This is a genomic window from Serratia sp. B501, from assembly GCF_051172315.1.
GTDB classification, from domain to species: Bacteria; Pseudomonadota; Gammaproteobacteria; order Enterobacterales; family Enterobacteriaceae; genus Serratia; species Serratia ureilytica.
In genome coordinates this window covers 1-112,292 of the sequence record NZ_JBPIZB010000010.1, presented here as the reverse complement: position 1 = coordinate 112,292, position 112,292 = coordinate 1, and the positions used below count along the sequence as shown (strand labels likewise).

At 59.8% G+C, this 112,292-nt stretch carries 107 protein-coding genes (1 of these 107 running past the window's edge); 61 read left to right on the top strand and 46 right to left on the bottom strand.

Going from position 1 to position 112,292, the window contains the following annotated elements:
* On the bottom strand, positions 1 to 334 hold the start of the coding sequence (gene oxyR / locus ACSBQV_RS22885) for a DNA-binding transcriptional regulator OxyR (RefSeq protein WP_033652202.1). The gene continues 584 nt to the left of window position 1, outside the view; 334 of the gene's 918 nt are visible here — the first part of the coding sequence; it begins with the start codon at positions 332 to 334; its stop codon lies off the left edge, out of view.
* Between the two features lie 151 nt (positions 335 to 485).
* On the opposite strand from oxyR, the gene ACSBQV_RS22880 reads away from it, so the two are divergent.
* The 3 genes from ACSBQV_RS22880 to ACSBQV_RS22870 all read left to right on the top strand — a co-directional run bounded on the left by ACSBQV_RS22880 (position 486) and on the right by ACSBQV_RS22870 (position 3,247).
* Positions 486 to 1,217, top strand: coding sequence for a glutathione peroxidase (locus tag ACSBQV_RS22880; RefSeq protein WP_015379403.1), 732 nt, complete (start codon positions 486 to 488; stop codon positions 1,215 to 1,217).
* 72 nt (positions 1,218 to 1,289) lie between these two features.
* Positions 1,290 to 2,738: a dihydrolipoyl dehydrogenase gene (locus tag ACSBQV_RS22875; RefSeq protein WP_099784690.1), complete on the top strand. Its 1,449-nt coding sequence runs from the start codon at positions 1,290 to 1,292 to the stop codon at positions 2,736 to 2,738.
* A gap of 182 nt (positions 2,739 to 2,920) precedes the next feature.
* Positions 2,921 to 3,247 (top strand): type II toxin-antitoxin system HicB family antitoxin, encoded by a 327-nt coding sequence (locus ACSBQV_RS22870; protein ID WP_099784692.1) that lies wholly within the window; start codon positions 2,921 to 2,923, stop codon positions 3,245 to 3,247.
* 33 nt (positions 3,248 to 3,280) lie between these two features.
* Here the strand turns inward: ACSBQV_RS22870 and argH are convergent, their stop codons facing one another.
* The 4 genes from argH to argC form a co-directional block, all read right to left on the bottom strand.
* Complete coding sequence (argH, locus tag ACSBQV_RS22865; protein ID WP_004931059.1) at positions 3,281 to 4,654, bottom strand: argininosuccinate lyase; 1,374 nt, start codon at positions 4,652 to 4,654, stop codon at positions 3,281 to 3,283.
* Between the two features lie 69 nt (positions 4,655 to 4,723).
* Entirely contained in the window at positions 4,724 to 5,944 is a 1,221-nt protein-coding gene (locus tag ACSBQV_RS22860; RefSeq protein ID WP_004931061.1) for an argininosuccinate synthase, read from the bottom strand.
* 25 nt (positions 5,945 to 5,969) lie between these two features.
* Positions 5,970 to 6,743 (bottom strand): acetylglutamate kinase, encoded by a 774-nt coding sequence (gene argB / locus ACSBQV_RS22855; RefSeq protein ID WP_033645219.1) that lies wholly within the window; start codon positions 6,741 to 6,743, stop codon positions 5,970 to 5,972.
* A 20-nt stretch (positions 6,744 to 6,763) separates the two neighbouring features.
* Complete coding sequence (argC, locus tag ACSBQV_RS22850) at positions 6,764 to 7,768, bottom strand: N-acetyl-gamma-glutamyl-phosphate reductase (protein ID WP_099784696.1); 1,005 nt, start codon at positions 7,766 to 7,768, stop codon at positions 6,764 to 6,766.
* A gap of 216 nt (positions 7,769 to 7,984) precedes the next feature.
* On the opposite strand from argC, the gene argE reads away from it, so the two are divergent.
* Complete coding sequence (argE, locus tag ACSBQV_RS22845; RefSeq protein ID WP_033631320.1) at positions 7,985 to 9,130, top strand: acetylornithine deacetylase; 1,146 nt, start codon at positions 7,985 to 7,987, stop codon at positions 9,128 to 9,130.
* Between the two features lie 261 nt (positions 9,131 to 9,391).
* Positions 9,392 to 12,028 carry a phosphoenolpyruvate carboxylase gene (ppc, locus tag ACSBQV_RS22840; RefSeq protein ID WP_004931070.1) on the top strand — a complete coding sequence of 879 codons (2,637 nt, stop codon included), beginning with the start codon at positions 9,392 to 9,394 and terminating at the stop codon, positions 12,026 to 12,028.
* 103 nt (positions 12,029 to 12,131) lie between these two features.
* Here ppc and metF read toward each other — a convergent pair whose 3' ends face one another.
* The 3 genes from metF to metB all read right to left on the bottom strand — a co-directional run bounded on the left by metF (position 12,132) and on the right by metB (position 16,855).
* Complete coding sequence (metF, locus tag ACSBQV_RS22835) at positions 12,132 to 13,028, bottom strand: methylenetetrahydrofolate reductase (protein WP_033645217.1); 897 nt, start codon at positions 13,026 to 13,028, stop codon at positions 12,132 to 12,134.
* 228 nt (positions 13,029 to 13,256) lie between these two features.
* Entirely contained in the window at positions 13,257 to 15,692 is a 2,436-nt protein-coding gene (locus ACSBQV_RS22830) for a bifunctional aspartate kinase/homoserine dehydrogenase II (RefSeq protein WP_099784698.1), read from the bottom strand.
* A 2-nt stretch (positions 15,693 to 15,694) separates the two neighbouring features.
* Entirely contained in the window at positions 15,695 to 16,855 is a 1,161-nt protein-coding gene (gene metB, locus ACSBQV_RS22825) for a cystathionine gamma-synthase (protein WP_099784700.1), read from the bottom strand.
* A gap of 304 nt (positions 16,856 to 17,159) precedes the next feature.
* Here metB and metJ point away from each other — a divergent pair, with 304 nt between their 5' ends.
* Positions 17,160 to 17,477: a met regulon transcriptional regulator MetJ gene (gene metJ, locus ACSBQV_RS22820; protein WP_004931076.1), complete on the top strand. Its 318-nt coding sequence runs from the start codon at positions 17,160 to 17,162 to the stop codon at positions 17,475 to 17,477.
* Between the two features lie 77 nt (positions 17,478 to 17,554).
* On the opposite strand, the gene rpmE is transcribed toward metJ, so the two are convergent.
* On the bottom strand, positions 17,555 to 17,770 hold the full coding sequence (gene rpmE / locus ACSBQV_RS22815; protein ID WP_004931078.1) for a 50S ribosomal protein L31: 216 nt from the start codon (positions 17,768 to 17,770) through the stop codon (positions 17,555 to 17,557).
* Positions 17,771 to 17,969: 199 nt separating this feature from the next.
* Here rpmE and priA point away from each other — a divergent pair, with 199 nt between their 5' ends.
* The 7 genes from priA (at position 17,970) to rraA (ending at position 26,038) form a co-directional block, all read left to right on the top strand.
* A complete protein-coding gene (gene priA, locus ACSBQV_RS22810; RefSeq protein ID WP_099784812.1) occupies positions 17,970 to 20,165 on the top strand; it encodes a primosomal protein N' in 2,196 nt (731 codons plus the stop codon).
* A 291-nt stretch (positions 20,166 to 20,456) separates the two neighbouring features.
* The gene (cytR, locus tag ACSBQV_RS22805; RefSeq protein WP_025304661.1) at positions 20,457 to 21,485 is read left to right on the top strand and encodes a DNA-binding transcriptional regulator CytR; all 1,029 of its coding nucleotides are present in this window, start codon (positions 20,457 to 20,459) and stop codon (positions 21,483 to 21,485) included.
* Positions 21,486 to 21,550: 65 nt separating this feature from the next.
* On the top strand, positions 21,551 to 22,483 hold the full coding sequence (gene ftsN / locus ACSBQV_RS22800) for a cell division protein FtsN (protein ID WP_099784702.1): 933 nt from the start codon (positions 21,551 to 21,553) through the stop codon (positions 22,481 to 22,483).
* Positions 22,484 to 22,585: 102 nt separating this feature from the next.
* Complete coding sequence (hslV, locus tag ACSBQV_RS22795; RefSeq protein ID WP_004931085.1) at positions 22,586 to 23,116, top strand: ATP-dependent protease subunit HslV; 531 nt, start codon at positions 22,586 to 22,588, stop codon at positions 23,114 to 23,116.
* Between the two features lie 12 nt (positions 23,117 to 23,128).
* The gene (gene hslU / locus ACSBQV_RS22790; protein WP_033645212.1) at positions 23,129 to 24,463 is read left to right on the top strand and encodes an HslU--HslV peptidase ATPase subunit; all 1,335 of its coding nucleotides are present in this window, start codon (positions 23,129 to 23,131) and stop codon (positions 24,461 to 24,463) included.
* A gap of 96 nt (positions 24,464 to 24,559) precedes the next feature.
* A complete protein-coding gene (locus tag ACSBQV_RS22785) occupies positions 24,560 to 25,477 on the top strand; it encodes a 1,4-dihydroxy-2-naphthoate polyprenyltransferase (RefSeq protein ID WP_069099991.1) in 918 nt (305 codons plus the stop codon).
* A 75-nt stretch (positions 25,478 to 25,552) separates the two neighbouring features.
* Entirely contained in the window at positions 25,553 to 26,038 is a 486-nt protein-coding gene (gene rraA / locus ACSBQV_RS22780) for a ribonuclease E activity regulator RraA (protein ID WP_004931090.1), read from the top strand.
* A 60-nt stretch (positions 26,039 to 26,098) separates the two neighbouring features.
* Here rraA and zapB read toward each other — a convergent pair whose 3' ends face one another.
* Positions 26,099 to 26,338 carry a septal ring assembly protein ZapB gene (gene zapB, locus ACSBQV_RS22775; protein WP_004931092.1) on the bottom strand — a complete coding sequence of 80 codons (240 nt, stop codon included), beginning with the start codon at positions 26,336 to 26,338 and terminating at the stop codon, positions 26,099 to 26,101.
* 524 nt (positions 26,339 to 26,862) lie between these two features.
* On the opposite strand from zapB, the gene ACSBQV_RS22770 reads away from it, so the two are divergent.
* The 3 genes from ACSBQV_RS22770 (at position 26,863) to glpX (ending at position 30,399) form a co-directional block, all read left to right on the top strand.
* Positions 26,863 to 27,708: an MIP/aquaporin family protein gene (locus ACSBQV_RS22770; RefSeq protein WP_004931095.1), complete on the top strand. Its 846-nt coding sequence runs from the start codon at positions 26,863 to 26,865 to the stop codon at positions 27,706 to 27,708.
* A gap of 42 nt (positions 27,709 to 27,750) precedes the next feature.
* Positions 27,751 to 29,259, top strand: a complete 1,509-nt coding sequence (gene glpK / locus ACSBQV_RS22765; RefSeq protein WP_025304664.1) for a glycerol kinase GlpK — start codon at positions 27,751 to 27,753, stop codon at positions 29,257 to 29,259.
* A 129-nt stretch (positions 29,260 to 29,388) separates the two neighbouring features.
* Positions 29,389 to 30,399: a class II fructose-bisphosphatase gene (glpX, locus tag ACSBQV_RS22760; protein WP_099784704.1), complete on the top strand. Its 1,011-nt coding sequence runs from the start codon at positions 29,389 to 29,391 to the stop codon at positions 30,397 to 30,399.
* A gap of 194 nt (positions 30,400 to 30,593) precedes the next feature.
* Here glpX and emrD read toward each other — a convergent pair whose 3' ends face one another.
* A complete protein-coding gene (emrD, locus tag ACSBQV_RS22755; protein WP_033645209.1) occupies positions 30,594 to 31,778 on the bottom strand; it encodes a multidrug efflux MFS transporter EmrD in 1,185 nt (394 codons plus the stop codon).
* A gap of 298 nt (positions 31,779 to 32,076) precedes the next feature.
* On the opposite strand from emrD, the gene ACSBQV_RS22750 reads away from it, so the two are divergent.
* The gene (locus ACSBQV_RS22750) at positions 32,077 to 32,688 is read left to right on the top strand and encodes a helix-turn-helix transcriptional regulator (RefSeq protein WP_434991539.1); all 612 of its coding nucleotides are present in this window, start codon (positions 32,077 to 32,079) and stop codon (positions 32,686 to 32,688) included.
* Positions 32,689 to 32,691: 3 nt separating this feature from the next.
* Positions 32,692 to 33,438 carry a ferredoxin--NADP(+) reductase gene (gene fpr, locus ACSBQV_RS22745; RefSeq protein ID WP_089192410.1) on the top strand — a complete coding sequence of 249 codons (747 nt, stop codon included), beginning with the start codon at positions 32,692 to 32,694 and terminating at the stop codon, positions 33,436 to 33,438.
* 11 nt (positions 33,439 to 33,449) lie between these two features.
* Here the strand turns inward: fpr and ACSBQV_RS22740 are convergent, their stop codons facing one another.
* Entirely contained in the window at positions 33,450 to 33,869 is a 420-nt protein-coding gene (locus ACSBQV_RS22740; RefSeq protein WP_016929710.1) for a DUF805 domain-containing protein, read from the bottom strand.
* 199 nt (positions 33,870 to 34,068) lie between these two features.
* Here ACSBQV_RS22740 and ACSBQV_RS22735 point away from each other — a divergent pair, with 199 nt between their 5' ends.
* Together ACSBQV_RS22735 and tpiA are read left to right on the top strand one after the other, a co-directional pair.
* A complete protein-coding gene (locus ACSBQV_RS22735) occupies positions 34,069 to 34,653 on the top strand; it encodes a DUF1454 family protein (RefSeq protein WP_099784706.1) in 585 nt (194 codons plus the stop codon).
* Positions 34,654 to 34,780: 127 nt separating this feature from the next.
* A complete protein-coding gene (gene tpiA, locus ACSBQV_RS22730; protein ID WP_033652212.1) occupies positions 34,781 to 35,548 on the top strand; it encodes a triose-phosphate isomerase in 768 nt (255 codons plus the stop codon).
* Between the two features lie 65 nt (positions 35,549 to 35,613).
* Here tpiA and ACSBQV_RS22725 read toward each other — a convergent pair whose 3' ends face one another.
* The 4 genes from ACSBQV_RS22725 to cpxP all read right to left on the bottom strand — a co-directional run bounded on the left by ACSBQV_RS22725 (position 35,614) and on the right by cpxP (position 39,494).
* Positions 35,614 to 36,603: a sulfate ABC transporter substrate-binding protein gene (locus tag ACSBQV_RS22725; protein ID WP_033645235.1), complete on the bottom strand. Its 990-nt coding sequence runs from the start codon at positions 36,601 to 36,603 to the stop codon at positions 35,614 to 35,616.
* Positions 36,604 to 36,786: 183 nt separating this feature from the next.
* Positions 36,787 to 37,749 (bottom strand): 6-phosphofructokinase, encoded by a 963-nt coding sequence (gene pfkA / locus ACSBQV_RS22720; RefSeq protein ID WP_004931116.1) that lies wholly within the window; start codon positions 37,747 to 37,749, stop codon positions 36,787 to 36,789.
* Positions 37,750 to 37,980: 231 nt separating this feature from the next.
* Positions 37,981 to 38,883 carry a CDF family cation-efflux transporter FieF gene (gene fieF / locus ACSBQV_RS22715; RefSeq protein ID WP_033631333.1) on the bottom strand — a complete coding sequence of 301 codons (903 nt, stop codon included), beginning with the start codon at positions 38,881 to 38,883 and terminating at the stop codon, positions 37,981 to 37,983.
* Between the two features lie 131 nt (positions 38,884 to 39,014).
* Complete coding sequence (cpxP, locus tag ACSBQV_RS22710) at positions 39,015 to 39,494, bottom strand: cell-envelope stress modulator CpxP (protein ID WP_004931122.1); 480 nt, start codon at positions 39,492 to 39,494, stop codon at positions 39,015 to 39,017.
* 148 nt (positions 39,495 to 39,642) lie between these two features.
* Here cpxP and cpxR point away from each other — a divergent pair, with 148 nt between their 5' ends.
* The 5 genes from cpxR (at position 39,643) to ACSBQV_RS22685 (ending at position 43,860) form a co-directional block, all read left to right on the top strand.
* The gene (cpxR, locus tag ACSBQV_RS22705) at positions 39,643 to 40,341 is read left to right on the top strand and encodes an envelope stress response regulator transcription factor CpxR (protein ID WP_004931124.1); all 699 of its coding nucleotides are present in this window, start codon (positions 39,643 to 39,645) and stop codon (positions 40,339 to 40,341) included.
* Positions 40,338 to 41,732 carry an envelope stress sensor histidine kinase CpxA gene (gene cpxA / locus ACSBQV_RS22700; RefSeq protein ID WP_015379421.1) on the top strand — a complete coding sequence of 465 codons (1,395 nt, stop codon included), beginning with the start codon at positions 40,338 to 40,340 and terminating at the stop codon, positions 41,730 to 41,732. Before cpxR ends, cpxA begins: the two co-directional genes overlap by 4 nt.
* A 43-nt stretch (positions 41,733 to 41,775) precedes the next feature.
* Positions 41,776 to 42,249 (top strand): tRNA (uridine(34)/cytosine(34)/5-carboxymethylaminomethyluridine(34)-2'-O)-methyltransferase TrmL, encoded by a 474-nt coding sequence (gene trmL, locus ACSBQV_RS22695; protein WP_042785574.1) that lies wholly within the window; start codon positions 41,776 to 41,778, stop codon positions 42,247 to 42,249.
* Between the two features lie 61 nt (positions 42,250 to 42,310).
* Positions 42,311 to 43,084, top strand: a complete 774-nt coding sequence (locus tag ACSBQV_RS22690; RefSeq protein ID WP_099784773.1) for a CHAD domain-containing protein — start codon at positions 42,311 to 42,313, stop codon at positions 43,082 to 43,084.
* A 104-nt stretch (positions 43,085 to 43,188) separates the two neighbouring features.
* Complete coding sequence (locus tag ACSBQV_RS22685; protein WP_033645203.1) at positions 43,189 to 43,860, top strand: DUF3313 domain-containing protein; 672 nt, start codon at positions 43,189 to 43,191, stop codon at positions 43,858 to 43,860.
* A gap of 61 nt (positions 43,861 to 43,921) precedes the next feature.
* On the opposite strand, the gene cysE is transcribed toward ACSBQV_RS22685, so the two are convergent.
* The 5 genes from cysE to ACSBQV_RS22660 all read right to left on the bottom strand — a co-directional run bounded on the left by cysE (position 43,922) and on the right by ACSBQV_RS22660 (position 47,108).
* Positions 43,922 to 44,743, bottom strand: a complete 822-nt coding sequence (cysE, locus tag ACSBQV_RS22680; protein WP_025304676.1) for a serine O-acetyltransferase — start codon at positions 44,741 to 44,743, stop codon at positions 43,922 to 43,924.
* Between the two features lie 106 nt (positions 44,744 to 44,849).
* The gene (gpsA, locus tag ACSBQV_RS22675; protein WP_434991537.1) at positions 44,850 to 45,869 is read right to left on the bottom strand and encodes an NAD(P)H-dependent glycerol-3-phosphate dehydrogenase; all 1,020 of its coding nucleotides are present in this window, start codon (positions 45,867 to 45,869) and stop codon (positions 44,850 to 44,852) included.
* Positions 45,869 to 46,339 (bottom strand): protein-export chaperone SecB, encoded by a 471-nt coding sequence (gene secB, locus ACSBQV_RS22670; RefSeq protein ID WP_004931139.1) that lies wholly within the window; start codon positions 46,337 to 46,339, stop codon positions 45,869 to 45,871. The genes gpsA and secB overlap by 1 nt, the downstream gene beginning before the upstream one ends.
* Before the next feature lie 57 nt (positions 46,340 to 46,396).
* On the bottom strand, positions 46,397 to 46,645 hold the full coding sequence (gene grxC / locus ACSBQV_RS22665) for a glutaredoxin 3 (protein ID WP_004931142.1): 249 nt from the start codon (positions 46,643 to 46,645) through the stop codon (positions 46,397 to 46,399).
* Positions 46,646 to 46,673: 28 nt separating this feature from the next.
* Complete coding sequence (locus ACSBQV_RS22660; protein WP_033645201.1) at positions 46,674 to 47,108, bottom strand: rhodanese-like domain-containing protein; 435 nt, start codon at positions 47,106 to 47,108, stop codon at positions 46,674 to 46,676.
* A gap of 297 nt (positions 47,109 to 47,405) precedes the next feature.
* On the opposite strand from ACSBQV_RS22660, the gene gpmM reads away from it, so the two are divergent.
* Genes gpmM through ACSBQV_RS22645 form a run of 3 tightly spaced genes read left to right on the top strand, consistent with a single transcriptional unit; the run spans position 47,406 to position 51,250 of the window.
* On the top strand, positions 47,406 to 48,950 hold the full coding sequence (gene gpmM, locus ACSBQV_RS22655; protein ID WP_033645200.1) for a 2,3-bisphosphoglycerate-independent phosphoglycerate mutase: 1,545 nt from the start codon (positions 47,406 to 47,408) through the stop codon (positions 48,948 to 48,950).
* Between the two features lie 9 nt (positions 48,951 to 48,959).
* On the top strand, positions 48,960 to 50,294 hold the full coding sequence (gene envC, locus ACSBQV_RS22650; RefSeq protein ID WP_028128084.1) for a murein hydrolase activator EnvC: 1,335 nt from the start codon (positions 48,960 to 48,962) through the stop codon (positions 50,292 to 50,294).
* A 2-nt stretch (positions 50,295 to 50,296) separates the two neighbouring features.
* Entirely contained in the window at positions 50,297 to 51,250 is a 954-nt protein-coding gene (locus ACSBQV_RS22645; protein ID WP_047025852.1) for a divergent polysaccharide deacetylase family protein, read from the top strand.
* A 41-nt stretch (positions 51,251 to 51,291) separates the two neighbouring features.
* Here ACSBQV_RS22645 and tdh read toward each other — a convergent pair whose 3' ends face one another.
* Positions 51,292 to 52,317, bottom strand: coding sequence for an L-threonine 3-dehydrogenase (gene tdh / locus ACSBQV_RS22640; protein WP_033645198.1), 1,026 nt, complete (start codon positions 52,315 to 52,317; stop codon positions 51,292 to 51,294).
* A 9-nt stretch (positions 52,318 to 52,326) separates the two neighbouring features.
* Positions 52,327 to 53,523 (bottom strand): glycine C-acetyltransferase, encoded by a 1,197-nt coding sequence (kbl, locus tag ACSBQV_RS22635; protein WP_033645197.1) that lies wholly within the window; start codon positions 53,521 to 53,523, stop codon positions 52,327 to 52,329.
* Positions 53,524 to 53,763: 240 nt separating this feature from the next.
* On the opposite strand from kbl, the gene rfaD reads away from it, so the two are divergent.
* The 6 genes from rfaD to ACSBQV_RS22605 are packed head-to-tail and all read left to right on the top strand — an operon-like array spanning position 53,764 to position 60,140.
* On the top strand, positions 53,764 to 54,693 hold the full coding sequence (gene rfaD / locus ACSBQV_RS22630) for an ADP-glyceromanno-heptose 6-epimerase (RefSeq protein WP_033645196.1): 930 nt from the start codon (positions 53,764 to 53,766) through the stop codon (positions 54,691 to 54,693).
* Between the two features lie 22 nt (positions 54,694 to 54,715).
* Positions 54,716 to 55,762, top strand: a complete 1,047-nt coding sequence (rfaF, locus tag ACSBQV_RS22625) for an ADP-heptose--LPS heptosyltransferase RfaF (protein ID WP_099784775.1) — start codon at positions 54,716 to 54,718, stop codon at positions 55,760 to 55,762.
* 2 nt (positions 55,763 to 55,764) lie between these two features.
* Positions 55,765 to 56,730 (top strand): lipopolysaccharide heptosyltransferase RfaC, encoded by a 966-nt coding sequence (gene rfaC / locus ACSBQV_RS22620; protein ID WP_033652247.1) that lies wholly within the window; start codon positions 55,765 to 55,767, stop codon positions 56,728 to 56,730.
* A complete protein-coding gene (locus ACSBQV_RS22615; protein WP_099784777.1) occupies positions 56,727 to 57,893 on the top strand; it encodes a glycosyltransferase in 1,167 nt (388 codons plus the stop codon). Before rfaC ends, ACSBQV_RS22615 begins: the two co-directional genes overlap by 4 nt.
* A gap of 28 nt (positions 57,894 to 57,921) precedes the next feature.
* The gene (locus ACSBQV_RS22610; protein WP_099784779.1) at positions 57,922 to 59,163 is read left to right on the top strand and encodes an O-antigen ligase family protein; all 1,242 of its coding nucleotides are present in this window, start codon (positions 57,922 to 57,924) and stop codon (positions 59,161 to 59,163) included.
* Entirely contained in the window at positions 59,160 to 60,140 is a 981-nt protein-coding gene (locus tag ACSBQV_RS22605) for a glycosyltransferase (RefSeq protein ID WP_099784781.1), read from the top strand. The genes ACSBQV_RS22610 and ACSBQV_RS22605 overlap by 4 nt, the downstream gene beginning before the upstream one ends.
* 36 nt (positions 60,141 to 60,176) lie before the next feature.
* Here ACSBQV_RS22605 and ACSBQV_RS22600 read toward each other — a convergent pair whose 3' ends face one another.
* Both ACSBQV_RS22600 and ACSBQV_RS22595 read right to left on the bottom strand, forming a co-directional pair.
* Entirely contained in the window at positions 60,177 to 61,271 is a 1,095-nt protein-coding gene (locus ACSBQV_RS22600) for a glycosyltransferase family 9 protein (RefSeq protein WP_099784783.1), read from the bottom strand.
* Between the two features lie 8 nt (positions 61,272 to 61,279).
* Positions 61,280 to 62,236 carry a polysaccharide deacetylase family protein gene (locus ACSBQV_RS22595; RefSeq protein ID WP_033645189.1) on the bottom strand — a complete coding sequence of 319 codons (957 nt, stop codon included), beginning with the start codon at positions 62,234 to 62,236 and terminating at the stop codon, positions 61,280 to 61,282.
* Between the two features lie 210 nt (positions 62,237 to 62,446).
* On the opposite strand from ACSBQV_RS22595, the gene rfaQ reads away from it, so the two are divergent.
* From rfaQ to ACSBQV_RS22580, 3 genes are read left to right on the top strand one after another with little or no spacing between them, the layout of a single operon-like run.
* Complete coding sequence (gene rfaQ, locus ACSBQV_RS22590; protein ID WP_099784785.1) at positions 62,447 to 63,529, top strand: putative lipopolysaccharide heptosyltransferase III; 1,083 nt, start codon at positions 62,447 to 62,449, stop codon at positions 63,527 to 63,529.
* The gene (locus ACSBQV_RS22585; RefSeq protein ID WP_047025860.1) at positions 63,526 to 64,653 is read left to right on the top strand and encodes a glycosyltransferase family 4 protein; all 1,128 of its coding nucleotides are present in this window, start codon (positions 63,526 to 63,528) and stop codon (positions 64,651 to 64,653) included. The genes rfaQ and ACSBQV_RS22585 overlap by 4 nt, the downstream gene beginning before the upstream one ends.
* 2 nt (positions 64,654 to 64,655) lie before the next feature.
* Complete coding sequence (locus ACSBQV_RS22580) at positions 64,656 to 65,756, top strand: glycosyltransferase (protein WP_033645186.1); 1,101 nt, start codon at positions 64,656 to 64,658, stop codon at positions 65,754 to 65,756.
* 44 nt (positions 65,757 to 65,800) lie between these two features.
* On the opposite strand, the gene ACSBQV_RS22575 is transcribed toward ACSBQV_RS22580, so the two are convergent.
* The gene (locus ACSBQV_RS22575) at positions 65,801 to 66,814 is read right to left on the bottom strand and encodes a glycosyltransferase family 9 protein (RefSeq protein WP_099784787.1); all 1,014 of its coding nucleotides are present in this window, start codon (positions 66,812 to 66,814) and stop codon (positions 65,801 to 65,803) included.
* 125 nt (positions 66,815 to 66,939) lie between these two features.
* Here ACSBQV_RS22575 and waaA point away from each other — a divergent pair, with 125 nt between their 5' ends.
* From waaA to coaD, 3 genes are read left to right on the top strand one after another with little or no spacing between them, the layout of a single operon-like run.
* Positions 66,940 to 68,217 (top strand): lipid IV(A) 3-deoxy-D-manno-octulosonic acid transferase, encoded by a 1,278-nt coding sequence (gene waaA, locus ACSBQV_RS22570; RefSeq protein WP_099784789.1) that lies wholly within the window; start codon positions 66,940 to 66,942, stop codon positions 68,215 to 68,217.
* On the top strand, positions 68,218 to 68,991 hold the full coding sequence (locus ACSBQV_RS22565; RefSeq protein ID WP_033645184.1) for a glycosyltransferase family 2 protein: 774 nt from the start codon (positions 68,218 to 68,220) through the stop codon (positions 68,989 to 68,991).
* Positions 68,992 to 68,994: 3 nt separating this feature from the next.
* A complete protein-coding gene (gene coaD / locus ACSBQV_RS22560) occupies positions 68,995 to 69,480 on the top strand; it encodes a pantetheine-phosphate adenylyltransferase (protein WP_033645183.1) in 486 nt (161 codons plus the stop codon).
* Positions 69,481 to 69,483: 3 nt separating this feature from the next.
* Here the strand turns inward: coaD and mutM are convergent, their stop codons facing one another.
* From mutM to radC, 4 genes are all read right to left on the bottom strand, one after another.
* Positions 69,484 to 70,299, bottom strand: coding sequence for a bifunctional DNA-formamidopyrimidine glycosylase/DNA-(apurinic or apyrimidinic site) lyase (gene mutM / locus ACSBQV_RS22555; protein ID WP_047025862.1), 816 nt, complete (start codon positions 70,297 to 70,299; stop codon positions 69,484 to 69,486).
* 81 nt (positions 70,300 to 70,380) lie between these two features.
* Positions 70,381 to 70,548, bottom strand: coding sequence for a 50S ribosomal protein L33 (gene rpmG, locus ACSBQV_RS22550; RefSeq protein WP_002442576.1), 168 nt, complete (start codon positions 70,546 to 70,548; stop codon positions 70,381 to 70,383).
* Positions 70,549 to 70,559: 11 nt separating this feature from the next.
* Positions 70,560 to 70,796, bottom strand: coding sequence for a 50S ribosomal protein L28 (gene rpmB / locus ACSBQV_RS22545; RefSeq protein WP_004931195.1), 237 nt, complete (start codon positions 70,794 to 70,796; stop codon positions 70,560 to 70,562).
* 262 nt (positions 70,797 to 71,058) lie between these two features.
* Positions 71,059 to 71,742, bottom strand: coding sequence for a RadC family protein (radC, locus tag ACSBQV_RS22540; RefSeq protein ID WP_016929682.1), 684 nt, complete (start codon positions 71,740 to 71,742; stop codon positions 71,059 to 71,061).
* Positions 71,743 to 71,925: 183 nt separating this feature from the next.
* On the opposite strand from radC, the gene coaBC reads away from it, so the two are divergent.
* The 3 genes from coaBC to slmA all read left to right on the top strand — a co-directional run bounded on the left by coaBC (position 71,926) and on the right by slmA (position 74,427).
* Positions 71,926 to 73,143 (top strand): bifunctional phosphopantothenoylcysteine decarboxylase/phosphopantothenate--cysteine ligase CoaBC, encoded by a 1,218-nt coding sequence (coaBC, locus tag ACSBQV_RS22535; RefSeq protein WP_168177212.1) that lies wholly within the window; start codon positions 71,926 to 71,928, stop codon positions 73,141 to 73,143.
* Positions 73,121 to 73,579 (top strand): dUTP diphosphatase, encoded by a 459-nt coding sequence (gene dut / locus ACSBQV_RS22530; RefSeq protein WP_033652257.1) that lies wholly within the window; start codon positions 73,121 to 73,123, stop codon positions 73,577 to 73,579. Before coaBC ends, dut begins: the two co-directional genes overlap by 23 nt.
* 251 nt (positions 73,580 to 73,830) lie before the next feature.
* Positions 73,831 to 74,427 (top strand): nucleoid occlusion factor SlmA, encoded by a 597-nt coding sequence (slmA, locus tag ACSBQV_RS22525; protein ID WP_033652258.1) that lies wholly within the window; start codon positions 73,831 to 73,833, stop codon positions 74,425 to 74,427.
* 31 nt (positions 74,428 to 74,458) lie between these two features.
* On the opposite strand, the gene pyrE is transcribed toward slmA, so the two are convergent.
* Positions 74,459 to 75,100, bottom strand: a complete 642-nt coding sequence (gene pyrE / locus ACSBQV_RS22520; protein ID WP_042785593.1) for an orotate phosphoribosyltransferase — start codon at positions 75,098 to 75,100, stop codon at positions 74,459 to 74,461.
* Between the two features lie 96 nt (positions 75,101 to 75,196).
* Entirely contained in the window at positions 75,197 to 75,913 is a 717-nt protein-coding gene (gene rph / locus ACSBQV_RS22515; protein ID WP_025160305.1) for a ribonuclease PH, read from the bottom strand.
* 126 nt (positions 75,914 to 76,039) lie between these two features.
* Here rph and ACSBQV_RS22510 point away from each other — a divergent pair, with 126 nt between their 5' ends.
* Positions 76,040 to 76,903 (top strand): YicC/YloC family endoribonuclease, encoded by an 864-nt coding sequence (locus ACSBQV_RS22510; protein ID WP_015379441.1) that lies wholly within the window; start codon positions 76,040 to 76,042, stop codon positions 76,901 to 76,903.
* Between the two features lie 54 nt (positions 76,904 to 76,957).
* Here ACSBQV_RS22510 and ACSBQV_RS22505 read toward each other — a convergent pair whose 3' ends face one another.
* Positions 76,958 to 77,347 (bottom strand): hypothetical protein, encoded by a 390-nt coding sequence (locus tag ACSBQV_RS22505; protein ID WP_099784791.1) that lies wholly within the window; start codon positions 77,345 to 77,347, stop codon positions 76,958 to 76,960.
* A gap of 371 nt (positions 77,348 to 77,718) precedes the next feature.
* Between ACSBQV_RS22505 and ACSBQV_RS22500 the strand changes: the two genes are divergently transcribed.
* Positions 77,719 to 78,903, top strand: a complete 1,185-nt coding sequence (locus ACSBQV_RS22500; RefSeq protein WP_004931212.1) for a NupC/NupG family nucleoside CNT transporter — start codon at positions 77,719 to 77,721, stop codon at positions 78,901 to 78,903.
* A 34-nt stretch (positions 78,904 to 78,937) separates the two neighbouring features.
* On the opposite strand, the gene ACSBQV_RS22495 is transcribed toward ACSBQV_RS22500, so the two are convergent.
* Positions 78,938 to 79,372 (bottom strand): DUF3574 domain-containing protein, encoded by a 435-nt coding sequence (locus ACSBQV_RS22495; protein ID WP_099784820.1) that lies wholly within the window; start codon positions 79,370 to 79,372, stop codon positions 78,938 to 78,940.
* Positions 79,373 to 79,625: 253 nt separating this feature from the next.
* Between ACSBQV_RS22495 and ACSBQV_RS22490 the strand changes: the two genes are divergently transcribed.
* The 6 genes from ACSBQV_RS22490 to recG all read left to right on the top strand — a co-directional run bounded on the left by ACSBQV_RS22490 (position 79,626) and on the right by recG (position 86,317).
* Positions 79,626 to 80,243 carry a trimeric intracellular cation channel family protein gene (locus ACSBQV_RS22490; RefSeq protein ID WP_025304704.1) on the top strand — a complete coding sequence of 206 codons (618 nt, stop codon included), beginning with the start codon at positions 79,626 to 79,628 and terminating at the stop codon, positions 80,241 to 80,243.
* Positions 80,244 to 80,454: 211 nt separating this feature from the next.
* Complete coding sequence (gene gmk, locus ACSBQV_RS22485) at positions 80,455 to 81,078, top strand: guanylate kinase (protein WP_033636481.1); 624 nt, start codon at positions 80,455 to 80,457, stop codon at positions 81,076 to 81,078.
* Positions 81,079 to 81,132: 54 nt separating this feature from the next.
* A complete protein-coding gene (gene rpoZ / locus ACSBQV_RS22480; protein ID WP_004931221.1) occupies positions 81,133 to 81,408 on the top strand; it encodes a DNA-directed RNA polymerase subunit omega in 276 nt (91 codons plus the stop codon).
* Positions 81,409 to 81,426: 18 nt separating this feature from the next.
* Entirely contained in the window at positions 81,427 to 83,538 is a 2,112-nt protein-coding gene (gene spoT, locus ACSBQV_RS22475; protein WP_015379445.1) for a bifunctional GTP diphosphokinase/guanosine-3',5'-bis pyrophosphate 3'-pyrophosphohydrolase, read from the top strand.
* A gap of 5 nt (positions 83,539 to 83,543) precedes the next feature.
* Entirely contained in the window at positions 83,544 to 84,239 is a 696-nt protein-coding gene (gene trmH, locus ACSBQV_RS22470) for a tRNA (guanosine(18)-2'-O)-methyltransferase TrmH (protein ID WP_041037384.1), read from the top strand.
* Complete coding sequence (gene recG / locus ACSBQV_RS22465; RefSeq protein ID WP_042785598.1) at positions 84,236 to 86,317, top strand: ATP-dependent DNA helicase RecG; 2,082 nt, start codon at positions 84,236 to 84,238, stop codon at positions 86,315 to 86,317. The genes trmH and recG overlap by 4 nt, the downstream gene beginning before the upstream one ends.
* Positions 86,318 to 86,359: 42 nt before the next feature.
* On the opposite strand, the gene gltS is transcribed toward recG, so the two are convergent.
* Positions 86,360 to 87,571, bottom strand: coding sequence for a sodium/glutamate symporter (gene gltS, locus ACSBQV_RS22460; protein WP_033645177.1), 1,212 nt, complete (start codon positions 87,569 to 87,571; stop codon positions 86,360 to 86,362).
* A gap of 240 nt (positions 87,572 to 87,811) precedes the next feature.
* On the opposite strand from gltS, the gene ACSBQV_RS22455 reads away from it, so the two are divergent.
* A complete protein-coding gene (locus ACSBQV_RS22455; protein ID WP_099784793.1) occupies positions 87,812 to 89,212 on the top strand; it encodes a nucleobase:cation symporter-2 family protein in 1,401 nt (466 codons plus the stop codon).
* Positions 89,213 to 89,340: 128 nt separating this feature from the next.
* Complete coding sequence (locus ACSBQV_RS22450) at positions 89,341 to 91,002, top strand: AsmA family protein (protein WP_089197557.1); 1,662 nt, start codon at positions 89,341 to 89,343, stop codon at positions 91,000 to 91,002.
* A 38-nt stretch (positions 91,003 to 91,040) separates the two neighbouring features.
* Here ACSBQV_RS22450 and fabY read toward each other — a convergent pair whose 3' ends face one another.
* The 5 genes from fabY to typA all read right to left on the bottom strand — a co-directional run bounded on the left by fabY (position 91,041) and on the right by typA (position 95,969).
* The gene (fabY, locus tag ACSBQV_RS22445; RefSeq protein WP_004931235.1) at positions 91,041 to 91,988 is read right to left on the bottom strand and encodes a fatty acid biosynthesis protein FabY; all 948 of its coding nucleotides are present in this window, start codon (positions 91,986 to 91,988) and stop codon (positions 91,041 to 91,043) included.
* Positions 91,989 to 92,009: 21 nt separating this feature from the next.
* Positions 92,010 to 92,447, bottom strand: coding sequence for a D-aminoacyl-tRNA deacylase (gene dtd / locus ACSBQV_RS22440; RefSeq protein WP_016929644.1), 438 nt, complete (start codon positions 92,445 to 92,447; stop codon positions 92,010 to 92,012).
* Complete coding sequence (locus ACSBQV_RS22435) at positions 92,444 to 93,337, bottom strand: virulence factor BrkB family protein (RefSeq protein ID WP_099784795.1); 894 nt, start codon at positions 93,335 to 93,337, stop codon at positions 92,444 to 92,446. The genes dtd and ACSBQV_RS22435 overlap by 4 nt, the downstream gene beginning before the upstream one ends.
* 51 nt (positions 93,338 to 93,388) lie before the next feature.
* A complete protein-coding gene (yihX, locus tag ACSBQV_RS22430; RefSeq protein ID WP_033645174.1) occupies positions 93,389 to 93,979 on the bottom strand; it encodes a glucose-1-phosphatase in 591 nt (196 codons plus the stop codon).
* Positions 93,980 to 94,145: 166 nt separating this feature from the next.
* The gene (typA, locus tag ACSBQV_RS22425; RefSeq protein ID WP_004931243.1) at positions 94,146 to 95,969 is read right to left on the bottom strand and encodes a ribosome-dependent GTPase TypA; all 1,824 of its coding nucleotides are present in this window, start codon (positions 95,967 to 95,969) and stop codon (positions 94,146 to 94,148) included.
* A gap of 370 nt (positions 95,970 to 96,339) precedes the next feature.
* On the opposite strand from typA, the gene glnA reads away from it, so the two are divergent.
* From glnA to ACSBQV_RS22405, 4 genes are all read left to right on the top strand, one after another.
* Positions 96,340 to 97,749 (top strand): glutamate--ammonia ligase, encoded by a 1,410-nt coding sequence (glnA, locus tag ACSBQV_RS22420; RefSeq protein ID WP_033645173.1) that lies wholly within the window; start codon positions 96,340 to 96,342, stop codon positions 97,747 to 97,749.
* Between the two features lie 194 nt (positions 97,750 to 97,943).
* On the top strand, positions 97,944 to 98,993 hold the full coding sequence (gene glnL, locus ACSBQV_RS22415) for a nitrogen regulation protein NR(II) (RefSeq protein ID WP_004931246.1): 1,050 nt from the start codon (positions 97,944 to 97,946) through the stop codon (positions 98,991 to 98,993).
* A gap of 8 nt (positions 98,994 to 99,001) precedes the next feature.
* Complete coding sequence (gene glnG, locus ACSBQV_RS22410; protein WP_033652266.1) at positions 99,002 to 100,414, top strand: nitrogen regulation protein NR(I); 1,413 nt, start codon at positions 99,002 to 99,004, stop codon at positions 100,412 to 100,414.
* Positions 100,415 to 100,527: 113 nt separating this feature from the next.
* Positions 100,528 to 100,650: a YshB family small membrane protein gene (locus ACSBQV_RS22405; protein ID WP_015379453.1), complete on the top strand. Its 123-nt coding sequence runs from the start codon at positions 100,528 to 100,530 to the stop codon at positions 100,648 to 100,650.
* Between the two features lie 34 nt (positions 100,651 to 100,684).
* Here the strand turns inward: ACSBQV_RS22405 and hemN are convergent, their stop codons facing one another.
* Positions 100,685 to 102,058 (bottom strand): oxygen-independent coproporphyrinogen III oxidase, encoded by a 1,374-nt coding sequence (gene hemN / locus ACSBQV_RS22400; protein ID WP_042785602.1) that lies wholly within the window; start codon positions 102,056 to 102,058, stop codon positions 100,685 to 100,687.
* A gap of 182 nt (positions 102,059 to 102,240) precedes the next feature.
* On the bottom strand, positions 102,241 to 102,783 hold the full coding sequence (yihI, locus tag ACSBQV_RS22395; RefSeq protein ID WP_015379455.1) for a Der GTPase-activating protein YihI: 543 nt from the start codon (positions 102,781 to 102,783) through the stop codon (positions 102,241 to 102,243).
* Between the two features lie 734 nt (positions 102,784 to 103,517).
* Here yihI and yihA point away from each other — a divergent pair.
* A complete protein-coding gene (gene yihA / locus ACSBQV_RS22390) occupies positions 103,518 to 104,162 on the top strand; it encodes a ribosome biogenesis GTP-binding protein YihA/YsxC (protein WP_099784802.1) in 645 nt (214 codons plus the stop codon).
* A 517-nt stretch (positions 104,163 to 104,679) separates the two neighbouring features.
* On the opposite strand, the gene polA is transcribed toward yihA, so the two are convergent.
* Complete coding sequence (polA, locus tag ACSBQV_RS22385; RefSeq protein ID WP_099784804.1) at positions 104,680 to 107,478, bottom strand: DNA polymerase I; 2,799 nt, start codon at positions 107,476 to 107,478, stop codon at positions 104,680 to 104,682.
* 497 nt (positions 107,479 to 107,975) lie between these two features.
* Here polA and ACSBQV_RS22380 point away from each other — a divergent pair, with 497 nt between their 5' ends.
* On the top strand, positions 107,976 to 108,872 hold the full coding sequence (locus ACSBQV_RS22380) for an acyltransferase (RefSeq protein WP_033645170.1): 897 nt from the start codon (positions 107,976 to 107,978) through the stop codon (positions 108,870 to 108,872).
* 42 nt (positions 108,873 to 108,914) lie between these two features.
* On the opposite strand, the gene dsbA is transcribed toward ACSBQV_RS22380, so the two are convergent.
* The 3 genes from dsbA to ACSBQV_RS22365 form a co-directional block, all read right to left on the bottom strand.
* Positions 108,915 to 109,538 (bottom strand): thiol:disulfide interchange protein DsbA, encoded by a 624-nt coding sequence (gene dsbA, locus ACSBQV_RS22375; RefSeq protein WP_025304721.1) that lies wholly within the window; start codon positions 109,536 to 109,538, stop codon positions 108,915 to 108,917.
* Positions 109,539 to 109,567: 29 nt separating this feature from the next.
* A complete protein-coding gene (locus ACSBQV_RS22370; protein WP_099784806.1) occupies positions 109,568 to 110,554 on the bottom strand; it encodes a serine/threonine protein kinase in 987 nt (328 codons plus the stop codon).
* Positions 110,555 to 110,652: 98 nt separating this feature from the next.
* Positions 110,653 to 110,922, bottom strand: coding sequence for a YihD family protein (locus ACSBQV_RS22365; RefSeq protein ID WP_004931268.1), 270 nt, complete (start codon positions 110,920 to 110,922; stop codon positions 110,653 to 110,655).
* Between the two features lie 148 nt (positions 110,923 to 111,070).
* Here ACSBQV_RS22365 and mobA point away from each other — a divergent pair, with 148 nt between their 5' ends.
* Entirely contained in the window at positions 111,071 to 111,661 is a 591-nt protein-coding gene (mobA, locus tag ACSBQV_RS22360) for a molybdenum cofactor guanylyltransferase MobA (protein ID WP_033645168.1), read from the top strand.
* The gene (gene mobB, locus ACSBQV_RS22355) at positions 111,658 to 112,176 is read left to right on the top strand and encodes a molybdopterin-guanine dinucleotide biosynthesis protein MobB (protein ID WP_099784808.1); all 519 of its coding nucleotides are present in this window, start codon (positions 111,658 to 111,660) and stop codon (positions 112,174 to 112,176) included. Before mobA ends, mobB begins: the two co-directional genes overlap by 4 nt.
* The last annotated feature ends 116 nt before the right edge of the window (positions 112,177 to 112,292 follow it).

Genomic DNA, 112,292 nt, shown 5'->3' with positions numbered 1-112,292 from the left:
TCGGGATGATCTGCGGCAGCAGATAAGGCCCCACGGTCGGGATCAGGCCGATGTGCAACGGTCCGGACATGGCTTCGCCCTGCTGGCTGGCCATCTCCTTCAATACTTTCACTTCTCGCAGCACGGTACGCGCCTGCTCCACCAGCAACAGACCCGCCTGAGTGAACAGCACCTTGCGGCTGGTGCGTTCGAGCAGCATGACGCCCAACTCGTCTTCCAGCTTGCGGATCTGCCCGCTCAGCGTGGGTTGGCTTACATGGCATGAATCGGCCGCGCGGCGGAAGTGCCGGTGCTCGGCCAAGGCGACCAGATACTCTAAATCACGAATATTCATTGTTTCCCTCCATTCCATGATAGCTCATGGCGATAGATAAGATAGCAATGAGCGATTAGATCTATCAAGCCCCAGCGACAATAATGTGTCCCAACGAAGCGATATCGCGCTAAATGCTAAAAATTACTTTTCCTAATTAAGGGGTTAATCAATGTTTACCAGTCAAGAAGGCAAGAAAGTTCCTCAGGTTACTTTCCACACCCGTCAGGGCGACCAATGGATTGATGTGACCACTGATGACCTGTTCAAAAACAAAACCGTCATTGTTTTCTCGCTGCCGGGCGCGTTCACGCCGACCTGTTCTTCGAGCCACCTGCCGCGCTACAACGAACTGTCCAGCGTATTCAAGCAGCACGGCGTCGACAGCATTCTTTGCGTCTCCGTGAACGACACCTTCGTCATGAACGCCTGGAAAGCCGACCAACATGCGGAAAACATCACCTTCGTGCCGGACGGCAACGGTGAATTCACCAAAGGCATGAACATGCTGGTCGAGAAAGCGGATCTGGGCTTTGGCCCTCGCTCATGGCGCTACTCGATGCTGGTACGCAACGGCGTGGTCGAGAAAATGTTTGTCGAGCCGAACAAGCCGGGCGACCCGTTTGAAGTGTCCGACGCCGACACCATGCTGAAATACCTGGCGCCGGAATTCAAAGTGCAGGAATCGGTCTCCCTGTTCACCAAACCGGGCTGCCCATTCTGCGCCAAAGCCAAGCAGATGCTGCAAGAGCGCGGCATTCAGTATGAAGAGATCGTGCTGGGCAAAGACGCCACCACCGTCAGCCTGCGCGCCGTCAGCGGCCGCGCCACGGTGCCGCAGGTCTTCATCGGCGGCCGTCACATCGGCGGCAGCGACGATCTGGAAACATTCCTGTCAGCTTAATAAGTAATAACAAAGCCAACGTGAACTTTGGCGGGCTACGGCCCGCCCTTTTTTTACCTTTCAGGAGCGGATATGAAACTGTTGAACGTTGATGTCGCGGTCATCGGCGGCGGCACCGCAGGGCTCGGCGCCTATCGCGCGGCCAAACTGTCTACCCCCAGCGTGGTGATGATTGAAGGCGGGCCTTACGGCACCACCTGTGCGCGCGTTGGCTGCATGCCATCCAAATTACTGATCGCCGCCGCCGAAGCGGTGCATCAAATCGAACGTGCGCCGGGCTTTGGCGTGCACCCAACCGGCAAAACGCGTATCGACGGACGCGAGGTGATGGCGCGCGTCAAACGCGAACGCGATCGTTTCGTCGGCTTCGTGCTGGAAGGCGTGGACGAGATCCCGGCCGCCGACAAAATTCAGGGCTATGCCCGCTTTATCGACGACAACACGCTGCAGGTCGATGACCATACGCGCATCGTGGCGCAGCGCATCGTGATCGCCACCGGCTCTCGCCCCAGCTGGCCGGCGCCGTGGAATGAACTGGGCGATCGCCTGATCGTCAATGACGATCTGTTCAACTGGGATGACTTGCCGCAGTCCGTGGCGGTATTCGGCCCCGGCGTGATCGGGCTGGAGCTGGGGCAAGCGCTGCACCGCCTCGGCGTCGACACCAAGGTCTTCGGCATCGGCGGCGCCGTCGGGCCGCTGACCGACAGCGCCGTGCGCGATTACGCTGCGAAGACGCTGGGGGAAGAATTCTACCTCGACGCCGACGTGAAAGTGGAGATGATGCAGCGCGAAGGCGACCGCGTATTTATCCGCTATCAGGATCTGCAGGGCCAGTCGCAGGAGATCCTGGTGGACTACGTGCTGGCCGCCACCGGCCGCCGCCCCAACGTCGATCGGCTGGGTCTCGAAAACACCGGCCTGCAGCTCGACGCTCGAGGCGTGCCGCTGGCCGACCGCCTGACGATGCAAACCAGCGTGCCGCATATCTTTATCGCCGGCGACGCCAGCAACCAGCTGCCGCTGCTGCACGAGGCCAGCGATCAGGCGCGCATCGCCGGCGCCAATGCCGGCAGCTTCCCGGAGATCAATCCGGGTCTGCGCCGCAGCGCGATTTCGGTGGTGTTCTCCGATCCGCAGATCGCCATGGTCGGCTCGACCTTCCGCGAGCTGAGCGAGAAGTTCAGCGCCTGCGGCTGTTTTGAAGTGGGCAAGGTCTCGTTTGAGAATCAGGGCCGCTCGCGGGTGATGCTGCGCAACAGGGGCGTTCTGCACGTTTACGGCGAGCAAGGCACCGGCCGTTTCCTCGGCGCGGAAATGATCGGCCCGGACGCCGAACACATTGCGCACCTGTTAGCCTGGGCGCACCAACAGCAGATGACCGTCGATCAAATGCTGGACATGCCGTTCTATCATCCGGTGATCGAAGAAGGCTTGCGCACTGCGCTGCGCGACCTGCAGGCGAAGCTCAAACTCGGCACGGCCGAAATCGAGCGCTGTCAGCGCTGTCCGGGCGAATAACGCCTCCTTCTCCGTTCACACCTACCGGGCCTTCAGGCCCGGTTTTTTTGCGCAGCGCTTTCCAGATTTTCCTCCCTCCTCTTGCCTCACGGCCCTCCTGCGCTCATTTTTTATGCTTCGATATTGAAGTGATATCAATAATAATACTAAAATGGAGGGCGAAGCCAGAATGGAGGAAGAACATGGAAAAGCATGAACACTATACCTATCGCATCACCTGGTCAGCGGAAGATCGTGAATATGTCGGGCTGTGCGCCGAACTCCCCTCGTTGTCCTGGCTGGCCGCCACGCGTACCGGCGCATTGGAGGGGATCGAGAAAGTGGTGAGTGAAACGATCGCCGACATGCTGGCACAAGGCGAAACGCCGCCGCAGGCGTTGGCGGAGAAAAATTTCAGCGGCAAACTGGTGCTGCGCATGACGCCGGAACAGCATCGCCGGCTGGCGATCGGCGCGATGGAAGAAGGCGTGAGCCTAAACCGTTATCTCTGCGCACGCCTGGCGGGGTAAAGGTTCAAGGGCGGCACCAGGCCGCCCTCGTCGTCAAGCCAAACGCTGTTTCGCTGCGGCGATTGCCGCGGCCACCTGCTGCGGCGCGACGCCGCCTTTGGCCGCACGTTTGTCCAGGCAGGATTGCAACGCCAGGATCGGATAGACGTCGTCGCCGATCGTCGCGCTGAACTGCTGCAAATCCGCCAGCGGCAGCGCTTCCAGCGGTTTTCCCTGGCGAATGGCTTCTACCACCGCCTCACCGACGATATGGTGCGCTTCGCGGAACGGCACGCCTTTGGCGACCAGATAGTCCGCCAGCTCAGTAGCATTCGCATAACCCTGCTCCGCCGCTTCCCGGCAGCGCGGGCGCTTCACCTGAATGCCGTCCAGCACCAGCGCCGCCATCTGCAGGCAGTCCATCCAGGTGTCGAGCGCGTCGAACAGCCCTTCTTTGTCTTCCTGCATGTCTTTGTTGTACGCCAGCGGCAGGCCTTTCAGCGTCATCATCATGCCGGTCAGCGCGCCCTGTACGCGGCCGCACTTGCCGCGGATCAGCTCCAGCGCGTCCGGGTTTTTCTTCTGCGGCATCAGCGAAGAGCCGGAGGTCACGCGGTCAGACAGCTCGACAAACGCCGCCTCGCCGCTGTTGAAGAAGATCAGATCTTCGGCGAAGCGCGACAGGTGCACCATGCTGATGGCGGCGTTGGACAGCAGCTCCAGCACGTGATCGCGATCGGATACGCTGTCCAGGCTGTTGCGGGTCGCCGAGGCAAAGCCCAGCCAGCCGGCCAGTTGCTCGCGATCGATAGGATACGCAGTGCCGGCCAGCGCACCGCTGCCCAGCGGGCTGACGTCCAGCCGTTTCAGGGTATCCTGCAGTCGGCTCTCATCGCGCGCCAGCATCTCGACATAGGCCAGGCACCAGTGCGCGAAAGTCACCGGCTGCGCGCGTTGCAGGTGGGTATACCCCGGCATCACCGCATCCTGATTGGCTTCGGCGGTCTCCACCAGCGCCTGCTGCAGCTGGACGATCGCCTGATGCAGATCGCCGATCTGCTGTTTGCACCACAGCTTCAGATCGGTCGCGACCTGATCGTTGCGGCTGCGGCCGGTGTGCAGCTTCTTGCCCAAATCGCCGACCTTCTCGATCAGCTTCTGCTCCACCCAGCTGTGGATGTCTTCGGCATCGCTTTGGACTATCGCCAAAGGATCGGCCTGGACTTCCGTCAGTAGTGCATTCAGCGCCTGCTCCAGCTGCTGTTGCTCCGTTGCCGTCAACACGTTAACGGTCACCAGCGCCTTCGACCAGGCCACCGAGCCCACGATATCTTGCTCCGCCAGGCGATAATCGAACCGCAGCGAATCGTTGAGTTGCTTGAACCGCTGATCCGCCGCCTGAGTGAACCGTCCGCCCCAAAGTGCCATACCTTTACTCCTGAATTTTTATGCGAAAGGGCGCAGCATGCTGCGCCCTTGCAGAGTCACGCCAATCGGTTATTTATTCTTTTTCTCGTTCAACGCGCGGATGCGTGAAGACAGAGAGAACAGGCGGATAAAGCCGCCCGCGTGGCTGTGATCGTAAACTTCGTCTTCGCCGAAGGTGGCGAACTCTTCGGAGTACAGGCTGTTGGCGGATTTTTTCTGGGTCGCCGTCACCTGGCCTTTGTACAGCTGCAGCACCACTTCACCGTTCACCTCTTCAGCCAATGCTTCGGCAGAGGCCTGCAGCGAGCGGCGCAGCGGCGCGAACCAGCGGCCGTCGTACACCACATAGGACATCTCCAGGCCCAGCTGCTCGCGCCATTTGAAGCTGTCGCGATCCAGCACCAGCTGCTCGATGGCGCGCAGCGCCGCCACCATGATGGTGCCCCCTGGGGTCTCATAGCAGCCGCGGGATTTGATGCCCACCAGACGGTTTTCCACGATGTCGATACGGCCGACGCCGTGCTTGGCGCCCAGCGCGTTCAGGGTTTCCAGGCACTGGTACGGCGACAGCGCTTTACCGTTAACCGCCACGACGCGGCCTTTCTCGACGGTAACGGTCACCTGCTCAGGCTGGTCCGGCGCTTCCTGCGGATCGACGGTCCATACCCAGCAATCCTTGTTTGGCGCGTTCCACGGGCTTTCCAGCACGCCGCCTTCGGTGGAGATGTGCCAGGCGTTCTCATCGCGGCTGTAGATTTTCTCCAGCGATGCGGTGGTCGGGATATTGCGCTCTTTCAGGTAATCCAGCAGCGCTTCACGGGAACGCAGGTTCCACTCGCGCCACGGCGCTACCACTTTCAGCTGCGGCGCCAGCGCGGTGTAGGTGGTTTCGAAACGCACCTGATCGTTGCCTTTGCCGGTCGCGCCGTGGCACAGCGCGTCTGCGCCCACTTTCAACGCCAGCTCGACCTGCGCCTTGGCGATGATCGGCCGCGCCATCGAGGTGCCCAGCAGGTAGCTGCCCTCGTACAGGGCGCCGGTCTGCAGCACCGGATAAACGTAATCACGGATAAATTCTTCACGCAGATCGACCACGTGACATTCAGAGGCACCGGACTGCAGGGCTTTTTGCTCCACGCCTTCCAGATCGCTGCGCTCCTGGCCGATGTCTGCCACGAACGCCACCACTTCACAGCCGCCGTAGTTCTCTTTCAGCCATGGAATGATGGCCGAGGTATCCAGGCCGCCGGAGTACGCCAGAACGATTTTTTTGATGCCTTGGTTTTGCATGATCTATTCCTTTCTAATTCTAAAATTAAGCGAGGATCCGGGTGCCAATCGACACGCCGTTAAACAAAGCAGGAAGCTGATCGGCATGGCGCCAGCTGGCGATATCCACCGGGCGGCCGAGGGTGCGGGCAGCGTCGAGCGCCGCATTCACCTTCACCACCATACCATCGGTGATGATGCCTTGCGCGATCAGTTGTTCCGCTTTTTGCGCCGTCATTTCCGCAATGCGTTGGCCCTTGCCGTCGAGGATGCCGCTGACGTCCGACAGCAGGATCAGGTCCGCCCCCAGCGTCGCCGCCAGCGCCGTCGCCGCCTGATCGGCGTTCACATTCATTAACTGCCCTTCGGCGGTGATGCCGATGGAGCTGACAACCGGCAGGTAGCCGGCGCCCAGCAGGGTATTGAGCAGCGCGGGCGAACCGGGCTGCGCGTTGCCGACGTGGCCCAATGCCGGATCGAGCGGGGTCACGACCGCGCTGCCGCCGTCCGCCAGGCTCAGGCCGACGGCGTTGATTTGGTGTTTAATCGCCCACGCCAGCAGCGTTTTGTTGGCGGTGCCGGCCAGCGCCCCGGTGATGATGTCGATCTGATCGGCCGGCGTGACCCGCAGGCCGTTCTTTTTCACCACCGGCAAAGCGAGCTGCTTCATCAGCTCGTCCACCACGCAGCCGCCGCCGTGCACGATCACCAGCGGGCGCTGGTGCTGCTGCCGATAGCTGTCCAACGCGGTAAACAGACGCTCCAGCGCTTCTTCACTGTCTAATAACACGCCACCTAACTTGATAATTAACGGGTTCATTGCTGTTTACTCACGCTGGTTTAAAGGAGTGATTGGGTTTCCGGGAAGCCGAAACGGATATTCAGGCATTGCACCGCCTGCGCCGCCGCGCCTTTCAGCAGATTGTCTTCCACCGCCACGGCGATCAGATGCTCGCCCTGCACCGCAAAACCGATGTCGCAGAACGGCAGCCCCACCACCGCTTTCAGCGCCGGCACGCCCTGGTCGTACAGCCGCACCAGAGGCTTGTCGTCATAGGCGGCATGATAGGCGGTCGCGACGTCCTGCGCGGTCACCCCGGCTTTCAGACGGCAGGTGATGGTTTCAAGGATGCCGCGCGGGAAATTGCCCAGGTGCGGCGTAAAGATGACCGGCACGCCCAGGTGTGCGGCGATCTCCGGCTGGTGCCGGTGAGTGAAAATACCGTACGGCTGCAGGCTCACTTCGCAGAAGCTGGTGGTCATGCTGGCCTTGCGCCCGGCGCCGCTAACGCCGCTGGTGGCGTTGATCACCGGCCACTGATCCAGATTCAGCAGCTGTTTTTCGATCAACGGTTTCAGCGCCAGCTGCGCCGCCGTCGGGTAACAGCCCGGCACCGCGATCAGCTGCGCCTGTTTAATCTTGTCGCTCTGCCACTCCGCCAGGCCGTACACCGCCTGCTCCAGCAGGGCGCCATGCTGATGCTCGAAACCGTAGTACTGGGTATAGAAACCGGCGTCCTGCACGCGGAAGGCGCCGGACAGATCGAACACCACGCAGCCCGCCGCCAGGAAAGCCGGTGCGATATCGTGGCTGACTTCATGGGCGGTGGCGAGGAACACTACATCGATGCCCTGCGCCGCCTTGGCGACGTCGGTCAACGGCTGCAGCGGCAGATCGACGATGCCTTTCAACTGGGGATGGAGATCGGAAAGCAACTTTCCTGCATCTGCACTTTGCGCTGAAACCGCTAAAGCGGTTATGTTCATGTGTGGGTGGCGATTCAGGTAAGCCGTGAGCTCCGCTCCGGCGTAACCGCTGGCACCAACGATCAGCGTATTCAACATGTGGCCTTTCACCTTCTAAACTGACGTGCGGTCGCTTGCGACCCAGGTAACAGGGCTAGCCAGCGTTGTTGCGCCGTTCACCCATGGAGCCAGGCGTTGATGCTTTTATAAACATCCGGGCATCGGGTTCCCTTACGCTTCGGCTTACTGTATTTTTATTCAAAATAAATGCATGAATATTGATACTATCCTAACCTAAGGCTGTCAACAGTGAAGATGAAATTACCTCCATTTATTGAGCTGTACCGGGCGTTGATCGCCACTCCGTCAATCAGCGCCACCGATGCCGGCCTCGATCAGAGCAATGAGGCGTTAATCAACTTGTTGGCCGGATGGTTTGCCGACCTGGGCTTTCGCGTCGACGTACAGCCGGTGCCGGAGTCGCGCCACAAATTCAACCTGCTGGCCAGCATCGGCGAAGGCAGCGGCGGCCTGCTGCTGGCCGGGCACACCGATACGGTGCCTTACGACGAAGGCCGCTGGACGCGCGATCCCTTCACCCTGACCGAGCACGACAACAAGCTCTACGGGCTGGGCACCGCCGACATGAAAGGCTTCTTCGCCTTTATTCTGGATGCGGTGCGCGATATCGACGCGAGCAAGCTGACCAAGCCGTTGTACATTTTAGCCACCGCAGATGAAGAAACGACGATGGCCGGCGCACGTTACTTCGCCGCCTCTACCGCCATTCGTCCGGATTTCGCCATCATCGGCGAGCCGACCTCGCTGCAGCCGGTGCGCGCGCACAAGGGCCACATGGCCAACGCCATTCGCATCGTCGGCCAGTCCGGCCACTCCAGCGATCCGGCGCGCGGCGTCAACGCCATCGATCTGATGCACGAGTCCATTGGCCGCCTGATGGAGCTGCGCAAAACCCTGCAGGAGCGCTACAACAATCCGGCGTTCGCCGTGCCTTATCCCACCATGAACTTCGGCCATATCAGCGGCGGCGACGCGGCCAACCGCATCTGCGCCTGTTGCGAACTGCACCTGGATATCCGCCCGCTGCCCGGCATGACGCTCGACAACATCAACGAACTGATGCATCAGGCGCTGGAGCCAGTGAGCCAACGCTGGCCGGGCCGCCTGACCATCGAAGAGTTGCACGCGTCGGTGCCGGGCTACGAGTGCCCGACCGACCACCGCATGGTGGCGGTGATCGAGGAGCTGCTGGGCACCCGCACGCAGGTGGTCAACTACTGCACCGAAGCGCCGTTCGTGCAACAGGTATGCCCGACCCTGGTGCTCGGCCCCGGTTCCATCGATCAGGCCCACCAGCCGGACGAATACATCGACACCGCGTTTATCGAACCGACGCGCAAACTGCTGGGCCAGCTGGTCAGTCACTTTTGCCGGCAATAAACCCGACATTTAACAGGGGAAATGCTTTATGCTTCCCCTAACTCAAAATAAGTAGAAGGCAGCGAAATAAGCCACGCTGATAACCCACGCGGCGTAATTAAATTTCAGAAAATGCGCCGATTTTGATGTTTTTTTGCTAAAAATAGTGTCAATTGACGATTGGACAGGAACGCGATGTGATCAGGCAGGCGGTCTGTGCCTGACGCGTGAAATTTATTTACAAGATAAAAATCATACATACAGAACTGGGTCAGGGGTTATATGAACGAACAATATTCGGCAATGCGCAGTAATGTCAGTATGCTCGGCAAATTGCTCGGCGATACCATCAAAGAAGCGCTGGGCGAGCATATTCTCGATCGCGTTGAGACCATCCGTAAGCTTTCCAAATCCTCACGCGCCGGCAACGAAGCGCATCGCCAGGAGCTGCTCTCCACCCTGCAGAACTTGTCCAACGACGAGCTGTTGCCGGTGGCGCGCGCCTTTAGCCAGTTCCTCAACCTGACCAACGTCGCCGAGCAGTACCACAGCATTTCGCCCAACGGCGAAGCCGCCAGCAACCCGGAAGCGCTGGCCCAACTGTTCAGCCGCCTCAAAGACAAAAAGCTCAGCGACAAAGAGCTGCAGCACGCGGTGTCGCAACTCTCCATCGAGCTGGTGCTGACGGCGCACCCGACGGAGATCACCCGCCGCACCCTGATCCACAAGCTGGTGGAGGTCAACACCTGCCTCAGCCAGCTCGATCACAACGATCTGGCCGACTACGAGCGCAACAAGATCATGCGCCGCCTGCGCCAGCTGGTGGCTCAGTCGTGGCACACCGATGAAATTCGCAAACACCGCCCTTCCCCGATCGACGAAGCCAAATGGGGTTTTGCCGTCGTGGAAAACAGCCTGTGGGAAGGCGTGCCGGCGTTCCTGCGCGAATTCAACGAACAGCTGGAAAACTCCATCGATTACAGCCTGCCGGTAGAAGCGGTGCCGGTGCGCTTCACCTCCTGGATGGGCGGCGACCGCGACGGCAACCCGAACGTCACCGCCGAAATTACCCGCCATGTGCTGCTGCTCAGCCGCTGGAAAGCCTGCGACCTGTTTACCCGCGATATCCAGGTGCTGGTCTCCGAGCTGTCGATGACTGAGTGCACCCCTGAGCTGCGCGCCCGCGCCGGCGGCGATGAGGTGCAGGAGCCTTACCGCGAAATCATGAAGCAGCTGCGCAGCCAGCTGATGAGTTCCCAGGCTTATCTGGAAGGTCGCCTGAAGGGCGAGCGCGTGCTGAAACCGCACGACCTGCTGGTGAACAACGAGCAGCTGTGGGAGCCGCTGTATGCCTGCTACCAGTCGCTGCAGGCCTGCGGCATGGGCATCATCGCCAATGGTCAACTGCTGGATACCCTGCGCCGCGTGCGCTGCTTCGGCGTGCCGCTGGTGCGCATCGACGTGCGTCAGGAGAGCACCCGCCATACCGAAGCCATCGCCGAGCTGACCCGCTATCTGGGGCTGGGCGACTATGAAAGCTGGTCGGAAGCCGATAAACAGGCGTTCCTGATCCGCGAACTGAACTCCAAACGCCCGCTGGTGCCGCTGAAATGGCAACCGAGCGCCGACACGCAGGAAGTGCTGGAAACCTGCCGGGTGATCGCCGAAGCGCCGCAGGGCTCGATCGCCGCCTACGTGATTTCGATGGCGCGCACGCCTTCCGACGTGCTGGCGGTGCACCTGCTGCTGAAAGAGGCCGGCTGCCCGTTCGCGCTGCCGGTCGCCCCGCTGTTCGAAACCCTCGACGACCTGAACAACGCCGACGACGTAATGACCCAGTTGCTGAACATCGACTGGTATCGCGGCTTCATCCAGGGCAAACAGATGGTGATGATCGGCTATTCCGACTCGGCGAAAGACGCCGGCGTGATGGCCGCTTCCTGGGCGCAGTACCGCGCGCAGGACGCGCTGATCAAAACCTGTGAAAAGGCCGGCGTGGCGCTGACGCTGTTCCACGGCCGCGGCGGTTCCATCGGCCGCGGCGGCGCTCCGGCGCATGCGGCGCTGCTGTCGCAGCCGCCGGGCAGCCTGAAGGGCGGCCTGCGCGTCACCGAACAGGGCGAGATGATCCGCTTCAAGTTCGGCCTGCCGGAAGTCACCATCAGCAGCCTGGCGCTGTATGCCGGCGCGATCCTCGAGGCCAACCTGCTGCCGCCGCCGGAACCGAAGAAAGAATGGCGGGCGCTGATGGACGACCTGTCCGAGACCTCCTGCCGAATGTATCGCGGCTACGTGCGTGAAAACCCGGACTTTGTGCCTTACTTCCGCGCGGCCACGCCGGAGCTGGAGCTGGGCAAACTGCCGCTGGGCTCGCGCCCGGCCAAGCGCAAGCCGAACGGCGGCGTAGAGAGCCTGCGCGCCATTCCGTGGATCTTCGCCTGGACGCAGAACCGCCTGATGCTGCCGGCCTGGCTCGGCGCCGGCGCCGGATTGCAGGAAGCGGTGAAAGCCGGCAAACAGGCGGAGCTGGAGGCGATGTGTCGCGACTGGCCGTTCTTCTCCACCCGCATCGCCATGCTGGAAATGGTGTTCGCCAAAGCCGACCTGTGGCTGGCGGAATACTACGATCAGCGCCTGGTGGATAAATCGCTGTGGCCGCTGGGCCAACAGCTGCGCGATCAGCTGGAAAGCGACATCAAGGTGGTGCTGACCATCGCCAACGATGCGCACCTGATGGAAGACCTGCCGTGGATCGCCGAATCCATCGCGCTGCGCAACGTCTATACCGACCCGTTGAACGTCTTGCAGGCCGAATTGCTGCACCGTTCGCGCCAGCAGGAGCAGCCAGACGCCCGCGTGGAGCAGGCGCTGATGGTCACCATCGCCGGCGTCGCCGCCGGGATGCGCAACACCGGCTAGTGAGCCTCATCGCGGCCCCGTTTACCGGGGCCGTTTTTTTATGTCCCCCCCACAAAAAAGGGCGCCGCGGCAAAGCGGCGCCCTTGTCAATGGAGCAAGCCCGTCAGGCGGCGGCCACCGGACGCACGCCCAGCGTGTGGCAGATGGCGTAGCTCATCTCTGCACGGTTCAGCGTATAGAAGTGGAAATCTTTCACCCCTTCGCGGCTCAGGATCTTCACCATGTCCATGGCGATGTTGGCGCCGACCATTTTGCGGGTCTCCGCATCGTCGTCCAGCCCTTCGAACATGCTGGTCATCCAGCTTGGCACCCGCACGTTGGTCATGGTGGCGAAGCGCTGCAGCTGCTTGAAGTTGGACACCGGCAGAATGCCCGGCACGATTTCCACGTCGATACCGGCGGCGACGCAGCGGTCGCGAAAGCGCAGGTAGCTCTCAACGTCGAAGAAGAACTGGGTAATCGCGCGACTGGCGCCGGCATCGATCTTGCGTTTCAGGTTAATCAAATCGGCCTGGGCGCTCTTCGCCTCCGGGTGCACTTCCGGGTAAGCGGCGACGGAAATGTCGAAGTCACCCACGTCTTTCAGCAGCGCCACCAGATCGGTCGCGTACATTTCCGGCTTGCCGCCGCCCGGCGGCAGATCGCCGCGCAGCGCCACGATATGGCGGATGCCGCTGTTCCAGTAATCGGTCGCGATGTCGCGCAGCTGCGCCGGGCTGGCATCGATGCAGGTCAGGTGCGGCGCCGCCTCCAGGCCGGTGCGTTCTTTGATCCCTTTGATGATGCTGTGGGTGCGATCGCGCTCGCCGGAGTTGGCGCCGTAGGTGACGGAAACGAATTTAGGTTTGAGAATGCTCAGACGATCGATCGACTGCCACAGGGTCTCTTCCATCTCGCTGGTGCGTGGCGGGAAGAACTCGAATGATACGTTAATCTGGCCGTTCAACTCCGCCAGACTCTGATTCAGCGCTTCCCGCTGGTTTGCGTGGAAAAAACTCATACCCTGCTCACCTCTTATCGATCACTGTTTTTATTTCATCTTGATGAGCGTCTATACGTTTAGACGTCTAGATAGAAAATGCCGCATGTTGGCTAAAGAGTCAACAGGAAAATGAGGGGAATAAGATGATTAATCCTCACCCGCTCAACGAGGGAATTTCATGATCGCGGCAAAGATAAGTATGGCAGGAAAAGCCAAGGGGCGCGGTGAGCCCGCGCCCGCAGAGGATTAAAGCAGCTGCGCCAATCGGTTAAGGTCTGACTGGATCGCGCCGGCGGTCACATCGCGGCCGGCGCCCGGCCCGCGGATCACCAGCGGATTATCGCGATACCAGCGGCTTTCGATGGCGAACACGTTGTCGCACGGCAACAGCGAGGCCAGAGGATGCTCAGGGCGCACCGCCTCCACGCCGACCCGCGCCTTGCCGTTGGCGTCGAAACGCGCCACGTGGCGCAGCACCAGGCCCATTTCGCTGGCGGCCTCAAAGCGCTGTTGCATCTGCTGATTCAGCGCCTCACCGTTCTCGAAGAACTGATCGACGGAGCCCAGCTCGCCCCCCGCCGGCACCAGCGACTCGACCCGCACCTGGTTCGGTTCGATGTCGTAGCCCGCCTCGCGCGCCAGGATCACCAGCTTGCGCATCACGTCCTGGCCGGAGAGATCGACCCGCGGATCCGGTTCGGTCAGCCCCTGCTGCCAGGCCTGATCCACCAGCTCGGTGAACGGCACCGTGCCGTCATACTGCAGGAACAGCCAGGAGAGCGTGCCGGAGAAGATACCGCTGATCGCCAGAATGCTGTCGCCGCTGTCGCGCAGATCGCGCACCGTATGGTTGACCGGCAGGCCGGCGCCGACGGTGGCGTTATACAGCCAGTGGCGGCCGGTTTTGGCGAAGGCGTCGCGTATTTGGCGATAGCTGTCGCTGCACGAGGCCCCCGCCAACTTGTTGGCGCTGATCACGTGGAAACCGTAGCTGGCGAAATCCAGATACTGCCCGGCCAGCTCTTCGCTGGCGGTCACGTCGAGCACCACCAGATCGTCGAACGGGTGCGCGCGCATCCACAGGAACAGCGATTCTTCATCCAGCTCCTGCGCTTCGTCCTCAAAGAATGCCAGCGCGCGGCTGGCGTCCAGCCCGTCATAGTTTAGCAGGCTGCGGCGGCTGTCCACCACCCCCGCCAGGATAAATTCGAAGCCGCTGCGCGCGGAGATATTGGTCTGCTCACGGGCGAACAGCTCCAGCCAGCGCGACCCGATATTGCCCTTGCCGAACAGCACCAGACCGATGCGCTTCTCGGCGCGGAACAGGCTTTGGTGCAGCCCCTGGATCAGCAGCGCGGTCGGCCCCTGGCGCAATACCGCCACCAGGCTGATGCCATCTTCCGCCTGCCAGATAAACTCGACCGGCTGATCTTTCAGCTGCTGATAGAAACGGTGGCTGTGCAGCGGGTTCTTGCACACCCCGGCGCCGACCATCGCCACCAGCGCCAACCCTTCGCGCAGGCGCAGCTCGCCTGGCAGCACCGCGGCCTGCAGCGTCGCCAGCGCGCTGTTGACCACCTCGGAGGTGTAGCACAGCTGCACCAGGTTGCGGTCTGGGTGGATGCCCACCGCCAGCGGTTTGATCTGCGCGCGCTTGAGCACCAGATCCAACTCTTTCTGCGCCAGTTTGAAGTCATGCTGAGCGGCAACGTGCAGTTCAATCAGGCACACATCGTCGTGGCTGGTGACAATCTTGGCGCCGGTGCCGGAAGCCAATACGCGCTCGATGCGCGTCGAGCCCTGCTCCGGCTGATAGCTGCAGCGCAGTTGAAGATCGATATCGCTACCGGAGACCGGCTGCAGGGTACGGGTATGCAACACCGGCGCAGCCAGACGCGCCAGCTCGCTGGCTTCGTCCAGACGCAGCAGCGGCAGCAGGCAGGCGTCTTTCACCTTGCGCGGATCGGCGCTGTAAACCCCGGCCACGTCGCTCCAGATGGTGACGCGCGCAGCGCCGGCCAGCGCGCCGACCTGAGTGGCGGAGTAGTCGCTGCCGTTACGCCCCAACAGCACGGTTTCCCCGGCGTCGTTGCGCGAAATGAACCCGGTCACCACCAGGCGTTTACCCGGGTGTTGGGCCATCAATTGTTGCAGCAGCGGGTAAGAACGGCCTTCATCCACCTGCGGCTGCGCGGCGCGCTCGGCGCGCAGGAAGTCACGCGCATCCAGCCAGGCCGCCTGCATGTCCAGGTGGTTGAGCACCGCCGCCATCAGGCGCGCCGACCAAATCTCGCCGTGCCCGACCACTTCGGCGTAGCACACCTCGTCGACATTGCCGTCCAGCAGCGCCGCCAGGCGTTCCAGATCCTGAATGAACTCGGCGATCAGCGGCTCGGCGCTTTCCGGCGGCAACAGGCCGCTGATAAGATCGCTGTGATAACGACGCAACGTCTGCTGCACCTGGTGCGCAGACAGGCGATCGCTCTGGCTGAGCTTCAGCCAGTTGATCAACTGGTTGGTGGTACTGCCGGCGGCCGATACCACCATCATGTCGCCCGGCTGGCTGTATTCCGCCATAATCCCGGCCACACGCAGATAACACTTCACATCCGCCAGACTGCTGCCGCCAAACTTGTGCAGTTGACGCCCGCTCACCGGCCCTGCTACAGCAATTGCATTCATGCTTACCTCGTTGCCGCCGCCTGGAAAGCGCGTTCCAGATCGGCAATCAAATCTTCACTGTCTTCAATACCCACGGAAATGCGCAGCAGGCTCTCGGAGATGCCGGCCGCTGCCCGCGCCTCCGCCGCCATGCCGGCGTGAGTCATGGTCGCTGCATGCGAGATCAGGCTTTCTACGCCGCCCAACGATTCTGCCAGAGTAAACAGCTCAAGGGCAGAGAGAAAACGGCGCAGCACCGCTTCATCGCCGTCCAGTTCAAAACTCAGCATCGCGCCGAAACCGCGCTGCTGACGACGGGCGATCTCATGCCCCGGATTCTCCGGCAGGGAGGGATGATACAGCTTTTTCACCAGCGGTTGCTGCTGTAAATAGTCAACAATCGCTTCAGCGTTTTGTTGCGCCGCCTTGATGCGCGGCGACAACGTGCGCATGCCGCGCAGCAACAGATAGCTGTCGAACGCGCCGCCGGTCACGCCGATGTTGTTCGCCCACCAGGCCAGCTCGACCGCCAGCTCAGGATCTTTGGCGATCACCGCGCCGGCCACCACGTCCGAATGCCCGTTCAGGTATTTGGTGCAAGAATGGACCACCAGATCGGCACCGAGTTCGATCGGCTGTTGCAGGGCCGGGCTGAGGAACGTGTTGTCCACCACCGTCAACGCGCCCGCCGCGTGCGCGGCAGCGCAGATCGCCGCGATGTCCACCACCCGCAGCAGCGGATTGCTGGGGCTTTCTATCAACACCAGCTTCGGCTTTTGTGCCAGCGCCTGTTGCAGGGCGGCCTCATTGCCTTGATCGACGAACAGCACGCGATAAGCGCCGCGCTTGCTCAGGCTGTCGAATAACCGATAGCTGCCGCCGTAACAGTCGTGCGGCGCCACCAGCATATCGCCGGGCTTCAGCAGTACGGTGGTCACCAGATGGATCGCCGACATCCCGCTGCCGGTCATCACCGCGCCGGCACCGCCTTCCAGCTCCGCCAACGCGCGCTGCACCACGTCGCGCGTCGGGTTGCCGCGGCGCGAGTAGTCATGAGCTCGGGGTTGATTGAAGTCGGTAAAGTTATAGGTGCTGGACAGATGAATCGGCGGGACAACGCAGCCGTACTGTTCGTCGTCGTTCAGGCCGCTGCGTACGGCAATCGTGGCTGGTTTACGCGTCATGGGCTCGCTCGGCTCTCGGTTCGGTGAATGAGGCCTAAAGAGTAATCGCAGGATTGATAGACGTCAATACATCTGGACATCTAAACTTCTTTGCGTATAGATTGAGCAATGACACAATACCCGCTAAAATTATGCCGATATGACATTACGATAAGATGTTAAGCGGCAATGCCTGGCCGAAGCGGGGCATTCAGTGACCCTGGTCGCGTAAAATTGACATTTATTTAGTGAGAACAGTGAAGATCGGGCATAATTGGCCGGTTTTTAGAATTTTGTAATTTTTCTGACAAAGTTAAGGTGTCCCATGGCTGAGTGGAACGGCGAGTATGTCAGCCCTTACGCTGAACACGGTAAAAAAAGCGAGCAAGTCAAAAAGATCACGGTATCCATTCCGCTGAAGGTCCTGAAAATCCTCACCGACGAACGGACCCGTCGCCAGGTGAACAACCTGCGCCACGCCACCAACAGCGAACTTCTGTGCGAAGCGTTTCTGCATGCCTTTACCGGCCAGCCGCTGCCGAACGATGAAGACCTGCGTAAAGAGCGCAGCGATGAAATCCCGGAAGCCGCAAAAGCGTTGATGCGCGAACTGGGTGTCGATCCCGATACCTGGGAATATTGAGAACCGCCCGGCGAACGCCGGCGGCAGAAAAGAAAAAAGGCGCCCAGGGCGCCTTTTTCATCGGTCGATAAGAAATCTTATTTCTTAGCGCCTGGTACGCTGAAACGCTTGTTGAAGCGGTCAACGCGGCCACCGGTAGCAACATCACGCTGCTTGCCAGTGTAGAACGGGTGGCATGCGCCACAAACGTCCAGGTTCAGATCGTGGCCCACGGTGGAGCGGATCTTCATCACGTTACCGCAAGAGCAGTTAGCAGTAACTTCTTCGTATTTTGGGTGGATACCTTGTTTCATGGGAAACCTCAGTTAAGGCCGTGTCGCTATCCAGCCCTGTTTCGCCAGACACCACACGTGGTTGATAATAGAATTTTGGTATCGAATTATACCAAAGGCGGCAAATTATACAGCATTAGTCAGGGCGCGCAATCGGAACCGTACATTTGCCGATGCGCCGTGTAAACTGATGCCCACTTTTTTCAATTTGGATGAGATCATGCCCGTCGTACACGTTGCTTTGCCGGTCCCCCTCGCCCGCACCTTCGACTATCTGCTGCCGCCCGGCATGCAGCCGGTGGCCGGCGCGCGCGTGGGCGTGCCCTGGGGCAGGCAGCATGCAATCGGCATCGTCACCGGCTGCAGCGACACCAGCGAACTGCCGTTAGACAAACTCAAACCGATCGACAGCGTGATCGACACGGAATCGCTGTTCTCCCCCAGCCTGTGGCGCATCCTGCGCTGGGCCAGCGATTACTACCACTATCCCATCGGCGAAGTGCTGTTCCACGCGCTGCCGATCCTGCTGCGCCAAGGCAAACCGGCCGAGGCCGCGCCGCTGTGGCAGTGGTTCGCCACCGAAGAGGGGCGCGCCACGCCGCCCGAAAGCCTGAAACGCGCGCCGAAACAGCAGCAGGCGCTGGCGGCGCTGTTGCAACGCCCGGTCTATCGCCATCAGGTCAGCCAGCTTGAGCTGACGGAAAGCGCCCTGCAGGCGCTGCGCGCCAAAGGGCTGATCGATCTGCGCGCTCAGGTCGCGGCCACGCAGGACTGGCGCCCCAACTTTGCGGTGCTCGGTGAGCGGCTGCGGCTGAATACCGAACAGGCCACCGCCGTCGGGGCGATCCGAAGCGAAGATGAGCAGTTTGCCGCCTGGCTGCTGGCCGGGGTCACCGGCTCCGGCAAGACCGAAGTGTATCTCAGCGTGCTGGAGAACGTGTTGGCCAAAGGCCGGCAGGCGCTGGTGCTGGTGCCGGAAATCGGCCTGACGCCGCAAACCATCGCCCGCTTTCGCGAGCGCTTCAACGCGCCGGTGGACGTGCTGCACTCCGGGCTGAACGACAGCGAACGGCTGGCGGTTTGGCTGCGCGCGCGCAGCGGCGAAGCCGCCATCGTCATCGGCACCCGCTCGGCGCTGTTCACGCCGTTCCGGCAACTGGGCGTTATCATCATCGACGAAGAGCACGACAGCTCTTATAAACAGCAGGAAGGCTGGCGCTACCACGCCCGCGATCTGGCGGTGTTCCGCGCCCGGGAAGAAGATATCCCGATGGTGATGGGCTCCGCCACGCCGGCACTGGAAACGCTGCACAACGTGCAGCTGGGCAAATATCGCCAGTTGAAGCTCACCCAGCGCGCAGGCAACGCCAAACCGGCGGCGCAGCACCTGATCGATCTGAAAGGGCTGCCGCTGAAGGTCGGCCTGTCGCAACCGCTTTTGAAAAGCATGCAGCACCATTTAAAAGCCGGCAATCAGGTGATGCTGTTCCTCAACCGCCGCGGTTACGCCCCGGCGCTGCTGTGCCACGAGTGCGGCTGGATCGCCGAGTGCCAGCGCTGCGATCACTATTACACCTTCCACCAGCATCAGCGCCAGCTGCGCTGTCACCACTGCGACAGCCAACGACCGGTGCCGCACCAATGCCCGCAGTGCGGCTCCACCCACCTGGTATCGGTCGGCGTCGGCACCGAACAGCTGGAACATGAGCTGGCGCCGCTGTTCCCCGACACGCCGATCACCCGCATCGATCGCGACACCACCAGCCGCAAAGGGTCGCTGGAGCAGCACCTGGCGGATATTCATCGCGGCGAATCGCGCATTCTGATCGGCACGCAAATGCTGGCCAAGGGCCACCATTTTCCCGACGTCACGCTGGTGGCGTTGCTGGACGTGGACGGCGCGCTGTTCTCCGCCGACTTCCGCTCCGCCGAGCGTTTCGCTCAGCTCTATACCCAGGTCTCCGGGCGCGCGGGGCGAGCGGGCAAACAGGGTGAAGTGCTGCTGCAAACCCACCACCCGGAGCACCCGTTATTGCAGGTGCTGCTGCAACAAGGTTACGACGCCTTCGCCAAACAGACGCTGGCGGAGCGCAACAGCGTGTTTCTGCCGCCCTACACCAGCCACATCATCGTGCGCGCCGAAGATCACGATAACCAACAGGCCCCGCTGTTCCTGCAGCAGCTGCGCAATCTGTTGGAGGCCAGTCCGCTTAAGGACGACTCGCTGTGGGTGATGGGCCCGGTGCCGGCGCTGCAGTCCAAACGCGGCGGCCGTTTCCGCTGGCAGCTGCTGCTGCAGCATCCGACACGGCGCGTCCTGCAACAGCTGATGAAAAGCTCGCTGCCGCTGATCGGCACCCTGCCGCAAACGCGCAAGGTGAAATGGACGCTGGATGTCGATCCGATCGACAGCTGATCCCGGAAAAGTCCGATTTAGCTGCCGTCATGCAAACGTTTACCCTTTAAATTGCGAGCGAACGCTAAAAAACCTTCTCAGGTCACATTTTTTATGCAAATTAGGTAACAAAGGCGGGGCGTATTCTGTTTAGAATGTCTGCGAGGGCAAATTTTGTCGCCACATCGCAGCGCGACGGAGTGCTCGAACGCGAGTGGCGCTCAATGACAACAATCCCGCCACCGCATGCCGGACATTGTGAGCAAACAGCAGTAGTGGCGTCGGCATGGGGCTGACGCAAGGAGAAAGGCGTTGGAACACAAGAAAGAGTTATCCATGGCGACCATGAAAGACGTCGCCGAAATGGCGGGCGTTTCAACGGCTACCGTATCGCGTGCGCTGATGAATCCGGAAAAGGTGTCAACGCCAACGCGTCAGAAAGTGGAACAGGCCGTGCTGGCCGTGGGTTATTCTCCTCATGCTCTGTCACGCAATATCAAACGCAACGAATCTCGCACCATCCTGGTGATCGTGCCCGACATCTGCGATCCGTTTTTCGCGGATGTGATCCAGGGGATCGAACAGACCGCCGCCCAACAAGGCTATCTGGTGCTGATCGGCGACTGCGCGCAGCAGAACCAGCAAGAACGCACCTTCGTCAATCTGATCATCACCAAACAGATCGACGGCATGCTGCTGCTGGGCTCTAATCTACCGTTCGACGCCAGCAAGGAAGAGCAGCGCAACCTGCCGCCGATGGTGATGGCCAATGAGTTCGCGCCCGAGCTGGAACTGCCGACGGTGCATATCGACAACCTGACCGCCGCCTTTGAAGCCGTGCATTATTTGCATCAATTGGGGCACCGGCAGATCGCCTGCGTCGCCGGGCCGGAACAGATGCCGCTGAGCCATTATCGGCTGCAAGGTTATGTTCAAGCGCTACGCCGTAATGGCATTACCGTCGAAAGCAGCTATATTACCCGGGGTGATTTTACCTACGAAGCCGGCGCGCAAGCGCTGACCCAGTTGATGGCTCAGCCGAAACCGCCGACGGCGGTGTTCTGCCACAGCGACGTCATGGCGATCGGCGTGCTGTCCCAGGCGAAGAAAATGGGGCTGCGGGTACCGCAGGATCTGTCGATCGTCGGCTTTGACGACCTCAAGCTGGCGCAGTATTGCGATCCGCCGCTGACCACGGTGGCGCAGCCGCGCTTCCAGATCGGCCAGCAGGCGATGTTGTTGCTGTTGGAGCAGTTGAACGGCCAGACGGTGGCCAGCGGCTCCCGACTCTTGGACAGTGAATTGATTATCAGAGGCAGCACCGCTGCTCCGAAACGCTAGTCAAATATTTTAGGGTTCAGTAACATGACGGACTTATCCTCTCATCAGGACACAGCGGAATAATAGTGGCACAAAAAGACTATGTAAGCCGTGGGCGCGCAGCAGGAGCTAAGCGCAAAACCCCCAGCCGTAAAAAACGCAGTTCTCCGAAGGTTTCCAAAACCGTGCTGGCGTTAGCCGTCGCGTTGCTGGTTGTCTTTGTCGGTGGCCTCTATTTCATTACGCACAACAAGCCGGAAGACGCGCCGTTGTTGCCTGCGCACACCACTCGCCCAGGCAACGGCCTGCCGCCGAAGCCGGAAGAGCGCTGGCGCTATATCAAAGAGCTGGAAAACCGACAGATCGGCGTGCAAACCCCGACCGAACCGACGGCCGGCGGCGAGCTCAATTCCAAAACTCAGCTGACCGCCGAACAACGGCAACTGCTGGAGCAGATGCAGGCCGACATGCAACAGCGCCCGACGCAGCTGAATGAAGTGCCGTATAACGATCCGGGCCAGGCCAACGCGCGCGGCAACCGCCAGCAGCAGATGCAACAACCGCAAATGCAGCAGCAGCCGGTACAGCAACAGCAGCAGGTCACTCAGGCGCCGCGCAACCCGTTCAACAACGGGGCCACCACCGCGCCGGTGCAGCAGCACCAGCAGCCGAAGCAAATCACCCCGCCGCCGGCGCAGGTGAAACAGCCTGAGCCGAAGCCGCAACCGAAGCCGGAGCCCAAACCGGAAGTGAAACAGGAAACGGCCAAGCAGGACACCAAACCGGAATCGAAACAGAAGTGGATGGTGCAATGCGGTTCGTTCCGCGCCACCGATCAGGCTGAATCCGTGCGTGCGCGCCTGGCGTTCGAGGGCATCGAGAGCCGCATCACCGCCGGTGGCGGTTGGAATCGCGTGGTGCTCGGCCCCTACAGCAGCCGCGCCGCAGCGGACAAAACCCTTTCGCGCCTGAAGGGCGTCGGCATGTCGAGTTGCATTCCCCTCTCCGTTGGGGGTTGAAAAGCGTCAATCCCCCCCCATCTATACTCTCAATATGCCTCGTAGCGTCTGCGAAAGCAGGCGCTGCGGGGACTTCTTTCCGTCTTTAACGAGGGTCTGCTCGTGACAACAATTGTAAGCGTACGCCGCAACGGCCAGGTCGTCATCGGTGGTGATGGCCAGGCAACCCTGGGTAATACGGTGATGAAGGGTAACGTCAAGAAAGTGCGTCGCCTGTATAACGACAAAGTGATCGCCGGTTTCGCCGGTGGCACCGCTGACGCCTTCACGCTGTTTGAACTGTTTGAACGCAAACTGGAAATGCATCAGGGCCACCTGGTGAAAGCCGCCGTCGAGCTGGCGAAAGACTGGCGCACCGACCGCATGCTGCGCAAGCTCGAAGCGCTGCTGGCGGTCGCCGATGAAACCGCCTCGCTGATCATCACCGGCAACGGCGATGTGGTGCAGCCGGAAAACGATCTGATCGCCATCGGCTCCGGCGGCCCGTACGCCCAGGCCGCCGCCCGCGCCATGTTGGAAAATACCGAGCTGAGCGCCCGCGACATCGTTGAGAAATCCCTCAACATCGCCGGCGACATCTGTATTTACACCAACCATTTCCACACCATTGAAGAATTGCCTTCCAAAGCGTAAGGATCGAATACCATGTCTGAAATGACCCCGCGCGAGATCGTCAGCGAACTGGACAGCTATATCATTGGCCAAAACAAGGCCAAACGCGCTGTCGCCATTGCCCTGCGCAACCGCTGGCGCCGGATGCAGCTCAACGAGATGCTGCGTCACGAAGTGACCCCGAAAAACATTCTGATGATCGGCCCGACCGGCGTCGGTAAAACCGAAATCGCCCGCCGTCTGGCGAAGCTGGCCAACGCGCCGTTCATCAAGGTTGAAGCCACCAAGTTCACCGAAGTAGGCTATGTGGGCAAAGAAGTGGACTCCATCATCCGCGATCTGACCGATGCCGCCATCAAAATGGTGCGCATGCAGTCGATCGAGAAAAACCGCACCCGTGCCGAAGAGTTGGCCGAAGAGCGCATTCTCGACGTGCTGATCCCGCCGGCCAAAAACAACTGGGGCCAGCCGGAAGAAGGCCAGGAACCGTCCGCCGCCCGCCAGGCATTCCGCAAGAAGCTGCGCGAAGGCCAGCTGGATGACAAAGAGATCGAAATCGATCTGGCCGCCGCGCCGATGGGCGTGGAAATCATGGCGCCTCCGGGCATGGAGGAGATGACCAACCAGCTGCAGTCGATGTTCCAGAACCTCGGCGGCCAAAAGCAAAAACCGCGCAAGCTGAAGATCAAAGAAGCCTTCAAGCTGCTGGTGGAAGAAGAAGCCGCCAAGCTGGTGAACCCGGAAGAGCTGAAAGAGCAGGCGATCGAAGCGGTTGAGCAGCACGGCATCGTGTTTATCGATGAGATCGACAAAATCTGTAAGCGCGGCGGCCAAAGCTCCGGCCCGGACGTTTCCCGCGAAGGCGTGCAGCGCGATCTGCTGCCGCTGGTGGAAGGCTGCACCGTGTCCACCAAGCACGGCATGGTGAAAACCGACCACATTCTGTTCATCGCTTCCGGCGCGTTCCAGACCGCCAATCCGTCGGATCTGATCCCGGAACTGCAGGGCCGTCTGCCGATCCGCGTTGAGCTGCAGGCGCTGACCACCGAAGACTTCGAGCGCATCCTGACCGAGCCGAGCGCGTCGCTGACCGAACAGTACAAAGCGCTGATGGGCACCGAAGGCGTCAATATCGAGTTCACCGCCGACGGCATCCGCCGCATCGCCGAAGCCGCGTGGCAGGTCAACGAAAGCACCGAGAACATCGGCGCGCGTCGTCTGCACACCGTGCTGGAGCGTCTGATGGAAGATATTTCCTACGATGCGAGTGAAATTAATGGCCAATCCATTACAATTGATGCGGATTACGTGCGCAGTCATCTGGATGAACTGGTGGCGGATGAAGATTTGAGTCGTTTTATCCTATAATCGCTCAATCATTGTCTTGTCAGTCATCTGTGTGGGAGGCATTGCCTCCCACAATTATTTCTAACGGACACCGCAACTTACTGACAGAAGCGAAACATGAGCTCATCAACCTCCACCACCCCGATTTCCGCCTGGCTCGAAAGTCTACGCCCCCGCACCCTGCCGTTGGCCTTTGCCTCCATCGTGGTCGGCTCGGCGATCGCCGCCTGGCACGGCAGCCTGAAACCTGAAGTGGCGCTGCTGGCGCTGGTGACCGCCGGTCTGCTGCAGATCCTCTCCAACCTGGCGAATGACTACGGCGATGCGGTCAAAGGCAGCGACAAAGAAGATCGCATCGGGCCGTTGCGCGGCATGCAAAAGGGCATGATCACCCAGGCGCAGATGAAACGGGCGCTGGTGGTGACGGTAGTGCTGATCGCCATCGCCGGCTGTTCGCTGATCGCCGTCGCCTGCGAGCAACCCAGCGACGTGGTGGGCTTCCTGGTGCTGGGTGGGCTGTCTATCGTGGCGGCCATCACCTACACCGTCGGCAACAAACCCTACGGGTATTTGGGGCTGGGCGACATCTCGGTGCTGGTGTTCTTCGGCTGGCTGAGCGTGGCCGGCACCTACTATCTGCAGACGCACACCTTCGACAGCGTCGTGATGCTGCCGGCCACCGCCTGCGGCCTGCTGGCGACGGCGGTGCTCAATATCAACAATCTGCGCGATATCGAAAGCGATCGCGAAAACGGCAAGAATACGCTGGCGGTGCGTCTCGGCCCGCACAAGGCGCGCATTTACCACGCCCTGCTGCTCAGCGGCGCGGTGCTGTGTTTCGCGCTGTTCACGCTGTTCAACCTCCACAGCCCGTGGGGTTGGCTGTTCGTGCTGGCGATCCCGCTGCTGGTGCGCCACGGCCTGCGCGTGCTGCGCGATCCGACGCCGGTAGGCATGCGGCCGATGCTGGAGCATATGGTCAAGGCGGCGTTGCTGGCCAACCTGCTGTTCGCCATCGGCGTGGCGCTCAGTTAAAAACTGATGATTTTGCCAACAGGGCGAATAAAGGGATATACTGAACATTCCTGCGGCAAACAGACGTAAAATCCTATGAAATACGATACTTCCGAACTTTGCGACATCTATCATGAAGAGGTGAACGTTGTTGAACCTCTGTTCTCCAATTTTGGCGGGCGTACTTCATTTGGCGGGCAGATCACCACGGTGAAATGCTTTGAGGATAACGGCCTGTTATTCGATCTGCTTGAAGAAAACGGTCGCGGCCGCGTGCTGTTGGTCGACGGCGGCGGTTCGGTACGCCGGGCGCTGATCAACGCCGAACTGGCGCGCTTGGCCGCCCAGAACGAATGGGAAGGCATCGTGGTGTACGGCGCGGTGCGCCAGGTGGACGATCTGGAAGAGCTCGACATCGGCATTCAGGCGATGGCGGCGATCCCGGCGGGTGCCGTAAGCGAAGGCGTGGGCGAAAGCGATATCCGCGTCAACTTCGGTGGCGTCACCTTCTTCTCCGGCGACCACCTGTATGCCGACAACACCGGCATCATCCTCTCCGAAGACCCGCTCGACATCGAGTGATTTTCGGACATGAAAAAGGGCGCCTCAGGCGCCCTTTTCGTTGCTGCATGGCGTAAGGAATCAAACCTCTTCCATTTTGCCCAGCAGCGCGCGCAGGCGATCTTGCCATACGTGCTGTTCTTCTTTCAGCTGTTGGTTTTCGCGCACCAGCGCTTCGTGGTTGCCGGAGGCAGCCTGAACTTCCTGCGACAGAGAGTTGTTTTTGTCTTTCAGCTCTTCAATTTCCATCTGCAACAAGGTGATGGTATCAATCGCCTGCTGTACTTTTGCTTCCAGTTTCTCAAATACTTCAAATGACATGCTTCAGTCCCCTCATGATAGCAAGGCGTACATCTATAAGTAGCGGCCGCAACGTCGGCTGCAGCTACTGCGAATATTGCATCGCGCTCAGTGACGCGCGCCGTTACGGAAGGCGCGCCAGTCTCGATTCGTTAAAAACGATTGTAAGTAGCCAGTCTCCGCCTGTCTAGCAACATACCGGATCATCGCGCAGTCTGTTGCAATTTTCCTGCCCTCGCCATCAGTAAAAACTGAAAATCCCCGCCGCCGCCGCCGCGAGTTGTTAATGCCCCTCGCCAAACCACTGGTCAGATCACACTTTTATGGCTCAGAAAGAACACTGAACGACGCGAAATCGCTCAATTTTATGACGCGCCACACACATTTTGATTTCGCTATTTCTCGTTTATGTTCGTTAACGATAAATTTACATCACGTCCTCATTCAATAATTGGACGAGATGAAAAAAACTGTGCCCATAGGTCAGATGTATACCTGGCTGAGCCTATAAACCAACAACCGCCGTTTTGCAGGACACCAACATTATGAGCCAAACCACCAGTCCGACATTAAAAGGCCAGTGCATCGCCGAGTTCCTCGGCACGGCGCTGCTGATCTTCTTTGGCGTAGGCTGCGTTGCCGCACTGAAACTGGCGGGCGCCAGCTTCGGCCAGTGGGAAATCAGCATCATTTGGGGCCTCGGCGTCGCCATGGCCATCTATCTGACCGCCGCCATTTCCGGCGCGCATCTCAACCCGGCGGTCACCCTCGCCCTGTGGCTGTTCGCCTGCTTCGACGGGCGCAAAGTGGTGCCTTACATCATTGCGCAGATCGCCGGCGCCTTCTGCGCCGCCGCCCTGGTCTACGGGCTGTACTACAACCTGTTCTTCGACTTCGAAGCGGCTCACCATATGGTGCGCGGCAGCAACGAAAGCCTTGAACTGGCCGGCATCTTCTCGACTTACCCTAACGCGCACATCTCCGTCGGCCAGGCATTCCTGGTAGAAATGGTGATCGCTGCGATCCTGATGTGCCTGATCCTGGCGCTGACCGACGACGGCAACGGCATTCCGCGCGGCCCGCTGGCGCCGCTGCTGATCGGTATTCTTATTGCCGTGATCGGCGCCTCCATGGGACCATTGACCGGCTTTGCGTTGAACCCGGCGCGTGACTTCGGGCCGAAACTGTTCGCCTACCTGGCCGGCTGGGGCAAAGTCGCCTTCACCGGCGCGCGCGACATCCCGTACTTCCTGGTGCCGATCTTCGCCCCTATCGTCGGCTGTGGCCTGGGCGCTTTCGGTTACCGCGCGCTGATTGGCCGCCACCTGCCGTGCGACGTCTGCGTGACGGAAGAAGAGCCCGACGCCAAGACCCAGCAGCGTAAAGCGTGATGGGTGCAGTTTTAAACGGTTAACAACAGCAGGATAATTACCATGACTGTAGAAAAAAAATACATTGTCGCACTCGACCAAGGGACCACCAGCTCACGCGCCGTCGTGCTCGATCACGACGCCAACATCGTTGCGGTATCGCAACGCGAATTCCCGCAGATCTATCCAAAGGCCGGCTGGGTTGAGCACGACCCGATGGAGATCTGGGCGTCGCAAAGCTCGACGCTGGTAGAAGTGCTGGCGAAGGCCGACATCAATTCCGATCAGATCGCCGGCATCGGCATCACCAACCAGCGCGAAACCACCATCGTCTGGGAAAAAGAGACCGGCAAGCCTGTCTACAACGCCATCGTCTGGCAGTGCCGCCGCACCGCCGACATCTGCGAGAAGCTCAAGCGCGACGGCCTGGAAGAGTACATCCGTCACAACACCGGCCTGGTGGTTGACCCCTACTTCTCCGGCACCAAGGTGAAATGGATCCTGGACAACGTCGAAGGCGCCCGCGAGCGCGCCAAGCGCGGCGAACTGCTGTTCGGCACCGTCGATACCTGGCTGGTGTGGAAGATGACCCAGGGGCGCGTACACGTCACCGATTACACCAACGCCTCACGCACCATGATGTTCAACATCCACGAGCTGGACTGGGACGAACGCATGCTGGAAGTGCTGGACATTCCGCGCGCCATGCTGCCGAAAGTCCGTCCTTCCTCCGAGGTATACGGCCAGACCAACATCGGCGGCAAGGGCGGCACGCGTATTCCTATCGCCGGTATCGCCGGCGACCAGCAAGCGGCCTTGTACGGCCAGCTGTGCGTTCAACCGGGCATGGCGAAGAACACCTACGGCACCGGCTGCTTCCTGCTGATGAACACCGGCAAAGAAGCGGTGCGCTCGAAAAACGGTTTGCTGACCACCATCGCCTGCGGCCCGCGCGGCGAAGTGAACTATGCGCTGGAAGGCGCGGTGTTCATCGGCGGTGCGTCTATCCAGTGGCTGCGCGACGAGCTGAAACTGATCAGCGACGCCGCCGACTCCGAATATTTCGCCACCAAGGTGAAAGACAGCAACGGCGTCTATGTGGTGCCGGCCTTCACCGGCCTGGGCGCGCCCTACTGGGATCCGTATGCCCGCGGTGCCATCTTCGGCCTGACCCGCGGCGCCAACAGCAACCACATCATCCGCGCCACGCTGGAATCCATCGCCTTCCAGACGCGCGACGTGCTGGACGCCATGCAGGCCGACGCCAACACCCGCCTGCAATCGCTGCGCGTGGACGGCGGCGCGGTCGCCAACAACTTCCTGATGCAGTTCCAGTCCGATATCCTCGGCACCCGCGTAGAGCGCCCTGAAGTGCGTGAATCGACGGCGTTGGGCGCCGCGTTCTTGGCGGGCCTGGCCATCGGCTACTGGAACGATCTGGATGAAGTGAAGAGCAAAGCGGTGATTGAGCGTGAATTCCGCCCAAGCATCGAAACCACCGAACGCAACTACCGCTACAGCGGCTGGAAAAAAGCGGTGGCTCGCGCGCAGGCATGGGAAGATCACGATTAAACCCAGCCTTGCCGTTACCCCCAAATTGCGCTGCCTGCGGGCGGCGCTTTTTTTTGCCCCGCCCCGCCGCCGCCGCGCTGTGATAGACTTTGCCGATATTTTCTTCCCTTTCTCACAGACAGGTTTGCCATGAAACGTGAATTAGCCATCGAATTTTCCCGCGTTACCGAAGCCGCCGCGCTGGCGGGCTACAAATGGCTGGGACGCGGCGACAAGAACGCCGCCGACGGCGCGGCGGTCCACGCCATGCGCATCATGCTCAACAAGGTGGATATCGATGGCCGCATCGTGATTGGCGAAGGCGAGATCGACGAAGCGCCGATGCTGTATATCGGCGAGCAGGTCGGCAGCGGCCAGGGCGACGCGGTCGACATCGCGGTCGATCCGATCGAAGGCACCCGCATGACCGCCATGGGCCAGTCCAATGCGCTGGCGGTCTTGGCGGTGGGCGATCGCGGCACCTTCCTGCACGCGCCGGACATGTACATGGAGAAGCTGGTGGTCGGCCCGGCGGCGCGCGGCGCCATCGATCTCAATCTGCCGCTGGCGGAGAACCTGCGGAACGTCGCCGCGCGGCTGGACAAACCCTTGTCACAGCTGACGGTCATCGTGTTGGCCAAACCGCGCCACGACGGCGTCATCGCGCAGATGCAGCAGTTGGGCGTGCGGGTGTTCGCCATTCCTGACGGCGACGTGGCGGCCTCCATTCTCACCTGCATGCCGGAAAGCGAGGTCGATGTGATGTACGGCATCGGCGGCGCGCCGGAAGGGGTGATCTCCGCCGCGGTGATCCGCGCGCTGGACGGCGACATGCAGGCGCGTTTGCTGGCGCGCCATGAAGTGAAAGGCGACAGCCCCGAGAACCGCCGCCTCGGCGAGCAGGAGCTGGCGCGCTGCCGTGAGATGGGCATCGAGGCCGGTCAGGTCTTGCGCCTGGACCAGATGGCGCGCAACGACAACGTCATCTTCTCCGCCACCGGCATCACCAAGGGCGATTTGCTGGAGGGCATCAGCCGCAAGGGCAACATGGCCACGACCGAAACGTTACTGATCCGCGGCAAGTCGCGCACCCTTCGCCGTATCCGTTCAACCCACTATCTGGATCGCAAAGACCCGGCGCTGCACGAGTTTCTGCTGTAACGAAACAGGGCGCCGAAGGGCGCCCTGATGATTGATGACAAACCTCATGCCCTTGCCGGGTTGGCAGAGAGCAGCGAATAGAAAACAAGGAAAATCAATTCATTGATTTTCGGCTGATCCCCGCAAAGGGGGGAAAAACCACGCTTTTTCTCCCCTTTGTCAACGGTATGAGGGCGCCGAATGGCTCCCTGTCGTTATGCGGTGTGTCCCTGATGCTGCATCCGGTTGGACAACGGCCACCAGCACAGCAGGATCAGCACCGCCATCGCGAACATCAGCAAGCCGAGGCTGAACTGCCCGGTTTGCGGCAGCATGGCGGAAAGCCAGGTCGCCAGACCGGAGCCCATGTTCTGCATGCCGCCCACCAACGCGCCCGCCGCGCCGGCCAGATAGGGGAACGGCTCCATCGCCCCGGTGGTCGCCAGCGGGAACAGCATGCCGGCGCCGAAGAAGAACAATGCAGCCGGCACGATCAGCGTCCAGATGTTCATTACGCCGAACCAGCCCGGGATCCACATCATCGCTCCCGCCAGCAGGCAGCTAATCACCGAATGCCACATCAGCGTATGGAAGGTCTTGCCGTCGCGCCCGGCGTACCAGGCGCCGAAAAACGCCGCCGGGATCGGCAGAATGAACAGGATGCTGACGGTCAGGCCGCTCAGCCCCAACACACCGCCCATCAACACGCCGCAGCTGGCTTCAAATACCGCAATCCCCGCCAGCGCGCCGATCAGCATCACCAGATAGCAGCTGAAGGTGCTGTCGCTCAGCAGCTGGCGGAAACTGGCCAGCATGCGGCGTTTTTCTGTCTGGACCGGACGGGTCTCCGGCAGCCAGCGGAACATCGCGAAGGCGACGCAGGCGCACAGCGCCAGCAGGAAGGCGTAACAGGCTCGCCAGCCGAACACCATCGCCAGCGCGCCGCCGATCACCGGCGCCAACAGCGGGCTGACCAAAATCCCCATATTCAGCAGGCTGTTGGCATAGCGCAGCGCGGTGCCGGCATACAGATCGCGCGGCATGGTGCGCGCCATCACGCCCGCCACGCCGGTGCCCATGCCCTGGATGGCGCTGGCGGCGACCAGCATCGTCAGGTTGGTGGACAGCAGCGCGCCCAGCGCCCCCACCAGGAAGATCATCATGCCGGTCAGGATCACCGGACGACGCCCGATACGATCCGATATCGGCCCGTAAATCAGCTGGGAGAAACCGTAGGTCAGCAAATACGCCGCCATCACCCGCTGCACGGCGCCGGTGCGCACCGACAGATCGTGAGCGATGTCAGCAATAACGGGAACATAAATGGTTTGCGCCATCTGGCCGACGGCGACCAACAGGATAAGCATCACCAACAGGTGAAAGTTCTCTAGTTTTCTCATTATCTTCGTTAACGTTTCAACTCGTCACAGCGTCCCGGTATGGCCGTTGCAGCAGCCAGAACGGCGAGCAGCCCTCTATGGCGGCATAAGCTAATCAAATCTGATTTTTTTAGCGAGTTTCAGACAAATATTGATCCAGGTCACACTGGCAGCAAACCCGACCAGGCTCGTAAATTAAACTGTACGTCTAACGCTTTGGGGGTAAAAATTAGCGCGTTTGCAGTAGCTGCGCTTTAGCATTTAATCGATAATTATTTTCATCAACTTGAAATAAAATAACACCATAGGGATTTGGTTCATGAAAACACCTGAGCTGATTTTATTGCAGTTAAAGGCTCTCGGCCCGCACTCCGCCAAAATGCTGGCGGAGCGTCTGGACATCACGCCGATGGGCATCCGACAACATCTGCAATCCCTGGAAAAACGTGAGCTGGTTTGTTACGAAGAAGCGCGCAGCAAGGTCGGCCGCCCGACGCGCTACTGGTCGCTGACCGAGCGGGGGCACGCCTACACGGCCGACGATCAGGAGCGACTGCGGGAATCCGCGCTGCAGCTGTTTGGCGGCGCCGGCGTGGAACCGTTGCTCATCGCGCGCGAAGAGCAGCTTTATCTGCGCTATGCCGAAGAGCTGTCCGCCGAGCGCAGCCATCAGGATCGGCTAACCCGCCAGGTTCGCCTGCGGCAACACGACGGTTACATGGCCGAATTGCTCGATCATCCGCACGGTGCGCTGCTGGTGGAAAACCACTGTCCGATCGGCGTGGCCGGTTCCAACTGCAGCAGCCTGTGCAATTCCGAGCTGCAGCTGTTTCACCGGCTGTTCGGCAACGACTACCGGGTAGAGCGCACCGCGCACGCCATTTCCGGCTCACGACATTGTGCTTATTTGATTCGACCACGGGAGCTTTAGAGTATGGCTGAATGGGTAAACGGCAAGGTTACGCAGGTAAAACAATGGACCGACGGGCTGTTCAGCCTGGTGGTCAATGCCCCCATCGATCCTTTCACCGCCGGGCAATTCGCCAAGCTGGCGCTGGAGATCGACGGTGAACGGGTGCAGCGCGCCTACTCCTACGTCAATGCCCCCGATGACGCCAACCTGGAGTTCTATCTGGTCACGGTGCCGGAAGGTAAACTGAGCCCGCGCCTCAATCAGCTGCGGCCGGGATCGGACCTGATGGTGACCAAAGAAGCCGCCGGCTTCTTCGTGCTGGACGAGGTGCCCGACTGCGACACGCTGTGGATGCTGGCGACCGGCACCGCCATTGGCCCCTATTTATCGATTCTGCAGCAAGGCACCGGCCTCGAGCGCTTTAACAACCTGGTGCTGGTGCACGCCGCGCGTTTTGCGCGCGACCTGAGCTACCTGCCGCTGATGCAGCAACTGCAGCAACGCTACAACGGCAAGCTGCGCATCCAGACCGTCGTCAGCCGTGAAGAGACGCCCGGCTCACTGACCGGCCGCGTGCCGGCGCTGATCGAGGACGGCCGACTGGAAGCGGCGATCGGCTTAACCATCGACGCCGAAACCAGCCACGTGATGCTGTGCGGCAACCCGCAAATGGTGCGAGATACGCAGCAAACGCTGAAAGACCAACGCCAGATGCGCAAGCACCTGCGCCGCAAGCCGGGCCATATCACCAGCGAACACTACTGGTAACCCGGCGGGGATCAGCGGAACTTCACCGGTTCGGCTTCCGGGCCGAACCGATTGTCTCCCGGCGTGCCGACGAAGGCACCCAAATCGATCATCATCATCACGATAATCAGCGTCGGAATGAAACGCCCGACGCCCCATTGCCAGATCGGCGCCAGCATCTGCCAGTTCCCCGCCGCCAGCATCCACGCCAGGATCAGCAGCAGCGCCCACCAGCCGGCCTTGTTGCGATCGTGCAGGCGCTTGACCAGCACCGCCGCCGTCGGCCACAGCAGCGCCACGATAAAGAAAGCGATGGATTGGATGGCGATCAGCTGATAGTTGGCCAGCGTAAACGCCGCCGCCATCAGCACCAGCCACAGCCCCATCCAGATCCAGAAGTCGCGCCGCCCGATGCGGCCCTTAAAAGAAAAACACCACTGTTGTAACGTCATCGATTCCTGCGCTCTAAGCCTGCCCATATTCTGCGCCGCAGTGTAACATAGGCGCTGCCGGGCCGAGTTTTCCGCCTCGCATAACGCGGCGCGCCGCACAGCTTTCTCGTCAGCGAACCGATAATGGCGTGGGATCTTTGACAAGGCCTGCGGGTTATCGCTTTAATCGGAGCCATCTTTGTCCTTGATGCCATACGCCATGCTGAGAAAAACCCTCGCCATCGCCTGCCTGCTGCAGGCCGCCGCCAGCGCCTGGGCCGAACCGCCCACCGCCGAAGCGAAACCGACCGCGCCTTACCTGCTGGCCGGCGCGCCGACGTTCGACCTGACGGTGATTAAATTCCGCGAAAAGTACAACCGCGATAACCCGAAGCTGCCGATTGGCGAATTCCGCGCCATTCCCGCCGCCGAAGACGATTCGCCGCTGCTGACACGCGCCGCCAGTAAACTCAACGAAAACCTGTACGCCTCCACCGCACTGGAGAAAGGTACCGGTAAAATCAAAACGTTGCAGATCACACATCTGCCGCTGCAGCAGGCCAATGAAGAAAAAGCCGCGCGCACCATCGCCATCAACTACATGGCGGCGCTGATGCGTCAGTTCGAACCGGCGCTGACGGTGGAACAGAGTCAGAACAAGGTGAACAGCCTGCTGGAAAAAGGCAAAGGATCGCGTTTTTACCAACAGCAGGTCGGCGCCATTCGCTATGTCGTCTCGGACAACGGCGATAAAGGGGTCACCTTCGCGGTTGAACCGATTAAGCTGGCGCTTTCCGAGCCGTAACGGCGCGGCATTTAATGACGAAAAGCAAAGCCTTCGCGCTTAATGATCTCTATACTGTTGGGCAGGTAAACTGCCGGTCCGGCAGTTGTCATTTCGACTCTCGCGTTCCCTAGTTGGAGGAAAAAACATGCGTCATCCATTAGTTATGGGTAACTGGAAGCTTAACGGCAGCACCCACATGGTCAACGAACTGATCGCCGGTCTGCGCAGTGAGCTGAGCAGCGTTGACGGCTGTGGCGTCGCCATCGCCCCGCCGGTGATGTATCTGGATCAGGCCAAGCACGCGCTGGCCGGCAGCCGCATCGCGCTGGGCGCGCAGAACGTGGACGTTAACCTGTCCGGCGCCTTCACCGGTGAAGTTTCCGCCAACATGCTGAAAGACGTCGGCGCTCAGTACATCATCATCGGCCACTCCGAGCGTCGCACCTACCACAAAGAAAGCGACGAAGTGATCGCCGAGAAATTCGCCGTGCTGAAAGAAGCCGGTCTGATCCCGGTGCTGTGCATCGGTGAAACCGAAGCGGAAAACGCAGCGGGCAAAACCGAAGAAGTGTGCGCGCGCCAGATCGACGCCGTACTGAAAACGCTGGGCGCACCGGCGATGAAAGGCACCGTGATCGCCTATGAGCCGGTCTGGGCCATCGGTACCGGCAAATCCGCCACCCCTGCGCAAGCGCAGGCCGTGCACAAATTTATCCGCGATCACATCGCCAAACACGATGCCGCGGTCGCCGCTGAAATCATCATCCAGTACGGCGGTTCGGTGAACGACAAGAACGCCGCAGAGCTGTTCTCCCAGCCGGACATCGACGGCGCGCTGGTGGGCGGCGCCTCGCTGAAAGCCGACGCTTTCGCCGTGATCGTCAAGGCCGCTGCCGCAGCGAAAAAAGCCTGATTGTCTTAGGCTTGTCATAAAAAAACCCCGGCTTGCCGGGGTTTTTTATTGCCGCTCGAACGGGATCAGCGTTTGCTTATCTCGTCGAAGACGCCGCCGGTGGCGAAATGCACCTTCTGCGCTTCGGTCCAACCGCCGAAGGTGTCATCCACGGTGAACAGCTTCAGCTGCGGGAACTGGCCGGCGAACTTGGCCGCCACCGCCGCATCGCGCGGGCGATAATAGTGCTGCGCCGCGATAGTCTGCCCTTCCGGCGAATACAGATACTTCAGGTAGGCGGTCGCCACGTCGCGGGTGCCGCGTTTATCGACCACCTTATCCACCACCGACACCGTCGGTTCGGCCAGAATCGATTCGCTCGGGGTGATTATCTCGAACTTGTCTTTGCCCAGCTCTTTCTCCGCCAGCAGCGCTTCGTTTTCCCAGGCGATCAGCACGTCGCCGATACCGCGCTCAACGAAAGTGTTGGTCGAACCGCGCGCGCCGGAATCCAGCACTTCTACGTTCTTGTACAGGTCTTTGACGAACGCCTGCGCCTTGGCCTTATCGTTGTTGTTGTGATGCAACGCGTAGCCCCAGGCGGCGAGGTAGTTCCAGCGGGCGCCGCCGGAGGTTTTCGGATTCGGGGTGATCACCGACACGCCCGGCTTGATCAAGTCAGGCCAGTCATGAATTTGTTTCGGGTTGCCTTTGCGCACCAGGAAGACGATGGTCGACGTGTAAGGCGCCGAGTTGTCCGGCAGGCGTTTTATCCAGTCTTTCTCAATGCGCCCGCGTTCAGCGATGGCGTCGACGTCATAGGCCAACGCCAGCGTCACCACGTCGGCCTCGATGCCGTTGATCACCGAAGTCGCCTGTTTGCCGGAGCCGCCGTGCGACTGACGCACCGTCACCTTGTCGCCGGTTTCCGCCTGGTAATGCTTGCTGAATGCCGTGTTGTAAGCCTGATAGAACTCACGCGTCGGATCGTATGACACGTTCAGCAACTGAATATCCTTCGCCATGGCGCCGGACGCCAACAGCACCAATGTCAGACCTACACCCCATTTACGCATCGACAGGCTCTCCCAGAAAATTAACGCAACCTCAATCGGTTGATTTAGCATCAGAGCCTGCCAGAAACTTTCCCGGCAATTAAAGAATAAAAAAGTTTGGGATAGATGATTCTGGAATATGTCGCCGCCGGGCATAAAAAAGCCCCCGCAAGCGGAGGCTTTCAGCGCGCGGTGAGCGGCGAATCAGTACAGCTTTTTCGCCGTTTCCAGCCAATCGCCCTTGAACGGACGCTTCATGTTTTCGATCGCGTCGATGATGTCGTGATGCACCATCTTTTCGTTCTGGATACCGACGCAGCGGCCGCCGTAACCCTGCAGCAGCAGTTCGATGGCGTAGGCGCCCATGCGCGAGGCCAGGATGCGGTCATAGGCGACCGGTGAACCGCCGCGTTGAATGTGGCCCAGCACGGTAGCGCGGGTTTCACGCTTGGTTTCCTGCTCGATGTGGCGCGCCAGCTCATCGATATCGCAGATGTGCTCGGTGATCGCCACGATGGCGTGCTTTTTGCCCTTGGCGATACCGGCCTTGATTTCGCACACCAGATCTTCGCGATTGAATTCGATTTCAGGCAGCACGATGAATTCGCAGCCGCCGGCAATCGCCGCCGCCAGCGTCAGATCGCCGCAGTAACGGCCCATCACTTCCACGATAGAGATGCGCTGGTGCGACGAGGAGGTATCGCGCAGGCGGTCGATCGCTTCCACCACGGTTTCCAGCGCGGTGAAGTAACCGATGGTGTAGTCGGTACCGGCGACATCGTTATCGATGGTGCCTGGCAGGCCGATGCACGGGAAACCTTCTTCCGTCAGGCGTTTGGCGCCCATGTAGGAACCGTCGCCGCCGATCACCACCAGCGCGTCGATACCGCGATTCTTCAGGTTTTCAATCGCCTTGGCGCGCACGTTTTCATCCCTGAATTCCGGGAAGCGGGCAGAGCCGAGGAAGGTGCCGCCGCGATTGATCATGTCGGACACGCTATAGCGGTCCAGCTGCTCCATGCGATCTTCGTACAAGCCAAGGTAGCCATCGTAAATACCAAAAACTTCCAGACCTTCTGAAAGCGCAGAACGCACAACGCCGCGGATTGCAGCGTTCATACCCGGCGAATCACCGCCGCTCGTCAGTACACCGATTTTCTTGATCATGACTACCTCTGAACTGTGTAGATGCAATTTCTTAAGAATTCTGTCTCCGCCGATCGTCTTGAAACCTCTCCGGCTGCAGAAAACCAGCTTTACGGCTTATTGCTGGATATTATATCAAAAACACCCAGCTGAATTGATTCAAGTCACGCAATATAACGGTTAAAACACCGCATGGCACGCTGAGCTAACTCAGATATTCATGATAATACGTTGCGCTATGCCTCTATATGATTATAGCTCCCAATGCCCCTGCCTACCCGGCGGCACCACGGAGCACGGATCCAGGTGAATGATGACGTCCGCCCCCGCAAAACGTTGCCGCAGGGCTTGTTCCACCTGATCGGCCAACCGGTGCGCCTCGCGCAGCGGCAGCGTGTCCTCCATCTCCAGATGCAGCTGGATGAAACGCGTCGGCCCCGACTGACGCGTGCGCAGATCGTGTGCGCCTTTCACGCCGGGCCAGGAGGAAACCACAGCGATAATCGCCTGGCGCTCGTCATCCGGCAACGCCCGATCCAACAGCGACTGCACCGCTTCATAGCCCATGCGCAACGCGCTATAGAGGATGTAAACGCCGATGCCCAGCGCGAACAACGCATCCGCCCGTTGGAAGCCGTACCAGCTTAGCCCAAGAGCGATAAGAATAGCACCATTCATCATGACATCTGACTGATAATGCAGCATATCTGCGCGTACGGCCTGACTGCGCGTTTTTCTGACCACCCAGCGTTGATAGGTGACCAGAATCAGCGTGCTGACCAACGCGATCACCGTCACCACGACCCCGACGCCGGGATCGCGCAGCGTTTGCGGTGCATACAGGTGCTGGAAGCCGGTGAGGAACAAAAACAGGGCGGAGCCGGAAATAAACATGCTCTGCGCCAGCGCCGCCAGCGATTCCGCTTTGCCGTGGCCGAAGGTGTGCTCGGCATCGGCCGGCTGCAGCGAATAGCGCACCACCAGAAGGTTGGTCAGCGAGGCGGCGATATCGACCAACGAATCCACCAGCGCCGCCAACAGGCTGACCGAACCGGTGTGGTACCAGGCGACGATTTTGATCAACAGCAGCGACGACGCCAGCGCGGTTGCGGCCAACGCGGCGGACTTTACCAGGCGTGCATAGCGCTGTTCCATAAGGGGCCCCGGCCAAAAGGTGTGGCGCTCAATATAGCGAAATGTTGGATAAAAAAAACCCCGCCATCATGGCGGGGAAGACAGGGATGGTGTCTATGGCAAGGAAAAACAGGGGACTACTCAGTCGTACTTCACTTCTGGGCAGAAGCTTGCTGCAAACCAGAAATTTGTTGCTCCATCTGCTGCATGCGCTGCTGATGTTTCTGGTCTAAAACACTTTTTTGCTCTGGCGTCAGCAGGTTATACATTTGGTTGCGCACCCGGGCCATTTCGACCTGGCGCTTGACCTGCTGTTGGGCCATCTTTTCCGCCTGGGCGTACACGGCGGCTTCGTCAAATTTCTCTGCGGTCACCAGTTTATGCATGGCTTCCATTTCAGCTACATTGACACCAGGCAGATCGTGCCGGGCCTGGCGCATCAAATCGCGCATTTGCTGGCGCTGCTGTTCGCTGAGGCTGACACCGTCGAACATATGGTGCTGGCCGGGTATTCGGGTCATCGCGTCGTTGCCGGGAGGTTGGGCTGTGTCCGGTATAGTGTCGGCAGCGAAGGCAGCGGTCGAACCAATTGCCAGCAGTGATGCCATAACTAATGCGGTCACCTTACGCATTTCAACTCCTCAAGCTTTCTCACTTTGCGAATCAACGAGGAGCAGTGTACCGCCACACCTGAAAACCTGCGTCAGTGCATGTAAAACTACGTAAAGTCATGGAATGGCAACAGTTGATGACGTATTTTGCGTCTGGAGGTAAATCATAATGAACAAGATTCTGTTAGTTGACGACGACCGCGAGTTGACCTCGCTGTTAAAAGAACTGCTTGAAATGGAAGGTTTTAATATCGTCGTCGCGCACGATGGCGAGCAGGCGTTGTCGCTGCTGGACAGCTCCGTCGATCTGCTGCTGCTCGACATCATGATGCCGAAGAAAAACGGCATCGATACGCTGAAAGAACTGCGCCAACATCACCAGACGCCGGTCATCATGCTGACCGCGCGCGGCAGCGAGCTGGACCGCGTGCTGGGCCTGGAGCTGGGCGCCGATGATTACCTGCCGAAACCCTTCAACGATCGCGAGCTGGTCGCGCGCATTCGCGCCATTCTGCGCCGTTCCAACTGGAGCGAACAGCAGCAGCAGGTCGACAGCGGCGCCCCGACGCTGGATGTCGATGGCCTGCAGCTGAACCCCGGCCGCCAGGAGGCCAGCTTCGACGGCCAGGTGCTGGATCTGACCGGCACCGAGTTCACCCTGCTGTATCTGCTGGCGCAGCATCTCGGCCAGGTGGTGTCGCGCGAACTGCTGAGCCAGGAAGTGCTGGGCAAACGCCTGACTCCGTTCGATCGCGCCATCGACATGCACATCTCCAACCTGCGGCGTAAGCTGCCGGATCGCAAAGACGGGCATCCGTGGTTCAAAACCCTGCGCGGGCGTGGTTATTTGATGGTATCTGCAACATGATCAACAGTTTGACGGCACGCATCTTCGCCATTTTCTGGTTCACGTTAGCCCTGGTGCTAATGCTGGTGCTGATGGTGCCCAAGCTCGACTCCCGCCAAATGACCTCGCTGCTCGACAGCGAGCAGCGGCAGGGGTTGATGCTGGAACAGCACGTTGAGGCCGAGCTGCAAAACGATCCGGCCAACGATCTGATGTGGTGGCGCCGCCTGTTCCGCGCCATCGATAAATGGGCGCCGCCGGGCCAACGCCTGCTACTGGTCACCAGCGAAGGCCGGGTGATCGGCGCGCAGCGCAACGAAATGCAGATCGTCCGCAACTTCATCGGCCAATCCGATAACTCGGATCATCCGAAGAAGAAAAAATACGGCCGCGTCGAGCTGGTCGGGCCGTTCGCGGTGCGCGACGGCGAAGACAACTACCAGCTGTACCTGATCCGTCCCGCCAACAGCCCGCAATCCGATTTCATCAACCTGATGTTCGACCGGCCGCTGCTGCTGCTGATCGTCACCATGCTGATCAGCGCCCCGCTGCTGCTGTGGCTGGCCTGGAGCCTGGCGAAGCCGGCGCGCAAGCTGAAGAACGCCGCCGATGACGTGGCGCGCGGCAACCTGAAGCAGCATCCGGAGCTGGAGGCCGGTCCGCAGGAGTTCCTGGCTACCGGCGCCAGCTTCAACCAGATGGTCAGCGCGCTGGAGCGCATGATGAACGCGCAGCAGCGTCTGATCTCGGATATCTCGCACGAGCTGCGCACGCCGCTGACTCGCCTGCAGCTGGCCACCGCGCTGATGCGCCGCCGCCACGGCGAAGGCCACGAACTGGCGCGCATCGAAACCGAAGCGCAGCGGCTGGATTCGATGATCAACGATCTGCTGGCGCTGTCTCGCGGGCAGCAGAAGGGCGAGCTGGCGCGCGAGCAGTTGAAGGCCAACGAACTGTGGGCCGACGTGCTGGACAACGCCCGTTTCGAAGCGGAACAGATGGGCAAGCAGTTGGAGATCGCTGCGCCGCCCGGCCCGTGGACGCTGTTCGGCAACGCGAGCGCGCTGGACAGCGCGTTGGAAAACATCGTGCGCAACGCCCTGCGTTATTCGCACACCCGCATCGCCGTGGCGTTCAGCGCCGACAATCAGGGCGTGACCATCCAGGTTGACGACGACGGCCCCGGCGTCAGCGCCGAAGATCGCGAGCAGATTTTCCGCCCGTTCTACCGCACCGATGAGGCGCGCGACCGTGAGTCCGGCGGCACCGGCCTTGGCCTGGCTATCGTCGAGGCGGCGGTCAATCAGCATCGCGGCTGGGTGAAGGCCGAAGACAGCCCGCTTGGCGGCCTGCGGCTGGTGCTGTGGCTGCCGCTGCATCATCAACGCCTATCGTCTAAGACAGAACAGTAAGAGTTTGCTATCCTGCGCCCCTCGTTCACGAGGGGCCTGCAACATGCTGAACATCGTTTTATTTGAACCCGAGATTCCACCCAATACCGGCAATATCATCCGCCTGTGCGCCAATACCGGCTTTAATCTGCATCTGATCGAACCGCTGGGTTTTCCGTGGGACGACAAGCGTCTGCGCCGCGCCGGGCTGGATTACCATGAGTTCACCCGCGTCCACCGTCATGCCGACTACGCCGCTTTTCTCGCCGCAGAGGATCCGCAACGGCTGTTTGCTCTCACGACCAAAGGCACGCCGGCGCACAGCGCCGTCAGCTATCAGGCCGGCGACTACCTGCTGTTCGGCCCGGAAACGCGCGGGTTGCCCGCCGACATCCTCGATGCGCTGCCCGCGCAGCAAAAAATCCGCATCCCGATGCAGGCGCAAAGCCGCAGCATGAACCTGTCGAATGCCGTCGCGGTGGTGGTTTATGAAGCCTGGCGGCAAATGGACTATGCCGGCGCGCTGATCAAGGCGTAATCGGCAACGACGCGCCATACTGAAGGAGGCATCGTTGCGATGCTCTCTCCAGGAACGGCACATGGCTTTCGTCGAGGATATTGTCACCCCGCTTCGCCGGCTCGAGTCGGCGCTGAACGAGGCGCTACAGCGGCTGCAACAGGCGCCGGACAGCGAAGCGCTGCACGATTTGCGCGTCAGTCTGCGCCGTATCCGCAGCCTGCTGCGCCCGTTGCACGGTTGCCCCGGCGCAACGCGACTCGATCGGGCCGCCGCCCAGTTGGGCAGGCTCACGACGCCGCTGCGCGATCTCGAGGTGCTGATCGCCGAACTGGCGCACCATCACCTGGATTGGCAGGCCAACGTGCGCCAGAGCGATTTTCAGGCCCGCTGCCGCCAACTGCTCGCCAACCCGCAGCTCATCAGCTTCCCTTCGCTATTGCACGCCTGGCCGCACCGCTTTCGCCGCACCGCGCAACGCGCCGCCAAACACCGTGTGAACCGACGCCTGCAGCGCCAGCAGCGGCAATTGCGCCGGGCATTGGCTGATACCGGCTACGATCGCCACCGTCTGCGGCTGCTGGTTAAACGCCTGCGTTACGCGGCCGAAGCCTACCCGCAACGCCTTCCCCTTTCTCCCGCCGCGATGACGAGCCTGAAAGCGGCGCAAAATGCCCTCGGTGATTGGCACGACCGGGAGGTTTGGTGCCTGCAAGCCGAACATCAGGCGGATCTCTGGCCATTGTTGCCACAGTGGCAAGCTGAGCTACGCCTGACGCTGGCCAGAGCGGATGCCTCACTCACCGCCTTATCACCGACGCTGGCGACAAAAACCGGCGGCGCATCACGATCCTGAAAAAAGGCCGCGACAGGGCACGCCCGGCCCCGAAAATGCCCGCTACGCCGCAGATAATGCGCTATGTTTTGTAAGGGTAATCACCACTCATCATAGGAAACCACATGAAAAAACAACGCTTGAGCGTTGCCATGGCCGTTCTGGCAGCGGGCCTGTTGCTGGCGGGCTGTTCGTCCAAAGTCACCCAAACGTCGCAATATTCGGGCTTCTTGTCCGATTACAGCAAACTGCAGGAAACCACCTCGCCAAGCGGTCATAAAACGCTGCGCTGGGTAGATCCGAGCTACAAGGAATCCAACTATCGCGGCATCTATTTCCAACCGGTGGTCTATTTCCCGGCGGAGAAACCCACGGCGCGCGTCAGCCAGGACACGTTGAACAAGATTAAGGCCTACGCGACCCAGCGGATCAAAACCGCGCTGCAGAACCGCTTTACCATTCTGCCAAGCCCGGCGGGCTCGCGCGTGCTGGTGGCCAAACTCGCCATCACCGCCGTTTCGGCCGAAAACGAAGACATGAAGTTCTATGAGGTGGTGCCGGTCGCTGCGGTGGTTGCCAGCACCATGGCGGCTACCGGGCACCGGACGCAAAATACCGCGCTGTATATCGAAGGCGAGTTGATCGACCAGGATACCGGTAAAACGGTGATGGAAGTGGTGCGCAAGGCCTACGGTAAAACCGTCAACAACGACAGCACGCCGGTCACGGCGGATGACGTCAAGGCGGCGATCGACGATATCGTTACCGATATCACCCAGTTCCCGAAACAGGGCTGACCGCCGCTTGAAAAACACAGGGGGAGCCGAAGCTCCCCCTGAATGGACCCGCAGGCACGGCTTAGATGCCGTCGCCGTACTCGAATCCGTGGTTGGTGCCGTTGAAGTATTGATCCATATCCATCGACGGCGTATCGCTCTCCGGGCGCCCGACGATACGCGCCGGCACCCCGGCGGCGGTGGTGTGCGGCGGCACCGCCTGCAAGACCACCGAGCCCGCGCCAATCTTGGCGCCCTTGCCCACTTCGATATTGCCGAGAATTTTGGCGCCGGCGCCAATCATCACCCCTTCGCGAATTTTCGGGTGACGGTCACCGCTGGTTTTCCCGGTACCGCCCAGGGTGACCGACTGCAGAATAGAGACGTTGTTTTCCACCACCGCCGTTTCACCAATCACGATGCCGGTGGCGTGGTCGAGCATGATGCCGCAGCCGATGGTCGCCGCCGGGTGGATGTCTACGCCGAAGGCGACGGAAATTTGATTTTGCAGGTAGATCGCCAGCGCTTGCCGCCCTTGCTGCCACAGCCAGTGGCCGATGCGGTAAGCCTGCAGCGCGTGGAACCCTTTCAAGTAAAGCAGCGGCGTGGAGTATTTATCGACCGCCGGGTCGCGCAGCCGCACCGCGAGAATATCGCGCGCCGCCGAAACGATCATCTGATTGTCGGACTTGTAGGCCTCTTCCACCACCTCGCGCACCGCGATGGCGGGCATGATCGGCGTCGCCAGCTTGTTGGCCAACATATAGCTGAGCGCGCTGCCCAGGTTCTCATGCTTGAGCAACGTCGCATGGAAAAAGCTGGCCAGCATCGGTTCACAATCAGCCAGTGCTCGCGCTTCTGATTTAATGCTGTTCCAGACCTGCTCCAACTCTTCTGACGACATCACATACCCCTTTGCCTTGCCAAACGGGCCGCTTCACACGGTGGTGCGGAGCGGCCCAGGTCATTTGCGGGGTCAGCATTCCGCTGCCCCGACATATCGTTTTATGTCACGCGCTGGGCTTTTCGTCCTTTCGGGCTCGCCCCAGCAGGCTCAGCGCCGCTTCGCGGGCGTCCTTGTGGCAGTAAAGCACCTGATAGATCTGTTCGGTGATCGGCATTTCCACGCCGTGCCGCTGCGCCAACGCCAACACCTCTTTGGTATTGCGATAGCCCTCGACCACCTGACCGATACTGTCCTGCGCTTCCTGCACGCCTTTGCCCTGCCCCAGCATAATGCCGAAGCGGCGGTTGCGCGACTGGTTGTCCGTGCAGGTTAGCACCAGATCCCCCAGCCCCGCCATGCCCATGAACGTCGAAGGATCGGCGCCCAGCGCAGAACCCAGACGGCTCATTTCCGCCAGCCCGCGCGTAATCAACGCGGTGCGGGCGTTGGCGCCGAAACCGATGCCGTCGGAAATGCCGGCGCCGATGGCGATCACGTTCTTCACCGCGCCGCCAAGCTGAACGCCGATGAAGTCGGGATTGCTGTAGACGCGGAAGCTCTTGCCGCAGTGCAGCAGCTGTTGCAGATCGTCGGCGAACTGCGCATCGGTCGCCGCCAGCGCAATCGCCGTCGGCAGGCCGGCGGCCAGCTCTTTGGCGAACGTCGGCCCGGAGAGCACCGCCAGCGGGATCGCCTCGCCCAATGCCTCACGCGCCACGTCCTGCAGCAACCGGCCGGTTTCGGCCTCCAGCCCCTTGGTGGCCCACACGATGCGGGCGTCAGGGCGCAGATGCGGCTTCAGCTGGCGCAATACGTCGCCGAACACATGGCTCGGCACCACCACCAGCACGTCGCGGCTGGCAGCCAGCGCACGCGCCAAATCGGCTTCAAGCAGCAGGGTATCGGGGAAAGGAACGTCGGGCAGAAACGCCTGATTGCAGCGATCGCGCTGCAACGTTTGAATTTGCGCGGGGTTATGCCCCCACAACACTACGGTGTGGCCGTTACGCGCCAGCGTGATGGCCAATGCGGTGCCGTACGAGCCGGCACCGATGACAGTCATTGAAGCATTGACGGTGTTCATCAGGCATCCTGATGTGGTGCGGCACCTTCGCCTTCCGCCTGCTGCTGCAGATAGTTCATGAACAGCGCGTCAAAGTTGACCGGTGCCAGGTTCAGCTGCGGGAATGTGCCGCGGGAAACCAGGCTGGTGATGCACTCGCGCGCATACGGGAACAGGATGTTCGGGCAGTATGCGCCCAGGCAATGCGCCAGCTGCGTGCCTTCGATGCCTGCTACCGAGAAGATGCCCGCCTGTTGCACTTCGCACAGGAACGCCGTCTCTTCGCCCAGGGTCGCCGTCACGGTTACGCGCAGTACCACTTCATACACTTCGTCAGCCAGTTGGCTGGACGCGGTATCCAGATCAAGTTTAACTTCCGGCTGCCATTCCTGCTGGAAAACCTGCGGCGCGTTCGGCGCTTCGAAGGAGATGTCCTTGGTATAAATACGTTGGATCTGGAAAGCCATTTCAGTGCTGTTTTGTTCTGACATGTGAGTAATACCCTTGGTTAAACGTCCTTATTGACACTCGGTGAACCGGCAAGCTGCTTAAAGCAGCGGATCCAGGCCGCCGCGAGCATCGAGTTCATATAAATCATCACAGCCGCCGATATGCCGGCCGTCGATGAAAATCTGCGGCACGGTGGTGCGCCCGCTGCGCTCGATCATCACTTCGCGCTTGGCGTTATCGCCGTCGATGGCGATCTCGTTAAACGCCGCGCCCTTGCTGTTCAACAGCGCCTTGGCGCGATGGCAGAACGGGCAAGTCGCTTTGGTGTAGATATCAATGTTAGCCATGGATTGCCATCTCAAATAGGTTTAACGGTTACTTGCCGCGCACCAGCGGCAGGTTTTCTCCGCTCCAGCCGGCGATACCGTCTTTCAGCATCGTCACCTTTTCAAAACCGGCCTTGCTCAGGTTCTCCGCCGGCTCGCGGGAGGCGGTGCCGTTGGCGCACACGACGATGATCGGCTGCGCTTTGTGTTTTTCCAGCTCGCCCAGGCTGCCGCTTTTGATTTCGCTGGCGGTCAGGTTGATGGCGCTGGCCAGGTGACCACGTCGAAAATCGTCGCGGCTGCGGGTGTCGACCACCACGGCATCTTCTTTGTTGATCAGGCGGATAGCTTCACCGCGAGCGATCTCTTTGACCTTGGAGAAACGGCTTTTGAAGGTCATGACGATCACGGCGACCAGCAGAGCGATCCAAGCCAAGCTCAGAATAGGGTGTCTGCTTACGAATGGCATAATTTCTTGCAGCATGGGGTGTAACAACTCCCGTCAGTTAAGGGATAAATAAGTCAAGGTTCCAGAGTATACCTGCCGAGTGCGGCAAATACAGCCAATAAGCAAGCGCGATTGTAGAAACTGCGGGCTGCGCTGAGAAATTCCCGAGGTCAGAGCATAAAAGCCCGCGCGATTCGCCGCAACCTTGATCTCTTTGGGCTATTTATCGCCGGCGGCGGTGTAAAATCAGCCGGTTTTTCGAGGGCGAACAGCCATGCTTCCGGCGGGCGCATGGCTATTCGCAGCTTAAAAAGTTCATAAGAGGTCAATGCAATGTCGAGCAACAAAAAACCGATGGTACTGGTGATCCTGGACGGTTACGGCCACCGTGAAGAGCGGCAGGACAACGCGATCCTGAACGCCGGCACCCCGGTGATGGATCGCCTGTGGCGGGAGCAGCCGCATACGCTGATCGCCGCTTCAGGACTGGATGTCGGCCTGCCCGACGGCCAAATGGGCAACTCCGAAGTCGGCCACGTCAACCTGGGCGCCGGGCGCATCGTATACCAGGATCTGACCCGGCTGGACAAAGCGATCGCCGACGGCGACTTCTTCGCCAATCCGGTCCTGACCGCCGCCGTCGATAAGGCCGTGGCGGCCGGCAAAGCGGTGCATATCATGGGTCTGCTGTCGCCGGGCGGCGTGCACAGCCACGACGAGCACATCCTGGCCATGATTAAACTGGCCGCCCGGCGCGGCGCCAAAGCCGTCTATCTGCATGCCTTCCTCGACGGACGCGACACGCCGCCGCGCAGCGCCGAAGCCCCGCTGCAGCGCTGCCGCGAGGCCTTCGCCACGCTGGGCGTCGGGCGCATCGCTTCACTCATTGGGCGCTACTACGCCATGGATCGCGACAACCGTTGGGATCGCGTGCAGCTGGCCTATGACCTGTTGACCGCGGCTAAAGGCGACTACGTGGCCGACGATGCGGTAGCCGGTTTGCAGGCCGCCTACCAGCGCGGTGAAAACGACGAGTTCGTCAAACCGACCGTCATTCGCGCCGCCGGCGAGGCCGATGCCGCGATGCAGGACGGCGATGCGTTGATCTTCATGAACTTCCGCGCTGACCGCGCGCGCCAGATCACCCGCGCCTTCGTGAACGCGGATTTCGACGGTTTCCCACGCGCCAAACAGGTGCAGTTCGGCGATTTCGTGATGCTGACCGAGTACGCCGCCGACATCGACACCGCCTGCGCCTATCCGCCGGCGTCGCTGGCCAACACCTTCGGCGAATGGCTGATGAAGCACGATAAAACCCAGCTGCGCATCTCGGAAACCGAAAAATACGCCCACGTCACCTTCTTCTATAACGGCGGCGTGGAAGCGCCGTTCAAAGGGGAAGACCGCGTGCTGGTCAATTCGCCGAAGGTCGCCACCTACGATTTGCAGCCTGAGATGAGCGCCGCCGAGCTGACCGACAAACTGTTGACCGCCATCCGCAGCGGCAAATACGACGCAATTATCTGCAACTACCCGAACGGCGACATGGTGGGGCATACCGGCGTGTATGAAGCGGCGGTCAAAGCGGTGGAAACGCTGGACGCCTGCATCGCCCAGGTGGTTGACGCGGTGCGCGACGTCGACGGTCAGTTGCTGATCACCGCCGATCACGGCAACGCCGAGCAGATGCGCGATCCGGCCACCGGCCAGGCGCATACCGCCCACACCAGCCTGCCGGTGCCGCTGATTTACGTCGGCAAACCGGCGCAGGCGGTCGAAGGCGGCAAGCTTTCGGACATCGCGCCAACCCTGTTAACGCTGATGGGAATGGAAATCCCGCAAGAGATGACTGGTAAGCCGCTGTTCATCGTGGAATAATCCTTCTCCATGAGGGAGAAGGCGTTTTTTGCACTATCAAGGGTAACCCGAAGCGCAAACGCAGGCAGCCGGCCGCTGCCTGAACGCACCGCGCCAAGGACGTTCACCGCCATGTGCGCCAGCGTATTTTGCGCTGGCGTCTTGCTGTTGCCGCTCGCCGGCCAGGCGGCGGAAGACAATAAATCCCAGCTGAAAGACATTCAGCAGAGCATCGCCGAGAAAGAAAAAGCGGTGAAGCAGCAGCAACAGCAGCGCAGCTCGCTGCAGGATCAGCTGCGGCAGCAGGAAAAAACCATCGCTCAGGCCAGCCGCCAGTTGCGCGACACCCAGGGCACGCTCACCCAGTTGGGCAAGGACATTTCCGGCCTGAACGCCTCGATCGCCAAGCTGCAAAAGCAGCAATCGACCCAGCAAAACCTCCTCGCCAAACAGCTTGACGCCGCCTTCCGGCAAGGGCAGCACAGCGCCGTGCAGCTGATCCTCAGCGGTGAAGAAAGCCAGCGCAGCGAACGTATTCTGGCCTATTTCGGTTATCTGAACGAAGCGCGCCAGAAAACCATCGAAGAGCTGAAACAGACCCGCGCCGAGCTGGCGAAGCAAAAAACCACGCTGGTGGCCAAACAGGGCCAGCAAAAATCCTTACTGAGCGAACAACAGACGCAGCAGCAGAAGCTGGAGCAGGCGCGCGGCGCCCGCAAGAAAACGCTGACCGCGCTGGAAGCCTCGCTGGAAAAAGACCAACAACGCCTGGTGGAACTGCGCCAAAACGAAGCCCGCATGCGCGACAAGATCGCCCGGGCGGAGCGCGAAGCCCGTGCGCGCGCCGAACGCGAAGCGCGTGAAGCGGCCAAGGTGCGCGAACAGGTACGCATCAAGGAACAGCAGGCGAAGAAAACCGGCACCACCTACAAGCCTAGCGAAGCCGATCGCTCGCTGATGGCGCGAACCGGCGGCCTCGGCCGTCCGGCCGGCCAGCTGATGTGGCCGGTGCGCGGCCGCACGCTGCACGGCTTTGGCGAGCAGCAGCAGGGCGAGCTACGCTGGAAAGGCATGGTGATCGAAGCCCGCGAAGGCAGCGAAGTGAAAGCCGTCGCCGATGGCCGCGTGCTGCTGGCCGACTGGCTGCAAGGCTATGGCCTGATGGTGGTGGTCGAACACGGTAAAGGCGACATGAGCGTGTACGGCTATAACCAAAGCGCGTTGGTCAACGTCGGGGCGCAGGTGCGCGCCGGCCAGCCGATCGCTCTGGTCGGCACCAGCGGCGGCCAGGGAACGCCGTCGCTCTATTTCGAAATCCGTCGTCAGGGACAGGCGGTTAACCCACTGCCGTGGTTGGGAAGATAGATTTGCGCTATGTCAAAACCCGTACAGCTCTGTTAATGGGCTGTCTGCTGCAGGCTTACGCTGCGCAGGCAGGAAAACTCTCCATCGTCATCGATGACGTGGGCTACCGCCCCCACGAAGAAAACGCGGTGCTGCAAATGCCGACGGCGATCTCGGTCGCAGTCTTGCCCAACGCGCCGCACGCCCGCCTGATGGCCACCCGCGCCCACAGCCAGGGCCGCGAAGTGCTGATCCACATGCCGATGGCGCCGCTCAGCAAGCAGCCGCTGGAGCGCGATACCCTGCAGCCCGCCATGAGCAGCGACGAGATCCAGCGCATCATCCGCAACGCGGTGAACAACGTGCCTTACGCGGTCGGCATGAACAACCACATGGGCAGCGCCATGACCTCCAGCCTGCCGGGCATGCAGAAAGTGATGCAGGCGCTCGAAAGCTACCGTCTGTACTTCCTCGACAGCATGACCATCGGCAACAGCCAGGCGACCCGCGCCGCGGCCGGCACCGGCGTGAAAGTGATCAAACGCAAGGTGTTCCTCGACGATACCGCGAACGAAGCCGACATCCGCCGTCAGTTCAACCGCGCGGTTGAATTGGCGCGGCGCAACGGTTCCGCCATCGCCATCGGCCACCCGCGCCCGGCAACGGTGAAAGTGCTGCAGCAGATGCTGCCGTCGCTGCCCGCCGATATCGTGCTGGTCAAACCGAGCGCGCTGCTGAACGAACCGCAGGGCAACGGTGGCGGCAGCTACGTCCCGCCGCCGGTCAAACCGCAAAAACCGCAGCCGAAGAACCCGTTCAGCGGCGGCATCAAACAGTGCAAGGTCAAACCGCCGAAGGAAAAAACCAACGCCGGCACCGCGCTTGGCGTTATCGCCGACAGCATTGCCACCTCGCCGCCGGTGACCTTCATCAAGCGTCATTGGCAGCACTGGACGCAAACCAAACCGCAAGCATAAAAAAAGGGCCGGAATTCCGGCCCTTTTCACGCCTGCCGAGATCAATCCCAGCTCAGCACCACTTTGCCCGACTTGCCGGAGCGCATGGCGTCGAAGCCCTGCTGGAACTCGTCGATCGAGAAACGGTGGGTGATGATCGGGGTCAAATCCAGACCGGACTGGATCAGTGCCGCCATTTTGTACCAGGTCTCAAACATTTCGCGGCCGTAAATCCCTTTGATAAACAGCCCTTTGAAAATCACCTGGTTCCAGTCGATCGACATATCCGAAGGCGGAATGCCCAGCATAGCGATGCGCCCGCCGTGGTTCATGGCGTTCAGCAGCGTGCGGAACGCCGGCGGCGCGCCGGACATTTCCAGACCGACGTCGAATCCTTCGGTCATGCCCAGCTCGGCCATCACGTCGTTGAGGTTTTCCTTGCTGACGTTCACCGCGCGGGTCACGCCCATCTTGCGCGCCAGTTCCAGACGGTATTCGTTAACGTCGGTGATCACCACATGACGGGCGCCGACGTGTTTGCACACCGCCGCCGCCATGATGCCGATCGGACCGGCGCCGGACACCAGCACGTCTTCCCCGACCAGATCGAACGACAGCGCAGTATGCACCGCGTTGCCGAACGGATCGAAGATCGAAGCCAGTTCGTCGGAGATGTTATCCGGGATCTTGAAGGCGTTGAACGCCGGGATCACCAGATATTCCGCGAAGCTGCCCGGACGGTTCACGCCCACGCCGATGGTGTTGCGGCACAGGTGCGTGCGGCCGCCGCGGCAGTTGCGGCAGTGGCCGCAGGTGATGTGGCCTTCGCCGGACACACGATCGCCGATGCTGAAGCCTTTGACTTCCTGACCGATCGCCACCACTTCGCCCACGTATTCATGGCCGACCACCATCGGAACCGGAATGGTTTTTTGCGACCACTCGTCCCAGTTGTAGATATGCACATCGGTGCCGCAGATCGCGGTTTTGCGGATTTTGATCATGATGTCGTTGTGGCCCAGCTCCGGCTGAGGCACGTCGGTCATCCAAATCCCTTCTTCCGCTTTCAGTTTTGACAGTGCTTTCATGGTTTTACCTTATGCAATAACGCCAAGATCCTTACCGATACGTGTAAACGCCGCCACTGCGCGTTCGATTTGCTCCGGGGTGTGGTCGGCGGACATCTGGGTGCGGATGCGCGCCTGGCCTTTCGGCACCACCGGATAGAAGAAACCGGTCACATAGATGCCTTCCTTGAGCAACGCATTGGCGAATTCCTGCGCCAGCTTCGCCTCCCCCAGCATGACCGGGATGATGGCGTGATCGGCGCCGGCCAGGGTGAAGCCGGCGGCGGTCATTTTTTCGCGGAACAGACGCGCGTTGGCCCACAGGCGATCGCGCAGCGCATCACCCTCTTCCAACAGTTCCAGCACTTTGATCGACGCGGCGACGATCGCCGGCGCCAGCGAGTTGGAGAACAGGTACGGGCGCGAACGCTGGCGCAGCCACTCCACCACTTCTTTCTTGGCGGCGGTGTAGCCGCCGGACGCGCCGCCCAGCGCCTTGCCTAACGTACCGGTAATGATATCGACGCGGCCCATCACTTCGCAGTATTCATGGGTGCCGCGCCCGTTGGCGCCGACAAAGCCCACCGCGTGGGAGTCATCCACCATCACCAGCGCCTGATACTCGTCCGCCAGATCGCAAACCCCTTTCAGGTTGGCGATCACGCCGTCCATCGAGAACACGCCGTCGGTGGCGATCAGAATGTGGCGCGCGCCGTCGGCTTTGGCCTGTTTCAGCTGCGCGGCCAGCTCGGCCATGTCGTTATTGGCGTAGCGATAGCGCTTGGCCTTGCACAGCCGCACGCCGTCGATGATCGACGCATGGTTCAACGCATCGGAGATAATGGCGTCTTCCGGGCCGAGCAGGGTTTCGAACAGCCCGCCGTTGGCGTCGAAGCAAGAGGAGTACAGGATCGCGTCTTCCATGCCCAAAAAGGCCGCCAGTTTCTGTTCGAGCTGCTTGTGGCTGTCCTGGGTGCCGCAGATGAAGCGCACCGACGCCATGCCGAAACCGTGGCTGTCCATCCCCGATTTGGCGGCGGCGATCAGCGCCGGATGGTTGGCCAGGCCCAGGTAGTTATTGGCGCAGAAGTTGATCACATGGCTGCCGTCGGCGACGGCGATGTCCGCCTGTTGCGCGGAGGTAATGATGCGTTCTTCCTTGAACAGCCCTTCACTGCGCGTGGCGGCAAGCTGTTGTTCCAACTGCTGATAAAAAGACGCTGACATTCGGTTATCTCCAGGATTGGGCTAATTGCGGCATATTTTACTGATTTGTAACCAAACTGACGAGAATGCGCGGGAGAGAATATTAAAATTGCAGCAGATATCACGGCAAACGGCGGACTTCAATGGCAATGCGGGATATTCGGAGCCCTTCCGCTGTTTGCCGCGGCATGAAATGCTATGATAACCGCCATTGAGCGTGGGGCATTGTGCCCCACCAGGCAGCTTAGCAGGGGTAACCCAATGATTATCGTTACTGGCGGCGCCGGCATGATCGGCAGCAACATCATTAAGGCACTGAACGACAAGGGATATCGCGATATCCTGGTGGTGGACAACCTGAAAGACGGCACCAAGTTCGTCAACCTAGTCGATCTGGACATCGCCGACTATATCGATAAAGAAGACTTTATCGCCAGCATCGTGGCCGGCGACGATCTGGGCGAGATCGAAGCGGTGTTCCACGAAGGCGCCTGCTCTGCGACCACCGAGTGGGACGGCAAATACATGATGGACAACAACTATCAGTACTCCAAAGACCTGCTGCACTACTGCCTGGATCGCGAGATTCCGTTCCTGTATGCCTCCTCCGCCGCCACTTACGGCGGCCGCGAAGAGTTTATCGAAGAGCGTCAGTATGAAGCGCCGCTCAACGTGTACGGCTATTCCAAATTCCTGTTCGATCAGTACGTGCGTGAGATCTTGCCGGAAGCGGACTCGCAGATCTGCGGCTTCCGCTACTTCAACGTTTACGGCCCGCGCGAAGGCCACAAAGGCAGCATGGCCAGCGTCGCCTTCCACCTGAACACCCAGATCAACCGCGGCGAAAACCCGAAACTGTTCGCCGGCAGCGAAAACTTCAAGCGTGACTTCATCTACGTCGGCGACGTGGCGGCGGTCAACCTGTGGTTCTGGGAAACCGGCAAATCCGGCATCTTCAACTGCGGCACCGGCCGGGCGGAAACCTTCCAGGCGGTGGCTGACGCGGTGGTGGACTTCCATCAGCAAGGCGCTGTGGAATACATCGAGTTCCCGGAGAAGCTGAAGGGCCGCTATCAGGCGTACACCCAGGCCGATCTGACCAAGCTGCGCGCTGCCGGCTACGACGCACCGTTCAAAACGGTCGCCGAAGGCGTGAAAGAGTACATGGCCTGGTTGAACCGCACCGCATAAGCTGAAGGAATTAACGCTGGGTATGAAAATACTGGTTATCGGCCCTTCTTGGGTTGGCGACATGATGATGTCGCAAAGTCTCTATCGCACCCTGAAGGCCGAATACCCGTCGGCGGAGATCGATGTGATGGCGCCGGCCTGGTGCCGCCCGTTGCTGGCGCGCATGCCGGAAGTCAATCAGGCGCTGGCGATGCCGCTGGGCCACGGCGCGCTGGGGCTCGGCGAACGCCGCCGCCTGGGGCGCGCTCTGCGCGCCAACCGTTACGATCGCGCTTACGTTCTGCCCAACTCGTTCAAATCCGCGCTGGTGCCTTTCTTCGCCGATATCCCGCAGCGCACCGGCTGGCGGGGCGAAATGCGCTACGGCCTGCTGAACGACGTGCGCGTGCTCGACAAGGCCGCTTTCCCGCTGATGGTGCAGCGCTATGTGGCGCTGGCCTATGACAAAGGCCGCGTTCAGCGCGCCGGCGATCTGCCGCAGCCGCTGCTGTGGCCGCAGCTGCGGGTGAGCGACGAAGAGATCGCCGAAACCACCTCAGCCTTCAACCTGACCGACAGCCGCCCGATCGTCGGCTTCTGCCCAGGCGCGGAGTTCGGCCCCGCCAAGCGCTGGCCGCACTATCACTACGCGGCGCTGGCTCAACGGCTGATCGAGAGCGGCTATCAAATCGCGCTGTTCGGTTCGGCAAAAGACCATGAGGCCGGCGAACAGATCCGCGCCGCGTTGCAGGACGACGCGCGCGATTTCTGCCTTAATCTGGCCGGAAAAACCCAGCTGGAGCAGGCGGTGATCCTGATCGCGGCCTGCCGGGCGGTGGTCAGCAACGACTCCGGTTTAATGCACGTTGCCGCAGCGTTGAACAAACCGCTGATAGCCTTGTACGGCCCAAGCAGCCCCGACTTCACGCCGCCGCTCTCCGACAAGGCGCGGGTTATCCGCTTGATCAGCGGCTACCACAAGGTGCGTAAGGGCGATGCCGAACAAGGGTATCACCAAAGTTTGATCGATATTCAGCCGCAGCAAGTGTTGGATGCGCTGACGCCGTTGCTTGTCGCCAGCGAGGAATAGTCATGCAGGTGTTAATCGTAAAAACGTCCTCGATGGGAGACGTGCTGCATACGCTGCCCGCCCTGACCGATGCGCTGCAGGCCATTCCCGATATCCGCTTCGACTGGGTAGTGGAAGAAGGTTTCAGCCAAATCCCCACCTGGCACCCGGCGGTGGATCGCGTGATCCCGGTGGCCATTCGCCGCTGGCGCAAAAACTGGTTCGGCAGCGACACCCGACAGCAGCGCTGCGACTTCAAGCGCGCGCTGCAAGAACGCCGTTACGACGTGGTGATCGACGCGCAGGGCCTGATGAAAAGCGCCGCGCTGATCACGCGCGTCGCCAAGGGCAACAAACATGGCCCGGACTGCAAAAGCGCGCGCGAACCGTTCGCCAGCTGGTTCTACAACGTGCGCCATGAGATAGACAAACGGCAGCACGCCGTGGAACGCACGCGCGAGCTGTTCGCCAAAAGCCTCGGCTACGATAAACCGGGCAGCTACGGCGACTATGCCATCGCCGCGCGTTTTCTCAGCCAGCCGCCGGCCGATGCCGGTCAATATCTGGTGTTTTTGCACGCTACGACCCGCGACGACAAGCATTGGCCGGAGCAGAACTGGCGCGAGCTGATCGCGCTGACGGCCGACAGCGGGCTGAAGATCAAACTGCCCTGGGGGGCGGAGCATGAACATCAGCGCGCGCTGCGGTTGGCGGAAGGTTTCCCACATGTCGAGGTGCTGCCGAAGCTCAGCCTGCAGCAGGTGGCTGACGTGCTGGCGGGCGCCAGGGGCGTGGTCTCGGTCGACACCGGGCTCAGCCATTTGACCGCCGCGCTCGACAAACCGAACATCACGCTGTTTGGGCCGACCGATCCCGGCCTGATCGGCGGCTACGGGCAAAATCAGCACTCGCTGATTTCGCCGGAAAAAAGCATGGCGACAATCGACGCCGATACGGCATGGCAGGCGTTGCAAAAGGTTATAGCATGAAAAAACTGCACATTATCAACCTGGGTAAAATGGGCGGCGTCGAGCGCCTGTTCCTGCAGTACATCAACGATACCACCGACGGCAGCAACCAGGTCCTGTGCATCAGCGGCGACATCGGCGAGGAGATCCGCCGCCAGTTGCCGGCGCACCAGCCCGTCACCTTCGCCAACCGCCTGATCAATGCGCTGCCGCTGCGCTGCCCGCAGTTCCTGCGAAAATTTCTGTTGAAGTGGAAAATCGAGCGAGCCAACGCCGACGTGGTGATCGTCTGGGACCTGGTGCCGGGGCTGGCGGCCAAACCCAAGCGCGGCAAGCTGGTTTACTACGATCACGGCTGCTCCTGGCGCTACCCGAAAAATCAAAAGACGCTGCGTTTCTTCGCCATGCTGGACGGCGTGATTTCCGCCTCACACGCCTCGAAACGGGTGATGGAGCTGCGCTTTAATCTGCCTTGCCCAAACCACGTGGTGATCAACCGCATCAAGACGCCGGCGGGGATCGACAACACGCCGAAAACGCTGTCACAGCCGATCAGAATCGGCACCGCCTCGCGTCTGGTCAGCCTGAAAGGCATCAGCGTTTCATTATTGATGATGCAGGAACTGCTGCGACGCGGGCATGACGTCACGCTGGAAGTGGCCGGCAAAGGGCCGGATCGCGCGGCGTTCGAGGCGCTGGCGGCCCGGCTCCAGCTCGGCGATCGCGTCACCTTCAGCGGCTACCAGGATGACGTCGCCGGCTTCTTCAATCGCACGCACATTTACATGAGCACACCGATCACCGAGCCGTTCGGCTTGTCCTGCATGGAATCGCTCTATTTCGGCGTGCCGGTCATCTTCCCGCAGGTTGACGGCCAGCCGGAAGCGGTGAAAGACGGCGTCTGCGGCATTGGCCTGGTTCCGTCGGTCACCATCGAACAACACCGGCAGCTCACCGATATCGAGGTCGACTTCCCGCATGAAGTCTACGATCCGTTAACCGACAGCCTGGTGTCGCCCAAGCTGTTGTCGCATATCGACTGCGCGGATGCCATTGAGACATTGCTGGCGGGCGAAACCTACCAGACGTTGAGCCGAAACGCGCAGCGCTATCCTGCTGAACATTTCAACTATGCTCAGTTCAAAGCTGAGTTTGACGACACGCTGCGATCCTTCATCGTTTAATCAACACGTGAGCCGGAAAACACGCCCGATGCTAAAACAAAAAACGCCGCACCCTGCCTTCAGTTATCTGATTTATCTGGGATGTGCCATCGCTTTTTGCACCATTCCTTTCGGTTCCGCGACCGGACGCAATCTGTTTTACGTTTCCAGCTACATCGCCTTTATCGCCGTTTGCCTGTATCCGCGCTACTACTTCAGCAACGTTAAAAATCTGCTGTTGCCCGCGCTGATGTTCTGCGTCGGCATGGGCACCATCCTGTGGATGCATCATTTCAAACAGCCGGGCGAATATATCAATGTTTATCGTTCCTATATGTCGACCGGCAAACTGCAGCTCGCGACCGCTTTCATCTTGCTGATTGCGCTCAATGAACGGCTGTGCGTGCAGCGCCTGCTGATCGTCGTGGCCCTCGTTACCGGTTTGGCGGTCAACGGCTATTCCCTCTATCAAGGATTGCGGCTGGATATTCCTCGTGTGGAGCTCAACTTCGATCGCGCCACGGTCGTTGCCTACCTGATGACGGCCATCGATCTGGTGATGATGCAAGCCATCCTGATGCTGCGCACCCGCTACCGTCTGGTGCTGTACATTGCGGCGTTCCTGCTTTCCTTCTCCGCGCTGGTGCTGACCGGCACGCGCGCGGCGATGCTGGTTTACCCGGTGGCGGTTTGTCTGTCGCTGCTGGCGACCAAACATCTGGTATCCAGAAAACACAAGTTTGTGCTGGTCTCCTCGGTACCGTTGTTGCTGCTCATCTGCGGATTCGTCTTTAAGACGCAGATTGAACAACGCATTGCCGACTTCAAAACCAACATGCAACTGATCGATAAACCCGAGATAGATAACTCCATCATTTCCCGTCTATCGATGCAGGTGATTGCATGGCGTACAGGAACGGATGCCCCATGGGGTCAATCCGCCGAGCAGCGCGGTGAAGAGATCCGCACCATCGTCGCGCAGCAACCTCGCCTGTCTGGCGTCATGCCTTATATCAACGTGCATCTGCATAACGAGCTGCTGGAAACCTATTCGCTCAAGGGGGTCTGGGGGGCGTTGCTGTTGCTGGCGCTGTATGTCGGCCTGTTCTTCTCTTCATTCCGGCCGCAGCGCAACGCGCTGTTGCTGAGCGTGAGCGCCAGCCTGTTCGTTTACGGTCTTAGCGACGTCATCTTCTTCAGCACGGAAGGCACCGTCATGTTCTGTCTGGCGCTGATCGCCGCCGTGCTCTCCGTGGCGAAACCGCCTTCCGCCCAGGAGCAGACCGCGTGAAAACTCATCAGCCACCGCTGCTCAGCGTTATCGTGCCGTTTTACAATAACGAAGCGTTCGTCATCGCTGCGCTGGATTCGTTATTTACGCAGATTTCTGATGAGATTGAGGTGGTCATCATTGACGATGGCTCTACCGATGCGTCAGGGGCGCTGGTCAGCCGGTATCTGGCGCAGCGGCAGCATCCGCACGTGGCTTTTATTTCACAGGCCAACGGCGGCATTGCGCACGCCCGCAATGTCGGCCTGCAGCATGCAGCCGGGCGCTATCTCACCTTTCTCGACGGCGACGATCTGCTGAGCGACGACTATCTGGCGATCCTGCGGCCCCTGCTGATCGCCGATGAATATGACCTGATCGATTTTAATTATCAGAAGTTCACCGAACAACCGCCGAAACCCGAGAACCGCGCGACGCAGCCCGCAGCCTACGACTTTTCCTCGTTGGGGCTGGGCAGCCTGCAACCGCTGTTCGCACGCTCGATGTGGCATCTCTGGAGCCGGGTATATAAGCGCACGCTGCTGGCAGGGGAAACGTTCGAAGACGGCAGGCGTTATGAAGACGTGATTTTCACGCCTTTTCAGTATTTCAAAACTCGCCGCATCGCCCATCTTGACTGCGAACTCTATTTCTACCGGGATAACAGCCAGGGCATCACCCGCAATATCAAACCCAAAGATATTGAAGATTTGCTGTTCGCCATGGAGAAGATGCTGCGCTTTGTGGCGCAGCATCCTGGGGATGAGCCGCTGCGCCGGCTGGCCGCCCTGATGCTGGCCAACTGCTTTTCCGAGGTGAAAAGCATGTCGAAGGCGGTGTACGGTTATTATCATTACGCGCCGGCAACGCTGCAAATTCTGCGCCGCACCGCCGCTGTCTGCCGCAACAGCGACGTGCCGGGCAAAAAAGTCCGCCAGATGCGCTATGCGCGAGTGGATACCTTTCTTTCGAAGCTGCGCGGGCGCAAACCACGCTAACCGCATCGGCCTGGCGGCCGATGCGTCGCCGCACCCCTAGCGCGCTAAAGGCACGTGCGCGACCAGTTCGTCATAAATCCGCTGCGGCTGAATGACCCCCATCGGGCTTTCCGCCTCCAGCGGCATCGTATAGCCGGTGCGCGACACCTGAATGATGCGGTGCAGTTCAGGATCCTGAATCGGCCCGGTGGAGCGTGAATCGGCGGTCACGAACAGGCTGATGGTTTTCACCTTCAACGCCACCGCCAGATGCAGCGGCCCGGTGTCGCCGGTGACCAGAACATGGAAACTGTCGAGCAACGTCAGCAAGCCTTGCAGCCCCGTTTTACCGATCTGATTATCCACGCAGGCCTGCGTTTGCGGGCCGATCAGGCTCATAAACTGCTGGGCCTTGCCGTCGTCAAGCGGTGCGCCAATCAGCACGATGCGCACATTGGGGTGCTTCGCCACCAGCTCATCGGCCAGGCGCGCATAGTGCGACACCGGCCAGCAACGCGACTCCGTCGATGCCCCCAGTTGAAAACCGATGGTGGGATGGTCGCTGCTTTTGACGCCGCGCTGATAGTCCACGGGAATTTCCATCGTCGGATCGTCGCTACGGCAGCCCAAAATGGAAATCAGCTCCAGTTTGCGGCGCACGAAATGGCCGTAATAATGGAAGATATAGTTGGTTAACCAAGGTTCCAGCCCGCAAATGCCCGAGCTGTAGTTATCCCTGATGATGTACTTTGCCCCCGCCATGACGGCGCTGATGATGTCATAAGGCAGGTGAGAGTGCAGGATCAGCGCCAAATCCGGCTGATGTTCGCGCAGCGATTTCAGCAATGGGCGTATCGTCTTGATCTTGCTGTCCCAATACACCACGCGATCGTAATAGCGGCCGTTTTCCACCAGTTCGCGGTTTTTCTTGTGCACCACCAGCGTGATGTGCGCGTTGGGATAGCGTTCCCTCATCGCCCTCAATGCCGGCGTGTTGAACATGAAGTCGCCTAACGCCGTGGTGGAATAGATGACGATATTGTCAAACTGCTGGGCGCCATCGAACGTCGCCTTGTCCTGAAAACGGCCGTACTTCACCGTATAGCGCCGCAGGAACCAGTCGGCAACCTTAATTTTCCATTTCTTCGACATGTGCGTGCTTAGTTCGCTTTAAGTTGATAATACTCGGCCAGCGTCATGCCCACCGTGCGCTGCTGCAGCCAGTCAAACAGCTGCTCCAGATCGCGGTACAGCACTTCGATATCCTGCTCGGTTTTGAACGTCGGGCTGCCGCCCGGCATAAACTCGGAGGAGTGCAGCATAAACTCGACGTAGTCATGCCCCTGCGCCAACGACGTCTCGGCCACACTGATCATCTTGGCCACGTTGCCGCCACTCGGCCGCAGCCAGTTGACGGACGGCGAACGCCGCTTGCCGCGCAGCCGATCATAGCCCTGCTTGAACGCATTCATCAGCGCCGAATGCTTGTACTGGATGCTCATCGGCACTTCCAGCAGCGACGAAGCGCCCGGCTTGGCGATGTTCTGCGGATCGATGAAATAGGCCTGCGACGGGAACCGGCTGTAATCGGTACCGCCGTTGCCCTGCGGGTTGCCCGGCGAAAACTGCCAGTTGACCCGCGGCGTGACCGAACAATCCACCTGATAGCCGTATTCCAGCAGCAGTGAGGCATAGTATTCGTTGAACGCCCAACGGCCGGCGCGATGGCTGAGCATTTTGGTCTGGAAGGCGTCCTCCAGCAGTTTGGTCATGTGGTCGACCTTGGCGCGTATCTGATCGGCGGGATACTCGATCAAATAAGGCTTGTGGCGCCAGTCGTCATCGGTGAGCGGCGTCAGCGGCGGGCTGTTCCAGGCGTGCAGATGCATGCCGACTTCACCGGCGCCGCGGGCGATCACGTCACGCGCGAACTCGACGTAAGCCGGATCCATCGCCATTTCATAGTTGGTGAGATAAACCGGCTTGAAGGCATATTTCTCGCACAGCGCCTGAAAGCGCGGCAAGAAACGCGTGTTTTCGGTCGCGATGCGATCGTGGTTTTGCCACAGATTATCGCCTTCGGTATCAATGGTGATGAGAAACGCCGGTTTAGTCATGAATATCGAACCTGATATCAACAGAATACGCTATGTTACGCAGGCCGTTTCGCCAGGGCAAACGACTTTGCTGCCTGGTTTGGACAACGTTGAAGCGCATTCGTCCCTGCTCCGGCGATTTTTTTGCGGCTCGGCAAGAAAACCGAGCAACAGTAGCCACATGCGATCGGGTCATTTAGAATCAAAGATTGGTTTCCCAGAAAGCGACTCATGATGAACGACGCGCCAGCCCTAACTTCCGCCCCATCCGTACAGCGTATTCTGATCATAAAACTGCGCCACCACGGCGATATGCTGCTGGTCACGCCGGTCATCAGCAGCCTGCGGCAAAACTACCCGCAGGCCCGGATCGATGTGCTGCTGTATCAGGAAACGCAGGAGATGCTGGCCAGTAATCCGGAACTGTCGACCCTGTTCGCCATCGATCGCCAATGGAAAAAACAGGGTACCCGCGCTCACCTCGGACATGAGCTGGCGCTGCTGCGCCGCCTGAAGGCGCAGCGCTACGATCTGGTGGTCAATCTGGCCGATCAGTGGCGCAGCGCCATCATCACGCGCCTGACCGGCGCGCGCATCCGTTTGGGCTTCGATTTCCCCAAACGCCGCGGCTTCCTGTGGCGCCACTGCCACACGCAACTGGTGCCGGTAGACAATCACGCCCACTTGCATACCGTCGAACAAAATCTCTCGTTGCTGGCGCCGCTGAACCTGCCCGCGCTCAATGAGCATGTCACCATGAGTTATGATCCGCAGGATTGGCAGACCTGTGAGCAACTGTTGCAGAAACAGGGCGTCGCCGGCAGTTATATTGTGGTGCAGCCCACCTCGCGCTGGTTCTTCAAATGCTGGAGCGAAGAGAAAATGGCCGCCACCCTCACCGCCTTGCAGGCCGACGGCCACCAGTTGGTGATCACCTCCGGCCCCGACGCCAGAGAAAAAGCCATGGTCGAGCGCATTTTGGCGCTCTGCCCGCCGCAGGGCGTAATCTCGCTGGCCGGCCAGCTGACGCTGCGCCAACTGGCCGCCCTGATTGACCACGCCAAGCTGTTTATCGGCGTGGATTCGGTGCCGATGCATATGGCCGCCGCGCTGCAAACGCCGTGCGTGGCGTTATTCGGCCCTTCCAAGCTGACTTTCTGGCGGCCATGGCAGGCTACCGGCGCCGTGATCTGGGCCGGCGACTTTGGCGAACTGCCCGACCCGGACGCCATCGATACCGGCACCGATGAACGGTATCTCGACCTCATTCCTACAGACGCGGTGATTGCAGCCGCGCGGAGCACGCTGGCATGAAAGCATTTCGTTTGGCGATCGTTCGCCAAAAATACCGCCCGGACGGCGGAGCCGAACGTTTCGTTTCCCGCGCCCTGGAGGCGCTGGAGCAACAGGATCTCGATCTGAACGTCATCACTCGCGAATGGCAGGGTGACGCCAATCCAAACTGGCATATTCACCTGTGTAACCCGTTGAAACTCGGCCGCATCAGTCGCGAACGGGGCTTCGCCGTGGCGGCCAGGGCGCTGTGGCAGAAAGAGCGCTTCGATCTGGTGCAAAGCCATGAGCGCATTCCCGGCTGCGATATCTACCGCGCCGGCGACGGCGTACACCGCCGCTGGCTGCTGCAACGCGCGCGGCTGCTGCCGGAGTGGCGCCGCAAGTGGCTGTTTTCCAACCGTTATCACCGCTATGTGATGTGCGCCGAGCGCGCCATGTACGCCGCACCGGAGCTGAAAGCCGTCATCTGCAACGCCGAGATGATCAAACGGGAAATCATCGCCGACTTTGGCGTGCCCGCCGACAAAATCACGGTGATCTATAACGCCATCGACAATCAAAAGTTCCCGCCCGCCGACGAGGCCCAGCGCCGACGCCTGCGTGAGCAATATCAGATCCCGCAACAGGCGCACTGCCTGATCTTCGTCGGCTCCGGTTTCGAGCGCAAAGGTCTGGCCGCCGCCATCCGCGCCGTGGCGGCGACCGACAGCCACCTCTTGGTGGTCGGTAAAGACAAAGCCGAAAAGCGTTACAGGGCGCTGGCGCAGTCGCTGGGCTGCGGCGATCGCATTCACTTTATGGGCGTGCAGAAGCAGACCCTGCCGTTCTATCAGGCCGCGGATGCGCTGCTGCTGCCGACGCTGTACGATCCGTTCCCGAATGTGATTCTGGAAGCGATGTCCTGCGGCCTGCCGGTTATCACCAGCACCACCTGCGGCGGCGCCGAGTTTATCACCCCGGGCCAGAACGGCTTCGTGACCGACGCGCTCGACGTGCCGGCCATCACAGAAGCCATTCGGGCGCTGCCGCGCCAGGCGCTGGGATCCTCCATGGGCGAAGCGGCAAGATTGCGCATTATGACGGCTACGCCGGCGCATCTCTCCGAACAGCTCATTTCCCTCTATAACCGGTTACTGGATTAGCTATGCGTATTCTGATGATCATCGATGGCCTGCCGGGAGGCGGCGCGGAAAAAGTGGTGCTGACCCTGTGCCAAGGCATGCAGCAACAGGGGCATGACGTCAGTCTGATCTCGCTGCGTGACGTCTGCAATTACCCTATCCCGTCAGGCATTGATTATCAGGTGGTGGCCGATCGCAGCCGTGCCCCCTGGCGCAAGCTGACCGAGCTGTCGCGCCGCGCCGCCGCGCTGGATCGGGCGGTAGCCGAACACGAGCGCCAAAACGGCGCGTTCGATCTGGTGTTCTCCAACCTGCACAAAACCGATCGCATCGTCAGCCGCAGCAAGCGGCTGGCTTCGGATCGCCTGTGGTTCTGCATTCACGGCATTCTCTCCACCTCCTACCTCGGCCACCGCAAAGGCCTGGATCGCTGGCTCAAGCAACGTAAAATCGCCAACGTTTACCAGGGGAGAAATATCGTCGCCGTTTCACAGGCGGTCGGCGGCGATCTGCAGCAGAATTTGCCGATCCACCCGCGTCGGCTGGCGGTCATCAATAACCCGTTCGACATCGACGCCATCCGGCAACAGGCGGCGGCACCTTGCGAACTGGCCGGTCAGGACTATCTGGTGCACGTCGGCCGCTTTCACGCCACCAAGCGGCATGACCGCCTGCTGAAAGCCTATGCGCAATCCGGTATTCAGGCGCCGCTGGCTTTGATCGGCACCGGGGATGACGCCCGCGTCGCCGAGGTCAAGCGTCTGGCGGCAGACTTGGGTATCGCAGAGCGCGTGCTGTTCCTCGGCTTCCAGGCCAATCCCTATCCGTTTATCCGCCATGCCTCGCTGTTGGTGCTCAGCTCCGATAGCGAAGGGTTTGGCAATGTGCTGGTAGAATCGCTGTTGTGCGGCACGCCAGTGGTCAGCACCCGCTGTCCGGGCGGCCCTGCGGAAATTCTGGAAAAAGCCGGCATGGCTAACGCGTTGGCGGAATTAAACGAAGCGTCGCTGGCAGAAAAAATGGCGGAAATTTACGCCAATCCGCCGCAGATAAATCAACAGCAATTGCTGAGCTATGGGCTGGAGCCTATTTGCCGTCAATATATTGAGCTGAAAGAAAAATAATAAAGTAATAAATAAGGCAGGTGATACCTGCCTTATTTTCTTCGCTAGCTTAGCGCCTGCATTTTCTGCCAAACCTCATCGACAGAAACATCTTCACAGTGCCCCGACTCACTCTGCAAAATATGATGACGGCCGGTCCATGGATGCCAGGACGTTTTATCGGTATCGCCAAAGAACACCACCATATCCTTATTCAGCGCGGCGGCAAGATGCATCTGCCCGCCGTCGCTGCACAGCACCCGGTCGCATAAATCGAACCCGCCCAACAGCTCGCGCACCGAGGCCGTCGGATAAAGCGCGACGCGTTCGTTTTGGCACAGCGCCAACAGCTGTTCTGCGCGCTGCTGATCGCCGATGTCGTCCGGCGCCAGCGTGCCCTGCGGCGACCAGAAGATCAGCACGCCGGTGCGGGGATCGGCGGTCAGGCGGTTGATGATTTCGGCATAGCGTTCAACCGGCCAGCGCCTTTTCGGGCTGCGGCTGCTGATATGCACGGCGCAAACCCGTTCGACCGACGGCAGGCGTTCCTGCAGCCGCTGCGCCGCCAGCTGCCGCTCTTCCGGCATCAGGAATACCCGCACCGGCGGGATCGGAATGGCTTGATCGGTTATCGCCGATAAATAGCTGTAGGTGTGTTCGACCTGATGTAGACCGCGGAAATCGTCCTTGCGGAACGGGCGCTGAATATCTTTCGTGCCCAAATCGGCGCCGATGATATGGGTGGCGCCGGCCATTTTCGCTAAACGCAGGCTGTATTTGCAAGGCACCGGGTTGGCCAGAATGACCGCATCGAACTTTATTTTGCGCAGCTTCAGGAAGATCATCAGACGTTCGAAATAAACGCCCAACGTCGTTTCATTTTTCGCCTTGTGCTTGGCCTTTTTATAGACAAAGACTTTCTCGAGATGAGGATTGTTTTTAACAACGTCCTGGCTGACTTTATTGATCAGCAGATAAACTTTTGCGTCTGGATAGGCAATTTTCACCCCTTCAATCAGAGGCGTGGTACAAACAAGATCGCCGATGTTGTCGCGGCGAATAATTAAAATATTCTTCATTCCGAGCCTATCGGCGAAATCGCTCGCCGGTTGTCTGAAACTGACACCCAAGGTTACCAAATTAGCGCCTTTCCCTTCCAGTTATGGTACTATTCCGAATAACCCATATAAATGAAATTGATAGAATGTTGCTGCGTTTATATCAGGTACTACTCTACCTCATCCAACCCCTGATCTGGCTCCGCTTACTGCTGCGCAGCCGCAAAGCTCCAGCCTACCGTAAACGCTGGGCGGAACGCTATGGCTTCTGCGCCGGGAAAGTCGTGCCGGGCGGCATTATGCTGCATTCCGTCTCCGTCGGCGAAACGCTGGCGGCCATCCCGCTGGTGCGGGCGCTGCGCCATCGTTACCCCACTTTGCCGATAACTGTGACCACAATGACCCCGACAGGTTCAGAACGCGTCCAGTCCGCTTTCGGCAAAGACGTGCATCATGTCTATCTGCCCTACGATCTGCCCGGTTCCATGAACCGCTTCCTCGACCAGGTGAATCCCAAGCTGGTGATCATCATGGAAACCGAGCTATGGCCTAACCTGATCAACGCACTGCATCAGCGGCAAATCCCCCTGGTGATCGCCAATGCGCGCCTGTCGGCGCGATCTGCCGCCGGCTATAAGAAAATTGGCGGATTCATGCGCGATATGCTGCGCCGCATTACGCTGATCGCCGCACAGAACCAGGAAGACGGCGATCGTTTTATCGAACTGGGCCTGAAACGCTCGCAGCTGGCCGTTACCGGCAGCCTGAAATTCGATATCTCCGTCACCCCGGAACTGGCCGCCCGCGCCGTTACGCTGCGCCGCCAATGGGCGCCGCGCCGCCCGGTGTGGATCGCCACCAGCACCCATGAAGGCGAAGAAACCATCCTGCTCGAAGCGCACCGCAAGCTGCTGGAAAAACACCCCGACCTGCTGCTGATCCTGGTGCCGCGTCACCCGGAACGCTTCCCGACCGCCAAGGAGCTGGTACAGAAGGCCGGTTTCAGCTACACCCTGCGCAGCAGCGGCGAAATCCCGTCCGGCAGCACCCAGGTGGTGATCGGCGATACCATGGGCGAACTCATGCTGCTGTACGGCATCGCCGATCTGGCCTTTGTCGGCGGCAGCCTGGTGGAACGTGGCGGGCATAACCCGCTGGAAGCCGCCGCCCACGCCATCCCGGTGCTGATGGGCCCGCATACCTTCAACTTTAAAGACATCTGCGCCAAGCTTTCGCAGGCCGAAGGCCTGATCACCGTGACCGACGTGGATTCGCTGGTAAAGGAAGTGGAAACCCTGTTGACCGACGAAGACTACCGCCGTTACTACGGCCGCCATGCGGTGGAAGTGTTGTATCAGAATCAGGGAGCGTTGCAGCGCCTGCTGCAGCTGCTGGAACCGCACCTGCCGCCCCGGAGTCACTGAATGAGCAGCCGCAAAAGCCTGTCGGTGGTGATGATCGCCAAAAACGAAGCCGGGCTGTTGCCGGACTGTCTGCGCTCTGTCGCCTGGGCCGATGAAATCATCGTGCTGGACTCCGGCAGCGAGGACGACAGCGTCGCCGTCGCCGAAAGTCTGGGCGCCAAAGTCTTCACGCACACCGACTGGCAAGGATTCGGCAAGCAGCGCCAGCTGGCGCAAAGCTACGCCAGCCATGACTACGTATTGATGATCGACGCCGACGAACGCGTCACCCCCGAACTGCGGCAATCCATCGAGCGGGTGTTGAACGCGCCGGACGACGGCGCCGTTTACAGCTGCGCGCGGCGCAACCTGTTCCTTGGCCGCTTCATGCGCCACAGCGGCTGGTACCCCGACCGCGTCAACCGCCTGTACGCCAATTCACGCTATCGCTATAACGACGATCTGGTGCACGAGTCGCTGAACATCGGCGACGCCAAAGTGATCCCCCTCAGCGGCGATATGCTGCACCTGACCTGCCGCGACTTCTTCGCCTTTCAGCGCAAACAGCTGCGCTATGCCGAAGAGTGGGCCACACAGCGCCACCGGGCCGGCAAGCGTTGCGGCTATCTGTCCATCCTGACCCACACGCTCGGCGCCTTCGTCAAAACCTGGCTGCTGCGGGCCGGCTTCCTCGACGGTAAACAGGGGTTGCTGTTAGCGGTGGTCAACGCGCAATATACCTTCAATAAATATGCCGCATTATGGGCATTGGGCCGCAACTACTCAGAGAAGTGAATCATGACCAGCAAAGCCATCTATCCCGGGACGTTCGATCCCATGACCAACGGCCACCTGGATTTAGTGACGCGCGCGTCGCTGATGTTCGATCACGTGATTCTGGCCATCGCCGCCAGCCCGAGCAAAAAGCCGCTGTTCAGCCTGGATGAGCGCGTGGCGCTGGCGACGCAGGTCACCTCGCATCTGGACAATGTGGAGGTACTGGGCTTCAGCGAGCTGATGGCGCATTTCGCCGCTCACCAGAATGCCAATATCCTGGTGCGCGGCCTGCGGGCGGTGTCTGACTTTGAGTATGAACTGCAGCTGGCGAACATGAACCGCCATTTGATGCCGACGCTGGAAAGCGTGTTCCTGATGCCTTCCGAAGAGTGGTCGTTCATCTCCTCCTCACTGGTGAAGGAGGTCGCCCGCCACGGCGGCGATATCGCGCCTTTCCTGCCCGATGTGGTCACTCAGGCGCTGATGGCGAAGCTCGCCGCCGCGTGATGCTCAGCGCTGGCAGCGTCGGCAAAAGAAGGTGCTGCGCTGCCCGTGCTTGGCGGATTCAATCGGCGTGCCGCATGTGCGGCACGGTTCTCCCGCCCGTCCGTAAACCTGCAGCTCCTGCGCGAAGTACCCCGGTTTCCCGTCCGACTGCAAAAAGTCGCGCAATGTGGTGCCGCCCTGCTCGATGGAGCGTTGCAACACCGCCTTGATGGTCTTCGCCAACAGCGCCGCTTCGGCTTTGGTCAAGGATCCCGCCGGACGATCGGGCAGGATCCCGGCGCTGAACAGCGATTCACTGGCGTAAATGTTACCGACCCCGACCACCAGCTTATTATCCATCAGCCACGGTTTGATCAGCGTGCGCTTATTACGTGATTTTTCATACAGGTAGTCGCCGTTGAACGCCTCACTCAGCGGTTCCGGCCCCAGATGCGCCAACACGCTGCTGGTCGCCAGGTCTTCGCACCACAGCCAGGCGCCGAAGCGGCGCGGATCGGTATAGCGCAGGATCATACCGTTGTTGATCACCAGATCGACGTGGTCGTGTTTGCCGGCTTCGTCTTCGTTTTCCTCACGCAGCATGCGCAGGCTGCCCGACATGCCCAGATGCACGATAATCCAACCGCGCTCCAGCTCAATCAGCAGGTATTTGGCCCGACGCTGCACGCTGAGCACCGGCTGATCGCTCAGCGTCAGGATCTGCTCGGAAACCGGCCAGCGCAGGCGCGCGTTGCGCACCACCGCATACTGAATGCTGTGGCCGACAAGATAAGGCTCTATACCGCGTCTGCTCGTCTCAACTTCCGGTAATTCAGGCATCTGGCTTCCCCTCCGATGTTTTCTACCCTTTATAAAACAAAAAACCCGGCCAAGGCCGGGTTTTTCATTAATCCACTAAAATTATTTAATTTTAGCTTCTTTGTATACTACGTGCTGACGGACAACTGGATCGAATTTCTTCAGTTCCAATTTTTCCGGCTTAGTACGCTTGTTCTTCGTGGTGGTATAGAAGTGACCAGTACCAGCAGAAGAAACCAGCTTGATCTTCTCGCGAACACCTTTAGCCATGATTCAGTTCCTTAATACTTCTCACCACGGGCACGCAGATCGGCCAGAACCGTCTCAATACCCTTCTTATCGATAACACGCATACCTTTAGCAGATACACGCAGAGTTACAAAGCGCTTCTCAGCCTCAACCCAAAAACGGTGTGAGTGCAGGTTAGGCAGAAAACGGCGTTTGGTCGCGTTCATTGCGTGGGAACGGTTGTTACCGCTCACCGGGCGCTTGCCAGTAACTTGGCAGACTCGGGACATGTCTATTCTCCAAAAATCAAATCAGCTCGAGCTTCGTATAGGGTATGGCCGCCTCGTCAGGCTTTTAGAGCCCATCTCAGCAAACTTCATACTGAGGAGACTCTCGTCATCAGGTAGAAACCACACATCAGGTCAGAAACCTGCTGAGATAGGCTCTTGCGCCAAACCCAAGATTCTCAAAGGTGGCGTAGTATACGCTCTGAAGCGTAAGTGCTCAAGTCCCGAACAGCTAAAGATCCCACAAGGATCGCGAAAAAATCGCTTAAAGCCATCCGCGCTCGGCAAAAGAGACGCATTCACCCCGACCGATCACCAAATGATCGAGCACTCGGATCTCCAATAACTGGCAGGCTTTCACCACCTGTTCAGTTATCAAACGGTCGGCATGACTGGGTTCAGCCTTACCCGAGGGGTGATTATGCGCGAGAATCAGCGCGGCGGCATTAGCCTTCAACGCTTCGCGTACAATTTCTCTCGGGTAGACGACGACGCTGCTGATGGTACCAGCAAACATCTCCTGATGGCGAATAACCCGATGCTGATTGTCTAAAAACAATACCAAAAAGACCTCTCGCTCACGATGCGCCAGCAGGCTTTGCAGATAATGCTGGGTGACGCGCGGGTTAAGCATGGCGTTTTCCTGCGAGAGATGGCTGGAAAAGAAGCGAAGCGCCAGCTCGGCAATCGCCTGCAGCTGCGTATAGCTGGCGTCGCCCAGGCCTTTTTGACTGCAAAACGCCTGATGATCGGCCGACATCAGATGGTAAAGCGAGCCGAATCGGCGCAGCAGCTGCTCCGCCAGCTGCATTACGTGCACGCCGGGCAACCCGGTGCGCAAGAAAATGGCCAACAGCTCTGCGTCGGACAGCGCCGCGGCCCCCTGCATCAACAGCTTTTCACGCGGCGCCAGCGCGCCCGGCCAGCACGCCACAGTCGGGTTGCTCATCGTGTTCCTCCCTGAAAGGGCTACAGCATGCCATGCGCTCCCCGGCGCGTTCGACAGGTGTTTGATAACATTGCGAAGTGTTTCGCAAAGCACAATGTAACGCCCTGCAGCCATTGCGGAATCGCTCACCTGAACGGCGGATATGCTAAAATGGCGCATCTTTCGGCTTTCAATCGGACAATGATGATGACGGGACTTTCCGGCAAACATATTGTGCTTGGCATCAGCGGCGGCATCGCCGCCTACAAATGCCCAGAGCTGGTGCGCCGCCTGCGCGACAGGGGCGCGGAAGTGCGCGTGGTGATGACCCACGCCGCCAAGGCGTTCATTACGCCGCTGACGCTGCAGGCCGTTTCCGGCCACCCGGTGTCCGACGATCTGTTGGATCCCGCCGCCGAAGCCGCCATGGGCCACATCGAACTCGGCAAATGGGCGGATCTGGTGATTCTGGCGCCGGCGACCGCCGATCTGCTGGCGCGCGTCGCCGCCGGCATGGCCAACGATCTGCTGACTACCGTCTGCCTGGCGACCGACGCCCCTATCGCCGCCGCCCCCGCCATGAACCAGCAGATGTATCGCGCCGCCGCCACGCAGGCCAACCTGCAAACGCTGCAGGCGCGCGGCATGCTGCTCTGGGGGCCGGACAGCGGCAGCCAGGCCTGCGGCGACGTCGGCCCGGGCCGCATGCTGGATCCGCTGGACATCGTCGAGCTGGCGAACGGTCATTTCTCCGCCCCGCAGGATCTGCAACATTTGCAGGTTATGATCACCGCCGGCCCGACGCGCGAAGCGCTGGATCCGGTACGCTTCATCAGCAATCACAGCTCCGGCAAAATGGGCTTCGCCATCGCCCGCGCCGCCGCCGCCCGCGGCGCGCAGGTGACGCTGATCGCCGGGCCGGTGAGCCTGCCGACGCCGCCGAAGGTCACACGCGTGGACGTCACCAGCGCGCTCGAGATGGAACAGGCGGTGCAACAGCGCGCCGCTCAGCAGCAGATTTTCATCTCCTGCGCCGCCGTAGCCGACTACCGTCCCGAGCGGATCGCCGATGAAAAAATAAAAAAACAGGGTGATGAAATCGTCCTCAAGATGGTAAAAAACCCCGATATCGTCGCCGGTGTGGCGGCGATGACCAAAAATCGACCGTTTGTCGTGGGGTTTGCCGCCGAAACCCAGAATGTGGAAGAATACGCGCGGCAAAAACTGGCGCGTAAGAAGCTGGATTTGATTTGCGCTAACGATGTATCGCTTGCAGAGCACGGGTTCAACAGCGACACCAATGCCCTGCACCTTTTTTGGCAGGATGGAGATAAACGCCTGGCGCTGAGCGACAAGGCACTCCTTGGCCAACGTTTAATAGACGAGATAGTCAGCCGTTATGATGAAAAAAATCGACGTTAAGATCCTCGACCCGCGCATCGGTCAGGATTTCCCGCTACCGACCTACGCCACTCCGGGCTCCGCCGGTCTCGACCTGCGCGCCTGCCTGGACAGCGCGGTGGAGCTGGCGCCGGGTGAAACCACGCTGCTGCCTACCGGTCTCGCGATCCATATCGCCGACGCCGGCCTGGCGGCGGTGATCCTGCCGCGCTCAGGCCTGGGCCATAAGCACGGCGTCGTGCTGGGCAATCTGGTCGGCCTGATCGACTCCGATTATCAGGGCCAGCTGATGGTGTCGGTCTGGAACCGCGGCCAGAAGTCATTCACTATCGAACCGGGTGAACGCATCGCGCAGATGGTCTTCGTGCCGGTGGTGCAGGCCGAGTTCAACCTGGTGGAAGAGTTCGACAGCAGCGAGCGCGGCGAAGGTGGCTTCGGCCACTCAGGGCGCCACTAAGCGCCACTCAATGCACGATGGCCGGCAGGGAAACGTCGCCTGAACCTTGCCTTTCCGGGGAGAAGGATGTCTCTGCGGCAAGGTTTTACCGCGACAATTGCAGCGCACACCAGGCAGCGCGGAAAAAGGCCGTTAAGGCCGCTGACCCCAGCATCGTAAAAAAGCTATCACATAAGCCGCACAGAGCCTGCTCTGCAGCGGCCGGTGCCCGGGTTTCCGTCAGTTAAGTTTTAGCAAGGGTCTAATCAGACATGGCAGAAAAAGAAAATACGAAAAGGAATCGGCGCGAGGAAATATTGCAGGCGTTAGCCCAGATGCTGGAATCCAGCGACGGCAGCCAGCGCATTACCACCGCCAAGCTCGCCGCGAACGTGGGTGTTTCTGAAGCTGCGCTGTACCGGCATTTCCCCAGCAAGACACGGATGTTCGACAGTCTGATCGAGTTTATCGAAGACAGCCTGATCACCCGCATCAACCTGATCTTGCAGGACGAGAAAGAGACGTTTAGTCGTCTGCGCCTGATTTTACTGCTGATTCTGGGCTTTGCGGAACGCAACCCGGGGCTGACGCGCATCATGACCGGCCACGCGCTGATGTTTGAACAGGATCGCCTGCAGGGCCGCATCAACCAGCTGTTCGAACGCATCGAGGCGCAGCTGCGTCAGGTGCTGAAAGAGCGCAAATTGCGCGAAGGCAAAGGCTTCATCGTCGATGAAACGCTGCTGGCGAGCCAGCTGCTGGCCTTCTGCGAAGGCATGTTGTCGCGCTATGTGCGTTCGGAATTCCGCTATCGTCCAACGCAGGAATTCGACGCCCGCTGGCCGCTCCTGGCGGCCCAGCTGCAATAACGATAACGCCGGGCATGCCCGGCGTTTTTACTTATATCCCGTACTGCTCGCGGTAAGCGCGCACCGCCGCCAGGTGGTCCGCCATTTCCGGTTTCTCTTCCAGATAGGCGATCAGATCCTTCAGCGTCACGATCGAAATCACCTTGCAGTGGTAGTCGCGTTCCACTTCCTGAATGGCGGAGATGTCCGCGCGGCCGCGTTCCTGGCGGTCGAGGGAGATCAGCACGCCCGCCAACGAAGCGCCGCTGGCGCCGATGATTTCCATCGACTCACGGATCGCGGTACCGGCGGTGATCACATCGTCCACCAGCATCACGCGGCCCTGCAGCGGGCTGCCCACCAGCGAACCGCCCTCACCGTGGGTCTTGGCTTCCTTGCGGTTAAAGCAGTAAGGCACGTCGCGCTCATGGTGTTCCGCCAGCGCAACCGCCGTGGTGGTGGCGATAGGAATGCCTTTATAGGCCGGGCCAAACAGCAGATCGAAATCGATGCCGGAATCCATCAGGGCTTCGGCATAGAAGCGCCCCAACAGCGCAAGATCGCGCCCGGTATTAAACAGGCCGGCGTTGAAGAAATACGGGCTGGTGCGGCCGGATTTCAGGGTGAACTCGCCGAATTTCAATACCTGCTTGTTAAGCGCGAACTCGATAAACTGGCGCTGATAGGCTTTCATTACTGCTTCTCCTCGTCTGAATCTGCTTGGGTCTTGTCATTACTGCCGCCCGATCGGCGGGCATAAAAAAGGCGACTTCTCAGTCGCCTTGAAAAATTAGTCCGCCAGCGCCGCTTTCTGCGCCTGGAAGATGGTTTCGATGCCTCCTCGGGCCAGCGCCAATAGCGCCAACAGCTCATCGTGGCTGAACGGCTCGCCTTCGGCGGTGCCCTGCACTTCAATCATGCGGCCGTCTTCCATCATCACCACGTTCATGTCGGTTTCCGCCGCGGAATCTTCTACATACTCCAGATCGCACAGCGCTTCGCCGTTGACGATGCCGACGGAAACCGCCGCCACCATGCCCTTCATCGGATTGGCTTTCAGCTTACCGTTGGCCACCAGGGTGTTCAGCGCATCGGCCAGCGCCACGCAGGCGCCGGAGATGGAAGCGGTGCGGGTACCACCATCGGCCTGCAGTACGTCGCAGTCGAGAGTGATGGTGAATTCACCGAGCTTTTTCAGATCCACCGCAGCGCGCAGCGAACGGGCGATCAGGCGCTGGATCTCCAGCGTGCGGCCACCCTGTTTGCCTTTGGCGGCTTCACGGGCGTTGCGGCTGTGGGTGGAGCGCGGCAGCATGCCGTACTCGGCGGTGATCCAACCTTGCCCCTGGCCTTTCAGGAAGCGCGGAACGCCCTCTTCTACCGTGGCGGTGCACAAGACTTTGGTATCGCCAAACTCAACCAGCACTGAACCTTCAGCGTGTTTGGTATAGTGACGGGTCAGTGTCAGGGGGCGAACTTGCTGTGGTGCTCTGCCTGCAGGACGCATGGGCTCTCTCCGGCTTCAAATCAACTATTGGCTGCGCATTATACGGGCTTCGTGACGTAATGCCTATCCTGCCCGCAGCCGCGACGCTATAATCGCCCCATCTTTTCCTATTACGGGTACGCATCAATGATCCGCAGCATGACCGCCTACGCCCGGCGTGAAATCAAGGGTGAATGGGGCAGCGCAGCCTGGGAGCTGCGTTCCGTTAACCAGCGCTACTTAGAAACCTACATCCGCCTGCCGGAGCAATTCCGCAGCCTGGAGCCGGTGATCCGTGAACGTATCCGTGGCCGCCTGACCCGCGGCAAAGTCGAATGCAACCTGCGTTTCGAACTGGATCCAAGCGCGCAAAGCTCGCTGATCCTGAACGAAAAACTGGCCAAACAGCTGGTCGAAGCCGCCAACTGGGTGAAAATGCAGAGCGACGAAGGAGAAATCAACCCGATCGACGTGCTGCGCTGGCCGGGCGTGATGTCCGCGCAGGAGCAGGATCTGGACGCCATCAGCGCCGAGCTGATGCAAGCGCTGGACGGCGCGCTGGATGACTTTATCGTCGCACGCGAAAGCGAAGGCGCCGCGCTGAAAACGCTGATCGAACAGCGCCTCGACGGCGTCAGCGCCGAAGTGGTCAAAGTGCGTGCCCAGATGCCGAACATCCTGCAATGGCAGCGCGAGCGCCTGGTCAGCAAGCTGGAAGAGGCGCAGGTGCAGCTGGAAAACACTCGCCTGGAGCAAGAGCTGGTGCTGATGGCGCAGCGCATCGATGTCGCCGAAGAGCTGGACCGCCTGGAAGCGCACGTGAAAGAGACGCACAACATCCTGAAGAAGAAAGAAGCCGTCGGCCGCCGCCTCGACTTTATGATGCAGGAATTCAACCGCGAATCGAACACCCTGGCCTCCAAGTCAATCAATGCCGACGTCACCGCCTCCGCCATCGAGCTGAAGGTGTTGATCGAGCAAATGCGCGAGCAGATCCAGAACATCGAGTGATCCGCTCCGCACGCCATCAAGCCCGCGCCACGCGGGCTTTTTTATGGCTATAGATCAGCGATAGGCGGCCGCCTGTTCCTCACCGATCAACCCCATTTTCTGCAGTTGCACCGCAATGCTCCAGGTTGAACGCTCGAACTCATCGCTCAGCGCCTCCAGCGTCGTCCCGGCCGCATGGCTCTCGCGCAGCCGCAGTTTTTCTTCTTCCGGCCAAGGGAAGTAGGCATTGGCCGGCCGGCCCTCGGCCAGATTCTTCTGCCGCTTTTCTTCCGGCGTCAGCCTGGCTTTTTTCTGCAGTTCAGATTCACCGTCAAACTCGTCGGCCAACGCGAACAGAAGGCGGATAGCCTCCGGCGCGCAGGCCGCTGAAGCCGGTCTCAACAGCTCGCCGGTGTCGGGATTAACGCCGTTGGCCAGCGCCCTGAGCAACATGCCGGTATTCATCGTTCGCCTCCTTGTTCGATAAAATGCGCGCCGGTCGCGGCGCCTTGCCCAAACATGTTTCTCTTCCTCAGCCGAGAAAACCACGCTTTGCGTCGGGAAAAATCGCCGATTGCGAACCAGATTCCAGGCGCCTGAACGTGCGGGACGGTGGTTGCATCAGGCTGCGAGCCGGCAGGCATCATGGAGGACGGCTCACTAAGGCACTTCGGGGGCTTATGAAAAACTGCCGAGCAGCGCGTGCGGATGACAATCGGCAAGATATCCCGCACGCCATAAGTATTTTGTTCTAATTATCACGCAAGGTAATGAAAGGACGGCGATGCTGTGGCTAAATGTGTTTTTTTCCTGCCCGTGAACCGTACGGACCGTTTATGCCACAAATTCTGCAATTTATTATGGCCCTGGTGGTGATCATCGCCCTGGCGCTGCTGGTCAGCAATAATCGCAAGAAAATCCGCCTGCGCTATATCATCCAGCTGTTGGTGATCGAAGGCGCGCTGGCCTACTTCTTCCTGCACTCCGCCAGCGGGCTCAGCGTGATCAAGCACGTCGCCGGCTTCTTCGACACCCTGCTCGCCTACGCCGCCCAAGGGTCGGAGTTCGTGTTCGGCGGCATGAGCAAAGATGGCCTGGCGTTTATCTTCCTGGGCGTTTTGTGCCCTATCATCTTTATTTCCGCCCTGATCGGCATTTTGCAGCATTTCCGCATCCTGCCGCTGATCATCCGCCTGGTGGGCACCCTGCTGTCCAAGGTCAACGGCATGGGCAAGCTGGAATCGTTCAACGCCGTCAGCACGCTGGTGCTGGGGCAGTCGGAGAACTTCATCGCCTACAAGGGCATCATCGGCGACATCTCGCCGCGCCGCATGTACACCATGGCCGCGACCGCCATGTCGACGGTATCGCTCTCCATCGTCGGCGCCTACATGTCGATGATCGACGCGCAGTACGTGGTGGCGGCGTTGATCCTTAATATGTTCAGCACCTTCATCATCCTGTCGATCATCAACCCGTATCAGGTCGAAGACGAGCCGGAGCTGAAGCTGAACAAGCTGCACGAAGATCAGAGCTTCTTCGAAATGTTGGGCGAGTACATTCTGGCCGGCTTCAAAATTGCGATGATCATCGCGGCGATGCTGATCGGCTTTATCGCGCTGATCTCCGCCGTCAATGCGCTGTTCTCGGCGGTGCTCGGCATCAGCTTCCAGCAGATCCTCGGCTACGTGTTCTATCCGCTGGCCTGGCTGATCGGCATCCCGGCGGAAGAGGCCCTGAAGGCGGGCAGCATCATGGCGACCAAACTGGTGGCCAACGAATTCGTGGCGATGATTGAGCTGAAGAAAATCGCGGCGGAGCTGTCGCCGCGCGGGCTGGGCATTCTGTCGGTGTTCCTGGTGTCGTTCGCCAACTTCGCCTCCATCGGCATCGTCGCCGGCGCCATCAAGGGGCTGAACGAGCAGCAAGGCAACGTGGTTTCCCGTTTTGGCCTGAAGCTGGTTTACGGCTCGACGCTGGTGAGCCTGTTGTCGGCGGCCATCGCCGGCCTGGTGCTGTAATCCCCACTCCCGGCCGCAGGGCCGGGAGTTCGCTTTAAAACGCCACGCACACCGGCGCATCCACCCGCATTACCGAATCCTGCGCAAACTGCTGCTTATAGCCGCTGCGCAGCGCCTCGATATTCGCCTCGCTCTCTTTGCCCGGCGCATGGATCAACAGCAGCGCCTTGCTGTTCTCGCGCGCCAGCTTGCCGTCGTGACCCAGCCACTGCCCTTTGGCATCAAACACCGTCAGCCCGTCTTTAAAACGCGGCGTCACCTGGCTATCGACGAAGGTTTGCCACTCGGCGGCGGTGATCGCCGGCCCCGCCGGCCGGTTCAGGCCGAAGTAGAGCGTTGTCTGCACCAGCGGATCGCCGGTGCGACAAGCCGGGGCGGGGGAAACAGCCTGGTGGGCTGGCGCCACGCAGCCGCTCAGCAGCAGGGCGGCCACCATGGCGCCGGCGGCCAGTCTTGGGGAGTTTTTCATCAGCAGTCTCGATTTTTCGGTTGAAGGATTCGCTGCAAAAATCATAGTCAGCGATGGAAATTAGCGCGAAATTTCTAATGCTTTCATTAACAGCCAGATGTTAAAAAAGGCTGGTTATCGGCAATAAAAATGGAATTTGGATTAGCTATATTAATCCGAAACGCCATCGGTGAAAAAAACTCAGTGGCGCGCGTCCTCGGCGGCGATTACCCTGCCGGCCATCATTCTGACGCAATTACGCTGTGAACCCCTTATGTTACTGAGCATCCTTTATATCATCGGCATCACCGCCGAAGCCATGACCGGCGCGCTGGCGGCCGGCCGCCGCCAAATGGACATGTTCGGCGTGATCATCATCGCCTCTGTCACCGCAATCGGCGGCGGGTCGGTGCGCGATATGTTGCTCGGGCATTTTCCGTTGGGCTGGGTCAAACACCCGGAATACATCGTCATCGTCGCGATAGCGGCGATCGTCACCACCTGGGTGGCTCCTCTGATGCGCCATCTGCGCCGCCTGTTCCTGGTGCTCGACGCCGTCGGCCTGATCGTCTTCTCCATCATCGGCGCGCAGGTGGCCCTGGATATGGGGCACAGCGCCATTATCGCCGCCATCGCCGCGGTGATCACCGGCGTCTTCGGCGGGGTGCTGCGCGATATGTTCTGCAACCGCATCCCGCTGGTTTTCCAGAAGGAGATCTACGCCGGCATCTCCTTCAGCGCCGCCTGGCTGTATATCGGCCTGCAGCACCTTAGCCTGCCGCACAATCTGGTGGTGATCCTCACCTTGGTCGCCGGCCTGAGCGCGCGTCTTATCGCCCTGCGCTTCCGCCTCGGCCTGCCGGTGTTCAACTACCAGCATCCGGATCACTGATCTCGGGGCGGCAACGCGCCGCCGCCGAGGCCAAAACTGCAAAAATGTCGCCCTTCGACGCGCAAATTCGCCCTTTCGGCGCTTTTTCCACGCAAAGCCGCGGGCAAAATGCGAGCTAACGCTGCACCCGGCGCGTTAGCCGTGTATACTGTGCGGAGAAAATACACATCCGCTGTTTTTGGCATATCAACCGTTATCAACGAACATCATCATGGCTCAAGGCACGCTTTATATTGTCTCTGCTCCCAGTGGCGCAGGTAAATCAAGTCTGATTCAGGCTTTGTTAAAGACGCAACCGCTGTACGACACGCAGGTTTCGGTTTCGCACACCACGCGCGACAGTCGCCCGGGTGAAAATCACGGCGAGCACTATTTCTTCGTCTCGAAAGACGAATTCCGCCGGATGATCGAGCAGGACGCGTTTCTTGAGCACGCCGAAGTGTTCGGCAACTATTACGGCACCTCGCGCGCCGCCATCGAACAAGTCTTGTCGACCGGCGTAGATGTGTTTCTGGATATCGACTGGCAGGGCGCGCAGCAAATCCGCGCCAAAATGCCGCAGGCGCGCAGCATCTTCATTCTGCCGCCGTCGAAGGAAGAACTGGGCCGCCGCCTGCGCGGGCGCGGGCAGGATTCCGAAGAGGTGATCGCCAAACGCATGGCTCAGGCCGTGGCGGAAATGACGCATTACGCGGAGTACGATTACCTGATCGTGAACGATGATTTCGATCTGGCGCTGTCCGATCTGAAGACCATCATTCGCGCCGAACGCCTGCGTTTGGGCCGCCAGTTGCTGCGGCATGACGCTTTAATCAGCAAACTATTGGCAGACTGAAGGCAGTTTCAGTATCATGCCCAGTCTTTTCGTCACCTGTGGAGTAGCACAAATATGGCACGCGTAACTGTTCAAGACGCTGTAGAGAAAATTGGTAACCGTTTTGACCTGGTGTTGGTCGCTGCTCGTCGGGCGCGTCAGATCCAGACCGGCGGCAAAGATGCACTGGTTCCGGAAGAGAACGACAAGTACACCGTTATCGCCCTGCGCGAAATCGAAGAAGGCCTGATCACCAGCCAGATCCTCGACGTGCGTGAGCGCCAGGAACAGCAAGAGCAGGAAGCCGCAGAGATTCAAGCGGTTACCGCGATTGCTGAAGGTCGTCGTTAATTAGACTGCGAGTCCGCCTTGTACCTGTTTGAAAGCCTGAATCTGCTGATTCAACGTTACCTGCCCGAGGAGCAGATTAAGCGCCTCAAACAGGCATACCTCGTCGCGCGCGACGCGCACGAGGGCCAGACACGCTCCAGCGGTGAGCCCTACATTACTCACCCGGTCGCCGTGGCCTGCATCCTGGCGGAAATGCGTCTCGATCACGAGACGCTGATGGCGGCGTTGCTGCACGACGTCATCGAAGACACCCCAGCCACCTATCAAGATATGGAACAGCTGTTCGGCAAGAGCGTCGCCGAACTGGTTGAGGGCGTCTCCAAGCTCGACAAGCTGAAGTTCCAGGACAAGAAAGAAGCGCAGGCGGAAAACTTCCGCAAGATGATCATGGCGATGGTGCAGGATATCCGCGTCGTACTGATCAAGCTGGCCGACCGTACGCACAACATGCGCACCCTCGGTTCGCTGCGCCCCGACAAACGCCGACGCATCGCGCGTGAAACCCTGGAAATCTACAGCCCCCTCGCCCACCGTCTGGGTATTCATCACCTGAAAACCGAACTGGAAGAGCTGGGCTTCGAGGCGCTGTACCCAAACCGTTATCGCGTGATCAAGGAAGTGGTGAAAGCCGCGCGCGGCAACCGCAAAGAGATGATTCAAAAAATCCTCTCCGAGATCGAAGGGCGGCTGACCGAAGCCGGCATCGCCTGCCGCGTCAGCGGGCGGGAAAAACACCTCTACTCCATCTACCTCAAGATGCACCTGAAAGAACAGCGTTTCCATTCCATCATGGATATCTACGCGTTCCGGGTGATCGTAAAAGAGGTCGATACCTGCTACCGCGTGCTCGGCCAGGTGCACAGCCTGTACAAACCGCGCCCGGGGCGAGTGAAAGATTACATCGCCATTCCCAAGGCCAACGGCTATCAATCGCTGCATACCTCGCTGATCGGCCCGCACGGCGTGCCGGTCGAAGTGCAGATCCGCACCGAAGACATGGATCAGATGGCTGAGATGGGGGTGGCCGCGCACTGGGCTTACAAGGAAAGAGAACAGGGCGAAACCGGCACCACGGCGCAGATCCGCGCCCAGCGCTGGATGCAAAGCCTGCTGGAGCTGCAGCAAAGCGCCGGCAGTTCGTTTGAATTTATCGAGAGCGTCAAATCCGATCTGTTCCCGGATGAGATTTACGTTTTCACCCCGGAAGGCCGCATCGTCGAGCTGCCCGCCGGCGCCACGCCGGTCGACTTCGCCTATGCGGTGCATACCGATATCGGCCATGCCTGCGTCGGCGCGCGCGTCGATCGTCAGCCATACCCACTGTCGCAGTCGCTGACCAGCGGCCAGACCGTCGAGATCATCACCGCGCCGGGCGCACGGCCCAACGCCGCCTGGCTGAACTTCGTGGTCAGCTCGAAAGCGCGCGCCAAGATTCGCCAGATGCTGAAGAACCTCAAGCGCGACGACTCCGTCGGCCTCGGCCGCCGTCTGCTCAACCACGCGTTGGGCGGCAGCCGCAAGCTGGCCGAAATCCCGCAGGAAAACATTCAGCACGAGCTGGATCGCATGAAGCTGGCGACGCTGGACGATCTGCTGGCGGAAATCGGCCTCGGCAACGCCATGAGCGTAGTGGTGGCGAAGAACCTGCAGGGCGATCAGTCCAGCCTGGGCACCACCTCCGGCGTACGCAACCTGGCCATCAAGGGCGCCGACGGGGTGTTGATCACCTTCGCCAAGTGCTGCCGTCCGATTCCGGGCGACCCGATTATCGCTCACGTCAGCCCGGGCAAAGGGCTGGTGATCCACCATGAATCCTGCCGCAATATTCGCGGCTATCAGAAAGAGCCTGAGAAGTTCATGGCGGTCGAGTGGGATAAAGAGACCGAGCAGGAGTTCATCGCCGAGATCAAGGTGGATATGTTTAACCACCAGGGCGCGCTGGCCAACCTGACGGCGGCGATCAACGCGGCCGAATCCAATATTCAGAGCCTGAACACCGAAGAGAAAGACGGTCGGGTTTATAGCGCCTTTATCCGCTTGACCACCCGCGATCGCATCCATTTGGCAAACATTATGCGTAAAATCCGTATCATGCCGGATGTGATCAAAGTTAACCGCAACCGAAACTAGCGCTTATGAGTCCTGAACGCTATGCGCGGATTTGTGAAATGCTCGCGACCCGGCAGCCGGATTTGACGGTCTGCCTGGAGCAAGTGCACAAGCCGCATAACGTCTCCGCCATTATCCGCACCGCCGACGCCGTCGGTGTGCATCAGGTCCACGCCGTGTGGCCCACCACCCGCATGCGCACCCTGGTTTCCTCCGCCGCCGGCAGCAACAGCTGGGTCAGCGTCAAGACCCATCGTTCCATCGGCGACGCAGTCGGTCACCTGAAAGCGCAGGGCATGCAAATTCTGGCCACCAACCTGTCTGCGCGCGCGGTCGATTTCCGCGAGGTGGACTACACCCGGCCAACCTGCGTGCTGCTCGGCCAGGAAAAAACCGGCATCACCGAAGAAGCGCTGGCGCTCGCCGATCAAGACATCGTCATTCCGATGATCGGCATGGTGCAATCGCTCAACGTCTCCGTGGCTTCGGCGCTGATCCTGTATGAGGCGCAGCGCCAGCGGCAAAACGCCGGCCTGTATCGCCGCGACAACAGCATGCTGGACGAAGAAGAGCAGCAGCGTCTGCTGTTCGAAGGCGGCTATCCGGTGCTGGCCAACGTGGCCAAGCGCAAGGGGCTGCCGCGTCCGCAGATCGACGAACAGGGCCAGGTGGTCGCCAGCGCCGAATGGTGGGCGGCCATGCAGGCGACGGTGCGCAAATGAAAGGCCGCCTGCTGGATGCTGTCCCACTCACCACGCTTTCCGGGGTTGGCGCCAGCCAGGCGGGCAAACTGGCCAAGCTTGGCCTCGACACCATTCAGGATCTGCTGCTGCACCTGCCGCTGCGCTACGAAGACCGCACCCGCCTCTACCCGATCAACGATCTGCTGCCGGGCATCTACGCCACGGTAGAAGGGGAAGTGCTGCGCAGCGACATCAGCTTTGGCCGCCGCCGCATGCTGACCTGCCAGATCAGCGACGGCACCGGCATCCTCACCATGCGGTTCTTCAACTTCAACGCCGCAATGAAGAACAGCCTGGCCACCGGCCGCCGCGTGACCGCCTACGGCGAGATCAAACGCGGCAACCACGGCGCGGAGATCATCCATCCGGAATACCGTATTCAGGGCGAAACCAGCGAGGTTGAGCTGCAGGAGTCGCTGACGCCGGTCTACCCCACCACCGAGGGGGTGCGGCAGGCCACGCTGCGCAAGCTGACCGACCAGGCGCTGGAGCTGCTGGATACCTGCGCCATCGCCGAACTGCTGCCGCCGGAGCTGAGCGGCGGCCTGATGAGCCTGCCGCAGGCGCTGCACACCCTGCATCGCCCGCCGCCGGACATCCAGCTGGCGGATCTGGAGCTGGGCAAACACCCGGCGCAAAAGCGTCTGATCCTCGAAGAGCTGCTGGCGCATAATCTCAGCATGCTGGCGGTGCGCGCCGGCGCGCAGAGTTATCAGGCGCAGCCGCTGCTGCCGGACGATCGGCTGAAAAACCGTTTTCTCGCCCAGTTGCCGTTCTCGCCAACCGGCGCGCAAACGCGCGTGGTGGCCGACATCGAAGCCGATATGCAAAAAGACTTCCCGATGATGCGGCTGGTGCAGGGCGACGTCGGCTCCGGCAAAACGCTGGTGGCGGCGCTGGCGGCGCTGCGCGCCATCGCGCACGGTAAGCAGGTGGCGCTGATGGCGCCGACCGAGCTGCTGGCCGAACAGCATGCCAACAACTTCCGCCAGTGGTTCGAGCCGCTGGGGCTGGAGGTCGGCTGGCTGGCGGGCAAACAGAAAGGCAAGGCGCGCATCGCGCAGCAGGAAGCCATCGCCAGCGGCCAGGTGTCGATGGTGGTCGGCACCCACGCCATCTTCCAGGAGCAGGTTCAGTTCAACGGCCTGGCGCTGGTGATCATTGATGAGCAGCACCGCTTCGGGGTGCATCAGCGGCTGGCGCTGTGGGAGAAAGGCGAAGAACAGGGCTTCCACGCCCATCAGCTGATCATGACCGCCACGCCGATCCCGCGCACGCTGGCGATGACCGCCTATGCCGATCTCGATACCTCGGTTATCGACGAGCTGCCGCCGGGCCGTACGCCGGTGACCACCGTCGCCATTCCCGATACCCGCCGCGCCGACATCATTCAACGGGTGAAAAGCGCCTGTCTGGAAGAAGGACGGCAGGCTTACTGGGTGTGTACGCTGATCGAAGAGTCCGAGCTGCTGGAAGCGCAGGCGGCGGAAGCCACCTGGGAAGAATTGAAAGCCGCGCTGCCGGAGCTGAAGGTGGCGCTGGTGCACGGCCGCATGAAAGCGCAGGAAAAGCAGGCGGTGATGCAGGCGTTTAAACAGGGCGAGCTGCAGCTGTTGGTCGCCACCACGGTGATCGAGGTCGGCGTCGACGTGCCGAACGCCAGCCTGATGATCATCGAAAACCCGGAACGGCTGGGCCTGGCGCAGCTGCACCAGCTGCGCGGCCGCGTAGGGCGCGGCGCGGTGGCTTCACACTGCGTGCTGCTGTACAAAACGCCGCTGAGCAAAACCGCGCAAACGCGCCTGCAGGTGCTGCGCGACAGCAACGACGGCTTTGTCATCGCCCAGCGCGATCTGGAGATCCGCGGCCCGGGCGAGCTGCTCGGCACCCGCCAGACCGGCAGCGCCGAATTCAAGGTGGCGGACCTGTTGCGCGACCAGGCGATGATCCCCGAAGTGCAGCGCGTCGCTCGCCATCTCCATCAGCACTACCCGGAACACGCCCAGGCGCTGATCGAACGCTGGCTGCCAGAGAAGGCGCGCTACTCCAACGCATAAAAAAGGGCGCCGCAGGCGCCCTTTTCATGATGACTCGCGATATCACCCCACCGCCGGGAACACCGGCAACAGCAGATACAGCTTGATGACGATGGCGTTGGCGATATCGATAAAGAACGCCCCCACCATCGGCACCACCAGAAACGCCAGGTGCGACGGGCCGAAGCGATCGGTGATCGCTTGCATGTTGGCGATCGCCGTCGGCGTGGCGCCCATGCCGAAGCCGCAGTGGCCGGCGGCCAGCACCGCCGCATCGTAGTTCTTGCCCATCACCCGGTAGGTGACGAAGATCGCGTACAGCGCCATCACAAGCGTCTGTACGGCCAGGATCGCCAGCATCGGCAGCGCCAGCGAAGCCAGCTCCCACAGGCGCAGGCTCATCAACGCCATCGCCAGGAACAGCGACAGGCTGACGTTGCCCAGCACCGATACCGCCCGCTCGAACACGGTATAGAAACCGGTGAAGGCCAGCGTGTTGCTGAGGATCACCCCGACGAACAGCACGCAAACGAAGTTAGGCAGTTCAAACACCGTACCGCTCAGCAGACCGGCAATCAGTTGCCCCAGGCTCAAACAAATGGCGATCATGGCGATGGTTTCAATCATCACCAGCGAGGTGATCAGGCGGCCGCTTTCCGGCTTCTCGAAGCCGCTCGGCTGCACGCTGTCTTCCGGTGTGCCTTCCGGCGTAGAGGAGTGTTTAACCAGATAGCGCGCCACCGGGCCGCCGATCAGGCCGCCCAGCACCAGGCCGAAGGTGGCGCAGGCCATGGCGACTTCCGTCGCGTTTTCAAAGCCGTAGCGCTCGATGAACAGCTTGCTCCAGGCCGCCCCGGTGCCGTGGCCGCCCGACAGGGTGATCGAACCGGCGATCAGGCCCATCAACGGATCCAGCCCCAGCATTTTCGCCATGCCGATGCCGATGGCGTTCTGCACCAGCAGCAGCCCCAACACCACGAACAGGAATACCATCAGCGCTTTGCCGCCGGCGCGCAATCGCGCCAGGTTGGCGTTCAGGCCGATAGTGGCGAAGAAGGCCAGCATCAGCGGATCCTTCAACGACATGTCAAAGCTGATTTCCCAGTTGGCGAATTTTTTCAGGACTAACAGCAGGAGGGCCACCAGCAAACCGCCGGCGACGGGAGCGGGAATAGTATATTTTCGCAGCAGAGGAATGCTTCTGACGCACTTGCCCCCAAGGAGCAAAACCAGCGTCGCCGCGACTAACGTGCCATAAGTATCAAGATGAAACATCCAGGTACTCCATGTAAGGGAAAAGATCCAAATAAAAATAATAAGTTATAGAAAACCACGTAGTTTTTAAACTTGATGAGTGCAGGATTAGAAGTAAAAAACGCTGAGATGACAAGAAAAAATGAATGAAAATGCGACATAAACGGGAAAGTCGGCAACATAATATTTAGGCGCAACCGTTTGCTTTTGCGGGGCGGCGCATTAAAATGCCTGCTTTGCCGTATCTGGAAACGCCACACCATGAGCATGTCATCCTCCGAGCTTGATGCCGCACGCCAAACCGCCTCTGAACCCCGCGCCAGCGAACTGATTTATCGCCTCGAAGACCGCCCGCCGCTGCCGCAAACGCTGTTTGCCGCCGGCCAGCACCTGTTGGCGATGTTCGTTGCGGTGATCACTCCGGCGCTGCTGATCTGCCAGGCGCTGGGTCTGCCGGCGCAGGATACCCAACACATCATCAGCATGTCGCTGTTCGCTTCCGGTCTGGCTTCCATTCTGCAAATCAAAACCTGGGGGCCGGTGGGCTCCGGGCTGCTGTCGATTCAGGGCACCAGCTTCAACTTCGTTTCGCCATTGATCATGGGCGGCCTGGCGCTGAAAAACGGCGGCGCCGACGTGCCGACCATGATGGCCGCGCTGTTCGGCACCCTGATGGTCGCCTCCTGCATCGAAATTTTGCTGTCGCGCGTGCTGCATCTGGCGCGCCGCATCATCACCCCGCTGGTTTCCGGCATCGTGGTGATGATCATCGGCCTATCGCTGATTCAGGTCGGCCTGACCTCGATCGGCGGCGGCTATGCCGCGATGAACGACCACAGCTTCGGCTCGCCGAAAAACCTACTGCTGGCCGGCGCGGTGCTGGCGGTCATCATCCTGCTGAACCGCCAGCGCAACCCTTACCTGCGCGTCGCTTCGCTGGTGATCGCCATGGCGGTCGGCTACCTGCTGGCCTGGGCGATGGACATGTTGCCCGCCGACGCTCCGGCGGCGCCGACGGCGGCGATTACCATTCCAACGCCGCTCTATTACGGCCTGGGCTTCGACTGGAACCTGTTGCTGCCGCTGATGCTGATCTTTATGGTCACCTCGCTGGAAACCATCGGCGACATCACCGCCACCTCTGACGTCTCCGAACAGCCGGTCAGCGGGCCGCTGTACATGAAGCGTCTGAAGGGGGGCGTACTGGCCAACGGCCTGAACTCGATGCTGTCGGCGGTGTTCAACACCTTCCCCAACTCCTGCTTCGGCCAGAACAACGGCGTGATCCAGCTGACCGGCGTCGCCAGCCGCTACGTCGGCTTCGTGGTGGCGCTGATGCTGATCGCGCTGGGGCTGTTCCCGGCGGTGGCCGGCTTCGTGCAGCACATCCCCGAGCCGGTACTGGGCGGCGCGACCATCGTGATGTTCGGCACCATCGCCGCCTCCGGCGTGCGCATCGTATCGCGCGAACGCCTGAACCGGCGCGCCATCATGATCATGGCGCTGTCGCTGGCCGTCGGCATGGGCGTCTCCCAGCAGCCGCTGATCCTGCAGTTCGCGCCGGACTGGCTGAAAACCCTGCTCTCTTCCGGTATCGCCGCCGGCGGCATTACCGCCATCGTGCTGAACCTGGTGTTCCCGCAGGAACACGAGAAAAAGTAACCCGCCCATTGACGTTCAAACGGCCGCTTGCGGCCGTTTTTTATTGTCTATCAGACCATTGCCCTTGAGATGCCCGGCCAATTGCGGCATAAACAGGGTATCTTTTTTGACCGATGCGGATGTAGACGATGAAATTTATCGGAAAGCTGTTGCTGACGTTGCTGCTGCTGATCGTGCTGGCGGTGGTGGTGCTGTATCTGGTGGGGCAAACCCGCTGGGCGGCAGGCCGTCTGAGCGCCTGGATCAGCGACAACAGCGAATACCGCCTGTCGATAGGAAAAATCACCCACTCGTGGAATCAGCCGGGCCAGATCGGTCTGGAAGACGTGCAGCTGGCGCGCAGCGGCCAACCACAGGCGCTGGTCGCCAAACGCGTCGATCTCGGCCTCAGCCTGCGCCAAATCACCGAACCGCGCTATTTTTACAGCGTCACGCTGCGCGACGGCACGCTGAACGTGCAGCCACAGGCTGCTGCGCTGCCCGTACAGGCCGACGTGCTGCAACTGAGCAACATGGCGCTGCAGTCCAACGATAGCGAGTGGCAGCTCAACGCGCAGCAGGTCAATGCCGGCATCACGCCGTGGCGCCCGCTGGCCGGGCATCTGCTGGGGGACAACAACCAGTTCCAGTTCAGCGCCGGTTCGATGACGCTGAACGGCATCCCCGCCTCGAAGGTGTTGGTGCAGGGGGAGCAAAAACAGGGCCAGTTGCTGTTGAACAACTTCGGCGCCGATCTGGCGCAGGGCGACCTGACCGGCGTGGCCAGCCGCGCCACCGACGGCAGCTGGCAGGTGGATCGCCTGCGGCTGAGCGGCGTGCGCATGCAGACCCCGATGACGTTGGCGGAATTCATGCGGCGCTTCACCGCTCTGCCGCCGGTCACCCTCAAGCGTTTCGATCTGATCGATGCGCGCCTGGAAGGCAAGGCGTGGGCGGTTAACGATCTCGACCTGTCGCTGCAAAACGTCAGCGTCGAAAAAGGCGACTGGCGCAGTGAAGACGGCTCGCTCAACGTCAACGCCGGCGACGTGGTCAACGGCGGTTTCCACCTGATCGATCCGATCGCCACCCTGCGGCTCTCCTCCGCCGGCATCGCCATTCAGCAGTTCACCACCCGCTGGGAAGGCGGGCTGCTGCGCACCTCCGGCAACTGGCTGCGCGCCGGCAAACGCCTGCAGCTGGATGAAGTGGCCATGGCGGCGCTGGAGTACACCCTGCCTATCGACTGGCGCGAGCTGTGGCTGAAACCGCTGCCGGACTGGCTGGCGGAGGTGTATGTCACCAAGCTGACCACCAACCGCAATCTGATTATCGATATCAACCCGGCATTCCCGTTCCAGATCACCGCGCTGGACGGTTACGGCAGCAACCTGCTGCTGGCGCGCGACCACCAGTGGGGCATTTGGTCCGGTTCGCTGAACCTGAACGGCAGCGAGGCCACCTTCAACAAAATCGACGTGCGGCGCCCTTCGCTGGCGCTGAACGCCGACGCCAACCAGATCGCCGTCACCGAGCTCAGCGCCTTTATGCCCAATGGGTTGCTTGAGGCCAAAGCGACCGTCGATCAGCTGCCGGGCAAGCCGTTCCAGCTGACGCTGCACGGCCGTTCGGTACCGATCAACACCTTGCAGCAATGGGGATGGCAGCCGGTGCCGCTGACGGGAGATGGCAACCTCGAGCTGCAGTTGAAAGGGCTGCTGAACAGCGACGGGCCGTTCAAGGCCTCATTGAAAGGCAATCTGCAGGCCACCGCCGGCGACGGCCAAGCGGTGAACCAACAACTGCCGTAGTGCACTGCGCGGCCCGCCCTCAGGGCAGGGCCGCCGCCTTACTCCTCCAGCGCTTCAGAGCCGCCCTGATCCAACGGTACATCCGGCTCGGCCGGCAACACCATATAGGTGCCTTCGAACACTGCGCCCTTGTCCTCGTCACCGAACAGATGCACTTCGGCGTGTACGCGCGCGCGGCGGCCACGCGCCAGACGCGCCAAATCGCCGCTCAGCGAGCCGAGATCCGCCACCGCCCGCGGCCTGCCGGTAATCGGTTTGCTGTAGCGAATGTGCGCGTCCGCCAGAATGATGGTGCCGCCCAAATGGCGCTCGCGCAGCAGCAGCCAAATCAGCCCCCAGGCGGTCAGCGTCGCCAGTGAGAACAGGCTGCCGGCAAACAGCGTATGGTGCGGATTCTGATTGCCGATCTCCGGCATGGTGGTGACGAAGCGCTGGCCGGTGTATTGGCTGATGCGCACGCCCATCTTTTCGCTCAGCGGGATGTGTTCATACCAGGCCTGCTGCAATTGGCCGCACCAGTCGGGGCGATGCAGAATATCGTCCAGCGTCGCCACCGGTTTGATCATCAAAAAATGACGGATCGGGGTGGTCTGCGGCGCGGTGATCTCGCCCTGATTGACGAAGCCCAGTTTGGCGAAGAAATCCACCGCGTCTTCACGGGCGCTGCACACCACCCGCTTCACGCCTTCCTGCCGCGCGACCGACTCCAGCGTCATCGCCACCAGCGTCCCCAGCCCTTTATCCTGCAGCGTCGGATCTACCGCCAGAAAACGGATCGCCGCCTCGTTGTCGGCATTGATGTACAGCCGCCCGATGGCGACGATTTTACCGGCCTCGTCCACCACCATTTGGTGATGGGCCATGGCGTCATAGGCATCCTTTTCCGAACCCACCGGCTGGTGCAGCGGCTTGCGCAGCATTTCCCAGCGAAACTGGTAATACTCCTTCAGTTCTTGCTCTGTTACGGGTACTCGTAGGTGATACATAGACGCCTGTTCTCCGAATGCTTAGACCTGTAGCCAGAATGTCACCGGACCATCGTTGACCAGCGCCACCTGCATGTCGGCGGCGAACTCGCCGGTCTGGGTCTCTACGCCGCGTTCGCGGCACTGGCCAACAAAATATTGATACAACCGATCGGCGACCAAAGGCGCGGCGCCGCGCGAGAAGCTGGGCCGCATGCCCTTCTGGGTGTCCGCCGCCAGGGTGAACTGCGAAACGACCAGCACGCTGCCCCCGGCCTGCTGGACGTTGAGATTCATCTTGTCGTTCTCGTCGCCGAAAATGCGGTATCCCAATACGCGTTCGCACAGGCGCTGCGCTTTTTGCTCGTTATCGCCCTGCTCCACGCCCAATAACACTAACAAACCGGGGCCAATCTTGCCTACCGTCTCGCCACCCACCGTGACGCTGGCGTTTAACACCCGTTGAATCAACGCAATCATTCCTGCTGCCCTTCTGGTTTTGGTTCCTGTTGCTCCGCCTTCTGCCGGCGGTAGTCGCGGTATTCGCCGATGGTCACGGTGATTTCCGCGCCGAGTAACACGATACACCAGCTCCAGTAGACCCACAGGAATAAAATCGGGATCACCGCCAGCACGCCGTAAATCAGCTGATAGGAGGGGAACATGGTGACGTACAGCGCGAATCCCTTCTTGCCCAGCTCGAACAGCAATCCGGCCACCACCGCGCCAATCAGCGCGTCTTTGGGCGGCACGCGCACCGTCGGCACGATGCAATACAGCAGCCAGAAGGAGGTGCACGACAAAATCAGCGGAAAGATGCGCAGCACCTGATCCACCAGGCCGTTGACGCCGGTCTGTGCCAGCCAGTTGAGCGACAGCAGGTAGGAACTGATGGCCATGCTGGCGCCCACCAGCAGCGGCCCCAGCGTCAGCACCATCCAGTACACGGCGAAGGAGAAGACGATCGGCCGTTTGTTCTTGCTGCGCCAGATGGTGTTCAGTACGCTGTCCACCGAGGAGATCAACAGCAACGCGGTAACGATCAGCCCGCAGGTGCCGACGGCGGTCATCTTGTTGGAGTTGGCGACGAACTGTTCCAGGTAGTTCTGGATCACGTTGCCGGCGGCCGGCACGAAATTGGAAAAGATGAAGCTCTTCAGCTGTTCGCTGATGTCGGAAAACATCGGGAAAGCGGCGAAGAGGGCGAACACCACGGTGACCAGCGGCACCAGCGACAGCAGGGAAACGTAGGCGAGATGGCCCGCCAACATCGTCAGGCCATCGTGGTCGATGCGTTGGTACAGCAGCCGTCCGAAGGTGACGCTTGGCTTAATCGCAGAAGGCAGCTTCTTGCGGCGGAAAAACGACATGGTCACTCCTTGATGTCCGTTGATACGCCTTAAGCTTAACGCGCCCTGCGCTCATTGAGCAAAATAGGCCGGCACCACGTCGCGATCGGTGACGTGCACCGTCTTGATCCCCAGCGCCTGCGCGGCGAGGACGTTCGCCGGGTGATCGTCAAAGAACACCGCGTCGGCGGCGGCGGTGTTTTCCGCAGCCAGCACATGCCGGTAGATGTCAGCTTCAGGTTTGCGCATGCCGAGATCTTGCGACAAATAGAGATGATCGGCGGCGGCGGCCACTTCTGGGTAATGCTGCGGCCAGTAATTGCAGTGCAGACGGTTGGTGTTCGACAGCACCACCACCCGGTGACCTTCGTTGCGCAGGCGCTGCATGATGTCGATCACCTCCGGGCGCAGCGCGACGAATACCGCCTGCCAACCGGTGGCGAACTGCTCAAAGCTGAGCGCGATGCCCATTTCATCGCACAGTTTGCCGGCGAAGTCTTCGTCGCTGATTTCACCGCGCTCATGCTGCTGGAACACCTCACCCATGGTGAAACGATCGGACAACACCGCCAACGGCGTGCCGCTCAAATTGCTCCACACGCCCAGCACACGCTTGAAATCGATATCGACGATCACATTACCTAAATCAAAGATATACAGCATAGTCCTCTCCTGATGGGCCGGTGAGATTTCACTGTAGCGGGAAAAGGAACAGCTGAACAGGGAGCGAAAGGAAAAGCGCATAGCGCGCCGCACAAACGGGGAACAACAGAGGAAAAAACTCAGGGCGCGAGAGCCGCGCCCTAAGCATGAGACACTCAATCAGCGATTAAGCGTCTTTTGGACCGCGGCTGGCACGCTTACGATCGTTTTCCGTCAGGTGACGCTTACGGATACGGATCGAGGTTGGCGTCACTTCTACCAGTTCGTCGTCATCGATGAACTCCAGAGCTTGCTCCAGGGTCATTTTGATGGCCGGAACCAGGGTAGTCGCTTCGTCGGTACCGGAAGCACGCATGTTGGTCAGCTTCTTACCAGTCAGGCAGTTTACGGTCAGGTCGTTGGAACGTGAATGAATACCGATGATCTGGCCTTCATACACTTCCGCACCGTGGCCCAGGAACAGCTTGCCGCGATCCTGCAGGCCGAACAGCGCGAACGCGACCGCTTTGCCCTGGCCGTTGGAGATCAGCACGCCGTTCTGACGCTGGCCCACTTCGCCCGGACGCACATCGTCGTAGTGGCTGAAGGTGGAGTACAGCAGACCGGTACCCGAAGTCATGGTCATGAATTCGTTACGGAAGCCGATAAGACCGCGGCTTGGGATCACGTAGTCGAGACGCACGCGGCCCTTACCGTCCGGATCCATGTTTTTCAGGTCGGCTTTACGCTCACCCATCGCCTGCATCACGGAACCCTGATGCTGTTCTTCGATATCCAGCGTCACGTTCTCGAATGGCTCCTGCTTACGGCCATCGATTTCGCGGAAGATAACTTTCGGACGGGAAACCGCCAGCTCGAAACCTTCACGGCGCATGTTTTCGATCAGCACCGACAGGTGCAGCTCGCCACGACCGGATACGCGGAAGGCGTCCGCATCGTCGGTTTCTTCAACGCGCAGCGCCACGTTGTGCACCAGCTCTTTGTTCAGACGGTCAAGGATCTGACGCGACGTCACGTACTTACCTTCTTTACCGCAGAACGGCGAGGTGTTGACGTTGAAGAACATGGTTACGGTCGGTTCGTCGACGGACAGCGCCGGCAGCGCTTCTACGGCGTTGGTGTCGCAGATGGTGTCGGAGATGTTCAGCTCGCCCAGGCCGGTGATGGCGATGATGTCGCCCGCTTCCGCCAGGGTGCTGTCGATACGCTCCAGACCCAGGTGACCCAGCACTTTACCCACTTTACCGTTGCGAGTTTTACCTTCGCTGTCGATGATGGTGACCTGCTGGTTCGGCTTCACTTTCCCGCGCTTGATGCGGCCGATGCCGATAACGCCCAGGTAGTTGTTGTAGTCCAACTGGGAGATCTGCATCTGGAATGGCGCTTCCAGCTCAACCTGCGGTGCAGACACGTGGTCGACGATAGCCTGATACAGCGGGGTCATGTCTTCTGCCATGTCGGTGTGGTCGACGCCGGCGATGCCGTTCAGCGCAGAAGCGTAGATGATCGGGAAGTCGAGCTGCTCGTCGGTCGCGTCGAGGTTCACGAACAGGTCGAACACCTGATCCACAACCCAGTCAGGGCGCGCGCCAGGGCGGTCAACCTTGTTGATTACCACGATCGGCTTCAGACCGTTGGCGAACGCCTTTTTGGTCACGAAGCGGGTTTGCGGCATAGGGCCATCCATTGCATCCACAACCAGCAGCACCGAGTCAACCATCGACATCACGCGCTCTACCTCACCGCCGAAGTCGGCGTGTCCTGGGGTATCCACGATGTTGATGCGGTAACCATTCCAATTAATGGCGGTGTTTTTTGCGAGGATGGTAATCCCACGCTCTTTCTCCAAATCGTTGGAGTCCATTACGCGTTCGGTGGCTTCCGCACGCTCTCCGAAAGTACCGGATTGTTGCAGCAGCTTGTCAACCAGGGTGGTTTTACCATGGTCAACGTGGGCAATAATGGCGATGTTACGCAAATTTTCGATCACAGCTTTGCCTCGGGCATTAGAAATAGCGCGCTATTGTACACGTATTAAGCGAGGGACTAAACAAGATCACAACCATCTCCTATAAACAACCGCGTACCGGTCAGTTTGTGATCCCTTTCACGGTGCAAAAAGCCGCAATCGTTGCACTTTTGCACCATTTCAGTGCCCACCCCCACCCTTATTGCACCATAACAGTGCAAATTATCACTGATGGTGCATACTGTGTCTGGGTAAAACCCGCGCAGAAAGGCGATGAAAGCCTTTTTAAAAAGTTGGCACGCTTTTCGCTTTAGTCTTTTCAAGGCGAAAAAAAGCCAGTTCCACAGATTCGTTCCACGACGACGACAATGATAAACCGGGAGAGTTAAGTATGTCCGCTGAACACGTTTTGACGATGCTGAATGAGCATGAAGTGAAATTCGTAGACCTGCGTTTCACTGACACCAAGGGTAAGGAACAGCACGTGACTATCCCGGCTCATCAGGTAAACGCCGACTTCTTCGAAGAAGGCAAAATGTTTGACGGCTCCTCTATCGGTGGTTGGAAGGGCATCAACGAATCTGACATGGTACTGATGCCGGATGCCAGCACGGCGGTTCTGGATCCGTTCTTCGAAGAACCTACGCTGATCATTCGCTGCGACATTCTCGAGCCGGGCACAATGCAAGGCTACGATCGCGACCCGCGCTCCATCTCCAAACGCGCCGAAGACTTCCTGCGCTCCTCCGGCATCGCGGACACCGTGCTGTTCGGGCCAGAGCCTGAGTTCTTCCTGTTCGACGACATCCGCTTCGGCAGCAGCATCCGCGGTTCCCACGTGGCCATCGACGACATCGAAGGCGCCTGGAACTCCGGTACCCAATACGACGGCGGCAACAAAGGCCACCGTCCGGCGGTGAAAGGCGGTTATTTCCCGGTTCCACCGGTCGACTCTTCGCAGGATTTGCGTTCCACCATGTGTCTGACCATGGAAGAGATGGGCCTGGTGGTTGAAGCGCACCACCACGAAGTGGCGACCGCCGGTCAGAACGAAGTGGCGACCCGCTTCAACACCATGACCAAGAAAGCCGACGAAATTCAGATCTACAAGTACGTGGTGCACAACGTGGCGCACGCCTTCGGTAAAACCGCGACCTTCATGCCGAAACCCATGTTCGGCGACAACGGTTCCGGCATGCACTGCCACATGTCGCTGTCCAAGAACGGCACCAACCTGTTTGCCGGCGACAAATACGGCGGCCTGTCTGAAACCGCGCTGTTCTACATCGGCGGCATCATCAAGCACGCCAAGGCGATCAACGCGTTGGCAAACCCGACCACCAACTCGTACAAACGTCTGGTGCCGGGCTACGAAGCGCCGGTGATGCTGGCCTACTCCGCCCGTAACCGCTCCGCGTCCATCCGCATCCCGGTGGTCGCCAGCCCGAAAGCGCGCCGCATCGAAGCCCGCTTCCCGGATCCGGCGGCTAACCCATACCTGTGCTTCGCCGCACTGCTGATGGCCGGCCTGGACGGCATCATCAACAAGATCCACCCTGGCGACGCCATGGACAAAAACCTGTACGACCTGCCGCCGGAAGAAGAAGCCGAGATCCCAAAAGTGGCCGGCTCGCTGGACGAGGCGATGGCCGCGCTGAACGAAGACCGCGAGTTCCTGACCCGCGGCGGCGTGTTCACCGACGATGCGATCGATGCCTACATCGAACTGCGCAAAGAAGAGATGGACCGCGTTCGCATGACGCCACACCCGGTCGAGTTCGAACTGTACTACAGCGTCTAAGCCCTACCCGCGCCGTCTGCAAAGGCGGACGGCGCCCACAATTTTTGTTATCGCTTTTTTGTTGCCGTGGAAACTTTCAGCCCATCTTCGGATGGGTTTTTTTCTCCACCGTATTTTCTGCAAAACTATTCCATACCGCGCCGATCCCGGATGGAGTAGGATAGATGCACTAAAAAGGTGCAGGAGTCTGCTGTATGGCAACTGGCAAGCTGCCCGATGCTGGGCAGATCCTCAATTCACTCATCAACAGCATCCTGCTGTTGGATGACTCACTGGCGGTTCACTACGCCAACCCTGCGGCACAGCAGCTGCTGGCGCAAAGCTCCCGTAAGCTGTTCGGCACGCCGCTGCCCGATCTGCTCGGCTATTTTTCGCTGAACGTCTCTCTGATGCGTGAAAGCCTGCGCGCCGGTCAGGGCTTCACCGACAACGAAGTGACCCTGGTGGTCGATGGCCGCGCGCATATTCTTTCCCTGACCGCTCAGGCGCTGCCGGAAGGCTATATCCTGGTCGAGCTGGCGCCGATGGACAATCAGCGCCGCCTGAGCCAGGAACAGCTGCAGCATGCCCAACAGGTGGCCGCCCGCGATCTGGTACGCGGTTTGGCGCACGAGATTAAAAACCCGCTGGGCGGCCTGCGCGGCGCGGCACAGCTGCTGGCCAAAGCGCTGCCCGATCCGGCGCTGACCGAATACACCAAGGTGATCATTGAGCAGGCCGATCGGCTGCGCAATCTGGTGGATCGTCTGCTCGGGCCGCAGCGCCCCGGTCAGCACATCACCCAGAGCATCCATCAGGTCGCGGAGCGCGTCTGCCAGCTGGTGTCGCTGGAAATGCCGGATAACGTCACGCTGGTGCGCGACTACGATCCCAGCCTGCCGGAAATGGCCCACGACCCGGATCAGATAGAACAGGTGCTGCTGAACATCACCCGCAATGCGCTGCAGGCCTTGGGCGAGGCGGGCGGCACCATTACGCTGCGCACCCGCACCGCGTTTCAGATAACGTTGCACGGCACCCGCTATCGCCTGGCGGCGCGTATCGATGTCGAAGATGACGGCCCCGGCGTGCCGGCGCAGCTGCAGGACACGCTGTTCTACCCGATGGTCAGCGGCCGTGAAGGCGGTACCGGCCTGGGATTATCCATCGCCCGCAATCTGATCGATCAGCATTGCGGAAAAATTGAGTTCAACAGTTGGCCAGGTCATACCGAATTCTCGGTCTACCTGCCCATTCGTCAGTGAGGTTTGCAATGCAACGAGGGATAGTCTGGATCGTCGATGACGATAGCTCCATCCGCTGGGTGCTTGAGCGCGCGCTCACCGGCGCGGGCATGAGCTGCGCCACCTTCGAAGGCGGCAATGACGTGCTGGAAGCCTTGGCCACGCAAACTCCCGACGTGTTGCTGTCCGATATCCGTATGCCGGGTATCGATGGTCTGGCGCTGCTCAAGCAGATCAAACAGCGCCACCCGATGCTGCCGGTGATCATCATGACCGCGCATTCGGATTTGGATGCGGCCGTCAGCGCCTATCAGCAAGGGGCCTTCGACTACCTGCCGAAACCGTTCGACATCGACGAAGCGGTGGCGCTGGTCGAGCGCGCCATCAGCCATTATCAAGAGCAGCAGCAGCCGGTGCGCAGCCAGCCGGCCAGCGATCCGGCGGCGGACATCATCGGCGAAGCGCCGGCGATGCAGGACGTGTTTCGCATCATCGGCCGGCTGTCGCGTTCGTCGATCAGCGTGCTGATCAACGGCGAATCCGGCACCGGCAAGGAACTGGTGGCACATGCGCTGCACCGCCACAGCCCGCGCGCCAAGTCGCCGTTCATCGCCCTGAACATGGCCGCTATTCCCAAGGATCTGATTGAGTCCGAGCTGTTCGGCCACGAGAAAGGCGCCTTCACCGGCGCGAACCAAATCCGTCAGGGGCGCTTTGAACAGGCCGACGGCGGCACGCTGTTCCTCGACGAGATCGGCGATATGCCGCTCGACGTGCAAACGCGCCTGCTGCGGGTGCTGGCGGACGGCCAGTTCTACCGGGTCGGCGGCTATGCGCCGGTGAAGGTCGACGTGCGCATCATCGCCGCCACGCACCAGAACCTGGAATTACGGGTACAGGAAGGCAAGTTCCGCGAGGATCTGTTCCACCGCCTGAACGTGATCCGCGTACACCTGCCGCCGCTGCGCGAGCGCCGGGAAGACATCCCGCGGCTGGCGCGCCACTTCCTGCAGATCGCCGCCAAGGAGCTGGGCGTAGAGGCCAAGAACCTGCATCCGGAAACCGAAACCGCGCTGACCCGCCTGCCCTGGCCGGGGAACGTGCGCCAGCTGGAGAATACCTGCCGCTGGCTGACGGTGATGGCCGCCGGGCAAGAGGTGCTGATTCAGGATCTGCCGAGCGAACTGTTCGAAACCGCCGCGCCGGAGAGCCCCAGCCACAGCCTGCCGGACAGTTGGGCCACGCTGCTGGCGCAGTGGGCCGATCGCGCGCTGCGTTCCGGTCATCAAAATCTGCTGTCGGAAGCGCAGCCGGAGATGGAGCGTACACTGCTCACCACCGCCTTGCGTCACACCCAGGGGCACAAACAGGAAGCCGCACGCCTGCTGGGCTGGGGCCGCAATACCCTGACCCGCAAGCTCAAAGAACTGGGCATGGAATAGGCGCTTAGGTTGATGATAAAAAACGCAGCCCGGCGCACAAAAAAACGCCAACCGCAGACTTTACAGCCGGTGCGGGCGCAGTATGATCGTGTCGCACACTCTGGAGGTTGACGATGCTGGACTCATTCATCGTGTTCATTTCTCAGGGCGCGGAGCTGGGCTCCGCCGCCAGCCACACCCCGCAGGCGGCGGTCGCCGCGGTGTTGTGCGCCGCGCTGATTAACTTCTTCAGTTAAAAAAACAGCCGCATCAGCGGCTGTTTTTTCATCCTCAGATCACCCGAGAGAACTGCTGGCTGCGCGCCTGTTGCCGCAGATAACGGTCGAAGCACATGCAGATATTGCGGATCAGCAACCGCCCGCGCGGCGTGACGCGAATGCCTTGCTCGTCGCGCTCCACCAGCCCATCGCGTTCAAACGGCGCCAGCAGCTGCAGGTCTTCGGCGAAGTAAGCGGTGAAATCGATGCCGTATTGCCGTTCAAGCGGCTGATACGCCAACCGGAAGTTGCAGATCAACGTTTTGATCAGATCGCGCCGCAGGCAATCGTCGTCCGTCAGCGCCAACCCGCGCCACAGGGCGTTGCCCTGCGCCGGTACGCTCTCATAGTAACGCTTCAGCTCTTTCTGGTTCTGCGCATAGCTGTCGCCGAGCATGCTGATGGCCGACACGCCCAACCCCAGCAGATCGCTGTCGCCCTGGGTGGTGTAGCCCTGGAAATTGCGGTGCAGCTTGCCTTCGCGTTGCGCAATCGCCAGCTCATCGTCCGGGCGTGCAAAGTGATCCATGCCGATAAACTGATAGCCGGCGTCAGTCAGGAACGCGATGCTCTGCTGCAGGATATCCAGCTTCTGCTGCGCGCTGGGCAGATCGGCGTCTTTGATTTTGCGCTGGGCGGCGAATAAATTCGGCATATGCGCGTAGTTGAACACGCTGAGGCGATCGGGATTCAGTTCAGCCACCCGCTGCAGCGTGAAGGCGAAGCTTTCCGGCGTCTGTTTCGGCAGGCCGTAGATCAGATCGATATTGGTCGAGCGGAAGCCCAACGCTTTGGCCCGCTCGATCAGGGCGAAGATAAAGGCTTCATCCTGCTCGCGGTTGACCAACGCCTGCACCTGCTTGTTGAAATCCTGCACCCCCATGCTCAGGCGGTTAAAGCCTTCGGCGCGTAAATGATCGAGCACATCCAGCGCTATCTCGCGCGGATCGACTTCGATCGACATCTCCGCATCGGGCAGAAAATCAAAATGTTCGCGCAGCAGCGCCACCAGCCGGCTGATTTGCGCCTTGTCCAGGTAGGTTGGCGTACCGCCGCCCCAGTGCATCTGGCCAACCTTGCGGCCGGCGAACAGCGGCGCACGGCTGGCGATCTCTTGCGCCAGGACATTCAGGTATTCATCGGCCTTGTGCGTCTGACGCGTCACCAGTTTGTTGCAGCCGCAGAAGTAGCACAGCTTATGGCAGAAAGGGATATGCACGTACAGCGACAGCGGGCGCTCAGGGTAGCGCGCCGCGGCGCGTTGAAACGCCGCTTCGTCGTAGCGCTGGTTAAACTCCAGCGCCGTGGGGTATGAGGTATAACGCGGCCCTGAGTAGTTATATTTTTGGATCAGGGCCAAATCCCAGACAATCGTCTGCTCTGACATGCTCACTCCTTCCGATATCTTTTTCTACCGGGCCGGGAGAGAGGCGGTTGTCTGCGCTGTCTGGCCACGGAAGCGCTGCGAAAACGCGCTTTGCGCTTAGACAGCCGCCATAGTTTACCGAATAACCACAGCAGATAACACATCAAGAGTAGGGCTATTGTCGGGATCAGCCACATGGCGCGTTAAAAAGCGTCCTTCGGGTTGCCGCCTTTCAGCAGCTTCAGAATATCTTCCTGCTTCTCCTCTTCTTCCTCGTCGTCTTCATCGCCCAGCTCGATGCCCAGCACGTCCATCAGCACATCGATGCGATCCAGCGTCTTGTCGACATACGCCTGCTCTTGCGCGTTCAGCGTTTCGCCATCGTCGATGCGATCCAGCAGCGCGTTCAGACGTTCGTCATTTTCCAGCTTCGCCAGCTCTTCTTCCGGCGACAGGCGCGGTTTCGCTTCGGCCTTTGGCTTCGGCTGCGGTTTGGCCTTCACTTTGGTTTCGTCGACCACCAGCGCAACCGGCACTTTACTGCCGATACGCGGATCTTTGGCTTCCGCCGCCGATTTGTTTTTCTGGCTGCCGGACTCGACCTGAGTGCGCGAACCGGAAGCGTGGCCGCGGCGTTTTTTCAGGCGTTTGCGCTCACGCGCTTCCTGATCGAGCTCCATACGGCTTTTCTTTTTCGTTTTTGACTTCGCCGCGCTGCCGCGAGGTGCTTTTGATGGCTGGTTCATAGCGTGTGCTCTTAGGTATGTAGATTCAGTATAGAATTGCGGCGGAATCTAGCAGAAAGCGGACAAAGAAAAAAGGCGGCAGGTTAAACCTGCCGCCTATTTCGCACCTTCTTGCGAAGGGTATTCCTGTTACGCGCTCCTTGCGTACATGCAACATCCCGGTTTTTCCTTCTGCTATAACCGCATTCCCTGCCACTACGTCCTTCATCCTGAAAGGAAAATCGTCCATGGCGCAATCCATTCGCATCCGCTCTTCCCGAGCGCGCTTCCTGCGGGCATCCAAACTGCCGATACTTCACCATCCAATGTGCCTGCCGCCTATTCCGGTGCGAAAGGGTCACTTCCTTTTGCGTTCATCCTGGCACTCATTGCACGCCCTGTGCATTCCCTGAGATTTGTCATCCTTCCCGGATGTTCCCTAATCCTGCGCAACCCTGCGTTAACGAGTACTTTACGTTATTGTTGCGAAGGCTCAAGGCACCGGAGGCCGATTTGACTGACATTTCCACACAACGAAAAAACAACACATTGTTTTAAAAAAAGAAAAATAAATATCGCTTTCGAATAAAGCGACATTACCCGCGATTCGAATGGCAAATGTCTCACAACGTACGAGCAGCTTAACCGTCGTTTTATCGCGCCCCGCCGCTTAAAAACGGAGAAACACGCCATTTTTACCGCTGATGCAGTTATAATCGCCAACCAGTTAGCCATCCTCACGGAGACGAAAAATTTTGACCAGCAAGAACTACAACTATCATGTGACCCATTTCGTCACCAGCGCACCCGATATTCGCCATCTTCCGGGGGATGCAGGAATTGAAGTCGCCTTTGCCGGCCGTTCCAACGCCGGTAAATCCAGCGCTCTGAATACACTGACCAACCAAAAAAGCCTGGCGCGCACCAGTAAGACGCCGGGGCGCACCCAGCTGATTAACCTGTTCGAAGTGGAAGACGGCATTCGTCTGGTTGACCTGCCGGGTTATGGCTACGCCGAAGTGCCGGAAGAAATGAAGCGCAAATGGCAACGCGCGCTGGGCGAATACCTGCAGATGCGCAACAGCCTGAAAGGGCTGGTGGTGCTAATGGATATCCGCCATCCGCTGAAAGATCTCGACCAGCAGATGATCCAGTGGGCGGTCGACGTCGGCACGCCGGTGCTGGTGTTGCTGACCAAGGCCGACAAGCTGGCCTCCGGTGCACGCAAGGCACAGCTCAACACGGTGCGTGAAGCGGTGCTGCCGTTTATGGGGGATATCCAGGTCGAAGCCTTCTCATCGCTGAAAAAGATCGGCGTCGACAAGCTGCGCCAGAAGCTGGACACCTGGTTTAACGAGATCCCGCCGGAAGTGCTGCCGGAAGAAGACATCGGCGAATAAGCCCTGATCGCACGTTTGAGCCGATGCCTCGCCGCATCGGCTTTTTTATGCCCGCAGATCGGCCGCAGGCGGGATTTTTCGTTATCTAATTACATTTTTGAAATAAAGCCATCATAAAGACTTATCGCCAAAACGGGCTTGTTTCGCCGAATTACGCGGATTGAGGGAGCGGAAGTTGAAATGAAAGTCGGGGCTGAGCGATAGGAAAAACGTATGGTTTGCTGCTGTTTTTACAATAAAAAACGCCCCAGTCAATACTGACTGGGGCGGCTAAATATTCAGCCAAATCCGATTACGTGAAGTAAAAGGTCTGAAAGATAGAACATCTTACCTCTGTACCCTACGCCTGTAACTCTACATCATTTTTTCGCAGGGCAAAAGAATTTTTTGTAGTTTACTTACACAATTTGAGACACAAGAACGGCGAAGTTGGGGAAACTATCGCCGCATCTTGTAGCTTAATTACGAAAAGTGCTTAGCTTCTCGCCAGTTAGCGCATACGGCGATAACCCGGCGATCAGTGCGCCTCATCCCAGTTCATGCCGACGCCCACATCGACCTTCAGCGGCACCGCCAGCGTCATGCTGCCTTCCATCAGTTGGCGGATACGTTGGCTGGCTTCATCGATCACCGACTCGTGCACCTCGAACACCAATTCATCGTGCACCTGCATGATCGCGCGCACCAACGGCTTCTCCTGCCCCTGCAGCCAGGCGTCGACCTCGATCATCGCACGCTTGATGATATCGGCCGCCGTGCCCTGCATCGGGGCGTTGATGGCGGCGCGCTCGGCCGCCTTGCGGCGCATGGCATTGCTGGAGCGGACGTCCGGCAGATACAGACGGCGGCCGTCCAGCGTGCTGACATAGCCCTGCTCGGAAGCCTGCTGACGGGTGCGCTCCATGTAATCCAGCACGCCCGGGTAACGTTCGAAGTAGAGATCCATATAGCGCTGGGCTTCCCCACGCGGGATCCCCAGCTGACGCGCCAGGCCGAAGGCGCTCATGCCGTAAATCAAACCAAAGTTAATCGCCTTGGCGCTGCGGCGCTGCTCGCCGGTCACTTTATCCAACGGCACGCCGAAAACTTCCGACGCCGTGGCGCGGTGAATGTCTTTCCCTTCGGCGAAGGCCTTCAGCAGCCCTTCATCCTGAGACAGATGCGCCATGATGCGCAGCTCGATCTGCGAGTAGTCGGCCGCGACGATGCGGTAACCTTCCGGCGCAATAAAGGCCTGGCGAATGCGCCGCCCTTCTTCGTTGCGCACCGGGATGTTCTGCAGGTTCGGATCGCTCGAGGAGAGGCGGCCGGTGGCGGTCACCGCCTGATGGTACGAGGTATGCACCCGCCCGCTGACCGGATTGATCATCAGCGGCAGCTTGTCGGTATAGGTGGTCTTCAGCTTCGCCAGGCCGCGGTATTCCAGAATCACCTTCGGCAACGGGTAGTCGAGCGCCAGCTCGGCCAGCACTTCTTCATTGGTGGATGGCGCCCCGCCCGGGGTTTTCTTCAGCACCGGCAGCTTTTGTTTTTCGTACAAGATAGCCTGCAGCTGCTTGGTCGACGCCAGGTTGAACGGCTCTTCCGCCAGCTCGTGGGCCTGCGCCTCCAGCTCAGCCAGACGCTTGGCCAGCTCCTGGGAGTGGGCCGATAAAATGGCCGGATCGATCAGCACCCCGGTGCGTTCGATATGCGACAGCACCGGCAGCAGCGGCATTTCAATCTCGTTGAACACCGTCAGCAGTTCCGCGCTCTGTTTCAGCTGCGGCCACATCGCCAAATGCAGCTGCAGCGTGACATCGGCGTCTTCGGCAGCGTATGGCGCCGCCTGCTCAAGCGCGATCTGATTGAACGTCAGCTGGTTCTTGCCCTTGCCGGCGATCTCTTCGAAAGTGATGGTTTTGTGGCCAAGATAACGATCGGCCAGGCTGTCCATATCATGACGGCCGCCGACGCTGTCCAGCACATAGGACTCCAGCATGGTGTCGTAGGCGATGCCGCGCATCTCGATGCCGTAACGCGCCAGCAGGCTCATATCGAACTTCAGATTTTGCCCGACCTTGAGCGCTTTCTCGTTTTCCAGCAGCGGCTTGAGCGCCTCCAGCACGTAAGCGCGATCCAGCTGCGCCGGCGCATCCAGATAATCGTGCGCCACCGGCAAATAAGCCGCTTCGCCCGGCGCGATCGCAAAGGACAGGCCGATCAGATTGGCGGTCAGGGTATCCAGGCCATCGGTTTCGGTATCGAAGGCAAACACGTCGGCTTTTTTCAACCGCGCCAGCCAGTCGGTAAAGGTCGCTTCGTCCAGGATGGTGACATAACCGTCCTGAGACAGCTTGGCCTCCGCCAGCGCTTTCGGCGCTTCCGCGGCTACGGCTGGTTTGGCGGTGCCGGCAGCTTTCGCGCCCGCGCCTTTCTTGTTTTCCAACCAGACGCCGGCTTCTACGTCCGCCAGCCAGCGTTTGAACTCGTACTGTTTGAACAGCTGTTGCAGCGTGTCGACATCCGGCGCGGAGACCGTCAGGTCCGCACAGGTCAGATCCAGCTCGACGTCGGTTTTGATCGTCGCCAGCTTATAGGAGAGGTACGCGACCTCTTTATTCTGTTCCAGCTTGGCCGCCATGGTTTTGGCGCCGCGGAAGCTCAGCGTAGCGATGTTCTCCAGATTGCCGTACAGCGCATCCAGCCCGCCGATACCCTGTAGCAACGCCTGGGCGGTTTTCTCGCCCACGCCCGGCACGCCGGGAATGTTGTCCGATGAATCGCCCATCAGCGCCAGGAAGTCGATGATCAGCTCCGGCGGAATGCCGTACTTGTCGCACACTTCCTGCGGGCCGAGGATCGTGTTGTTCATGGTGTTGATCAAGGTGACGTTCGGCGTCACCAGCTGCGCCATGTCTTTGTCGCCGGTGCTGATCAGCACCGCGTGGCCGGCCTTTTCGGCCTCCAGCGCCAGCGTACCGATGACGTCATCCGCCTCTACGCCGGGCGTCACCAACAGCGGCAGGCCCATCGCCTTGACCATGTTGTGCAGCGGCTCGATCTGCGCGCGCAGATCGTCCGGCATCGGCGGCCGGTGCGACTTGTATTCAGCGAACAGATCATCGCGGAAGGTCTTCCCTTTGGCATCAAACACCACGGCAACGTGGCTCGGTTGATACTGCAACAGCAGACTGCGCAGCATATTCAGCACGCCGTACATCGCGCCGGTCGGCTCGCCCGCCGAATTGGTCAGCGGCGGGAAGGCGTGATAAGCGCGGTAGAGGTAAGAGGAACCGTCAACCAGGATTAGTGGGTTTTCTGCAATCTGGGCCATAGCGTTTCTTTATCGTGATCGGACATAGGGGTAAGCATGCCATAGCTGGCCGCCGGAGACGAACCTTAGCGTGCATTGCGGACGAAAATGATGTGATTGTGCGCGAGGATCCGCAAGATCTTACCTGTGGATAACTTTGTGCATAGAAAAGAGACCGAATTATAACGCTGCGATTATCGTTATAACGGCGAATAAAATTCCTATTTAAATCACCGCGTTAAAAGAACGAATTCCGGCGACGCTTAATTATTGGCTTTTATTGGATTTGTGGATATAACTTTCGCCGGATTTTAATCGCACTATTAATCAAATTCGGCGCCTCAATTACCATAGCACAAGCTGGACAAGTTGCACGAAAACTCAGCAAATGGTTATCCGATGAGACGAAAAACAGTGATTTTAAGCGGCGCTTTACCCCGGCGATTTCTGTTAAAATGCGTTTTTGTTCATGCGCTTTGGCATGCAACGATGTTCCCACCAACCATCAGCCCATAATCATGCCAAGATTGTTAACGCCTGTTATCTTTATCATTTCCGTCATACTTACCATTCTGGTGACGGTGTTATGCTCCATCCCCATCACGCTGGCCGGCATCGTGAAACTCGTGGTGCCCATTCCCGCCGTTTGGCGATATATCTCGGCTTTCGCCGATTTCATGATGTGGTGTTGGTGCCAAGGGCTGGCGCTGTTATTGCGCATTAACGGGCAATTGCGTTGGGATATTGAAGGGCTGGAAGGGTTGGATCGCAAAAACTGGTATCTGCTGATCAGCAACCACGAAAGTTGGTCAGACATTGTCGTGTTATGCGTGCTGTTCAGAAATCATATTCCAATGAATAAGTATTTCCTCAAGCAGCAGCTCGCCTGGGTGCCGTTTGTCGGCCTGGCCTGCTGGGCGCTGGACATGCCATTCATGAAGCGTTACTCCCGCGCCTATTTGCTCAAGCACCCGGAAAAACGCGGCAAGGATATCGAAACGACGCGCCGTTCCTGCGAAAAATTCCGCCAGCGCCCAACCACCATCGTCAATTTCGTCGAAGGCTCACGCTTCACCGAAGCCAAGAAAATTAAAAGCAATTCACCTTATCGCAATTTGCTGGCGCCCAAAGCCGCCGGCATCGCGTTTACCCTTAGCGCGCTGGGCAATCAGTTCGACAAAGTGTTGAACGTCACCCTGCTTTATCCGGAAAATAACCAGCGGCCCTTTCTGGATATGCTGTGCGGCCGCCTGACGCGTATCGTGGTGAGAATAGAGACGCTACCGATCGATGAAACCCTGCACGGTGATTATTTCAACGATAAACAGTTCAAGCGGCGCTTCCAGCTGTGGCTGAATACGCTGTGGCAGGAAAAAGACCGGTTGCTGGATAAATTGAAGCGGCAATACGGATAAAAAAACGCCGGCGATGCCGGCGTTTTTCATGTTGAATCAGGCTTATTTCTGCTGGCTGAGGAATTTAACCACATCGGCGAACTGCTTCACGTAAGCGTCCATCGAGCTGGTGTCCAGGCCATCGTTTTTAACCATGTATTTGCCGTTGACGAATACCGCCGGCACGCCGCGCAGCTGCAGATCTTCTGCGGCTTTCTCCTGTTGAACCACCAGAGATTTCACCACGAAGCTGTTCCAGGCCGCGTCATAATCTGCGGCGGTTACGCCCGCTTTCACGAAGACGTTACGGATATCGTCCGGCGTTTGCACGGTCTGGGTTTTCTGCACCGCTTCGAACATCAGCGGGCTTACTTTGTCTTCCACGCCCAGCGCCATCGCGACCGCCCACGCCTGAGTCAGCTGTTTGCCCAACGGCCCCAGGAACTCCACGTGGTACTTGGTCATTTTGGTGCCGGCAGGCAACGCTTTTTTTACGTTCTCGGACACGTGATAGACCTGCTCAAACTGGTAGCAGTGTGGGCAGTAAAAGGAGAAGAACTCCAGCACCTGCGGCTCACCGGTCACCGGCTTGTCCAGGGTCACGTACTGAGTGCCATCGCTAAACTGTGCCGCCGAGGCGCTGAATGCCATCACCATGCCAACGAGCGCCAACCATATTTTTTTCATAAGACTAAACTCTCCATTGTGTTAAAGCTTCAATACATTGGCGTCAGCTGCAGAGGAGGCTCCTGCAACAGCTTAACCTGTTCATTAAACGCCGCAGTCTGAGATAACCAGAAATCAGACTCCGCCATCCACGGAAAACTCTTAGGGAAGGCCGGATCCTGCCAACGGCGAGCGACCCAGGCCAGGTAATACACCATACGCATCGCCCGCAGTGGCTCAATTAACGCCAGCTCGCGCTGATCGAACTCGGCAAATTCGCCGTACGCCTCCAGCAAAACGTCCAGCTGCATCAGTTGGTCGCGACGTTCGCCGTGCAACAGCATCCACAGATCCTGAACCGCAGGGCCGTTGCGCGCGTCATCAAGATCGACGAACAGCGGGCCATCGCGCCACAGAATATTGCCCGGATGGCAATCGCCGTGCAAACGCCGCGGCTGCCAGTTCAGATTCCAGTGTGGCTTGATCGCCGCAATCAGGTTATCCGTCGCCTGCAGGAAGGCATCACGCTGAGCCGCCGGCAACAGCTCGCAATCGGCCAGCGCCTGACGCGGGGCAACAAGATACTCTTCAATCCCCATGGTTGGACGCTCGGCAAACAAACGCTCGCCGCCGACCTGATGGATACGCCCCAGAAAACGGCCTACCCATTCCAACTGATCCAGATTGTCTATCTCGTATTGCCGGCCCCCCACGCTGGGGAACAGGGCAAAGAAAAAACCGCCGTGCGTATGCAGCGTAGCGCCTTGCAGATCCAGCGGCGCCACCGCCGGGATCTCCGCGCCGGCCAGATCCAGAGCGAACTGATGTTCCTCACCGATTTGTGCGGCGCTCCAGCGCTCCGGGCGGTAAAACTTCACCACGTAGCGTCGACGATCCTCGTCCATAAACTGATAGACGCGGTTCTCATAGCTGTTCAGCGCCGTCAGGCCGGAATCGACGCGCAGGCCAATCCCTTCTAGCGCGTCCATGATCAAGTCGGGCGACAGGGTGTCGAAATTAAAAGCTGAGTTATTCATAACGTTCGTTTGATCGCTGACAGCACGGTGCCGGGAATGAGAAATAGTAGCATTAATGGCGCATTTCACGCGCTATGCTTTCTCGCACCGCACGAGGATCAATCCTTGATAACGCCGCGAGCACGCAGCAACGCCGTTTTAAAATCTTCTTCGTAATCTTTCTTCAGGCCCGGGATCTGATCCGTGCCGGCGCTGCCGCGCATTTTCAGATGGTAAATAAGAATATCGTCGCTCAACTCGGACAATTCGCCCTGGAAGCCCGCTTCCTTCGCCAGCTTTTGCAAAAACTGCATCAAATTGAGATCGGGATCTTCCTGCCAGGCCGGGTGCAACAGCTCGATCAACTCGTTTACGCGATGCGTTTTCATCTCAATATCGTCCAATAGCATGAATAAACTCACAAAGTAACAGGCTTACCCACGCAGTGAAAGAACCGGCTTGTCAATAAAGGTAAATCCTGATGTCGCGCCGGCTTTAGCGCTACAATCAGCGCATCGACAAGGCGGGATAAACGAGATGCATAAAGAAATCAGCGGCGTCATTTTGGCCGGCGGACGGGCCACGCGCATGGGCGGTGAAGACAAAGGCCTGGTGTCGATTGGCGGGATCGCACTCTATCAACACGTATTGGCTCGGTTACGCCCGCAGGTGGCTTCCGTCGCCATCAGCGCCAATCGCAATCAGGCACGTTACCAGGCGAGCGGTTTGCCGGTGATTGGCGATCTGACGCCCGATTTCGCCGGGCCGCTGGCAGGCATGCTGGCCGGGCTCAAACAGGCTCCCAGCGAATGGGTGGTCTTCGTCCCTTGTGATGTCCCCGACTTTCCCGCCGACTTAGTCGCTCAGCTATGGCAGCAAAAAGGCGCGGCGCAGGCGGCCTTTGCCAGCGATGGTGAACGAGATCACCCCACGCTGGCGTTACTGCATAGCCAAATAGCGCCGCAGCTGGCCGACTATCTGGCGCGCGGTGAACGCAAGCTGATGCTGTTCTTGCATCAAATTGGCGCACAACGCGTAGTGTTCAGCGGGCAGCAAGCGGCATTTCATAACCTGAATACGCCGGCTGACTGCCTGAATTGGCAACAAACGCGAGAGCTCAAAAAATGAATCGTTCATTGCCTCCCTTGCTGGCCATCGGCGCCTACAGCGGAACGGGGAAAACGACCCTGCTCAAACAGCTGATCCCGTTGCTGAAACAACGCCAGGTAAGGATTGGACTTATCAAACATACGCATCACGACATGGATGTGGATACGCCGGGTAAAGACAGCTATGAGCTGCGTAAAGCAGGCGCCGAGCAAACGCTGGTCGCCAGCGATCGTCGCTGGGCATTAATGACCGAAACGCCGGAGCAACAACCTTTGGATCTGCGCTATCTGGCTGGGCGCTTTGACGCCGATAAGGTCGACTTGATTCTGGTGGAAGGGTTCAAACATGAGCCGGTCAGCAAGATCCAGCTTTATCGGGCCGAGATCGGCAGACCGTTGGAAGACATGCTGGATCAGTTTGTCATCGCGGTAGCCAGCGATCGACCGCTATCCATTTCGGCTAAGCAGCTGGATCTCAATCAACCGGAAAGCATCGCCGACTTTATTGTCGAGTGGTTGAAAGGCGCAGCGTAGCTGCGCTTTTTTGCGTTTTACGCACAGCAAAAAGCCCTGAACGTCAGTTCAGGGCTTTCGGCTTTGTTTGATGCCTGGCAGTGTCCTACTCTCGCATGGGGAGACCCCACACTACC

Excerpts from the sequence above, each read along its gene's own strand:
- ACSBQV_RS22880 (WP_015379403.1), top strand. The coding sequence starts at position 486 with ATGTTTACCAGTCAAGAAGGCAAGAAAGTTCCTCAGGTTACTTTCCAC.
- ACSBQV_RS22875 (WP_099784690.1), top strand. The coding sequence starts at position 1,290 with ATGAAACTGTTGAACGTTGATGTCGCGGTCATCGGCGGCGGCACCGCA.
- ACSBQV_RS22870 (WP_099784692.1), top strand. The coding sequence starts at position 2,921 with ATGGAAAAGCATGAACACTATACCTATCGCATCACCTGGTCAGCGGAA.
- argH (WP_004931059.1), bottom strand. The coding sequence starts at position 4,654 with ATGGCACTTTGGGGCGGACGGTTCACTCAGGCGGCGGATCAGCGGTTC.
- ACSBQV_RS22860 (WP_004931061.1), bottom strand. The coding sequence starts at position 5,944 with ATGCAAAACCAAGGCATCAAAAAAATCGTTCTGGCGTACTCCGGCGGC.
- argB (WP_033645219.1), bottom strand. The coding sequence starts at position 6,743 with ATGAACCCGTTAATTATCAAGTTAGGTGGCGTGTTATTAGACAGTGAA.
- argC (WP_099784696.1), bottom strand. The coding sequence starts at position 7,768 with ATGTTGAATACGCTGATCGTTGGTGCCAGCGGTTACGCCGGAGCGGAG.
- argE (WP_033631320.1), top strand. The coding sequence starts at position 7,985 with ATGAAATTACCTCCATTTATTGAGCTGTACCGGGCGTTGATCGCCACT.
- ppc (WP_004931070.1), top strand. The coding sequence starts at position 9,392 with ATGAACGAACAATATTCGGCAATGCGCAGTAATGTCAGTATGCTCGGC.
- metF (WP_033645217.1), bottom strand. The coding sequence starts at position 13,028 with ATGAGTTTTTTCCACGCAAACCAGCGGGAAGCGCTGAATCAGAGTCTG.
- ACSBQV_RS22830 (WP_099784698.1), bottom strand. The coding sequence starts at position 15,692 with ATGAATGCAATTGCTGTAGCAGGGCCGGTGAGCGGGCGTCAACTGCAC.
- metB (WP_099784700.1), bottom strand. The coding sequence starts at position 16,855 with ATGACGCGTAAACCAGCCACGATTGCCGTACGCAGCGGCCTGAACGAC.
- metJ (WP_004931076.1), top strand. The coding sequence starts at position 17,160 with ATGGCTGAGTGGAACGGCGAGTATGTCAGCCCTTACGCTGAACACGGT.
- rpmE (WP_004931078.1), bottom strand. The coding sequence starts at position 17,770 with ATGAAACAAGGTATCCACCCAAAATACGAAGAAGTTACTGCTAACTGC.
- priA (WP_099784812.1), top strand. The coding sequence starts at position 17,970 with ATGCCCGTCGTACACGTTGCTTTGCCGGTCCCCCTCGCCCGCACCTTC.
- hslU (WP_033645212.1), top strand. The coding sequence starts at position 23,129 with ATGTCTGAAATGACCCCGCGCGAGATCGTCAGCGAACTGGACAGCTAT.
- ACSBQV_RS22785 (WP_069099991.1), top strand. The coding sequence starts at position 24,560 with ATGAGCTCATCAACCTCCACCACCCCGATTTCCGCCTGGCTCGAAAGT.
- rraA (WP_004931090.1), top strand. The coding sequence starts at position 25,553 with ATGAAATACGATACTTCCGAACTTTGCGACATCTATCATGAAGAGGTG.
- zapB (WP_004931092.1), bottom strand. The coding sequence starts at position 26,338 with ATGTCATTTGAAGTATTTGAGAAACTGGAAGCAAAAGTACAGCAGGCG.
- ACSBQV_RS22770 (WP_004931095.1), top strand. The coding sequence starts at position 26,863 with ATGAGCCAAACCACCAGTCCGACATTAAAAGGCCAGTGCATCGCCGAG.
- glpK (WP_025304664.1), top strand. The coding sequence starts at position 27,751 with ATGACTGTAGAAAAAAAATACATTGTCGCACTCGACCAAGGGACCACC.
- glpX (WP_099784704.1), top strand. The coding sequence starts at position 29,389 with ATGAAACGTGAATTAGCCATCGAATTTTCCCGCGTTACCGAAGCCGCC.
- emrD (WP_033645209.1), bottom strand. The coding sequence starts at position 31,778 with ATGAGAAAACTAGAGAACTTTCACCTGTTGGTGATGCTTATCCTGTTG.
- ACSBQV_RS22750 (WP_434991539.1), top strand. The coding sequence starts at position 32,077 with ATGAAAACACCTGAGCTGATTTTATTGCAGTTAAAGGCTCTCGGCCCG.
- fpr (WP_089192410.1), top strand. The coding sequence starts at position 32,692 with ATGGCTGAATGGGTAAACGGCAAGGTTACGCAGGTAAAACAATGGACC.
- ACSBQV_RS22740 (WP_016929710.1), bottom strand. The coding sequence starts at position 33,869 with ATGACGTTACAACAGTGGTGTTTTTCTTTTAAGGGCCGCATCGGGCGG.
- ACSBQV_RS22735 (WP_099784706.1), top strand. The coding sequence starts at position 34,069 with ATGCTGAGAAAAACCCTCGCCATCGCCTGCCTGCTGCAGGCCGCCGCC.
- tpiA (WP_033652212.1), top strand. The coding sequence starts at position 34,781 with ATGCGTCATCCATTAGTTATGGGTAACTGGAAGCTTAACGGCAGCACC.
- ACSBQV_RS22725 (WP_033645235.1), bottom strand. The coding sequence starts at position 36,603 with ATGCGTAAATGGGGTGTAGGTCTGACATTGGTGCTGTTGGCGTCCGGC.
- pfkA (WP_004931116.1), bottom strand. The coding sequence starts at position 37,749 with ATGATCAAGAAAATCGGTGTACTGACGAGCGGCGGTGATTCGCCGGGT.
- fieF (WP_033631333.1), bottom strand. The coding sequence starts at position 38,883 with ATGGAACAGCGCTATGCACGCCTGGTAAAGTCCGCCGCGTTGGCCGCA.
- cpxP (WP_004931122.1), bottom strand. The coding sequence starts at position 39,494 with ATGCGTAAGGTGACCGCATTAGTTATGGCATCACTGCTGGCAATTGGT.
- cpxR (WP_004931124.1), top strand. The coding sequence starts at position 39,643 with ATGAACAAGATTCTGTTAGTTGACGACGACCGCGAGTTGACCTCGCTG.
- cpxA (WP_015379421.1), top strand. The coding sequence starts at position 40,338 with ATGATCAACAGTTTGACGGCACGCATCTTCGCCATTTTCTGGTTCACG.
- trmL (WP_042785574.1), top strand. The coding sequence starts at position 41,776 with ATGCTGAACATCGTTTTATTTGAACCCGAGATTCCACCCAATACCGGC.
- ACSBQV_RS22690 (WP_099784773.1), top strand. The coding sequence starts at position 42,311 with ATGGCTTTCGTCGAGGATATTGTCACCCCGCTTCGCCGGCTCGAGTCG.
- ACSBQV_RS22685 (WP_033645203.1), top strand. The coding sequence starts at position 43,189 with ATGAAAAAACAACGCTTGAGCGTTGCCATGGCCGTTCTGGCAGCGGGC.
- cysE (WP_025304676.1), bottom strand. The coding sequence starts at position 44,743 with ATGTCGTCAGAAGAGTTGGAGCAGGTCTGGAACAGCATTAAATCAGAA.
- gpsA (WP_434991537.1), bottom strand. The coding sequence starts at position 45,869 with ATGAACACCGTCAATGCTTCAATGACTGTCATCGGTGCCGGCTCGTAC.
- secB (WP_004931139.1), bottom strand. The coding sequence starts at position 46,339 with ATGTCAGAACAAAACAGCACTGAAATGGCTTTCCAGATCCAACGTATT.
- grxC (WP_004931142.1), bottom strand. The coding sequence starts at position 46,645 with ATGGCTAACATTGATATCTACACCAAAGCGACTTGCCCGTTCTGCCAT.
- ACSBQV_RS22660 (WP_033645201.1), bottom strand. The coding sequence starts at position 47,108 with ATGCTGCAAGAAATTATGCCATTCGTAAGCAGACACCCTATTCTGAGC.
- gpmM (WP_033645200.1), top strand. The coding sequence starts at position 47,406 with ATGTCGAGCAACAAAAAACCGATGGTACTGGTGATCCTGGACGGTTAC.
- envC (WP_028128084.1), top strand. The coding sequence starts at position 48,960 with ATGAGGGAGAAGGCGTTTTTTGCACTATCAAGGGTAACCCGAAGCGCA.
- tdh (WP_033645198.1), bottom strand. The coding sequence starts at position 52,317 with ATGAAAGCACTGTCAAAACTGAAAGCGGAAGAAGGGATTTGGATGACC.
- kbl (WP_033645197.1), bottom strand. The coding sequence starts at position 53,523 with ATGTCAGCGTCTTTTTATCAGCAGTTGGAACAACAGCTTGCCGCCACG.
- rfaD (WP_033645196.1), top strand. The coding sequence starts at position 53,764 with ATGATTATCGTTACTGGCGGCGCCGGCATGATCGGCAGCAACATCATT.
- rfaF (WP_099784775.1), top strand. The coding sequence starts at position 54,716 with ATGAAAATACTGGTTATCGGCCCTTCTTGGGTTGGCGACATGATGATG.
- rfaC (WP_033652247.1), top strand. The coding sequence starts at position 55,765 with ATGCAGGTGTTAATCGTAAAAACGTCCTCGATGGGAGACGTGCTGCAT.
- ACSBQV_RS22615 (WP_099784777.1), top strand. The coding sequence starts at position 56,727 with ATGAAAAAACTGCACATTATCAACCTGGGTAAAATGGGCGGCGTCGAG.
- ACSBQV_RS22610 (WP_099784779.1), top strand. The coding sequence starts at position 57,922 with ATGCTAAAACAAAAAACGCCGCACCCTGCCTTCAGTTATCTGATTTAT.
- ACSBQV_RS22600 (WP_099784783.1), bottom strand. The coding sequence starts at position 61,271 with ATGTCGAAGAAATGGAAAATTAAGGTTGCCGACTGGTTCCTGCGGCGC.
- ACSBQV_RS22595 (WP_033645189.1), bottom strand. The coding sequence starts at position 62,236 with ATGACTAAACCGGCGTTTCTCATCACCATTGATACCGAAGGCGATAAT.
- rfaQ (WP_099784785.1), top strand. The coding sequence starts at position 62,447 with ATGATGAACGACGCGCCAGCCCTAACTTCCGCCCCATCCGTACAGCGT.
- ACSBQV_RS22585 (WP_047025860.1), top strand. The coding sequence starts at position 63,526 with ATGAAAGCATTTCGTTTGGCGATCGTTCGCCAAAAATACCGCCCGGAC.
- ACSBQV_RS22580 (WP_033645186.1), top strand. The coding sequence starts at position 64,656 with ATGCGTATTCTGATGATCATCGATGGCCTGCCGGGAGGCGGCGCGGAA.
- ACSBQV_RS22575 (WP_099784787.1), bottom strand. The coding sequence starts at position 66,814 with ATGAAGAATATTTTAATTATTCGCCGCGACAACATCGGCGATCTTGTT.
- waaA (WP_099784789.1), top strand. The coding sequence starts at position 66,940 with ATGTTGCTGCGTTTATATCAGGTACTACTCTACCTCATCCAACCCCTG.
- ACSBQV_RS22565 (WP_033645184.1), top strand. The coding sequence starts at position 68,218 with ATGAGCAGCCGCAAAAGCCTGTCGGTGGTGATGATCGCCAAAAACGAA.
- coaD (WP_033645183.1), top strand. The coding sequence starts at position 68,995 with ATGACCAGCAAAGCCATCTATCCCGGGACGTTCGATCCCATGACCAAC.
- mutM (WP_047025862.1), bottom strand. The coding sequence starts at position 70,299 with ATGCCTGAATTACCGGAAGTTGAGACGAGCAGACGCGGTATAGAGCCT.
- rpmG (WP_002442576.1), bottom strand. The coding sequence starts at position 70,548 with ATGGCTAAAGGTGTTCGCGAGAAGATCAAGCTGGTTTCTTCTGCTGGT.
- rpmB (WP_004931195.1), bottom strand. The coding sequence starts at position 70,796 with ATGTCCCGAGTCTGCCAAGTTACTGGCAAGCGCCCGGTGAGCGGTAAC.
- radC (WP_016929682.1), bottom strand. The coding sequence starts at position 71,742 with ATGAGCAACCCGACTGTGGCGTGCTGGCCGGGCGCGCTGGCGCCGCGT.
- coaBC (WP_168177212.1), top strand. The coding sequence starts at position 71,926 with ATGATGACGGGACTTTCCGGCAAACATATTGTGCTTGGCATCAGCGGC.
- dut (WP_033652257.1), top strand. The coding sequence starts at position 73,121 with ATGATGAAAAAAATCGACGTTAAGATCCTCGACCCGCGCATCGGTCAG.
- slmA (WP_033652258.1), top strand. The coding sequence starts at position 73,831 with ATGGCAGAAAAAGAAAATACGAAAAGGAATCGGCGCGAGGAAATATTG.
- pyrE (WP_042785593.1), bottom strand. The coding sequence starts at position 75,100 with ATGAAAGCCTATCAGCGCCAGTTTATCGAGTTCGCGCTTAACAAGCAG.
- rph (WP_025160305.1), bottom strand. The coding sequence starts at position 75,913 with ATGCGTCCTGCAGGCAGAGCACCACAGCAAGTTCGCCCCCTGACACTG.
- ACSBQV_RS22510 (WP_015379441.1), top strand. The coding sequence starts at position 76,040 with ATGATCCGCAGCATGACCGCCTACGCCCGGCGTGAAATCAAGGGTGAA.
- ACSBQV_RS22505 (WP_099784791.1), bottom strand. The coding sequence starts at position 77,347 with ATGAATACCGGCATGTTGCTCAGGGCGCTGGCCAACGGCGTTAATCCC.
- ACSBQV_RS22500 (WP_004931212.1), top strand. The coding sequence starts at position 77,719 with ATGCCACAAATTCTGCAATTTATTATGGCCCTGGTGGTGATCATCGCC.
- ACSBQV_RS22495 (WP_099784820.1), bottom strand. The coding sequence starts at position 79,372 with ATGAAAAACTCCCCAAGACTGGCCGCCGGCGCCATGGTGGCCGCCCTG.
- ACSBQV_RS22490 (WP_025304704.1), top strand. The coding sequence starts at position 79,626 with ATGTTACTGAGCATCCTTTATATCATCGGCATCACCGCCGAAGCCATG.
- gmk (WP_033636481.1), top strand. The coding sequence starts at position 80,455 with ATGGCTCAAGGCACGCTTTATATTGTCTCTGCTCCCAGTGGCGCAGGT.
- rpoZ (WP_004931221.1), top strand. The coding sequence starts at position 81,133 with ATGGCACGCGTAACTGTTCAAGACGCTGTAGAGAAAATTGGTAACCGT.
- trmH (WP_041037384.1), top strand. The coding sequence starts at position 83,544 with ATGAGTCCTGAACGCTATGCGCGGATTTGTGAAATGCTCGCGACCCGG.
- recG (WP_042785598.1), top strand. The coding sequence starts at position 84,236 with ATGAAAGGCCGCCTGCTGGATGCTGTCCCACTCACCACGCTTTCCGGG.
- gltS (WP_033645177.1), bottom strand. The coding sequence starts at position 87,571 with ATGTTTCATCTTGATACTTATGGCACGTTAGTCGCGGCGACGCTGGTT.
- ACSBQV_RS22455 (WP_099784793.1), top strand. The coding sequence starts at position 87,812 with ATGAGCATGTCATCCTCCGAGCTTGATGCCGCACGCCAAACCGCCTCT.
- ACSBQV_RS22450 (WP_089197557.1), top strand. The coding sequence starts at position 89,341 with ATGAAATTTATCGGAAAGCTGTTGCTGACGTTGCTGCTGCTGATCGTG.
- fabY (WP_004931235.1), bottom strand. The coding sequence starts at position 91,988 with ATGTATCACCTACGAGTACCCGTAACAGAGCAAGAACTGAAGGAGTAT.
- dtd (WP_016929644.1), bottom strand. The coding sequence starts at position 92,447 with ATGATTGCGTTGATTCAACGGGTGTTAAACGCCAGCGTCACGGTGGGT.
- ACSBQV_RS22435 (WP_099784795.1), bottom strand. The coding sequence starts at position 93,337 with ATGTCGTTTTTCCGCCGCAAGAAGCTGCCTTCTGCGATTAAGCCAAGC.
- yihX (WP_033645174.1), bottom strand. The coding sequence starts at position 93,979 with ATGCTGTATATCTTTGATTTAGGTAATGTGATCGTCGATATCGATTTC.
- glnA (WP_033645173.1), top strand. The coding sequence starts at position 96,340 with ATGTCCGCTGAACACGTTTTGACGATGCTGAATGAGCATGAAGTGAAA.
- glnL (WP_004931246.1), top strand. The coding sequence starts at position 97,944 with ATGGCAACTGGCAAGCTGCCCGATGCTGGGCAGATCCTCAATTCACTC.
- glnG (WP_033652266.1), top strand. The coding sequence starts at position 99,002 with ATGCAACGAGGGATAGTCTGGATCGTCGATGACGATAGCTCCATCCGC.
- ACSBQV_RS22405 (WP_015379453.1), top strand. The coding sequence starts at position 100,528 with ATGCTGGACTCATTCATCGTGTTCATTTCTCAGGGCGCGGAGCTGGGC.
- hemN (WP_042785602.1), bottom strand. The coding sequence starts at position 102,058 with ATGTCAGAGCAGACGATTGTCTGGGATTTGGCCCTGATCCAAAAATAT.
- yihI (WP_015379455.1), bottom strand. The coding sequence starts at position 102,783 with ATGAACCAGCCATCAAAAGCACCTCGCGGCAGCGCGGCGAAGTCAAAA.
- polA (WP_099784804.1), bottom strand. The coding sequence starts at position 107,478 with ATGGCCCAGATTGCAGAAAACCCACTAATCCTGGTTGACGGTTCCTCT.
- ACSBQV_RS22380 (WP_033645170.1), top strand. The coding sequence starts at position 107,976 with ATGCCAAGATTGTTAACGCCTGTTATCTTTATCATTTCCGTCATACTT.
- dsbA (WP_025304721.1), bottom strand. The coding sequence starts at position 109,538 with ATGAAAAAAATATGGTTGGCGCTCGTTGGCATGGTGATGGCATTCAGC.
- ACSBQV_RS22370 (WP_099784806.1), bottom strand. The coding sequence starts at position 110,554 with ATGAATAACTCAGCTTTTAATTTCGACACCCTGTCGCCCGACTTGATC.
- ACSBQV_RS22365 (WP_004931268.1), bottom strand. The coding sequence starts at position 110,922 with ATGAAAACGCATCGCGTAAACGAGTTGATCGAGCTGTTGCACCCGGCC.
- mobA (WP_033645168.1), top strand. The coding sequence starts at position 111,071 with ATGCATAAAGAAATCAGCGGCGTCATTTTGGCCGGCGGACGGGCCACG.
- mobB (WP_099784808.1), top strand. The coding sequence starts at position 111,658 with ATGAATCGTTCATTGCCTCCCTTGCTGGCCATCGGCGCCTACAGCGGA.